We start from the raw sequence: 113,378 nt of genomic DNA, 5'->3' as shown, positions 1-113,378 counted from the left end.
GAAGGACGGGGAGACGGGCTTCCCCATCGTCGACGCCGGCATGCGCCAACTCCGCGAGGAGGCGTGGATGCACAACCGCGTCCGGATGATCGTCGCCTCGTTCCTCACGAAGGACCTCATGCTCGACTGGCGACACGGCTACGACCACTTCCGCGAACACCTCGTCGACCACGACACGGCCAACGACAACGGCGGGTGGCAGTGGGCCGCCTCGACGGGCACCGACGCCCAGCCGTACTTCCGCATCTTCAACCCGTGGAGCCAGCAGGAACGCTACGACGAGGACGCCGACTACATCGCGGAGTACGTCCCGGAACTGGCCGACATGGACGCCGACGCCATCCACGAGTGGCACGAACTGAGCGACGACGAACGGACGGACCTCGCCCCCGACTACCCCGCACCCATCTGCGACCACGGCGAGCGCCGCGAGCAAGCGCTCGCGATGTTCAAACGCGCCCGCGGCGAGGACCCCGAGGAGGACGGCTGAACGGGCGGTCGCGTAGCGTTCGGCGACGCCGGAGTTCGTATCGATAATCCAACTTAAACCGAGTACAGGCGATACGACGACCCCTCCTCAAGCTTTAACATCTTACCGAGACAGCATCCTATCGAGGTGTCAAGATATGTCTGAACACTCCAACCCCGAACTGCCGTCTCTCCCGTACGACTACGACGCGCTCGAACCGTCACTCTCCGAGCAGGTGCTGACGTGGCACCACGACACGCACCACCAGGGCTACGTCAACGGCCTGGAGAGCGCCGAGAAGACGCTCGCCGACAACCGCGAGTCCGGCGACTTCGGCTCCTCGGGGAGCGCGATCCGTAGCGTGACCCACAACGGGAGCGGGCACTATCTCCACACGATGTTCTGGGAGAACATGTCCCCGAACGGCGGTGGCGAACCCGAGGGTGACCTCCTCGACGCCATCGAGGAGGACTTCGGCTCCTACGAGGGCTGGAAGGGCGAGTTCGAGGCCGCAGCGTCCGCCGCCGGTGGCTGGGCGCTCCTCGTCTACGACCCGGTCGCGAAGCAGCTTCGCAACCTCGTCGTCGACAAGCACGACCAGGGCGCACTGTGGGGCAGTCACCCCATTCTCGCGCTGGACGTCTGGGAGCACTCGTACTACTACGACTACGGCCCGGCCCGTGGCGACTTCGTCAGCGCGTTCTTCGACGTCGTCGACTGGGACGACGTCGCCGAGAACTACGAGAAGACGCTCTCGAACCACTCGTAAGCTCCCGAACCTTCGTTTTCTTTCGCGCCCACACCACGAGCGACAGCGTCCGCTCCGCGTTCGGCGTCGAGCGACGGCCCCGCAGAGCGCCGAGCGACGGCCACGTTCCGCGGGACTTACCACCAGAGCCACGAACCTCCGGACATGGTCAGACCGAAGTCCGACTTCGACACGCTCCGCCCGCTCGTCTTCCGCGACCCCGACGAGGTGCTCGACGAGGACGCGATGTACACCATCTACGAGGTCGCACGCCTGCTCCAGGGCGTCGACCCCGAACGCGAACTCGACGTGGAGACCGAGAACGTCCTGCTCGACTGGGCGATTCCGTGGATGATGGTCAACGCCGACGCGTTCGTGTTCGCCGACCCCGACGACGACGACGAACCCGGCCACTACGGTCTCGCGTAGATGCGCCTGCTCGTCGCCGGCGGCGCGCGCGTCGACGCCGGGAAGACCACCTTCGCCGCCGGCCTCGCCGTGGCCACCGGCGCGCCGGCGTACAAACCCCGTGCGGGCAACGACTACTGGTTCGACCACGACGACGTCCGCCACGCTCTCGCCGAGGGTCGCCTCTACGGCAAGGACGTCCGGACGCTCGCCGCACTAGACGACGCCCGACCCGAGGGCCGCAATCCGGTCCATCGGCTCTGGACGCCCGCGCCCGACGGTGGGACGGGCCTGCTCGGCCGGACCGACCGCGCGTTCTGCTGTGACCGCCTCACCCTCGACGGCGACGACGAGTTCGTCGTCAACGGCACCGTCGACCTCCCCGCGCCCGTCACCGAGGCACTCTCGCTCGCCGACGCCACCGTCGTCGAGACGCTCGACGAGTTCAACGACGTGATGCGCGAGCGCCACCGTGCGGCGTTCGACGCGGTCGCAGCGCGCATCGCGAACGAGGACGACGTCGTCGTCGAGTCGTACGCCGACATCGCCCGCCCGCTCGACGGCTTCGAACCGGACGCGGTCGCCGTCGTCGAACCGGGCCGACTCCGCGTCTACGACGGCGACCGCTACGCCCGAGCCTGCGAGGTGGCCTCGGGCAGCGCCCACGAGGGCCGCCTGGAAGAACGCGTCGAGAACGTCGTGGAGTACCTCGACGTGCGCGAGCGGCGGCACCTCCACCCCTTGGACGCCGAGACGCGTTCCGACCCCGACGCCATCGCGGCGGCCTACGCCGACGCGTACGCGGCCGTCCTGGGCGTCGCCGGCGACTGACGGGACGGAACAGTCTTGTCGGGGGCCACACAGCCCCACGCATGGAACCTCTCTCGACGACCGCGTACTACGACCGGACGCAGGTCGGGTCCCCCGCGCTCTCCCCGAGTGGCGACCGCCTCGCGTTCGTCGCCACCGAGTTCGACCAGCGCGAGGACGAACGCCGCTCGTCGGTGTTCGTCGTCCCCACCGACGGCTCTCGCGACCCCCATCGCCTCACCCGCGTCTCCGACGCCTCCTCGCCGACGTTCTCGCCCGACGGCTCGACCCTCGCCGTCGTGATGACCCGCGAGCGCGACGTGGCGCTCCGAGTCGGTCTCGACGAGGACACCGACACGGACGACGAGGCGGCGGACGGCGACGACGCCGACGCGGAGGGCGAGGGCGACGACGAGGACGTCGCGACGGGCGAGGGCAAGCCCCAGGTGTGGACGTTCGACCTGGAGTGGGGTGGCGACGCTCGGCAGGTCACCGACCGCGAACACGGCGTCCGCGAGTTCGACTGGTCGCCCGACGGCGAGCGCATCGTCGTCGCCGGACGCGACCCGACCGACGACGAGCAGGAGTACCTCGACGACCGTGAGGACGGCGGCCCCGTCGAGACCGAACGCCTCCAGCACAAACGCGACGGTTCGGGCTGGCTCGACACCGTCCGGTCGTACCTGTTCGTCGTCGACGTGGCGAGTCGCGAGTCGCGTCGCCTGGACGACACCGGCCTGCCGCCGAGCGTCGCCGACAGCGCGGGTCGTCAACCCGCGTGGGGCGAGCGTGGCGTCGCCTTCCTCGGCTACGACGGGGACGCCCCCGACGACACCTACGCCTGCGACGTCTTCCTCGCCGACCCCGACGAGGGAGCGGTCGAGTGTCTGACCGACGGGTCGGCGACCTGCATCTCGCCGGTCTGGAGCCCAGACGACGACCGCCTCGCGTACCGTGCTCGTGACCCCGAGAACTGGTACCGGCCGGCCGACCTCCGCGTCCACGACGTCGCGAGCGGCGAGGTCCGGACCGTCTCGGAGGGCATCGACCGCACCCTGATGAGCGCCCCGCGCTGGCTCGACGACGAGTCGCTGGTCGGTCTCGTCGGCGACGAGGGGTGGACGCGGTTCGCCCGCTTCCACCTCGACGAACGCCCCGAACGGGTCTACGAGGCCCAGTCACGTGCGGAGACGGTCCGGTCGTTCGACGTCGCCGACGAGACCGTCGGGCTGGCGCTCAGCGCCCCGGACCGCGGGACGGACCTCTACGCGATGTCCACGACGGGGCTCGACGACGAGGGAACGGCCGACCGGACGCGCCTCACCGACGTCGGAGCCGAGTTCGTCGCGGAGTACGGCACACTGCGCGCCCGACGGGTCACCTTCGATTCGGAGGGGCAGACGGTCGAGGGGATCGCCTACTACCCCGAGGCGTTCGACCCCGACGACCCAGAACCGAGTCCGCTGGTTCTCGATATCCACGGCGGGCCGATGGCCTACGACGACCCCGGCTGGGACTTCGACGCCGCGTTCTGGACGACGCGAGGCTACGTCGTCTTCCGGGTGAACTACCGCGGCTCGACGTCCTACGGCCGGGCGTTCTCCGAGCAGCTAAAGGGCCGCTGGAACACCCTCGAAGTTCAGGACCTCCAGGCCGGCGTCGACTGGATGGTCGAGTCCGGGTGGGTCGACCCCGAGCGCCTGTTCTGTACGGGGTTCTCCCAGGGCGGCGTCAACACGGCGTACATGGTCACCCACACCGACCGGTTCGCCGCGGCCGCGGCCGAACACGGCGTCTACGACCTCTACTCCTCGTTCGGGACCGACGACAGTCAGAACTGGCTGGAGGCGGACTTCGGCCTCCCGTGGGAGAACCCCGACGGCTACCGCGACGCCTCCTCCATCGTCGACGTGGGGAACGTCGAGACGCCGCTGCTAGTCACCGCGGGCGAGAACGACTGGCGCTGTCCGCCCACCCAGGCCGAACAGCTCTACGTCAGCGTCCGCAAGCGAGGCGTCGACGCGAAGCTCGTCGTCTACCAGGACGAGCATCACGCCATCTCCGACCCCGACCGTGCCGTCCACCGACTGGAGACGCTGGAGGAGTGGTTCGGACGCTACGGCGGCCCGACGGCCGACGGGAGCGGAACTGACGGAGACGACGGCGACGCCGACGCCGACGGCGACGCGAAGAACGAAGCGTAACTCACCGGCTCAGTCGTCGCTGCCGGCGGCGACGAGGTCGACGTACGACCGCTGGAGGCTGTCGGGGTCGAGGTCCGACTCCGCGAGGTCCGCGGCGCGTTCGTCGACCAGTACGCGCCCGGACTCGACGACGGTCAGATGGTCGAGGACGGGGCCGAACTCGTCGAGACGGTGGGTCGAGACCAGCGCCGCGCGCTCGTCGGTGACGTAGTCGTCGAGCAGCGCCACGAGCTCTGCCCGCGAGACGTCGTCGACGTCCGACATCGGTTCGTCGAGGACGAGCAGTCGCGGCTCCTTCTGGAGGGCGAGCGCCACGTCGAGTTTCTTCGCGAACCCACCGGAGAGGTCGCCCGCGAGGCGGTCGTGCTCGCGGTCCAGACGAAGCCGCGAGAGCGCATCGTCGAACCAGTCGCCGGGGTCCGCGCCGGTGATGCGCGCGAACACGTCGAGGTTCTCGGCGACGGTGAGGTCCGGGTAGAACGTCGGGCGCTGGAAGCCACAGCCGAGCGCCTCGTCGGGGCGCTCGACCGTGCCTCCCGAGGGGCGCGTGAGTCCGAGGGCGACCCGAATCAGCGTGGACTTTCCCGACCCGTTCGGGCCGACGAGACAGTGGACGTTCCCCGCGTCGACGGTCAGCGAGACACCGTCGAGCGCGGCGGTGTCGCCGTAGCGTTTCTCGACGGCGTCGAACGTCAGAAGCGCGGTCATCGGACCCTCCGGTACCGCACGATGCTCAGTTCGAGCAGGACGAACGCACCCAGCGTGACGACCGCGAGCGCGGCGAACCAGTCGAGGAAGTCCCAGACGGTCATCCCCTTCAGCATCGACGAGCGCGCGACGATGGTGCTGTAGTGGAGCGGACTGAGCCGGGCGATCTCACGGCGAACGGGCGAGAAGAACCCGGCGGGGTAGATGGTGTTCGAGAACGCGAGCAGGCCGAACAGCACGACGATGTTGACGAACCGGCCGACGACGCCGAACCGGAACAGCAGCATGATGGCCGTACTCAGCGCGGCCAACCCGAAGAACGTCAACAGGTACGCGAGGACGGCCGCCGGCGCGATGCCGGTGTTCGCGTAGCCCAGCCACAGGCTCATCAGGTGGACGACGGCCATCGGGACGACCAGCAGCGACCCGAAGAACAGCAGTTTGCTGGCGACGACCGCCTCCAGTGACGCCTCCACCTCCAGTCGGTCGAGGACCCGCCGCTCGTTCGCGAGGTTGTACGGGACGTACGCGAAGGCGAACAGCAACACGACCAGCAGGAGACCGACGGGGACGAGGTACTCCGAGAGGCTGTGTTCGGGGCCGACCACCTCCCGCTCGACGCTCACGTCCGCCGGGAGCGTCCGCTGGAGCGGGTAGTCTAGCACGCTGACGATGGCCTCGCTCGCCTCGTGGTACGGGACGATGGAGCCGTCGACGTAGAACGTGAAGTTCGCCGTCGCGGTCTCGTCGGTCAGGTCGGGCGGCACTTCGAGGACGGCGTACACCTGCTCGCGTCTGAGTGCCTCGATGCCCGCTTCGGAGTCCTCGTACTGCCGTGGCTCGGAGAACAGCGTCACCGCGGCGGTCGCGATGTCGAGGTCGTCGTCCGACACCTGCTCGCTGGCGGGGACGACCGCGACCGGCGAGTCACGCGGGATGACCTGGTCGAACGCGGTCGTCGTGTAGACGAACCCACCGGGGAGGACGAGCAACAGGAGGACGAGCGTGGCGAGGTTGTGTCTGCTCCAGCGGACCTCTTTCCGGAGCAGCGAGCGGAGACGACGCATGGGAGACGGGGAGCTAACTGTTCGGTCGGCAGAACGGAAAGTTGAGTGTGTCGGTTGGGCGATTCAGTAGGTTGGACCGGTCGCACCGAGCGGCATCGCCATCATCCGGTAGTACAGGCGGACGAGTTCGGACATCTCGTCGGCGGTCTGCTCGAACGTGAGCGTGACGCGCGTGCCGTCGCGTTCGATGGTGACGTCGTCGAGCGTCTCCTTGGCGGTCTCGTTCTCGACGGTCCCCTTCAGCAGCGAGATGCCGCCGTCGGTGACCTCCTGGATGTCCTCGGCGTCGGACTCGGCGTCGGTCGCCATGCCGACCGCCATGCCGACCGTGTCGCCGTCGGTGTAGTACGCACCCGAGACGTAGCGGACGTCGGCGAAGACGTTCGTGTTGATGGGTGCCCCGCTGTTCTCGTAGGCGCTGTCGGGAATCTGCTGTTGGGGCACCTCCATCGCGAACTGGAAGTAGCCGTCCTGGGTCGAGTCGTACTGTTCGCGGAGTTCGCCGTCGAACGAGGACTCGTCGCCCGCGGCGACGGCGAGCGTGTCACGGACGACGTCGGGCGTCCCGATGACGTAGACGCCGTCCTCGACGACGCCGATCTGCTCGGAGGAGCCGAACTGCGACGTCTCGTTGGGTTCGTAGACGGTGTAGCCCTTGACGGTCGTCTCCTCGTAGGTGGTGAACTCGCTCTCGCTGGCGTTGACGACCTCCTCGGGGGTCCAGTCCGCGCGGACGAGGACGCCGACGTACTGTTCGCCGCCGAAGCCGGTGCTGGCCGTGTCACCGAACACGACGGCTTCGTGGAACCCGTCGAGACTCAGGTCGGAGTCCGCCGACTCTTCTTCGGCGTCCTCGATGAGTTCGGTGTAGCTCTCGGGGCCGTCGTAGTTCGGCGAGGATTCGGCCTGCGTCTCGAGGGCGGCGTTCACCATCTGTTTCGTCGTGTCGTCTTCGACGACGCCGCTGTCGAAGCGCATCACCATGGTCGCGTCGTCCGGGACGGTGTCGGCGAGGTCGGTCTCCTGACCGAGGACGCCGTCGACGTCGACTGCTCCGGTAGCGACCGCGCCGGCCCCGACGCCCGTGACGACGAGGAGACCGACGAGTGCGAGCTTTACCTTCGATGCGAGGAGTGTTTCTGCGAGTGCCATAGTTGAGGAGGTCCCACACGGGGAACCGAGTGTCGTCTGGAACCTTCAATCGCCCCAACTAATCAGTTTCGGTGAGCGTCACGTCGCGTATCAGTACATCTGGGCGGCCTGGCTCGCCAGTTCGACGTCGTGGTACGGGTTCGTGACGACGCTCGGGCCGTGTCCGGTGTGCATCTCGGCGAGGTCCTCGTCGACGGCGTCGAGGACGTACTCGATGCTCTCGACGAGCGTCGGCCGGTCGCCCTCCGCGAGGTCCGTCCGACCGAAACTCCCGTTGGCGAATATCAGGTCGCCCGCGAACAGCACGCCACGGTCGGCGGCGTACAGACAGAGGTGGTCGTCCTTGTGGCCCGGCGTGTGGAGAGCGAGGTAGTCCTCGTCGCCGAGTCGGAAGGTGTCGCCGTCCGCGATGGCGTGGTCGACGCCGGGGAACGACGGGTCGAACCCCCACACTTCGACGTCGAACGCCTCGACGACGGCGTCGAGGTTGCCGACGTGGTCGGGGTGGGTGTGCGTGAGGACGACGGCGTCCAGGTCGTCGGCGTGTTCACGGACGGCCGCGACGACGTCGAAGTCGTTGCCCGGGTCGACCAGCACCGTCCGCTCGCCGGTGACGAGAAAGGCGTTGCTGGTGAACGAGCGGACACCCTGCGCGAGGTTGTGGATCATCGCCGGGAGTTGGGAACGCCGCCGTTAGTGCGTGTCGCTCGACGGGGCCGGTGCGGTGCTCACCGGTCGGCGTCGGCGAGGTGGGTGGTCAACAGCGCCTCCTCGACGAGGTTACCGTGGCCGCGCCGGAGGCGGTCGGCGGCCGCCTGGGCGGTGACGTCGAACTCCGCACCGAGTTCCGCCGTCGTCACGCCGTGCGGGAAGTCGTAGTAGCCGTGTTCGTAGGCGCTGACGAGGGTGTCGTGTTGCGGTTTCGTCAGCCCGTACCGCTCTCGGGGGGTCTCGGCCAGTTCGTAGACGGCCTCGACCTCCATCGTCCAGCCCTCGTGGTCGGCGAACACCTGGGTTCGCCGGAGCGCCGTCTCGTCGGGAAACAGCAGCCTGAGTCGCCACCCGTCGCCGGTGCCCGTCGCCGAGAGGACGGTGCCGTCCTCCTCGCGGAGCACGCGGCCGACGAGGTCGACGCCGCCGACCCACGACATCCGGTAGAGGCGCTCCTCGTCGACCTCCGAGAGCTGTCGGAGGCCGCCGACCGACCCGTCGGCCTCGAACGAGCCGTGGAGCGTGTCGAGGTCGTCGGCGGTCACCCAGCAGAACGGAACGAGACCGTCGGGAGCGTCCGTCTCGACGCGGTGAACCGTGACGGTCGCCGAAGGGACGTCGGAGAGCGTCTGTTGGAGGGCGAACTCGGCCGCGGGGATGCGAACCTCGGTCATCGTGCCCATGTTGGGTCACCCCACACTGCTCGTGGCTTGCTCTTAGCCGTTCGGCCTGTCTGGTCAGACGTGCTCGCGGGGAGCGAGGTCCGCGCTGTCCCGTGCGGCCAGCCACTCACAGAGCGCGACGAGTTGCTCCGTGGCAGCCTCGAACAGTCGCTCGCCCGTCTCGGCGGTCGCGTCGGTCTGGTCGCCGAACACGCCGTTCGGCGAGTTCTCGACGCTGTCGTAGAACGTCCGAGAGCCGTGTTTCCGGACCTTCGCTACCTCCTCGTCGAAGTCCGGCCAGCCACCGTCGCGGGCGTCGGCCAGTTTCTCCTCGCGGACGAGGTCGGGGTGGAGATGCTGGATCATCGCCGTCTCCTTCGGCCCGCCGTGGGGGCCGTTGCGCTCGAACGCCTCGCTCACGAGGTCCGGGATGGACTCGTCCCACATCCACTCGATGGCGTACGCCTCGTCCGCGTCGTGGAGTCGTCGGCCGACCTCTCGGAGGTGCTGGACGTTCCCACCGTGGGCGTTGACGAAGACGATGCGGTCGACGCCGTGGTAGGTGAGATTGCGTGCCAACGAGGTCATGTAGTCGCGGAAGACGGGCGCGTCGACCCACATCGTCCCGTGGAACTGGCGGTGGTGGGGGCTGACGCCGACGTTCACGGTCGGCGTACAGAGGTAGCCCGTGCGCTCGGCGGCCTCGCGGGCGTACGCCTCGGCGATGAGGTGGTCGGTCGCCTCGGGGAGGTGCGGGCCGTGCTGTTCGGTGCTGCCGACGGGGACGAGCGCCAGCGACTCGCGCTCGAAGTAGTCGCCCAACTCCTCCCACGTGTGGTCCGCGAGGTACATACCGAGCGTTCGCCGGGGCACGCCAAGAAACTACGCGAGCAGGCCCGCCTCGCCGCCGACGGCCGTGTCAGCGAGAGACCCGTTCGAGCACCGCCCCACCGTCACCGACGACCACCGCCCGACCGTCGGGACCGACCGCCGCGTCGTGGAGGTCGGCGTCGGTCGCGACGAGGCGGCGTTCCCACCCGTCTCCGGCCCGTTCGACGAGAGTCCCGTCCGGACCGCACGCGACGCCGACCTCGTGTCCGGTGGCGGCCCCCATCGCGAGTCCGGAGAGCAGTCCGTCGACGACGCGACGGGGCGTCCACACCGACCCGTCGAACTCGAACAGTCGACCGTCGCTCGCGGCGACGGCGACGCGGTCACCGCCGAACGGGACGACCGCACGGAACGCACACCCGGCGTCTTCGACCCCGAGACGTGACCACGAGCGGCCGTCGTCCCGACTGACGAACACCGAGGCGTTCGTGTCACAGCAGTACGCGGCGTCCTCGGTCACGGCGAGTGCGGCGATGCTCGACCCGCTACCGGGCGTGACCGGGTCGGCCCACGCGACCCGTGCCCCGTCGTAGCGGCCACGGCGGACGGCCCCCGAACCGTTGGCGAGCAGGACGGTCTCGTCACCGGCGTCGCCCGTCACGGCCACGTCGGTCAGGTTGTTCGTGTCGTCCGCGGGCGCGGAGTGGTCGGTGACGCGCCCGGTCTCGGCGTCGTACCGTCCGAGCGCACCGCCGTCGCCGGCGACCCACACCCCGCGACCGTCGGCCGTCGAGGCGACGCCGTGGAGCGTCTGCCCCGCCGCGCCGGGGCCATCGTCTACGAGTCGTTCCCAGCCGTCCCCCCGGCGACCGAGCAAGACCCCACCGTCGCCGACGGCGTACGTCCCGGCCGTGGTCCCGACGACGCCACGGAGCGTCCGGTCGGTCGGGGCGGCGACGGACTGCCAGCGGGTCTCCGTCCCCGTCGGGGAGTCGTCGGTGTCGGAGTCCGAATCCGAATCGCCGTCGTTCGAGTCGGTATCGGAATCGGTGTCGCCGTCGTCCGAGTCGGAGTCGGAATCCGTATCGACACCGTCCGAGTCCGAGTCCGAGTCACCGTCGTCGGCGTCCGAATCGGTGTCACCGTCCGCGTCGTGGCCGTCGTCGGACCGGCCACCGGGCGAGTCCGATTCGACACGGTCGGCGTCGGGGGCCTGGGTCCGTCCGGGAGTAGACCGCTCGTCGACCGGCGACTCGTCCGTGTCGGCGGCCGACGGGAGCGTCGTCCCCGAGACGTACAGGTACACCGGCGGGAGCACGTAGACGGCGATGGCGGCGACGGCGAACCCCCAGTGGACGAACGTCAGGAGGCCGAGCGCCGTGAGTGCGACCGTCGTCGCCGTGTGCAGGGCGGTGTGAACGTACGCGCGGTAGAAGGTGAGGAACCCGCCGTCTGTGGACGAAGCCATCTGGTATCGTCAGAGGAGACGCCTCAGCGCCAAGAGCGTTCGGCCCGCGTGGGTCACACAGTGCTGGCGACGACGACCCTGACGTGGTCGTCGCCACGGTTGACGAGTTGGCGCGACTGGTCGGGCGGAAGCCGGGCGGCCTCGAACGTGTCGAGCGTGATGGTCTCGACGGTGCCCGAGCGACGCGTGCAGTCGATGTCCAACGTCCCCTCGACGGCGAGGTAGACCGTCTCGGTGTCACCGCCGGAGTGGCGGTACTCGACGCCGCGACCGCCGGGGGCGAGTTCGACCACCGTGAGGCTCAGTCTGTCACAGCCGAGCAGGCCACGGAGGGGCCACATCTCGCCGTCGTCGTCCTCGACGACCGACCGCACCTCGTCGACACCCGCCGTCTCGTACTCCATCGTCACGACGGTCTCCCGGTCGGAGTATCAACGTCGGCCCGGCCGCTGCCACGTCGAGATGAACATTGATTAGACGCCCCTCCCGACACCCCACAACGACCGATGCACGCCTACCTCGACCTCGTCCGTCGCGTCCTCGAAACCGGGGGGTACAAACCCAACCGGACGGGCGTGGACACCGTCTCCGCGTTCGGCCAGCACTACCACGTCGACCTCCAGGAGGGGTTCCCACTGTTGACCACGAAACAGCTCTCGGACTTCCGCTGGAACTCGCTGGTCCACGAACTGCTCTGGTACCTCTCGGGTGAGGAGCACATCCGCACGCTGCGCGAGGAGACCGGCATCTGGGACGCCTGGGCCGACGAGGAGGGCCGCCTCGACACCGCCTACGGACGGTTCTGGCGGCGCTACCCCGTCCCCGAGTCCGGGCTGGACGGCGAGTCCTGGCCCGACGACACCCAGCGCTGGACCCGCGACGACGAGGGCGGGCGGACGTTCGACCAACTCCAGTACGTGCTCGACACGCTCCGTGAGAACCCTCACTCGCGGCGGATGGTCGTCAACGCCTGGCACCCCGCGAACGCGGCCGTCTCGACGCTCCCCCCGTGTCACTACACGTTCGTCTTCAACGTCCAGGGTGACCGGCTGAACTGCCACCTCACCCAGCGTTCGGGCGACGTCGCGCTCGGCGTGCCGTTCAACGTCGCGTGTTACTCCATCCTCACCCACGCCGTCGCCCAGCGCACCGGCTTCGAGGTCGGCGAGTTCAGTCACAGCGTCGTCGACGCACACGTCTACTGCGGCGAGGGCGAGCGCGGCGCGTGGTACGACGACAACCTCCCCGAACTCCAGTCACGGCTCGCGAACGTCGCGGACCGCAGCGAGTACGAGGCCGTCCGCGGGTGGCTCGAAGACGCCGCACCCGCCGAGCAGGAGGGTCGCGAACGCTACGACCACGTCCCCGGTCTGCTCACACAGCTCTCGCGCGAGCCACGCGAGCGACCGCGCGTCGAGGTCGCGGACGTGCCCCTCGACGAGTTGACGTTCGAGGACGTCACGCTCCACGACTACGACCCGGCCGAGGGCATCCGGTTCGCCGTCGCCGAGTGACCGTGACCGACGACACCACCCGGACGACGGCTCGCATCACGCTGGTCGCCGCGGTCGCCGCCAACGGCGTCATCGGGCGCGACGGCGGGATGCCGTGGCACCTCCCCGAGGACCTCGCGCACTTCAAGGAGACGACGTCGGGCCACCCCGTCGTGATGGGGCGGCTGACCTACGAGTCCATCGCCGCGGACATCGGCGGCCCGCTCCCGAACCGCACCAGCGTCGTCCTCACCACGAGTGGTGTCGACGCGGAGGACGGCGGCGACGATGACACGCACGTCGTCGAGGTCGGGAGCGTCGAGATGGCGCTGGAGACGGCGACCGCCGACGCCCGAGCGCGCGACGTCGAGACGGTGTACGTCGTGGGCGGTGCGACGGTGTACGAGCAGTTCCTCGCGGACGCCGACCGACTCGTCCTGACGGAACTCACCGACGCCCACGAGGGCGACACGCGCTTCCCCGACTGGGACCGCGACGCCTTCGTCGAGGTCGAACGCGACGAGCGCGAGGGGTTCGCGTTCGTCACCTACGAACGCCGCTAGTCGCAGTAACCCCGCGACGACCGCCGGGTCACGCCTCGACGAACCGCTCGGCGGCGAACTCGCGGACGCGCTCGGTGAAGAACGCCGGGTTGTCGACGTTCGAGGCGTGGCCGCCGCCGGGGACGACGGCCGTCTCGACGGGCGCGTTCACCAGTCGGTCGAGCAGTCGGTCGGTCATCACCTGGATGGCCCCCGGGAGGTTTTCGCCGTGGAGTACGAGCGTCGGGACGGTGATGGCCGACGCGTCGAAGTCGCTGTCCGGAAAGTCGGCGACCGACTCGATAATCTTCCGGAACTCGTCGTGAGGAATCGTCGGTGCGTCCTCCATCACCCGCTGGATGGTGACGCCGTCGCCCTCGACGCCGGGGGCGAACGTCCGTCCGACCCACAACTGCGCCCGGTTCAGCGTCGTGTACCGGACGAATCGGTCCAGCCGACCCAGCACCCGGTACGTCGAGAAGACGAGCCGGCTGGAACGGGGCAACGGCGCGGCGGTGAACGTGTCGGCGAGCACCACACCGGCGACCCGCTCGGGGTGGCGGGCGGCGTACACCTGTGCGATGGCACCGCCCATCGATAACCCACAGAGGACGGGTCGCTCGATAGCCAACGCGTCGAGCAGGGCGTCGAGGTCCTCGGCGTAGAGGGCCATCGAGTACGATTCGTGGTCGGAGCCGCCAGTGTGGCCGTGACCCCGGACGTCATAGACGACGGTCGTGAACTCGTCTGCGAGCGCCGTCGCTTGGGCCGTCCACAGCGCCGTGCTCGTCGCCATCGCGTGGACGAACACGACGGGCGGCCCGTCGCCCCGTCGCTCGTAGTACGTCTCGATGCCGTTCGTGTGGACCGTGCCGGTCTCGACGCTCTCGTCGGCCACGCGACTCGCTAGGCTGGTGTCGTCACTCATGAGACAGGTTGGTCGTGCGAGGAGATAAGGGAGACAGCGGCAGGTCGGGGCCGGCCGAACTCAGACCCTCGCCGAGGAGGCCCGCGACAGCATGACCACCGCGACGGTCCCGAGGACGACGTCGAGGGCGACGAGCACCGCCAAATCGGGGGCGAGCGCGGCCCAGTCCCACCCCTCCAGCATCAGCGTGCGCGTGGCGTCCACACCGTAGGTGATGGGGTTGAGTCGCGCGACGACCTGCATCCACCCGGGGAGTGCCTCGATGGGCAGGAACGCCGAGGAGACGAACAGCAGCGGGAACGTCAGCAGGTTCGCGCCGATGATGGTCGACTCCTGGTCGCGCGTCACGAGCGCGAGGACGTTCGAGAACGCCGTGAACCAGAGGCTGAACAGGACGGCGACGCCGAGCATCGCCACCGCACCGAGCACCCCCGTCTCGACGGTCGCCCCGAGGAGGACGCCGAGGACGACGATGAGCGCCCCCTGGACGACGACGCGGATCATCTCCGAGAGCGTCTTGCCGAGGAACACCGCCGAGCGACGCATCGGCGTCACCAGCACCTTCTCGAACATGCCGTTCTCGATGTCGTTGACCAGCCCGATACCCGACGACGAGGCGGCGATGAGCGCCACCTGGACGACGATAGCCGGGACGAGGTACGTCAGGTAGTCGACGCCCGCGGCGTCCCCGATGGCCGCGCCGACGACGCCGCCGAACACCTCCGAGAACAGCAGGAGGAACACGACGGGCTGGACGACGCTTCCGACGACGATGAACGGGTTGCGCAGTGCCTTCAGGTTCCACCGCTTGAAGTTCACCCACACCTCCGCGAGGTAGGACGTCGACCGCGGCGGCTCGACGGTCCCGACGGTCGGCTCGGGGTACTGCGGGTCCTCGGCCGTCGCGGTCCGGGCCGGCGTGTCGCCGCTCATCGGCCCACCTTCTGGTCGGTCGGCCCCTCACTCGGCTCGGATTCGCCGTCCGCGCTCGTGGCGCGCTCGCTCGCCGGAGTGCCCGTGATGGCGAGGAACACGTCGTCGAGCGTCGGCGAGTGGACCTCGAACCCTTCGACGGCGACGCCGGCGTCGCGAAGGGCGACGAGCAGGTCGGTCCCGACCCGCCGGGCGTGCAGGGACGTGACGCTCACACCGGTCTCGGTCCGGGAGACGGACCCCTCGCCGTCGAGCAGGCCCGACTCGCGGACGACGCGTACGGCGCGGTCGCGGCTCGACTCGTCGTCGTCGATGAGGTCGACGTCGAGGACGTCGCCGCCGACGCGCGCTTTGAGTTCGGCGGGGGTGCCTTCGGCGACGATGTGTCCGTCGTCGATGACGGCGAGACGGTCGCACAGTTGGTCGGCCTCTTCGAGGTACTGCGTGGTGAGGAACACCGTCGTCCCCGCGTCGTTTATCTCCCGGAAGTACTCCCAGAGGCGGTTGCGCGCCTTCGGGTCCAGCCCCGTGGTCGGTTCGTCGAGGAAGACGAGCGGCGGGCGGTGGACCAACGCGGTGGCGACGTCGAGCCGTTTCTTCATCCCGCCGGAGTAGGTCTTGGCCTGGTCGTCGGCTACCGCCGCGAGGTCGACGAGGTCGAGCAGTTCGTCGATTCGGGCGGCGCGTTCGGCCCGCGGGACGCCGTACGCCTCACAGGCGAACCGGATGTTCTCCCGAGCGGTGAGTTCGAGGTCGACGCTCGTCTCCTGGGCCATGTAGCCGACGGAGGCCCGGAGCGCGCGGCGGTCCCGGCGTACGTCGAACCCGTTGACGGTGACGGTCCCGCCGGTCGGGTCGAGCAGCGTGACGAGCGCCTTGATGGTGGTCGTCTTTCCCGCACCGTTGGGCCCGAGAAAGCCGAAGAACTCGCCTTCGGGGACGGTGAGCGAGACGTCCTTCACCGCCTCGGTGCCCGAGGCGTACGTCACCGAGACGTGCTGTGCGCGGATGGCGTCGGGCCGGGGCGACCCGTCGGGGCGGTCGTCTGTCGTCGAGGATACGGGGTGCATGAGGTCTCCGGCCGAACCGGGCGTCGGGGCCGTTCGCGGCCGGTCCGAGCCGCGAGCGACGTGGTGCCGTGGCTGGAGACGAGTCGATTCGGTCGTGGACTCCAGTTGGTCGGCCGAGCGCATAAACTCGTCTGTGGGCTCGACGTTATCGACAGACAGACTATCGACTCGCACGCTGTGGCGGTATTTTACGACCGGCGACCGTCGTCACGAATGTGTCCCACGCGACATTCGAACTGTACGAAGACGCGGCAGGAAAGTACCGCTGGAGACTCGTCCACGACAACGGCAACATCATCGCCGACTCCGGCGAGGGCTACGTCAACGAGAGCGACGCCCGCAACGGTATCCACAGCGTCCGCACGAACGCACCGGAGGCCGCCACCGTCGAGACCGACGACTGAACCGCCCGCCGACTCCGGACACCACGACCGGCACCCGACCGACTCGTCTGTCATCCGCGCCGGTCCTTCTTTCGACGAAACGCCCGTGAGCGGCCTGCACGCCGCTGGGCTGTGGGTCCGTCTGCGCCGACGTGGTACCACCCCACAGGAGTTATGTCGTCGCTCCGTCACCCTCGGACATGGACGACCCCATCGACTACGGGACGCTCGACAGCGGGCGTGACTGCAACTACTGGGCGCTCGACCGCACCCTCCAGCGCGTCGTCGAGCGCGCCTACCCCGAGGCGGAGTTCGAGTGGGCCGCCGAGCGGTTGGACTGGCTGGGCGAGGAGACCGGCCACCGAATCGTCGACAACAGCGAGGCCGTCGAGCGTCACCCGCCGGAACTCGACACCTACGACGACTGGGGCGAGGTGCAGAACCACGTCGAGTACCACCCCGCGCTCGCCGACACCGAACTCGCGACGTACTGCGAGTTCGGGTTGGCCCACGACGTGTTCCACGCACCCGACGGCCGCGACGAACCGCTCGGCCTGACGCACGCCATCGCGGGCGAAGCCATCCTCTCGTACGTCGACCCGGGGTTCGTCTGCCCGGCGTCGATGACCGTCGGTGCGGCCATCGTCCTCGACCGGTTCGGCCGGGACGACCCACGCACGAAGCGCTACTTCGAGGCGCTGACCAGCGACGACCCGGACGAGTACGTCGAGGGCGCGATGTTCCTGACGGAGAAACAGGGCGGCAGCGACGTCGGCGCGAACGAGACGGTCGCCGTCGCCACGGACGAGGAGGGCGTCTACGAACTCACCGGCGAGAAGTGGTTCTGCTCGAACATCGACGCCGAGGGGACGCTCGCGCTCGCCCGCCGCGAGGACGCCCCCGAAGGGACGAAGGGTCTCTCGCTGTTCGTCGTCCCGCACACCGTCAGCGAGGACGGTGACCCACGCGGCGAGGGCGACGACACGCGGCTCAACGACCAGTTGTACCGTCGGTTGAAGGACAAACTCGGCACGCTGTCGGTCCCCACTGGCGAGGTCGAACTGCGCGGCGCGACGGGCTACCTCGTCGGCGAACCCGAGCAGGGGTTCCGCTACATGACCGAGATGCTCAACTTCGAACGGCTGTCGAACGCCGCCGCGAGCGTCGGCATCGTCGGACGCTGTCTGCTCGAATCGAAGGTGTACGCCGCCGACCGCGAGGCGTTCGGCCAGACCATCGACCAGTACCCGTTGATGCGTCGGGACCTCGTGGAGATGGCCGTCGACTACGAGGCCGCGAGCGCGTTCGTCTTCTCGGCGTCGCGACTGCTCGACGAGTACCGCGAGGCGGTCCGCGAGGAGGGCATCGACAGCGCGCACGACTCGGAGGCGTTCCGCCTCATGCGTCTGCTCGTCCCCATCGCCAAACTCCGGACGGCCCGCGAGTCCGTCGACACGGCCTCCTACGCCTGCGAGGTGCTGGGTGGCAACGGCTACGTCTCGGGCTTTACGACCGAACGGCTGCTCCGGGACGCACAGGTGCTCCCCATCTGGGAGGGCACCTCGAACATCCTCTCGCTGGACGTGCTGCGCGTGCTCGCCAAGCAGGCCAGCCACGAGGTGTTCGTGCCCGCAGTGGAGGAGCGCCTCGATGCGGCCAGCGAACACGACGCGCTCTCGGAGACCGCCGCGACGGTCCGCGAGGAACTCGCCGACCTCCAGAGCGGGATGGCGACGCTCGCCACCGAGGACCAGGAGTACGCCCAGTTACAGGCGAAAGAGCTGGCGAACTACGTCTACGACGTGTTCGCGGCCGCGGAACTGCTCGACATGGCCGCCGAGGACCTCGAATCGGGCGACGGTCGGCGCGCGCTCGTCGCCCACGAGTTCGTGTCGCGCCAGTTCGGTCGCGAGGAGGGTCGGGGCATCTCCTCGGGCGACCGGGTGGCGCTCGACCACTTCGACGCCATCGTCCGGTACGCGGGCGTCGACCCCGATGAACTGGCGACACCGGCGTCTGCCCCGGCCGACGACTGACGGAGCGCCCCAGTCGGCTCAGTCACCGCCGTCTCGCGACTCGTCGCGCTCGTCGGTCCCGTCGGCGGACCGTCGATACAGTGTGTAGCCGAGGTCGACGACCGCGTAGACCGCCTGGAAGAACGCGACGACGGCGAGGGCCAGCGTCTGGAGCATCGTGCGTTGCCCGACGACGAGTCCGAGGGTGAGTCTTCTGGTCGGTGGAGTGAGCGCGCAGTGGCGACAACCGGACCCACTCGGACCGACAGATTCCGCCGGCCGCACGCGGTTTTTTATCCCCGGACGGGGTGGACACCGTATGGCACTCGGGGAGCGCTCGGGGGACCCGGCAGACGACCCGCGAGCGACGTACGACTACGAGATGGGCGACACCGCCCGACCGGGCCTCGTCGAGGACCTCGAATCGCTCGTCGCCGGCGAGGTCCGCTTCGACGACTACTCGCGGTCGCTGTACGCGACCGACGCCTCCGCCTACGAGGTGACACCGGTCGGGGTCGTCTTCCCCGAAGACACCGACGACGTCTCGGCGGTGATGCGCTACTGTGCGAGACGCAAGATTCCGGTCCTCCCCCGCGGCGGCGGGACGAGTCTCGCCGGCCAGACCGTCAACCAGGCGGTCGTCCTCGACTTCACGAAGCACATGGACGCGGTGACGAACGTCAGCCCCGGCCGTCGCCGCGCGACCGCACAGGCGGGGACGATCCTCGGCGAGTTGAACCGCGAACTCGCCAGCGAGGACCTGAAGTTCGCACCCGACCCCGCGTGGGCCGACAAGTCCGCCATCGGCGGTGCGGTCGGCAACAACTCGACCGGGTCGCACTCGCTGGTGTACGGCAAGACCGACGCCTACGTCGAGTCCTGTGAGGTCGTCCTCGCCGACGGGCACGTCACCCGGTTCGGCGAGACTCCGGTCGCGGAACTGCGCGAGAGGGCCGACCCCGCGAGCGACGCGTGGGACGACGGCCCGCCGAGTCCGTTGCTCCCGCGCATCTACGCCGAGGTCGTCCGGATTCTGGACGAGGAGGCCGACGAGGTGGAGCGACGCTTCCCCGACCTCAAGCGGAACGTCTCGGGGTACAACTTCGACGTGCTGGTCGAAGAAGCCCGCGAGGACGGCGTCGTCAACCTCGCACGCCTCATGGCCGGGAGCGAGGGCACCCTCGCCATCGTCACCGAGGTGACCGTCTCGCTCGAACTCGTCCCCGAGACGAAGGCCGTCGCGCTGCTCACCTACGACTCGCTGTTGGACGCGCTGAGCGACGTCTCCCCCATCCTCGACCACGACCCCGCGGCCGTCGAGGTGATGGACGACGTGCTGTTGGACCTCGCACGCGACACCCCGGAGTTCGCGGACGTGGTCGGGATGCTCCCCGAGGGGACCGACTCCGTTCTGCTCGTCGAGTTCTACGCCGACAGCGACGACGAGGGGCGACAACTGGTCGCCGACCTCGTCGCCGACCGAGCGGCGGGCGTCGAGACCGAGTTCGCGCCCAGCGACGGCGCGAGCGAGACCACCGCGACGGAGCGGTACGCCAGCACCGCGATGGAGGCCCACGACGCCGACACTCGCGCGACGTTCTGGAAGATGCGCAAGTCGGGCCTCCCCATCTTGCTCTCGCGGACGACCGACGAGAAGCACATGTCGTTCATCGAGGACACCGCGATTCCCGCCGAGAACCTCCCGGCGTACGTCGAGGAGTTCGAGGAGGTCCTGGAGGACGAGGGGACGTTCGCCTCCTACTACGCCCACGCCGGCCCGGGCGTGCTCCACATCCGCCCGTTGATCAACACGAAGACCGAGCGGGGCGTCGAGTCGTTCCACGACATCGCCGACGCCGTCACCGACCTCGTCGTGAAGTACGGCGGGTCGGTGTCGGGCGAACACGGCGACGGCCGCGCGCGAACCCAGTGGAACCGTCGGCTGTACGGCGACCGCCTCTGGCAGGCGTTCGGCGAGTTGAAGACCGCCTTCGACCCCGAGTGGCTCCTGAACCCGGGCAACGTCTGCGGCGACCACGAGATGCGCCGACACCTGCGGTTCTCCCCGGACTACGCGTTCGACGCGGGGTTCGAACCGACGCTGAACTGGGAGAACGACAACGGGATGCAGGGGATGGTCGAACTCTGTCACGGCTGTGGGGGCTGTCGCGGCTCACAGGAGGTCACGGGCGGCGTGATGTGTCCCACGTACCGCGCGATGGACGAGGAGGCGCTGTCGACCCGTGGACGGGCCAACGCGCTCCGTGGGGCGATGAGCGGCAGCCTCCCCGCGGACCCCACGGACGACGAGTTCGTCGAGGAGGTGATGGACCTCTGTATCGGCTGTAAGGGCTGTTCGAAGGACTGCCCCAGCGGCGTCGACATGGCGAAGCTGAAAGCGGAAGTGGAGTACGAGCACCACGAGCGCCACGGGGTGAGCCTCCGAGACCGCCTGTTCACGAACGTCGACAGCGTCAACCGGCTCGCCTCGACGTTCGCGCCGCTGGCGAACACGCTGAAGCGACTGCCGGGGGCGGGGAAGCTCCAGGAGGCGCTGTTCGGCATCGCGAGCGAGCGGACCCTCCCCGGGTTCGCCACCACGTCGTTCGAGGAGTGGTGTGCCAACCGGACGCCGACCGTCTCCCTCGACGAGTCCTACCGCGGCGTGTTGCTGTTCCCCGACACCTACACGAACTACAACCGGCCGGAGGTGGGGAAGGCCGCCATCGAGGTGCTCGAGGCCGCCGACATCCACGTGCAAGTGGCCGACGCTGGACCGAGCGGTCGGGCCGCCCACTCGAAGGGCCGCCTCGACGTCGCCCGCGAACGCGCCCAGGCGGTCGTCGACGACCTCGCACCACGCGTCCGGGAGGGGTGGGACATCGTCGTGCTCGAACCTTCGGACGCGGTGATGCTCCAGCACGACTACCTCGACCTCCTGCGCGGGCACGACGTCGAGCACCTCGCGGAGAACACCTACGGGTTCGCGGAGTACCTCGACGTCCACCGCATCGACGAGCGCCTCCCGCTGGCGGGGACGGGGTCGCTCACCTACCACGGCCACTGCCATCAGAAGTCGACGATGCGCGACCACCACGCCGTCGGCGTCCTGCGACGGGCGGGCTACGAGGTCGACCCCGTCGACTCGGGGTGTTGTGGGATGGCCGGGAGCTTCGGCTACGAGGCCGAGCACTACTCGATGAGCCGCGCCATCGGTGACGTGCTCGTCGGGCAGGTCGCCGACTCGCCGGGTGACCGCGTCGTCACGCCGGGCGCGTCCTGTCGCTCCCAGCTCGAATCGTACGACGAGCGACCGGACCACCCCGCCGAACTGCTCCGCGAGGCGATGGCGATGTGGGAACGCGGCCAGGACGCGCCGACCCCCGAGGGCGTCGACGTGGTCCGGACGACGGACGACGAGGACGACGCGAACGCTCCCGCCGGCGCGACGACCGACCGACCGACCGGCGAGTGGCTCGACGTCGTCCGGACCGACGACGAGGAGTCCCCCGGTGGACGCTCGTCGCGGCCGACGACCGACCGCGACTCGACGGGCGACGACCACTGACGAACTGCGGGCGTTCCGACACGTCGTCGCCGAGTCGGTGTCCATCACGTTCGTTTCCGGTGTGACTCACGGTAGCACAACGAGCGCATGCCGTGTCGATTTTATACCTCGCGGGCTACCGATTCGCCGATGCAACGGCTGGTCGTGGTCGGGGTGCTCGCCCTCCTCGTGGCGATGACGCCGCTGACGGCCGTCACCGCGACGACGCCGGCGACGACCACACAACAGGAGTTCGACCGCGAGGCGTTCACCATCCACGTCGACGAGAACGGCTCCGCGCGCTGGACGTTCAGCTACCAGCGCGTGCTCGCCAACGAGTCGGAACGCACACAGTTCGAGGCGTACGCCGAGTCGTTCGAGTCCAACGAGACCCAGTCGTACCGGAACTTCGTCACCCGTGCCGGGGCGCTCACCGACGCCGGCACCGACGAGACGGGGCGGGAGATGAACGCGACGTCGTTCTCGAAAGACGCGTACGTCCGGACCGGCGTCAACGACGTCGGCGTCGTCGAGATGTCGTTCCGGTGGACGAACTTCGCCGCCCAGCAGGACGGCCGTCTCGTCGTGGGCGACGTGTTCGAAGGTGGGTTGACCGTCACCGAGAACCAGCGCCTCGTCGTGACGTGGGACGACGCACTCGTCCCGGTCGAGGCGGAGCCACAGCCACAACAGAGCGTCGAGGAGACCGGCGACGCGCTCGTCTGGCTCGGCGACGCCGGCGGCGCGCAGTTCCTCGACCAGCAGCCGCGGGTCGTGTTCGCCGACGCCGACCAACTCGGCTCGGCGACGCCGGTGGTGAACGATAGCGACGGTGGGGCCGGCGACGGCGGCGACGGAGGAGCGACGACCCCGACCCTCAGTGGCGGTCCCGCCGCCACCGGCACCACCGCGAACGGCACGTCGGCGGGCAACGACCTCCCGGTCTGGCCGTTCGCGTTCGGGGCCATCGTGCTCGTCTCGCTCGGCGGCCTGGCGTTCCGACACGGCTACCTGGACGAGGACGACGACCGGGGAGCGAGCGGGCCGGGCGGCGGGGGCGACACCGGGGACGACCCGTCGGCGGGAGCCACCGACGCGGCCGCCGGCGGCCGGACGGACCCGACACCCGCGCCGGAACCGTCCGTCACCGACGAGGAACTGATGAGCGACGAGGACCGCGTCCGGTCGCTGCTCGCGGCGAACGGGGGGCGGATGAAACAGGTGAACATCGTCGACGAGACCGGCTGGTCGAAGTCGAAGGTGAGCATGCTGCTTTCGGAGATGGAAGAGGACGAGGAGATTCACAAGCTCCGGGTGGGCCGCGAGAACATCATCTCGAGAGCGGGCGAAGAGCCCGACGCGACCCGGCCGACGTTCGATGACGAGTGACACAGAGACCGCGAAACGGAACCGTTATACGTCGTTCTCCGATACAGTAGATTGCAGACGAGGACTGCTCTGATGGTGTAGTCCGGCCAATCATATCACCCTCTCACGGTGATGACCGGGGTTCGAATCCCCGTCGGAGCATTCTACCGAAGTCGAGTCGTGAGCGACGGTGAACGGCTCGATTTATCGAATCAGAGACGGGATTCGAGCAACGAGCGACTTCGCCGCGAGTGAGTTCGAATCCCCGTCGGAGCACTTTCCTGTTACCGACCTTCGAGCGACGGCGAACGGTGTCGTTCTCGGGGCGCTGCCCTCCGACCGTTCCACCCGACTGACCGTCTTCGGGACCGCAAGTCGAGTTTATCGTGGTACCTCGCCAACAGGAACGAGAGCGTGAGACACGGCCATGGCGACGGGACGTCTCGGTAAGTGGGTCGAGGAACCACGAGCGGTGCTGCCGGTCGTCGAGTGGCTCCCCCGGTACCGTCGGTCGTGGCTCAGACTCGACGTCGTCGCGGGACTCACGGTGACGGCGTCGGTCATCCCCGAGAGCATGGCGTACGCGACGCTCGCCGGGATGCCACCGCAGACGGGGCTGTACGCGGCACTGTTGGCGGTGCTGGCGTACGCGCTGTTCGGCACCTCCCGGCAGGTCGTGGTGGGGCCGACCTCGGCGCTCGCCATCCTGCTGGCGGGGAGCGTCGGTGCCGTCGCGACCGGCGGTGCGAGCGGGTACGCCGCGCTGGTCGCGACGACGACGGTGCTGGTCGGCGTCGTCGCCCTCGTCGCCTGGCTGTTGCGTCTGGGCTTCCTCGTCAACTTCATCTCGGGGTCGGTGCTGACGGGGTTCTCGGCGGGCGCGGCGCTGTACATCATGTCGACACAGCTGGGACCGTTGCTCGGCATCGAGGGGGCGACCGGGGAGTTCTACGAACGGCTCTGGTTCGTCGCGACCCACCTCGACGCGCTGAGCGCGGCGACGGCGGCCGTTGGGCTGGCGGGCGTCGCGCTGTTCGTCGTCGGCGAGCGGTTCTTCCCGCGAGCACCGAACGCGCTGGTCGTCGTCGGCCTCGCCATCGTCGCGATGCAGGTGACGGACCTCCAGGCACGAGGCGTCGCCGTCGTCGGCGAGATTCCGAGCGGTCTGCCCTCACTCACCGTTCCGGCGCTGTCGGTGACGGCGGTCGGGACGCTGCTCCCGGCGGCCGTGGCGCTGTTCTTGCTGTCGTACGTCCAGGGCATCAGCGCCGTCGAGACGTTCGCCCGCGAGCACGACTATCGGGCCGACTCGAACCAGGAGCTGCTGGCGACGGGCGTGGCCAACCTCGCGGCGGGGGTCGGCGGCGGGTTCGCCGTCGGCGGGAGCATGTCCCGGTCGGCGCTCAACGACGCCGTCGGCGGGCGGACCCAGCTCGTCAACTTCGTCGTCGCCGGGTTGCTCGTGCTCGTCTTGCTGTTCCTGACGAGCGTGTTCACGACGCTCCCCGAGGCCATCCTCGCCGCCGTCGTCATCGTCGCGGTGAAGGGGCTCGTCGACGTGCCGGCGCTGCGACGTCTCTACGCCGTGAGCAGAGCCGAGTTCGCCGTCGCGGCCGTCGTCCTCGTCGGGGTGCTCGTCGTCGGCCTCCTGTGGGGGGTGTTCCTCGGCGTCGCGGCCTCGCTGCTCGTCACTGTCGCGCGCATCAGCGACCCCCAGACCGAGACGCTCGGCCGGGTGCCCGGCACGACGCACTACGTCGACCGCCACCGCCACCCCGAGACGACCGAGGAGTCGGGCGTGCTGGTCTACCGCGTCGACGCCGAGTTGTTCTACGCCAACGCCGAACCGGTCCGCAAGGAACTGGTCGGGCGGGTGCGTGCTCGCGACCCACCACCGTCGCTCGTCGTCGTCGACCTCTCGACGTCGCCGACGGTCGACGTCGGTGCCGCCGAGATGCTCGGAGACCTCCACGAGGACCTCGCAGACGCGGACGTGGCGCTCGGACTCGCCGGGGTCTCGCCGGCGGCCAGACGACTGCTCGTCAGGGCGGGCGTCGACGACCGGGTCGGCCCCATCGGCGACGACGAGACCATCGCCGACGTCGTCGAGACGTGGCGACGCTCGAACGACGGTGGGGACGGTAGCGACGGCGGCGGCAGCGACGGTGGAGGCAGGTGACACCGGAGACGGCGACGACCCGAGCGACGCCGAACGCTAAGTCGCGTCCCAGGGAGTGTGATGGCCCGGTTCAGCGCGCGGCCATCCCGCCGTCGACGACGTGGACCTCGCCGGTCGCGTAGGCGGCGGCGTCGCTGGCGAGGTAGACCGCCGCGTAGGCGATCTCCTCGGGGTCGGCGAAGCGGTCGGTGGGGATGTCGTCGAGCAGGTCCTCGCGGATGCTCTCGTTCTCGCGGACGCCCTTCGTGAACTCGGTCTTGACGTACCCCGGCGCGAGCGCGTTCACCCGGATGTCGGGCGCCCACTCGACGGCGAGGCTCTTGGTCAGTCCGACCATCGCGTGCTTCGAGGCGGTGTAGGGGGCCTGGTACGGGAGGCCGACGACGCCCCCGACGCTGGCGACGTTGACGACGACGCCCGTGTTCTCGTTGTCGGTGACGTGCCGAGCGAACGCCCGCGTACAGCGGAACGCGCCGGTGGTGTTCACGTCCGCGATGTGCTCGAACGTCTCGACGTCGAGCTTTCGGGAGTCGCCGAAGTACGGGTTCGTCCCGGCGTTGTTGACGAGGACGTCGACCGGTCCCAACTCCTCGGCGACGGAGTCGACGAGTCCGGCGACCGCGTCGTCGTCGGTCACGTCCACCTCGCGCGCGATGCCCGTCGCTCCGGTCGCTTCGATTCGCTCGACGGTGTCGTCCAGTGCGTCGGCACTCCGGGCGACGACGGCGACGTCTGCGCCGGCCTCGGCCATCGCGACCGCGGTCGCCTCGCCGATACCCCGACTGCCGCCCGTCACGACCGCGACCGACCCTTCCAGTGAGAACGCCTCCAACATACCCTCACCTCTGCGCGGACCCTCCTCAACGTTCTGGCGATGGTGGCGAAACCTGCGTGCGACGGTCGCCCCGCCTCGGTCGGTTCGTGTCGGACTCGCCGTGTCTCAGTCGAGTACGCGCAACGCGGTCTGGGGCGGGTGGAACCACTCCGCGCCGTCCTCGGTGACGAGCGCGAGGTCCTCCTGGCCCAGGTAGCCCCACTCGGTCTCGACGCCGAGTTCGAGGGTGTACACCTCCCCCGCGCGGACCGCGCCGTCGGGGGCATCGCCGTAACGGTCCCACCGCGGCCCCAGCAGAGTCCCGCCGTCGTGGGCGAACCGGCCGACGCCGTGCCCCGTCGCGTGGGCGTACTCGGGCCACCCGCGGTCGGTGAGTTCGGCGCGTGCCGCGGCGTCGACGGCGTGGCCGAGCGCCCCCGGTTCGAGCGCGTCGAACGCGGCGTCGATGGCGGCCCGGACGTCGGCGTGAGCGTCGACGAGGTCGGCCGGTGGCTCCGGGTAGGCGTCGCTCGGGCGGTAGTAGAGGCGTTGTATATCGGCGGCGTAGCCCTCGACCTTCACGCCGAAGTCGACGTGGAGCACCTCGCCGGGCGGGAGCGTCAGGTCGCCCGCGGTGGTGTGGCCGACCTCGCTCGCGCCGCCCATGTGGACCGTCGGGCAGTACTCCCACGCCCACGCGCTGTCCAGGCCCTCCTCGCGCATCCGGTCGTGGACGAACGCGGCGAACTCGCGTTCGGTCGTCTCGGGCGTCCAGTGGGCGATGGCGTCCGCCAGGAACGCCTCGCTCGTCTCGGCGGCGCGGGTCATCCACTCGCGCTCGGCCGGTGACTTCCGACCCCGGACGCGTCGCACGATGTCGCTGGCGCTGACGAGCGTGTCCTCGTAGCCCGTCCCGTCGAGGAGCGACTCCAGTTTGCGGAACAGGCCGTGAGTGAGACCGTCCGCGACCGGGTCAGCCTCGTCGTAGTTCACCGCGATAGTGTCGGGGTCGACGCGCTCCAGGAGGTCGTGGAACGCTCCCTCGATGGACTCGTCGTAGCCGACGACCTCGTGGACGCCCAGGTCGCGGGCGGTCGGGGCGTCGTGGCGACCGAGAACGACCGTCGACTCGCCCTCGCGGGGGACGGCGACCATCGTCGCCCACACGACGTCGAAGCCGAGGACGAGCGGGAGCGAGGGGTCGGGGCTGTCGCCGGTCTCCCGGCAGAACGTCAGCCACAGGTCGGTGTCGGTCGCCTCGCAGGCGCGCTGGGCCTGGGCGACCTTCTCGCGAATCAGGTCAGGGTCGGGCATGCTCGATGGGAACGCGGCGACGGCAAAGCCGTTGTGGAGGGGCCGTCGGCGGCGGCGACGGCGACCGGACAAGCCGGCGCTTAACTCCCTCGGGTGAGGACGGGGCGTATGGACCCCGACGAGAACCATCGTGGGTGGGCCGAGCGCTCGGGGGAGTTCTCGCCCACGTACTACGCCCACATCGGGACGAACGAGGTGAGCGAGACGCTCGTTGACGTGTTCGACTACTACCTCGACGAGGACGCGGCCGTCCTCGAAGTCGGCTGTAGCTCCGGCCGTCACCTCGAACACCTCCGGAAAGCGGGCTACGAGAACCTGACCGGCGTCGACATCAACGACGAGTCGTTCGACGTGATGGCCGAGCAGTTCCCACGACTCGCCGAGACCGGAACGTTCCACGTCGGAGCCATCGAGGACCTGCTGCCGGAGTTCGACGACGACACGTTCGACGTGGTGTACTCCGTCGAGACGCTCCAGCACATCCACCCCGACGACGAGTGGGTGTTCGAGGAGCTCATTCGGGTCACCGACGGTCTGCTCGTCACCGCCGAGAACGAGGGCAACAGCCCCGAACGGGGCCGGGGCGAACACGAGGTCAGCATCGTCAACGACGACTTCCCGCTGTACCACCGGAACTGGAACCAGGTGTTCACCGACCTCGGACTGGCGGAGGTCGTCTGTGAGCCGACCAACCGGGACACGATTCGCGCGTTCCGAGTGCTCTAGAGCTATCTCTTAGCGGCGTCCCTTACAGCCCCAGGAACTCCTCGGCGTTCTCCCAGAGGATCTTACGCTGGACCTCCTCGGAGAAGTCGGTGTACTCGGCCATCTGGTCCAGCCAGCGCTGCGGGCGAATCATCGGGTAGTCGGTACCGAACATCACCTTGTCCTTGAGGACGCTGCCGGCGTACTGGAGCACCTGTTCGTCGATGTACTTCGGCATCCACCCCGAGAGGTCCATGTAGACGTTGCCCTTCTGCTGGCAGATGGCGAGTTGCTGTTTCTCCCACGGGAACGCGGGGTGGGCGATGAGGATGTCCATTTCGGGGTGTTCGGCGGCCACGTCGTCGAGGAGCATCGGGTTACCGTACTTGATCTTCAGGCCGCGACCGCCGGGCGTCCCGGCCCCGAGCGTCGAGTTCCCGCCGTGGAACACACAGGGGACGCCGAGGTCCTCGATGGTGTTCCAGAGGTGGTCGTGGCGCTCGTCGCTCGGGTCGAACCCCTGGGCGATCTGCTGGAACTTGAACCCCGAGAGGCCGAGGTCCTCGACGCAGCGGACGGCCTCCTGTACGCAGTCGTCTTTCAGCGGGTCGACGCTGCCGAACCCGACGATGAAGTCGTCGTAGTCGTCCCGAACCTCCGCGACGTAGTCGTTGGGGACCGGCGGGTTGCCGGTGTTCGTCTCGGCGTCCCAGCCGAGCATGACGGTCTTGGCGATGCCCGCCTCGTGGTACTCCTCGCGCATCGCGTCGTAGTCCCAGGTCTCGATGGACGTGCCGAACTTGGTGGCGGCGTCCTGCATCATCTCGCCGCCGGCGTCCTCGAGGAACTCGGCGGTCGGTTGGTGAGCGTGGGTATCGATTGCGCGCGGTTCGTCACCGTCGAGGGCGGCGAGTTTTGCCATGGCGCGCGCTTCGACGGGTCGGTGTATAAACGCGGCGACGGCGGTCGGGGGCTGAGAGTCGAGGAGAGCGGGGGCTATCGTGTGGGGATGTCTGACGTAAACTTATAAGACATCGGGAACGAACTTCTGCCAAATGGGTCGTGCCGAGGCGCTCGAAGCGCAGGTGGGGGAACTCGAACGGGAGCTACGGACGCTCCTCGACGAGTACGTCGAGGTCCAACAGCGCATCCACACGCTGGAGGAACTCACCGGTTGTGAGGGGCACCGTGCGGCCGAGCGAGCGGTCGCGGACCTGCCCGACCGCCTCCAGCGGCTCGCGGACGCCTCCGCGTCGGCCACCGGAGGCGGTGACGCCGAACCGGCAGCCACCGCGGCCTCTTCGTCGGCGGAGTCCGCGGCCGGGGCCGACGCCCGGTCGGCCAGCGCCTCACAGGCGGAGGTGGCGGCCGCCGTCGAGCGCGTCGAGGAGGCCAGCGAGGCCGCCCAGACGGGCGACGACGCCGAAGACGAGGAAGGGGAGGAGTTCGACGACATCATCGTCGGCTGAGTCGCGGGCTACTCCGTCGTGGCCTGTTCTGTGGTCGCCGCGTCGGTCGTCGCCCGTCGGTCGCTCGCTGTGAGGTAGATACCCGCGAGCACCACCGCGCCGCCGCCGACCGTCGCCGCCGTCGGGAACTCCGCGAGCACGACGACCGCCAGCAGCGTGCTCCCGACGGGTTCGCCGAGCAGCGAGACGCTCACGACCGAGGACTCGACGTGGCCGAGCGCCCAGTTCAACACGGTGTGACCGAACAGGCCGGGGCCGAGCGCCATCGCGGCGAACAACAGCCACTCCTCGCGCGGGTAGCCACCGAGCGGGTGGCCCGCTCCGACGACGAGACCGAGCAACACGACCGCACAGACCGCGTAGACGACGGTGACGTACGGGAGCAGCGGGACGCGCTGGCGTAGTGAACGCCCGGCCAGGACGTACACCGCGGCGGTCACCGCGCCGACGAGCGCCAGCGCGTCGCCGTACAGCGGTCGCGCACCGGCGACGGCCGCCCCCGAGAGGAACTCGCCGGCGGACATGACGACCATCCCAGCGAGCGCGACGGCGATGCCGGCGGCCATCCGGCGCGAGAACCGCTCGTCGAGGACGAGGAAGGCTCCGAGCGCGACGAACACCGGTTGGGCCTGGACGAGGGTGACGCTCGCGGCGACGCTCGTCCACCGGAGGCTCTCGAACCACGTCCCGAAGTGGACGGCGAGTGCGGTGCCCGCCAACGTCGCACCCAGCAGGTCTCGCGTCGAGAGGCGACCGAACGCGCGGGGGTGGCGAGCGACGGCGAGCGGCGCGACCAGCGCCAGCGTGAACGCGACGCGGTAGAACGCCTTGACGAGACTCGGCGCACCGGAGAGGTCGACGAGGATGGCGCTCGTCGAAACGGCGAGGACCGCCACGCCGAGGGCGACCGTCGGCGAGACGACCGGTGCGTCGGAACGGAGGGACGTCGACACGCCACCCTCTCCGCAGAGACGAGGTATACTGGTTGCGCTCTGCCGGCCGCGGCGTTATCAGTCGCCCGCGGGTACGGTTGAGCGATGGCACCACTCGATGCCGCGGAGACGCTCGAACGCTGTCAGTTCGTCGCCGACCTGCTCGACGAGGCGATTCCCGTCCCCGGGACCGACCGACGCGTCGGTCTCGACAGCATCGTCGGCGTGTTACCCGTCGCGGGTGACGCCGTCACGGCCGTCGCCTCGTCGTACATCGTCCTCGAAGCCGCCCGCCTGGGCGCACCGAAGGCGACGGTCGCACGCATGACGGTCAACGTCGTCGTCGACTTCCTGTTCGGCGCGATTCCGCTGCTCGGCGACCTGTTCGACGCGGTGTTCAAGGCCAACCAGAAGAACGTCGCGCTACTCGAAGCCCACCTCGGCGAGGAGACGGTGATGGAAGCGGTGGCAGACGAAGACGAGGACGAGGCCACGACGGTCGAAATCGAGGACTCGGACTGATCGAGAGGCGGGTCAGCCGTCGATGCCGAGTACGGCACCGTCGACGGTGCCGTCCCCGTCCGAGTCAGGGTCCGTCGGGTCGGTCCCGAAGACCAGTTCGACGGCGTCCAGCAGGCCGTCCCCGTCGGTGTCGCGCTCCGTTGCGTCCGTACCGAGACGCCGTTCCTCCTGATCGGTCAGACCGTCGCCGTCGGTGTCTTCGAGGAGCGGGTCGCTCTCACCGTCGACCTCACTCCAGTCGTCGAGACCGTCACCGTCGGTGTCCGCTGCGAGCGGGTCGGTTCCCGCCTCCTGTTCCTCGCCGTCGGCGAACAGGTCGCCGTCCGAGTCGAGGTCCCGCGGGTCGGTTCCGAGGTCGTACTCCGTCTCGTCCAGCAGGCCATCGCCGTCTGTGTCGGCGACGAACGGGTCGGCGAACCCCGCTTTCTCCGTCTCGTCGCTGACGCCGTCCCCGTCGCCGTCGCCGTTCTCGGGTGGAGTGTGCCAGTCGCCGCTCGGGAGCGCCGGCATGTTCTCGTGACGGACGTACCGGTCGAGCCACCCGTCCATCGACTCGCCGGCGACGCGCTCGACGGCGTCGGCGAAGTCCGCGTAGTCGACTGTGCTGTCCTGACCGTTGAGGACCCACACGACGTCCTGGAGCGTCCGAGTGCCGTCGGTCCGCCCGCGAATCTCCGCGTCGAGCGCGGCGACGACGTGGAGGGGCTTCCCGCCCGCCATCCCCGGTTGGTCGACGGTGGGTTTCGGTCGGTAGCGGTCGACCTCTCGCTGGGTCGTCTGGACGCTCTCTCGGAACGTCTCGTCCGACTCCTCGCCGAGGTGGTGTCGCAGTCCGTGCTGGTAGTACGTCGAAACCGCCGGATGGAACCAGTCCATCCCGTCGGCGGTCCGGAACCGTTCGGACCCGGAGACGTACGCGTAGAGGAGGTCCGTGTCAGCGGTGTCCGAGGCGTCGTCGCCGACTTGGGCCGCCACGACGTCGACGATGTAGACCCCAGCCCCGTCGGCCGGGACGAAGACGAACTCCGTGGGTGCCTCACCGCCGGTCGCGAGCAGCGCCTCCGCGTCGGTGAGCAGCGAGCGGGCCTCCTGGGCTGCCGCCGTGTCCCCACCTGGAACGACCGCACGGTACTCACGGCCCTCCATCTCCCAGGAGACCCGGTCGTACGCACCGAGGACGGTGACGCCACCGACGACAGTGCCCGACCCGCTCAGGAAGCGCGACTCAGTCCGGACGGTCGTCGTGGCTCCCTCGACGTCGTAGAAGAACCGGGTGTTCGCGACGGCCCAGTCGTCGCTCTCGACGAACGTGCTGTGTTCGTAGCTGTCGTCTCGGAGCGCGACGTCGAGGACCAGACGAGCGTCGCCGGCGGTCGTCCGCCAGCGGTCGCGGTAGTCGTCGACGACCCGCTCGAACCCGGTCGCGGCGACGACGGTCGTCTCGTGCGGGAGGGAGACGGTGAACGCGTCGACGTCGGCTGGAAGGTCGTAGTCGAGCGTCAGTCGGACGTGTTCGGACCGTCCGGGCGTTCGGTCGTACGTTCGCGTCTCCGTGACGGCAGTCGTGGACCCTGCCCCGTCGTCGACGGTCCCATCCGGCGCGCCGACGGCGACACCCGAGACGACCAGCGACGCGACGACGAGTCCGACGAGGAGGACACTGCTTCTCATTGCCAAACGGTACTTTCAACATATCAAAACTGTTCCGGACGATCGACCTTTCCTCACCCCTCCAACAGCTCCCGCGTCTTCCGGTGGCGGTACCTGAACATCGGTTCGAACCCGACGTCGCCCAGCGGCCCCACCGTCCCGACGACGGGGAGTTCGTACTCGACGCTGTCCTCGACGACGGTCTCCTCGCCGTCGGCGTAGAAAGAGTGCGTGTGTCGCCAGAACGGGAACGGTCCCTCCTCCATCTCGTCGACGAAGTACGCCGACCCCTCGGTCTCCTCGCGGTCGACGATGACCGACACCCAGCGCTGGCGCGGGCCGACGCCGAACGGGCGGACTGACGCGTGGACACGACTCCCCGCCGCTAGCACGCCGGGGTCTCGCTCGCCGTCGGGGCCGACCACCTCGTCCACGCGGAGGTTCATGAACGCCGGCGTCAACGCCTCCAGGCCGCCGATGCCAGAGTGGAACTCCCAGACCTCCTCGAACGGCGCGCGGACGCGGGTCTGACGACGGTACGTAGGCATGCCACGACGTACGGCGGGCGCTCGTTTAACGACGACGACAGCGGCGAACGACAGCGACGGGCGACTGTCCGGAGAGGCGACTACTTCAACCGCTCCTGGAGGAACGAGGGGTGGGCGGCGGTGACACCGTCGATGGTGAGGATGCGTTCGGAGATGACGTCGCCGACGGCGTTGCCGTCGGTGCCTCGAACCTCGGCCATCAGCATGTGGTCGCCCGACGAGGAGTACAGCGACTCCACCTCGTCGAGGTCACGGAGGGCACGGGTCGCCTCGACGTAGCGCTCGCTGGCGACGTCGATGCCGACCATGGCGATGGACTTGCTGGTCAGCTTCTTCGGGTCGATGTCGGCGGAGTAGCCGACGATGACACCGTCGGACTCCAGTTTGTCGATGTACTTTCGCACCGTCGGTTTCGACACCCCCGCCCGGTTCGCGATCTCGGCGTAGGAGGCCTGCGCGTCCTCCTCAAGAACGGAGAGGATGCGATCCTCGGTGGTGTCCGCACTCATGAAAGGGGTTTTTGCGTCCGTGAAAAAATACCTTGCGAACCGTAAAACGCCACAGAGGTGACGGGAGGAGATGTTGCTGCGACGGAATCGACCGCTCGCCGACGTCACACACATCGCCAGACGCGCCGCTGACCGGTCGGGTCGCGTCGAAAAAGTGGTTCGTTCGGGCCGGGTTACTTGTGGGCGTCGAGCAGGTCGTACGACCGCTCCCACTCGTAGGAGTCGTCGAAGTACCGCTCTGCGAGCGGTTCCTCGGGCATCTCGCCGAGCGAACGCTTCTCCTGGCCGTAGGAGTGGCGGTTCTCCTCCTTGTAGAACCGACCCGTCAGGACCTCACCCTCGTAGAGGGCGGACTCGGCCTCGTACATCGCCTCGCCCGCCTCGCGGCGGTTGGAGATGTCGAAGTCGTGGTCCTCGGACTCCTGGATGTCCGTGTACGGGACGTACTGGCGGGCGTCCTTGTTCCACGTCGGACACTGCGTCAGGAAGTCGATGTGCGAGAAGCCGTCGTGGTCGATGGCCTCCTTGATGATCTCCTTGGCCTGGTTGGGGTTGACCGCGGCGGTGCGCGCGATGAACGACGCCCCAGAGGTCAGCGCCAGCGACAGTGGCCGGATGGGGTCCTTCGCGGACCCGGCCGGCTGGGTCTTCGACTCGTGACCCTTCGGGCTCGTCGGCGAGGTCTGGCCCTTCGTGAGGCCGAAGATCTCGTTGTTGAACACGATGTAGGTCATGTCGTGGTTCTCGCGGGCGGTGTGCATGAAGTGGTTCCCGCCGATACCGTACCCGTCGCCGTCGCCACCCGCGGCGACGACTTCGAGGTCGGGGTTCGCGAGTTTCGCCGCCCGAGCGACGGGCAGCGACCGACCGTGGATGGAGTGGTAGCCGTAGGACTCGAAGTAGCTCGAGAGCTTCCCCGAGCAGCCGATGCCCGTGACGAGCATGATCTCCTCGGGGTCCTTCCCGAGGTCGGCCATCGCGCCCTTCAGCGCCTTGAGGACGCCGAAGTCACCACAGCCCGGACACCACGTCGCCTGCGGTTCGATACCGGGGGTGTACTCGTTCTGGTCGACGTCTCGTTCCTCGCCGATTGCTGAGAATGCGCTCATGATTAGTCACCTGCCGCGGGGACGAACTTGGTCGTCTCGCTGTCGAGGTCCCCGCCGTTGATACTCGTCTCGAACCCCTCGACGATCTCGTGGGGTTCGAACGGGTTGCCGTTGTACTTCAGCAGGCTCGTCATCTTCTCGCCGTAGCGACCCAGTTCCTTCTGGGTGAGCCCGCGGAACTGTGCGGAGGCGTTCATCTCGACGACGAGCGCCTGGTCGACGCTCTCGAGGAACTCGATGACCTCGTCTTCTGGGTACGGCATCATGTCGGAGACGCCCAGCGACTTCACGCTGTGACCGTTCTCGTTGAGTCGGTCGACGGCCTCCTCGACGGTGCCCTGCTGACTCCCCCACGTGAGGATGCCGTACTCGGCGTCCTCCTCGCCGTGAGCGGTCTGGTTCGACTGCTCGCGGCCGTCGAGGTCCGCGCGAATCGCGTTCAGTTTGCGCTCGCGGCGCGCCATCTGTGCGACGCGGTTCGCGGGGTCCTCGCTGATGTGCCCCTCGGGGGTGTGTTCGTTCCCCGAGGCGAGGAAGCGGCCACCCTTCTGGCCCGGAATCGTCCGCGGGCTGACCCCGTTCTCGGGGTCGTGCAGGTAGCGCTGGAACTTCCCGGAGGCGTGGTGGGCGGCCTCCTCGATCTCGTCTTCGGTGAGCGTCGCACCCAACGACGGGTTCGGCTCGCGGTCGAAGAAGGACTCGTCGACGTTGACGAGTTCACCCGAGAGCTTCTGGTCGTAGATGACGATGCTCGGAATCTGGTAGTTGTACGCGATCTCGAACGCCTTGCGCGTCTGGTCGTACGCCTCGGTCGGCGTGCCCGGCGCGAAGACGACGCGGTTGGAGTCGCCCTGACTCGTGTACAGGACGTGTTCGAGGTCGGCCTGCTCGGGTTTCGTCGGCATCCCGGTCGACGGACCGGCACGCATCGACTCGACGAGCACGATAGGCGTCTCGTTCATCTCGGCGAGGCCGAGCGGTTCGCTCATCAGGGCGAACCCACCACCGGAGGACCCGGACATGGCCTTGACGCCGGCGTGGGACGCGCCCATCGCCAGCGCCGCGGCCGCGATCTCGTCTTCGACCTGCTCGGAGATGCCGCCCATGGCCGGCAGGTTCTGGGTCATGATGGTGTAGACGTCCGTCCACGGCGTCATCGGGTAGCCCGCGATGAAGCGACAGCCCTCGTCGAGCGCGCCGTAGGCGATTCCCGTCGACCCGGAGACGAGGACCTGGTCCTCGTCGTGGCTCCCCTCGGGAACCGTCAGGTCGTGGGTGAACTCCTTCTCGGCGGTCTGCTCGTACGCCATGTTCAGGATGTCGATGTTCTGTTCGAGGATGTCCCCGGACATGCGCTCGCTCATCAGCTCCTCGATGGGGTCGAGGTCCATGTCGATGAGCGCGCAGGTGACGCCGACGCCGGCGGTGTTGCGCATGACCTCGCGACCGTGTTCGCGAGCGAGGCCGCGCAGGTCGACGGGGTAGACGTGCCAGCCCTCCTCTTCGGCACGCTCGTCGAGGTCCTCGACGTCGTCGTCGTCGAGCAGGCCCTCGTCGTAGACGATGACGCCGCCCTCGCGCAGGTCGTCGAGGTTCTCGGTCAGCGGTTTGACCTCCTCGTTGCCGTAGTAGGCTTCGTCCTGCGGGTTACGAGCGAACGAGTCACCGAGCGCGAGGAGGCAGTTGTAGCCGTCCCCTCGTGATTTCACTTCCTCGGGGGCCGCTCGAATCTCTACGTAGGTGTGACCGCCGCGAATCCGCGACGGATAGTGGCGATGCGTAAAGACAGAGAGCCCCGAACGCATCAGCGCCTTGGCGAAGTTCTGGCTGGTCGAATCGATGCCGTCACCGGAGCCACCGGCGATTCGCCAGACCAGTTCGTTTGCAGTCATAGTGGGTGTGGCCCGAAGGCCCTACCCTGAAAACTCTCGCTCCCGACTAAAGCGTTTATCATGTGTTAGCACACATTGATTATGATGGTTTCGAACGCTAACCCCGAGTGACCACGAGGCCGGCGGATGGCAGGCGAATCCTACACGAACGTTTGTTGTCGTTCGGCGACCCACCGGTCGACGTGGGTCGCTCTGCCGCGACGATGCTGACGACCCGGCGTCACGTTCTCGCCGGCCCGTCACAGGTCGGGTAAAGGCATATATCCGGCCGTGGCGTGGTGCGGGTATACCGGAGATGTCGCTCACAGAACTGATTTCCGGCGTCGAAGCCCACGAGATGACGTTGACCGTGTTCAACGCCGACAGCGACGCCGCCGCAGACCTCCGCGAGCGCTTCGCGGACCGCAACCTCACCGTCGAAGCGGCCGACGCGACCGACGGACCACGCGAGTACGTCGTCCTCAGCAAGGACGACGAGTTCCTCACCGCCGTCGGCCTCGAGGAGGTGCTCAACCCACGCCGCGACACCGAACCACACTTCGAGGGCGCACGGACCACGATTCTCGACCACCTCGACGAGACGATGTTCACCTCCTACGACATCGAGCAGATGGTGTCGGCCTCACGGGAGATCGAGGACCGTGCCTGGCGAATCGGGGCCGGGGAGATCCACTCTGGGTTCCAGAACGTCTCCATCATCGACTCCCAGATGGACGTCTACGAACAGCTCGGGAGCAAGGAGAACCTGAGCGTCCACGCCTACGGCTACCCCGACACCGAACTCCCGAGCCACGACGGTTTCGTGATCCACGCAGAACGCGCCGAGGAGATCGCGAAGTCGTGGTTCGTCGTCTACGACGGCGCGGGCGTCGACTCCAACAAGTGCGCCCTGCTGGCCGAGGAGCGCGGCGACCGCGAGTTCTACGGCTTCTGGACGTACGACCCGAGCACGGTCGACTGGATCGTCGACCACCTCACGTCGACGTACGGGCTCATCCAGACCGACGGCGGCAGCGACCCCTGAGCGCGACCCGTTCTCGACGGGTCAGACCCGCCGGTTGCTGCTGACGACGAACCCCGACTCCGTCACCTGCGTGTCGTAGACGACCTGCCGCCGACGGCTGAGTGCGCCGCCGAACTCGCCGATACGCATCGTCTTCTGGGCGGTCGTCCCGCTGTCGTTGGTGTAGAAGTACAGACAGCCGTGGAGCGCGGTGTTGACGATCTCGTCGGCTCGGACGGTCTCGGGGCGGGCGTGGTGGAGCACCGACACCACCCCGTCCCAGGACTCGGCGGCGCTCTGGAGACCGGCGAGGAAGCCGGCGACGTCCGCCTGCGAGAGTCCGAACGCCGTCGCGCCGTTGAGCGCCGTCAGCGAGTCGAACACGACCATGTTCCCGTCGCCGACGCTCGCGACGTAGTCGGCGACCGCGTCCAGCAGTTCGTCGAACGACGCCGGTCGATGCTCGGCCGCGGTCGCCCCCGGCCGTCGGTCGCCGTTTCGGACGGCAGTTTCGTCGGGGCGACCCGCTCGGCGGAGCGCCGCCGGCATCGGCGTGAGGTCGAGGAACGCCTCCGAGAAGTCCTCGACGTGCAGGTGCTCGGTGAGCGTGTTGAACCGACGGGGACCCAACACGGCGTCCATCTCGTGGAGGAGGTGCCGGCGAGAACGGTCGAGCGTGACGTAGTGAACCTCGTCGGGGAGGACCGCGGGGTCGGAGACGCGACCGCCGTAGAGTCCGGGGTGGTACCGCGCGGTCATCAGCTGTGCGGCGTGCGTGTGGGCGTAGGCGTCGGTCCCGGCGTCGGGTGCGCCCACGAGCAACACGGCGCTCCCCGCGGGAATCCCGTCGAACCGGCCGTCGAGCGTCGCCGACCCGAACGGGATGCGCCCGATGCTCCGACTCGCGCGTTTCGCCCCGATTGGCGTCTCGTCGGTCATGCGTAGCGACTACGACTCGGGTGGCAAGACTGTACCGACTGTCGAGACCACCGGCCACGCGAGCGAGCCCTACAGCTCCTCGCGGACCCGCTCGAACCGGTCGAGGTCGTGGCCGAGCAGCACCGTCGCGTCGTGACGTCGTTCGAGGTCGCGTGCGTACGAGAGGCTGGAGCGCCAGTCACGGGTCGACCACAGCAGGCCCGCACCCATCGACTGCCCGTCCTCGTAGTTCGCGTCGACGTACGCCTCGTCGCCGACGAGGAGGACGTTACCGGCGTCGCGTCTGATGAGCGCCCCCATGAGTCCCGGCGTGTGCCCCGGGAGGTGGAGCAACTCGACGCCCGGGACGAGTTCCGAGCGGTCGCCGTGGACAACCTGCCAGTTCAGGTCGTGGTCGAAGTCCGGCGCGAAGTACGCGATGGAGCCCTCCGTCGTCTTCGCGGAGTAGTACGCGAACGGCAACTCCTCGCGGTGGACGTAGACGGGGACTTCGGTGCCCGCGAACTCCTTCAGGCCCCCGGCGTGGTCGAGGTGGAGGTGGCTCATCACGACGGCGTCGATGTCTCCGAGGTCGTAGCCCGCGTCGTCGAGGTCGCCGTCGAGCGGGTGGGCGGCGGCGTCGACGTGCGCGAACGCCTCGTACAGCGGCTCGGGCCAGTAGCCGTCGCCCGCTTCCGGATGGGAGCCGGTGTCCCAGAGGACGGTCATCTCGGGCGTGTCGATGACCATGTTCCAGACGACGAACTCGGCGTAGTCGTGCTCCGGGTCCTGGTCGGAGGCCGTCGCGACGGCGGCGCCGTCGACGACGAAGTTCGTGTCGGCGTGGACGCGACCGCGGTCGAGCAGCGTCAGGTCGATGTCGGGCATCGGTGGTGTCTACTCGCCGACACGGCATAACTGCCGATGCCGAGGTGATGCGGGAGTTGGGGCGACACCGAGTGCGGTTCACGACCCGACCGCGAATGACGGTGGGTTTAACCCCGCGAGTCGGTTACCCATTCAGTATGAAATTCAGTGGCTGGCCAGAGCCCGGTGAACTCGTCGTCGGGAAGGTAGAGGAGATCAAGGACTTCGGCGTGTTCGTCGACCTCGAGGAGTACGAGGACCGCCGTGGCCTCGTCCACGTCAGCGAGGTCGCCAGCGGGTGGATCAAGAACGTCCGCGACCACGTCACGGTCGACGAGACGGTCGTCTGTAAGGTGCTGGAGATCAACGAGTCCAGCCAGCAGATCGACCTCTCTATCAAGGACGTCAACGACCACCAGCGCTCGGAGAAGATCCAGGAGTGGAAGAACGAGCGGAAGGCCGACAAGTGGATGACCCTCGCGTTCGGCGAGGAGATGTCCGACGAGACGTACTCGACGGTGGCCAACGAACTGTACGGCGAGTTCGGCTCGCTGTACGACGGCTTCGAGGAGGCCGCCATCCACGGCGACGAGGCGCTCGAGTCGACGGACCTCTCCGACGAGGAGCGTGCGGCCATCGTCGAGACCGCCCGCGAGAACGTCTCCGTCCCGTACGTCAACGTCACGGGGTACCTCCAGCTTCGTTCGGCGAGTCCCGAGGGCGTCGACGACGTCCGAGAGGCGCTCGAAGCCGCCGAGGGCAACGGCGAGGTGCCCGATGAGATCGAGTTGAGCGTCACGTACATCGGCGCACCCGAGTACCGCGTGAAGGTGAAAGCGCCGAACTACAAGACGGCCGAGGACGCCCTCGAACAGAGCGCCGAGCGCGCCCGCGTCGCGATGAGCGACCTCGGCGGCACCGCCGGGTTCCACCGCGAGCGCCAGACCGAAGACGAGTAACGCGTGAAGTCGGACATCCACGTCTGTGGCGACTGGGAGGCGGCCCACGACCGGCCGGTGTACACGCTCGGTGACACCTGCCCCGAGTGTGGTGCGCGGGCGGTCAACAGCGCGCCCGCGCCGTTCGACCCCACGGACCGCTACGGGGAGTACCGACGCGCACTTAAGCGCCGCGAGCGCGAGTGAGGGCCATGGACGAATTCGAGGTCGAGCACGTCGCGGAGGCCGCTCTGGACGCGCCGGTGCTGGTGGAGGGGCTCCCGGGCGTCGGCCACGTCGGGAAGCTCGCCGCCGAACACCTCCTGGAAGAGTTCGACGCCACACTCGTCGCACGGCTCTACTCCGAGCACTTCCCGCCGCAGGTGACCGTCGAGGAGGGACGCTCGCAGTTGGCGTGTCTGGAGTTCCACGCCATCCCCGAGACGGACATGCTCGTGCTCACCGGCGACCACCAGGCACAGGACACCGTCGGTCACTACCGGGTGGCCGACACCGTCCTCGACGTCGCCGAGGACCACGGGGTCGAACGCGTGTTCGCGCTCGGCGGCGTCCCGACCGGCGAACTCATCGAGGAGTACGGCGTCATCGCCGCCGCCTCCGACGACGATCTCATCGAGGAGTTGGACCCGCACGTCGAGTTCCGCGAGGACGAACCGGCCGGCGGAATCGTCGGCGTCTCGGGCCTCCTGCTCGGTCTCGGCGAACGTCGGGACGTCCCCGCCGCCTGCCTGATGGGCGAGACCTCGGGCTACCTCGTCGACCCCAAGAGCGCCCGTGCGGTGCTCGAAGTTCTCCAGACCATCGAGGAGTTCGACGTCGGTTACGACTCCCTCGAAGAGCGCGCCGAGGAGATGGAGGAGGTCGTCCGGAAGATCCAAGAGATGGAACAGGGACCGTCGCCGAGCGACGACGACCTGCGGTACATCGGGTAGGCACCGCCCGGACCTGGTAACTCGCTCCCGAGAGATTCTTCAAGCCCGTCGCCCAAAGAGCGGTGTGAACACGGTGCTGGTCACGCTGCCGAACTGGCTGTTCCTCGGGGTGCTCATCGGCGTCGGGATGAGCCTCGTCGCAGCCTGCGCGTTCGTCGTCGGTGGCCGACTGTTCCCGGACCCCCCACAGCAGGGGCCGCGGGCGGACGGCGAGTCGCGACGCCGAGGCGAGATTCGGGAGTACCTCGGTCTCATCGACGAGCCGTTCGCCGAGAACCACTTCGTCGAGGGCCACACCGTCGACTTCTACCTCCCGAAGCGCGACGTCGCCATCACCTTCGACGCCCGGGCGTTCCTCGCCATCGACGACCTCGCGGACGGCCACTCCCACGCCGTCCTCGTCGAACACGAACTGCCGGGGATGGGACTGGGTCGCCGACTCCCCTTCGAGACGCCGGAGGTCTCGGTCACCCCCGACGAAGAGGACGGCCTGATGGACCCGTCGGCGTTCGCCCACCTCGGTCTCCCGACGACGGCCGACCGGGACGAGATTCGGGAGGCGTACCGCGAGCAGGTGAAGACCGCCCACCCCGACCACGGCGGCGACCCCGAGACGTTCCGCGAACTCCAGGAGGCGTACGCCTCGGCGAGCGAGCAGGCAGAGCCCGCGTGAGCCTCGCCACACCCGCCTTCGCCGACCGCGCGGTCTGTATCGACGGCACGCTCGTCCTCGCGGACCTCCACCTCGGGCGGGACGCGCAGAGCGCCGTCGAGTTCTCGCTGGGTGAGCGCGACGACCTCCGCGAGCGCCTCGCAGCGCTCCTCGACCGGTTCGTACCCGAGGAGGTGGTGTTCGCGGGCGACGTCCTCCACGCGTTCTCGACGGTCCCCGACGACGTGCCCGACAGTCTCGACGCGCTCCGCGGCGTCGTCGCGGACGCCGACGCTCGACTCGTCGTCACGCCGGGCAACCACGACACGATGCTGGACTCGGTGTGGGGCGGACCGACCGAGACGGAGTATCGTCTCGGCGACGGCACCGTCGTCTGTCACGGTCACGCCGCACCCGACCTCGACGCACCGCGCTACGTCGTCGGCCACGACCACCCGAAGATCACCGTCGAGGGCGACGATTGGCCGTGTTACCTCCACGGCGAGGGCGTCTACCGCGGCGCGGACGTGCTCGTCCTCCCGGCGTTCACCAGGTTCGCGGGCGGCGTCGCGGTCAACGGCCGGTACGGGCGGCGCACTGACGACCGGTCGCCGCTGGTCGACGACGTCGACCGATTCCGCCCGGTCGTGCGCGACGAAGCCGCCGACGAGACGCGGACGTTCCCGCCGCTCGGCGAGTTTCGACGCCTGCTGTGAGGACGGGGTCGCCTCGGGCCGAGCGGGAGCGGCCGAGGAGGAGAGACAGAGCGAGGAGAGAGACTACTCCCGGAGTCGGGGGTCGTCGCGGGTCTGGATGCCTGCGTCCTGGGGCTTCGCGCTCTCGTGGAGACAGACGAAGTGTTCGTCACAGAATCGGAGCGTCTCGTCGGTGACGCGGTAGTCGACCTTACAGACGGTCCGCCCCGCGACCTCCTCGCAGTACGGCTTCCACTCTGGGAGCGCGTAGAAGCCGTCGCGGTCACAGAACGCACAGTCACCCGATGCGGTCCAGTCCCCCCGGTCCAGGCTCCGGCCGAACTCGGCCTCCTCACACCGGAAGCAGAACCCGCCCATCTCGGTGTCGTGAATCGTGTCGACGACGGCCCGATTGTAGCCCGCACCGAGCCCACAGCCGACGCAGTTCACCGCCGTCCCTCGCTTCCGTCCCGGACCCTCTCTCTGGTGTGTGTGACCATCTCGCGAACAGGAGAAACGAGTACGGCGACATAACCGTTTCGAAACGGTCGTCGGAGTTACAGAAGTGACGGCCGAGAGTTCGCCGCCGTGGCTCAGTCGAAGCGGTCCAGGACGGCGTTCGCGGCGACCCGCCCGCTGTCGAGCGCGCCGTTGATCGAGGACCACTGGGTGTAGTCGCCGGCGAGGACGACCGGTCCGTCGGGTGCCTCGGGTGCCGGGAGGGAGCGACGGAACCCAGGCGGTTGTGCGAACTGGGCGAACGGGACGCGGTCGGTCCGCAACAGGTCGAGTTCGACGAACCGACGCGACGGGTACCACGATTCGAGGGCCTCGCGGACCTCGCTCGCGAGGACGTCGTCGTCCCGACTCGGCGTGCCGAGGAACGTCGCCGACAGCAGTTGCTCGCCGTCGGGGGCGTACTCGGATGCGACGTCGGTGAGCGGGACGACCTGGTTCGGCCGCGCGTCGGCGGTGTTGAGCAGCAGGCGCTTGCCGGTCGCGAGGTCGACGTGTTCCGGGAGCGAGAAGTACTGCGTGACACAGCCGTTGGTCTCGGTCGGCGTCGCGACGCCGGTCAACTCGCCGGCGGTCTTCGGGTCGGTGGCGACGACGACCGCGTCGACCGACTCCTCGCCGACGCTCGTCTCGACCGTCGCACCGTCGTCGGAGTGGTCAAGGCTCCTGACGGCGACGCCGGTCCGGACCGTCGCGCCCGCGGTCGTGGCGCGGTCGGCCAGTTGCTCGCTGATAGCTCCCATCCCCGCGGCCGGGACGGCGATGTCGCCCTCGGTGAGCATCTTGAACGTGTACTCGAAGACCGCACTCGACGTTCCGAGCGACCGGTCGAGCGTGATGCCGCCGTAGAACGGTGCGGCGAAGTTCTCGACGTACTCGCGGGAGAACCCTCGCTCTGCGAGGTACTCCTCGATGCTGCCGTCGTGGGCGTCGAGGATGTCGTCGGGGTCGCGGTGGCGGAGTTCGCGCTGGAGCTTGAACGTCCGCAGTTTGTCGGAAAAACGGACGTCCCGGTTGAACAGCGTCTCTGTCGCCGCTCCCGGGTTCCGGAGCGGGTCGGACAGCACCGAGCGGTGGCCGGGGCGAGCGAGCACCGCGCCGGGCGTGAACCGTCGGAGCGAGAGCGCCCGGAGGTCGAGTTCGCGCTGGACCGCGGGGTACGCCGTGAACAGCACCTGGAACCCCCGGTCGAACGTGAACCCGTCCTCGCGGGTCGTCCTGACCCGTCCGCCGACCGTTCGTTCGCGCTCCAACACCTCGACGTCGACGCCCGACTCGGTCAGGTGGCGGGCCGCGACCAACCCCGCGAGCCCACCGCCGACGACCGCAACCCGTGTCATACGCCGACCACTCCCGGCGACGTCAAAAAGCCACCCCGAGCCGAGACGGACACGGCTTAGTCGGTCCCCACGGAACGACGACCATGGAGACGACTTCGGCGTTCGACGGTCTCGTCTGCCCGGAGACCGACGAGCGGTTCGACGCGACGACGAGCCACCACCCCGAGGGGAAATCGCTCGACGCGACCTACGACTACGAGTCGATTCGGCTCTCGCGCGAGCAGCTCGAATCGCGTCCGGCCGGTCCGGGGAAGTACGACGACCTGTTGCCGTTCCCGACCGAGGCCCGGTCGTGGCTCGGTGAGGGGGCGACCCCATTGCTCGACGCACCGCGCCTCGCCGAGGAACTCGGCGTCGGGCGCGTGCTCGTCAAGGACGAGGGGCAGAACCCGACGGGAACCGTCAAGGACCGCGGGCTGGCGCTGTCAGTGGCGGCGGCCGCCCAACACGGCGCGGAGGAGGTCGCGCTCGCGACGACGGGCGACGCGGGCCAGTCGATGGCGGCGTTCGCCGCACGTGCTGGCCTCACCAGTCGGTCGTTCGTCCCCTCCCGGTCGACGTTCCTCAACAAGGCGATGATCAACGTCCACGGCGGGGACATGCGTGTCGTCGAAGGACGACTGCCCGACGCGCGCGGAGCGTTCGAAGGGGCTCGTGAAGCCGACGACGCGCCGTACTCGTTGAACGCCTTCGAGACGCCGTACCGCCACGAAGGGTCGAAGACGCTCGCGTACGAGGTTCTCGAAGCGCTCGACTGGCAGGTCCCCGACGGCGTGTTCTACCCGCTCGAAGGCACCGAGGGACTCGTCGGCTTCCACAAGGGAGCACGGGAGTTCCGTGACCTCGGACTGGTCGAGGACGTGCCGGCGCTGTACGCCTGCGAGTCCAGCGGCTGTGCGCCGGTCACGGAGGCGTTCGAGGCGGGTGAGGCGACCCACGAGCCGTGGGAGGTTCCGGACACCGTCTGTGGCGGCCTGGAGGACCCCGACCCACCGGGAGGGCGGCTGGTCCAGACGGCGCTGCGCGAGAGCGGTGGTGGGGCCATCGCGACCGACGACGACGACATCCTGTCGAGCGCGGCGACGGTCACGAGTCACGAGGGCATCGAGATGGGCGTCTCGGCTGCGGCTGCAGCGAGTGCCGCGTGGTCGGTGGCCGACGAGTTCGACGAGGACGCGACGCTGGTGCTCGTCAACACCTCCACGGGCAGCAAGGACGCCGACTTGCTTCGCAGTCACCTGATGGGCCAGGGAATCTGAACGGGAGGCAATGCTGATGCGGCATCGCGGGGCGAGCAGGCGACACCGAGTCGAGTCGGAGCCACGAACGCCGTGTCACACACCGCGACGATGCCGGTCGCGGGTCGAGGACGGTGCCTCGCGGGACGTTCGCGGGCGACGGTCAGGTCACGGCGTGGGTGGGGCCGTCTTCCGGTTTGAACCCTCGTGCCGGCACGCCGGCGCATCGTCCATCCGAACGGTTTTCTCCACGACCACGATACGACGGGGTAGATGTCGCTGGTCTCGACGCTCCTCGCAGGGGCGGTGTTCGGCCTCGCGCTCGCGGCCCCGCCCGGCCCGATGAACGCCGTCATCGCAGAGCAGAGCGTTCGCAACGGGTGGACGGCAGGGTTTCGGGCGGGGTTGGGAGCGATGACGGCCGACCTCCTGTTCATGGTCGGCGCGCTGGTCGGCGTCGTCGCGGTCGTCCAGCGGTACCCGGCGGTCCACGCCGCGATGGTCGCCGTCGGAGGGGTGTTGATGCTGTACTTCGCGTACGGAGCGGCGAAGGAGCTCGATTCGGGGTTCCGAGACGGACAGAGCGAAGCGACGGGGTTCCAGCGAGCGTTCGTCCTCGCCATCACGAACCCCTACCAGATGGTGTTCTGGTTGACCGTCGGCGTCGGCCTGCTCGAACCGGGGACGCTCGACGTGCTCGGGACCGTCGCCGCGTCACAGGCCGGTGTCCTCGTCGTCGAGACCGGGAGCTCGACGTTGCTCTTCGGGTTCTTCGGAGGTATCCTCTGCTGGACCGTCGTGTTTCCCGCGACGCTCGTCGCCGCCGAACGTCGGGTCCAACAGTTCGCCCCCGTGGTCGCCGGTGTGAGCGCGCTCGTGCTCGCGGGGTTCGGCGTCTACTTCCTCTACGACGCGGCGACGACGCTCGGCGTGGTGCTGGCCGAGACGGTCGAAACGCTGTCGAGCTGAGGGGAACGACGAAAGAACCGTGTCGGGCGGTCGTCTCCGGCCCGGGTCAGTGCAGGTCGTCGAGCGACTCCGAAGGCGTGTCCATCTCCGCGACCTCGCCCTCCAGCCACTCCTTGAACCACCGGACGCGCTTGAGTCGCTGGTGGGCGATGCTCTCGGCGGTGTCGGACTCGATGCGTTCGACGGCGTCCTCACCGCGTTCGAGGACGCGCGCGACCATCTCGCTGGCGTCCATGTGGGTGCGGGCCTCGTAGCCCATCCGCAGGAGCATCAGCGTCGTCCCGTTCGCGCCGACCTTGTCGAGCAGGTCGGCCTCGATGAGACACTGCGTCTCCAGTGAGAGGTCGGAGAGCGGTCCCTGGTAGGAGTGGTCGACGATGGACTCACACACCTCCTCGACGAACGACTCGGGGTAGTCGCCGTGACTGCGGAGGTACTCGCGGGCGACGCGTGCGCCCTCGTCGGCGTGGACCTCCTGGTCGGCTTCGAGTTTGGAGATGTCGTGGAACAGTGCGGCGACGCGGACGACGTCCGCGTTCGCCCCCTCGCGCTCGGCGATCTTCGTTGCGAGGTCGACCACGTTGAGGATGTGGTTGAACCGATACTCCGCGGAGTGCCAGGGGTACCAGCGCATCCGACCGCCGGTCTCCTCGCTCTGGACGCTCGCGGCGAGGTAGTCGTGGACGAACGTCTTCATACGCTCGAACTCGTCGTCGGAGACGGGAGATTCGCGGATTTCGACCCCCACGCTACCACCTCCGGAGGGTGAACTCGTTCATATTGGCCGTAATTACAACAGTTCCGCTCTTGAGGCTTACGACAGCTAAAATAGTTCCCAAACCGCACGATACTCCGTGACCGAACCACGGTATCTGACGGACTCGACGGCACGGCAGTTCGAGGCCACCGTCGAACGGGCGCTCGACGACCGGGTCGTCCTCGACGCGACGCTGTTCTACCCCGAGGGCGGCGGCCAACCAGCCGACCAGGGCACACTCACGACCGACGACGGCCGGTGGCGGGTCGTCGACGTCCAGAAGAACGACACCGTCTACCACGAACTTGACCCCGTCGGTGAGACCGAGGGCCTCCCGGCCGTCGGTACGACCGTCACCGGCGACCTCGACTGGGAGCGCCGACACGCCCACATGCGCTATCACACGGCCCAGCATCTCCTCTCGGCGCTCCTCCTGACGGAGTTCGACGCCCCGACCGTCGGCAACCAGTTGACGACCGAGTACGCGCGCCTCGACGCAGGGTACGACCGGTTCACCGACGAGGACCTCGCGCGCATCGAGTCGCGGATGAACGACCTCGTCGCCGAGGAGCGGCCCGTCGAGTGGTACACGATGGACCGCGCGGAGGCCGAAGCGTCGCTCGACCCCGAGCGGACGCGCATCGACCTCCTCCCGGCGAGCATCGACGAACTGCGCATCGTGGAGGTCGGCGGGCCGACCGGTGGGAGCGGGGACGACGACGTCTACGACCGGACGGCCTGCGCGGGCACCCACGTCGCCAACACGGCCGAGGTCGGTGACGTCACCGTGACCGGTCGAGCGACTCAGGGCAGCGGCAAAGAACGGGTAACGTTCGAACTGGAGTGAGCGACCGTTCGGGGCGACGTCGTCCCCGACGGTACCGACGGTTCTGGTCCGAGAGACCGACCGGACGGAGCCTCGCGTAGCTTTATTTCCCCGGCGGTCGACCCATCTGGCATGGAAATCCGTACCGCGGAATCGGCCGACGCTGATTCGATTCGGGAGGTGGCCCGACGGTCGATGGAGGCGTCGTACACGCTCAGTCCACAGACCATCGAGGGAGCCGTAGCGCAGTGGTACGACGACGAGGCGCTCTCGGAGAAACTCGACGACGAGGACCTCGTCATGCTGGTCGCCGAGGACGACGACGGCGCACTCTTGGGGTTCAGCGAGGCCGTCCTCATCGAAGACGGCGGCGACGGCGACCTGAACTGGCTTCACGTCGACCCGGACTACCGCGGCGACGGCATCGCGCGGACCCTCTTCGAATCCACCCGAGAGCGCCTCTCGGACATGGGTGCCTCCCGGATGCGGGGGCGCGTCCTCCGGGACAACACCGCCGGCAACGACTTCTACGAGTACTTCGGCTTCGCGAAGGTCGGCGACGACAAGGTCGACATCGACGGCTCCGACTACGTCGAGAACGTCTACGTCGAGGACGAACCCGAGGAACTCGAAGCCATCACGAACGACGAGGGTCGCGAACTGTTCGTCGACTACAACGACTCCGAGCGCGCGACGCTCGCCCCGTTCCTCGCCGTCTACACCGGCCCCACCCGCGACGACCGCTGGGGGTACTACTGTACGAACTGCGAGAGCCTCGACGTCGCCGTCGACACGATGGGCCGCGTCGAGTGCAACGAGTGTGGCAACGTCAGCAAGGCGACGCGCTGGGACGCCGCCTACATGTGAGCGAGAGTGTCGTCGCTAGGTGACACTCTCGATGTGCTGCAACACTGCTTATCGCGTCCGACAGCGGATACGCCCCGGGGACTCCGGGCCCCACTCGGTGACTGTGGCGACCGACGCCGACGGTGAACGAGCGGACGACGGCCGCTCGCCACCACCACTCGATTCCGGTAGAGAACGTTCCCGCAGAGCGACCGTGACCGCCTCCAGCAGACGCGCTCGGGTTTCTCTCGTTGTTAGATTTGAAAAGTAGTCCCGGGCGGATTCGAACCGCCGTCAACGGCTCCAAAGGCCGTTATGATTGGCCACTACACCACGGGACTGCACGGCTCGTCCCACATCGCTCACCGTCGGTGGTGACGCGTCGCGAGCCTCCGACTGGGGGTTGCGGTGTCGCGTACAATAGCGTTACCGTTCGGGACGAGCGAGGGCGTGCTCGTGTCAGTCCGCGGGTTCCGAGTCCGCGAGTGGGTACTCCGCTTCGAGCAGGGTACAGACGTCGGCTTCGGGGTCGAAGCAGTCCGGACACTCGGACTCGCGGTCGATGATGGTGTCGAGGCGGTCGGCGACGGTGTCGTCGATGACGCTCTCGAGTTGGCGCGCCTCGGTCCGGAACTCCTCGACGTCGAGCACCTCGACGAGGAACCGCTCGATGATGCAGTACGTTCGGAGCGCGTCGCGCGCCCGGACGATGCCCTCGTCGGTCAGCGAGACCCCCTTGTACTTCTCGTGGTCGGCGAGGCCGCGACCTTCGAGTTTGCCGATCATCTCGTTGGCGCTGGCGGGACTCACGTCGAGGGCGTCGGCGAGGCGACCGGTCGCCGCCGGTCCGTTCTCCTGTTCCTGGATGAGGTAGATGGCCTTGAGATACTGGTCTGCCGTGTTCATGTGGACCTCCGTACCGTCGGTCGTCGGCGCTCGGTCATTCGCGGTCCTCCATCAGTCGCGTCACTTCCTCGACGCCGTCGGCTTCCTCCTCGCGAATCGCGCGGAGCGTCGCGACGAGTCGCTCACGCTCGATACCGAACTGGGCGTCCGACGCCTCGATGGCGTCGATGAGGTCGTCGTAGAACTTGTAGGCGGTCTCCTCGTTGCACAACTGGTCGTAGAGGACGCCGTCGAAGTCCTCGGGTTTCGTCTGGCCGTACTGCGCCTCGACGAGCCCTTCTATCTGGTCGAACGGGATGCTCTCCGCGTCGAGTTCCGCGACCAGCGCCTCCAGTCGCCCGCGGTGGTCGGCGGACTCCTCGGCGGCGTGTTCGAGCAGCGCTCGCACGTCGGCGTCGAGTTCCTCGTCGTCGAGCTCCTGGGCGTGTTTGTACGCCCGCGCCTCGACGACCTCTTCGAGGACCATTCCGATCTGGAGGAGGCGGGCGAGTTGGTGGTCCGAGCGGACCTGCCGGGTGACGCTCATCGGCGCTCCGAGCAGGGACGGTCGGCGAACGGTTCACTCATGTGTCGAACTGGCGCGGGCGGACAGTTAAGTCGTTCCCTCGGGCGCTCCGGGCGACTCCGGGGCGTCTGGGGTCGATCCGTCACGGGACAGATTCGGGCCGGTCGCGGTGCTCGGCGGCGAGCGGAGAGAGAAGACGGGAGAGAACTGACCGCGGCTCAGTCGAAGCGACCCGCGAGACGGTCGCGGATGCGCCCCTGGAGGTCCTCGCGCAGTTCCTCGACCTCGATCTCTTCGAGGACGGGGACGTAGAACCCTTCGACGAGCATGTTCTTCGCGAGCTGTGGCGGCACGCCACGCGAGGTCATGTAGAACAGGTCCTCCTCGTCGACCTGTCCGACCGTCGCCGAGTGGCTCGCTTCGGTGTCGTGGTTGTTGATGATGAGCTTCGGCGAGGCGTCGGCCTCACTCTCGTCGCTCAGCATCAAGGTGTTCTCACGCTGGTACGACGACGTGCTCCAGGCGTCGCGACCGACGTCCTGAACGCCCTCGTACACCGAGCGCGCGCGGTCGTCGATGACGCCACGGGTGACGAGGTCCGCCGTCGTGTGCTCGGCGCGGTGCCAGACACGCGAGTCGACGTCGAAGTGCTGGTCGTCGTGGCCGTAGAACGCGCCGACGAGCTTCGTCTCCGAGCCGTCGCCGTTCAGGTCGGCCTCGACCGACGTCTTCGTCAGTCGCGACCCGATGTTGCAGTCGACGATGTCGACCTGTCCGTACGTGTCGGTGGCACCGTACTTCAGCTGGTAGTTGTACGTCTCCTCCGAGAGGTCCTGGAGCGAGCCGTACTGGACGTACGCGTTCTCGCCGACGGCGAGCTCGGTGATGCCCGAGTAGTAGCGCTTGCCCTCGACGTGGTCGCCGGTCTCCTGGCGTTCGAGGATGGTGACCGAGGAGGACTCCTCGGCGACGACGAGCGTGTAGTTGAACAGCGAGCGGCTGTTCATCGTCGTCCGGATGGTCACGTCCTCGGCGTCGACGCCCTCGGGGACGTAGACGACCGTCCCCGTCGAGAACAGCGCCGTCGACAGCGCAGTCAGGTAGTTCGTCTGGGGGTCGACGATAGAGCCGAAGTGCTCCTTGACGAGCTCTTCGTGCTCGTCGAGCGCCTCGGCGAACGAGAGCACCTCGACCTCGTCGGGACCGACCTGGTCTTTCTCCTCGGCGGCGGTGAGCGGGTCGACGAACTCCTCGAACGCGAGGTCCTGGAGGTTCGTCCACTTGCGTCCCGGCGTCTGGATGACGGCCGGGAAGTCGATGTCCTCCAGCGCCGCCAGTGCGTCGAGGCGAGTCTGGAGCAGCCACTCCGGTTCGTCGAGCGACTCCGAAATCTCGCGGACCTGTGCTTCCGTGAGGTTCGCGTGTACCTGCGTACTCATGTTACCCGAGGCTCCCCTCCATCTCCAGTTCGATGAGGCGGTTGAGTTCGACCGCGTACTCGATGGGCAGTTCCTCCGTGATGGGTTCGATGAACCCGGCGACGATCATCTGCTTGGCGTCGTCGTCGTCCAGTCCACGCGACTGGAGGTAGAAGATGTCCTCGTCGCCGATCTTCCCGACCGTCGCCTCGTGGGCGACGTCGACCTTCGACTCCTCGATCTCCATGTACGGCATCGTGTCGGAGGTCGACTCGTTGTCGAACATCAGCGCGTCACACTCGACGGCGGTGCTGGAGTGCTCCGCACCGTCGGCGATGTGGACGAGACCGCGGTAGTTCGTGCGACCGCCGTCCTTGCTGATGGACTTCGACTCGATGGTCGACTTCGTGTGCGGCGCGTTGTGGTACACCTTCGCGCCGGTGTCGATGTTCTGGCCCTCGCCGGCGAACGCGATGGTGATGTGGTTGTCCGTCGCGCCGGGACCCTTGAGGATCGAACACGGGTACAGCATCGTGGCCTTCGAACCCATCGAGCCCGAGACCCACTCCATCGTGCCGTCCTTCTCGACGATGGCGCGCTTCGTGTTGAGGTTGTAGGTGTTCTTCGACCAGTTCTGCACCGTCGAGTACTGGACGTGAGCGCCTTCCTTGACGAACACTTCGACGCCCCCACTGTGGAGGTTGAAGCGGCCGTACTTCGGCGCGGAACAGCCCTCGATGTAGTGCATCTCGGAGTTCTCCTCGGCGATGATGAGCGTGTGCTCGAACTGGCCCATCCCCTCGGAGTTCATCCGGAAGTACGCCTGCACCGGCATCTCGACGGTGACGTCCTCGGGCACGTAGACGAACGAGCCGCCGGACCACACCGCACCGTGGAGCGCGGCGAACTTGTTGTCGCTGGGCGGGACGCACTTCGTCATGAAGTACTCCTTGACGAGTTCTTCGTGCTCCTGGACCGCCTTGTCCATGTCACAGAAGATGACGCCCTTCTCCTGCCAGCGCTCCTGCATGTTCTGGTAGACGATCTCGGACTCGTACTGTGCGCCGACGCCCGAGAGCGCGTTGCGCTCTGCTTCGGGGATGCCGAGCTTCTCGAACGTGTCGCGGATCTCCTCGGGGAGGTCCTCCCAGGACTCCTCGCCACCGCGCGTGTCGATGTCGGGGCGGATGTACGGGACGATCTCGTCGACGTCGACCTCGCTCAGGTCGGGCTGGCCCGGCCAGTCGGTCGGCATCGGCATCTCCTGGAACTGCCGGAGCGCGCGGAGGCGTCGCTCCAGCATCCACTCGGGCTCGTCTTTGTCTTCCGAGATGAGCCGGATGGTCTCCTCCGTGAGGCCCTTCTCGGATTTGAACGCCGACTTCTGTTCTTTCTTGAACTCGAAGCGGGCTTCGGTGTCTGTCTCTTTGAGGTGGTCGTCTGAACTCATGTTGTGTTGGGGTTAGGTCTCAAGACGGTTCAAGCTGTCTCGTACGCTTCGTCGCGAACCCAGTCGTACCCCTTGTCCTCGAGCTGCTCGGCGAGTTCCGAGCCGCCGCTCTTGACGACTTTGCCGTCGAGCATGATGTGGACGTGGTCCGGCTCGACGTAGTCGAGGATACGCTGGTAGTGGGTGATCTGGAGGATGCCGGTGCCGACCTCGTCGCGCAGCGCGTTGATACCCGTCGCGACGTCCTGCAGGCGGTCGATGTCCAGCCCGGAGTCGATCTCGTCGAGCACCGCGATGGACGGTTCGAGGATGGCGGCCTGGAGCACCTCGTTCTGCTTCTTCTCGCCGCCGGAGAACCCGGCGTTGAGATAGCGCTGGGCGAAGCGCTCGTCCATGTCGAGTTGCTCCATCTTCTCGGCCAGTAGCTGCTGGAACTCGGCGACGCCGACCTCGCCGTCGTCGACGTTCCCCTCCATCGGGGAGGTGTCGTAGCCGACGTCCTCCTCCTCTTCTTCCTCGCCGTCGTCGTCCTCGAACAGCTCCTCGCGCTCTTCGAGCTTCGCGTTCAGGGCGGTGCGAAGGAAGTTCACCATCGTGACGCCCTCGATCTCCGCGGGGTACTGGAACGCGAGGAACACGCCGAGTGCGGCGCGCTCGTTCGGTTCGAGGTCCAGCAGGTTCCACGTGCGCTTGTCCTCCGGGATGTCGAAGTCCTCGCCGAAGTCGTCCGCTTCGAGGTGGATGAGTACCTCACCCTGCGTCACCTCGTAGGCGGGATGGCCAGCGATTACCTTCGCCGTCGTGGACTTGCCCGACCCGTTCGGTCCCATGAGCGCGTGAATCTCGCCCGTGTTGACTTCGAGGTTCACGCCCTTCAGAATCTGCTCTCCGCCTTCTTCAGCGACCTCTGCGTGGAGGTCCTTGATCTCTAATCGAGCCATAATGAGAACACTGTATCTCGTCGTCGGGGTGTCGGCGCGTGCGGGGCATAATGGTTTCGTATTCGCCCGATTCGAGTTCAGAGAACGGAAACGAATCTTTTCGTATGAGAAAGCCTGTCGAGGGACGTCGGCCTACCCGAAGCTCCCGAGCCCCGTCTGGGTCTGTCCCGACTTCACCTCGTCCCACGAGACGCCGATGGCTTCGAGGATGCGCTCGATTGGCCCCTGTAACGTCTTGTCGAGCATCACGTCCCAGTCCACCTCGAACTCCGCGGGGAGTTGGTCGGCGAACTCGATGCAGATGACGTCCTCTTCCTTGCGGAACTCTCGGTACAGTTCGTCGGACTGCGTCGAGAGGCCACGTTCGGCCTCGATACGCGCGTAGAAGTCGTTGTGGACACGCCCGAGGTAGAGACGCTTGGGCTTCGACCCACGAGCGAAGTTCGTCCCGAGCAGGAGGTTGGCGTACTTCGCCCCGCGGACGTGGGCCGTGTCGGTGTCGTAGTCGTCGAGACGCTTGCCGATTCCACCGGGGATACCGACCTCTTCGACGCTGATGTCGCCCGACTCGAAGCGCTCGATGGTGTCGTGGACGTAGTCTTTGACCCCCTCGATGTCGCCCTCCTTGACGATCATCTCCAGGACGCGCTGTTGGACCTCCTTCGTGATGGGCGCGATGTCCGAACGCTTGTACTCGAAACCAGTGATGTCGATGTCGTCGACGTCTTTCCCCTCCTTCCAGACGATGTGCCCGGCGTAGCGTTTCTTCTTCCCCGCCTGGAAGAATCGCCGATACAGTTTCTCGAACTCGATCTGGAAGCGGTGGTCCTCGGCGTTCATCTCGGCGGCGAGGTCGTCGTAGGCGGCGTTGATGCGCTCTTCGAGGTCGAACGACTGCTCGATGGCCTCCTCCTTCGAGACACCCTCGCCGAGTTCTATCATCACCGAGTCGGTGTCGCCGTACGCCACCTCGTAGCCCATCTCGTCGACGGTCTGCTCGGTGAACTCGATGACCTCGCGGCCCGTCGCGGTCACCGCCGCGCCCATGTCCTTGTCGTAGAGGCGGAACCGGTCCCACCCCAGCACGCCGTACAGCGAGTTCATGATGACCTTCACCGCACCCTGCTGGCGGTCGAACGTCTCGTAGGCGTCGCTACCGGGGGCGTTCTCGTCGCGCAGGCGTTTCTTCTCGTCACGCTCGGCGAGGAGTTCGGTGACCATCTCCCGGATGATGCCGTCCGGTTCCTTCCGGAAGTGCATCCCGTTGGGCGCGACGAACGTCTCCCCCTGGTAGGTCTCGGGGTCGACCTTCGTCTCCGGGGAGGCGTTGATGGTCACCATACACATCGGGTACAGCGACTTCAGGTCTAACACCGACACCATCTCCTTGACGCCCGTGATGGGGTCGAACACCGCGCCGCCCTCGTAGTCCTCCGATTCGACCGCGCCCTTCGAGGGCAGAGCGAACTCGCCGTGGACCTTGTGGAGGATGTACATGTCGACTGCGTCGCCGGGCGTCGTCGCGTCCTCCAACTTCGCGCCGACGAACGTCGCGACCTCCTCCCAGAACGGGACGATGTTCTGCTTGCGGTCGAGTTCGACACACAGTTCGACGTCGCGCAGGTTGTACTCCAGCAGGCGCTCGGGGTTCTCCTCCCACAGGTCGCCGATGTCGCCCGCGTAACGCTCCTTCCCGACGCCCAACTCCGCCTCGCCGACCGCGTCCAGACGGTAGCTGTCGAGTTCTGATATCTTGATGCGCTTGTAGGCGTACAGCAGGTCGAACGCGACGCGGCCCTTGATGTTCGGTCCCTGCCAGTCCGAACGCCACACCTCGTTCACCCGCGAGAGGCGGTCGGAGTCCAACTGGTCGTCGCCCTCACCCGCCTCAGAGAGCACGTCGATGCGGTCGATGAGGTACGGCGCGTCGAAGTCGGTGAAGTTCCACCCCGTCAGGACGTCGGGGTCCGTCTCGTCGACGTAGTCGAGGAACGCCGTCAGCATCGCGGCCTCGGTGTCGAACCGACGGACGTCGACCTCGGGCCCCTCCCGGAGCGGGTCGTAGTCGGGTAGGGCGTCGGGGCCGGACTCGCCGTCGGGAGCCTCGTACAGCCAGACGACGTACTCGTCGCGGTAGTTGTCGTGGCTCGTCAGACAGACGATGCGTTCCTCGCCGTCCTCGGGGAAGCCGTTGCGGTCGTCGACCTCGATGTCGAACGTGTTCACCCGGAGGTCGGCCTCGACGTCCACTGCCTGTACCTCCTGGTGGGGCACGTCGACGACGCCGTCGTCGTTCCGACGGGCCGGGACGCGAACGCCGCTCGTGACGTCCTTGTCGATGAGCAGGCGGTTCGGGAACAGGATGTCGGCCTCGTAGTGGTCGAACCGGTCGCGCAGTTGCCCCACGTCGCGCGGGGTCTGACCGGTCACCTTCACGAGCGTCTCCCCGCGGATGGACTCGTAGGTGACGACCTCCTGGGCGTCGTCGCCCGACAGTTCCGGGTCGAGGTCGCCCATCGTCTCGACGCCCGTGATGCGCTCTTCCATCAGGCGGTCGTCGGTGAACTGCTTCGCGAGCAGCGGTTCGTCGCTCTCCGCCCCCGGTGCGCTCTCGACACGTTCGAGGTCCGCCAGCGGCGTGTAGAAGTACGGCGGGAACTCACGAACCCGGACGTGTTCGGTCTCGTTGTCGGCGGTTCGGCCGAACACGTGGAGCACGGGGTGTTCCTCGCGGCCCGCCCCCTCGATGGTGTAGTCGACCTGCGTCACGGCGAGTTCGACGCTCCCGTCGGGGTCGGGATACCGGTAGTCGGAGGTGTCGACGACCTCCGGCGCGAGACCCCCGCCGTCGCCCGCGACGGCTTCGGCCTCGGCATCGGGGCGGTCCTGGCCACCCCCTGCCGAGAACTCCGCCAGCCCACTCTGTTTCATGTTGCCCGAGATTCGAGTCCTCCGGTAAAAACCCCCGCGGTCGGCCCCGAGACCGCGACTGGCTGGTGTCACCGGAGTGGACTCCCCCACCCTATCGGTAGTGGCGACCGTTGCTCGGGACACAACGCATTTACCGTGACACGACATAACAAGGTAGCGACCATGGTCGACAGAGACGTGACGTCGGACCCGAGTGAACAGTCGGCCCGGTCCACGGGGGCCGCCGAAGACGCCATCGCGACGACCGAATCCTACGAGACGGACGACGGCACCGTCCTGTTCGACGGGAGGAACCCGCTGGCGTGGATCCAGTCGGCCACCACGGTCCGACTCGACGACGCCGCATAGAGACGCTTTTTTCACCACCCCACGTAGCGCCGGTCGTGATCGACCCGTTCGAAGAGGACCGCGACGACGACCCGTGGCCGGACGAACCCGAGGAGTTCGACCCCGACAGTCTCGCCCCCAGCGTCGACATCCCGGAGGCGAACGACCTCTCGGAGTCGGACGTCAGCGACGGCCTGTTCAAGGCGTTCTGGGGGAGCGTCGTCTTCCTGAACGTCGCGCTCCTCGGTCTCAGTCTCGGCGCGATGTTGCTCTACTTCCGCGGGGACGTCTGGTTCGGCGGCGGGTCGCTCCTCGTCGGGGCCGTCGGAGCCGTCTTCGCGTACCGCTACTACGCGATGTACGACCCCGAGGAGGAACAGGAAGAAGAGGAGTCGATGCTGGACGACGACCAGCGAACGTCCGACCAGTAAGGCTACCACGTCGACCCGACTACATCGTTCCATGCAGACGGTCCGTGACGACGACGGCCGCCGCTACCTCCTGCTCAAACGGTCGAGCGAGTCGTCGCTCGTCCGCGACCCGGAGACGGGCACCGAACGCTACCTGCCCAACGACCGCCTCACACCGACGGGTGACGACGACAGCGCGCTCACGCTCGCCGCCCGGGCAGTCCCCGCCCCGGTGCGACGCGTCCTCACCGCCTGCCGCGACGACCGTGCGCTCGGCCTCCTGCTCGAACTCGACCGGCGCGGCCCGCTCCCGGCGCGAGCGCTGGTCGACTACGACCTCTGTGAGAGCGACGTGGTCGGCCTCGTGAGCGAGTTCCGCGCCGCGGGGCTGGTCGTCAAGGCCGACGCCACCGGCGAACGTGGGTACGACCTGACCGACGACGCCCGAGAGGCACTCGCCGTCCTGCGCGGTGCCGAGGACGACGAGCGAGCCTCGGAGTAGCCGCCGACGGCGACCGACTCAGTCCGCGGTGAGCGCCGTCAGGTCGCGACTGCGGTCGACCGTCGAGCGGTTCGAGGTGGGGTCTTTCTCGACGTGGACGAGGTCGTCGGCCGCGCCGACGAGTTCCTGGTCGTGGCTGACAACGACGATCTGTTCGACGCCGACGTCGCGCATCGACTCGATTAGTTCGACCAGTCGCCCGACGTGCCCCGAGTCGAGGAACACCGTCGGCTCGTCGAGGATGAGCGGCGGCATCGGGGCCGCCCCGTCGATGCCCTCCGCGAGCAGGCGGTAGATGGCACAGCGCAGCGAGAGGTTGAACAGCGCGCGCTCGCCTCCCGAGAGCTGTTCGGGGTCGAGCGGTTCGCCGTCCTTCTGGAACACCGTCAGCTCGTACTCGCCGTCGAGTTCGATGCGGGCGTAGGAGTCGTTCTGGTAGACGAGGTCGAACGTCTCGTTCAACAGCGACTCGAGTTTCACGACGTTGCGCTGGCGGAGTTCCGCCCTGAGGTCCGCGTACATCGCCTGGAGCTGTTCGGTCTCCTCGTACAGCGAGTCGAGCCGGTCGACGGTCGCGGCCAGCTCTTCGCGCCGGTCGCGGAGGTCGTCGAGCGCGTCGAGTTCGTTGTCGATGGCCCCCACGTCGCTCTGGAGTTCGTCGCGCTCCTCGCGGAGGGCGTCGAGTTTCGGTTCGACGTACTCGACGAACTCCCGCGCGCCGCGGAGGTTCTCGCGGTCCTTCTCGACCTGCTGTTCGTCGAACGACTCTCGGAGGGTGTCGCGCCGGTCACGACGCTCGCGAAGGCGCTCGCGACGTTCGTCGTTCACGCCCGCCAGCTCCTCGCGGCGGTCGCGGAGGCGCTCGCGCTCGTCCTCGGCGTCGGCGACGTCGGCGACGAGGTCCGCGAGGCGGTCGAGACGCTCGCGGCGCTCCCGGACCGCCGCGAGGTCGCCGTTCAGTTCCCCGATGGCCTGCCGAGCCTCGGCTGCGCGCTCGTCGGCGTCCGTCGCTGCTTCGCGTTTCTCGGCGGCCTGGTCGTCGAGTCGCTCGGCCTCCTCGCGGAGGTCCGCGACGCGCTCGCGGTCGCGCTCGACGGTCGCCTCCCGCTCCTCGATGAGCTGTTCGAGGTTGTCGCGGTCGGAGACGGCCTGTTCGACCGTCGATTCGAGCGCGACGAGTTCCTCGGCGCGTTCGTGGCGCGCCTCGGCGTCGGCCAGCGACTCCGTCACGTCGGCCAGTTCCGACTCCAGGTCCGTGACGGTCTCGCGGCGCTCCTCGATGGCCGCGACGTGTGGACTGCCGTCGACGGGTTGCCCACACTCCGGGCACTTCCCCTCCGCCTGGAGTTCCTCCGCCTCGTCGAGGGCGGCCCTCGCGTTCTTCAAGTCGCTCTCCAGTGCGGCCGTTCGCTCGCGGAGCGACGAGACCTCCTCGGCCACCGCCTCGCGGAACGCCTCGGCCTCGCCGAACGCACAGGGGGCGTCCGCGAACGTCTCGCGTTTCTCCTCGGCCTCGCGTTCGAGGGCGGCGACCTGCTCGCGGCGCTCGTCGAGCGTCTCGCTCGTCGAGGTCAGCTCCGAGGCCGTCTCGGTGGCCTCCTCGCGCGCGCTTTCGGCGCGCGATTCGAGGTCGTCGGCCGTCTCCCGGAGGGTCTCGGCCGTGCTGGCGGCGTCCTGGGCGGTGAGTCGGTGCTCTTCGAGCGACGAGCGGAGCTCGTCTTCGCGCTCGACGAGCTCCTCGCGACGCTCCTCGATGGCCTCGGGGGCGGGCGCGTCGAGGTCGGTCTCGGCGAGCGTCGCGTCGCGTTCGGCTTCGAGATCGGTGACGGTCTCGCGGAGCTCCGAGAGACGGTCTTTGGCGTCCTCGCGTTCGCGTTCGGTCTCGGCGATGGCCGCCTGGAGGTCCGCGACGGTGTCCTCGACGGACTGGAGCTCCTCGCGACGTTCGTCGACGGCGTCGAGGCGCTCTTCGAGGGCGTCGCGCGTGGTGATTGCCTGTTCCCGTTTGGCCTCCAACCGCTCGATTTCGGCGTCGGCCGCCGACCGTTCTTCGACCAGTTGCTTCCGGCGGCCGTGGAGGTCCTTCGCGTCCTTCTGCTCGACCTGTCGCTCGACGTCCTCCAGCGCGCCGTGTTTGTTCTCCCGGACCCGGCCGACGCCGACGCGGGCGTCGCTGGCGCGTTCGCGGTACTCCTCCAGCGAGCCCAACTGGAGCAGGTCGTCGATCATGTCCTGGCGCTGGCCCGGCGAGGCGTTGATGAGCTTGTTCACCTCCCCCTGCCGGACGTACGCGCAGTTGACGAACGCGTCGGCGTCCATCCGGAGGAGGTCCTCGACGTAGCTCCGAACGTCGCGCGCGCCCTCGATGGGACCCTCGGGCGTCTCCAGCAGGCAGGTCGCCGTCTGGGCGCGGTCGCCCGTGTACCGAACGCGGCGTTCGAGGTGGTAGCGCTCGCCGCCGTGGACGAACCACAACTCGACGGTGGTCTCCTCCGCGCCGATGGTGACGACCTCGTCCAGCGTCGTGTCGAGCGCCTTCGCACCGTACAGCGCGAAGAAGCAGGCTTCGAGCAGCGAGGACTTGCCGCTACCGTTGAGGCCGTAGATGACGGTCACGCCGTCGTCGAGTCGCAGGTCGGCGTCGGCGTAGCACTTGAAGTTCTCCAGGGAGACGCGCTCGAAGCGCATCAGTAGTCACCCCACGTCGACTGGCCGTCGCCGTCGGCGCTCGCGGTGGCCTCCTCGGGGACCTCCGGTCCCGTCTCACCTTCTGAGGAGTCGGCCGTCGCGGGGTCGGTCCCGGACGGGTCGTCGCTCGGCGTGTCGGGGGCTTCCTCGACCGTCCCCTCGCCGCTCTCGGCCTCGGTGTCGCTGGCGGTGTCGGAGTCCGTCTCGGTGTCGTCGCGGTCGGGGACGGCGCGGGCGAACGCCTCGGCGTCGTCGACGATGTCGCGGACGCGCTCCTCGACGGTCTCGGAGACGTTCGAGTCGGCGACCTTGCTCGCCCGGATGGTCTCGTCGAGGTCACGGGCCGCCCGACTCAAACCGAGTTCGCGGACCCGCTCGCGGACCGCCTCGTCGGGGTCGGCGAACGAGACGTCGTACTCCTCGGCGGTCTCGAACTCCCGCTGGTCGTTGACCCGGGCGACGAGCGCTCCCCGTTCGTCGAGGTCCGTCTCTACGTCCGCAGGAGCGATACGCTCGCCCTCGCCCTCGACGGTGACGATGACGACGGCGTCCTCGACGTCGTGCTGGCCGGCCTGTTCGCGGACGCGTTCGACGCCCTCGCCCGGCCCCAACTCGACGTCGACGAAGACGAACTCGCGGGTCTCGACACCGCGTCGCGAGATGCTCACCTCGTCGTCGAAGGTGACGATGTTGTAGCCACGCTCCTCGCGCTCGCTGGCGCTCGCACGCTCGGTCGACCCACAGTAGGTGACCCACGTGTCGGCGACCTGGGCGCGGTCGGCCTTGTGGTTGTCACCGAGCAGGAGGGCGTCGAAGGCGACGGGCGACCCCTCGACGATGTCCCGCGCGTCCCAGTCGCCGTAGTCGAACGGCTGGAACAGGCCGTGGGTGACGAGCGTCGCGTGGGCGGCGTCGTGCGGTTCGAAGTCGTACTCCAGGGCGTCGCGCTGGGAGCGCGGGACGAAGTCGAGACCGTAGAACGCCGTGTCACCGACGACGTGCGGCGTGGGGCCGAGACGGGTGGCGAGACCGAGCGAGGCGAACAGGTCGAGCCACTGGGCGTCGCGTTTGGCCTCGTGGTTCCCGACGACGGCGAGGAAGGGGACGTCGGCGGCCGCGAGCGTCCGGAGGGCGTCGAGCGTCCCGAGGATGTCCTGGAGGTCGGGACGGCGGTCGTGGAACAGGTCGCCGGCGTGGACGACGGCGTCGACGTCGTCGGCGACGGCGTCGTCGAGCACCCGGCGGAAGGCGTCGAGGAAGTCCTGCCGGCGCTCGGGTCGGTGGTACTGCTGGTACCCGATGTGTGTGTCACCGGTGTGGATGACCCGCGTCATATCAGTCTGGCGTGTCTTTCGGTCCCGTCGGTATATCGATTGCGTGAGCGGGGTGGAACTGACAGGCCGCCCGGTAGCGTTCGAAGGCGTCGAGTGACTCCCGGCCGGTGCCGGTCCGCTCGACCGCCCGTCGCAGGCGCTCGACGCCACCGGTGGCGACGAAGGCGGCGGCCGTGTCGAGGTCGGTGCGAGCGCGACGGGCGGTCGCGAGGACGGTCCGGTCGTCCGGTGGACCGGCCGCGAGTCTGGCCAGCGAGCGCTTGACGGCGGTCGGGTCGGGCACGACGGGGCTGGTGCGGCTTCGCCCTAAAAGGTCAGTGGTCGGCCCGGCGGTCGTCCTCGCCGGTCAGCGAGTAGACTCGTTTGCGAGCGTCGGTGAACGAGACCCGCGCGTCCACGACGTCCGCCTCTTCGAGCCGGCCGATAGCGTACCGGACCGTGCGAGTCGGCAACAGCGTCTCCTCGGCGAGCTGTCGCTGGGTGTGTGGCCCGTCGTACTCCAGCACTTTCGCGACGAGCTTCGCGCTCGGCGGGAGGTCCCGAAGTGCGTCCTCCCGACACTCGACGGCCGACTGTTTGCAGGCGCTCATACCCACCGAACACGATGCTCCGAAATAATACTTTTCGTTCTCCAATAACCAGTGTGCATCGTTCGTGAAGGACCGGTAGCCGCCTCGCTCGTGCGGTGGGCGGGGTGAAACTTCGACTCGAACCGAAACCTCTTATGAGCGCACGTGATAGATAGGGCCAATGACCGACACTGTTGACGACGTCGACATGCCGTACGACGACGACGCGTCACAGCAGGACAAAATCGACACCCTCCAGGACAGGCTCGAAGTCCTCGAACGGCAGAACGAGGAGATGCGCGACAAGCTCCTCGACGCGAACGCGGAGAACAACAAGTTCCAGCAGAAGCTCGAACGACTGACCCACGAGAACAAGAAGCTCAAGCAGTCGCCGCTGTTCGTCGCCACCGTCCAGGAGATTACCGACAACGGCGTCATCATCAAACAGCACGGGAACAACCAGGAGGCGCTCACCGACGTCACCCCCGAGATGCGCGACGATCTCGAACCCGACGCGCGAGTCGCGGTGAACAACTCGCTCTCTATCGTCAAACGTCTCGACAACGAGACCGACGTCCGCGCCCGCGTGATGCAAGTCGAGCGCAAGCCCGAGGTCAGCTACGCCGACATCGGCGGCATCGACGAGCAGATCGACGAGGTCCGAGAGACCGTCGAGATGCCCCTGACCAGCCCCGAGATGTTCGACGAGGTCGGTATCGAACCGCCGAGCGGTGTCTTGCTGTACGGGCCACCGGGCACGGGGAAGACGATGCTCGCGAAGGCCGTCGCGAACCAGACCGACGCGACGTTCATCAAGATGGCCGGCTCCGAACTCGTACACAAGTTCATCGGTGAGGGTGCGAAGCTGGTTCGGGACCTGTTCGAACTCGCCCGGCAGCACGAACCCGCCGTCATCTTCATCGACGAGATCGACGCCATCGCCTCGAAGCGTACGGACTCGAAGACCTCCGGCGACGCCGAGGTCCAGCGCACCATGATGCAGTTGCTCGCCGAGATGGACGGGTTCGACGAGCGGGGGCAGATCTCCATCATCGCCGCCACCAACCGCTTCGACATGCTCGACCGCGCCATCCTCCGGCCCGGTCGTTTCGACCGTCTCATCGAGGTGCCCGTTCCGAACCCCGAAGGTCGCGAGCGCATCTTCCAGATCCACACGCGCTCGATGCAGATCTCCGACGACGTCGACTTCGCCGAGCTCGCGGAGGAGACCGACAACGCCAGCGGGGCCGACATCAAGGCCATCTGTACGGAGGCCGGGATGTTCGCCATCCGCGACGACCGCACGACCGTCGAGATGCGGGACTTCGAGAACGCCTGGGAGAAAATCCAGCAGGGCGACGACGACGACACCGAGGAAGTGTCCCGAACCTTCGCGTAGGTCCCTGCGTCCGACGACGTCCAGTGCGGCTTCGGTTCTCGCTGTCGTTCGACACCGTAGCCACCGCACCGCGGTCTGCCGACGGAGACACCACGGTTCCGATGTACCTTTGAGTCGCCGGCCCCTCGCTCCGGTATGGACGAACAACCAGGGGTGAGCGACGAATATCGGCTGTCGAGTCCGTGGCCGTTGTTCGTCGCCCTCGGTCTCACGCTCTCGGAGGTCGGCATCGTCCTGAACCTCCTACCCATCTCGGTCGGCGGCCTGTTGCTGTTCGTCGGCAGCGTCTCGGGCATCGTGCAGGACGCAGGCTACATCGACCGTCCGTGGGGCGTGCTCGGTGGGCTCGGTGCGGTCCTCGTCGTGCTCGGTGCGATACTCGTCGTCACGCAGGTGTCCCCGTCGGTCGACGCTCTCCTCGACACGCTCGGGTCTGCGATGGCCGCCGACGGCAACGCGAACGTCCAGCGCGGCCTCTCGGTCGCGATGGCCGGCCTCATCGCCCTGCTCGGGAGCGTCGCCGGCCGCGCGACCGGCCGCCGGAGCATCGAGGCCGCGTAGGGAATCAACAACCTATTTACTGCGCTCGGCGAAGCAGGGTACATGGCACCGGACGTGTTCGACCGGGAGACGCTGTTGGACCTCTCGGTCAACGTAATCCCGCTGTTCATCATCCTGTTCTTCGTGGGCGTGTTCGCCGTGCTTCCGCAGTTCGGCTACAGTCTCGTCCCGACGCTCATCCAGATGGCACTGCTCATCGTGCCGTTCGTCGGCTTGGCCATCCTCACCTACTACTCGGGGAAGGCCATCGCGACGTCCGAAGCCGAACTCGAGGCGCGCGAGCGAGCGGTCGCCGGCGCGAGTGCGGTCGAAGGCTCGGAGGAGACCGGTGAGCTGTCCGAGGACGAGGACGCACAGCCCATCGAAGGCACGGAGACGGACGGCGACGAGGAGTCGACAGCGTCGAACGAGTAACCAGGGTTTCATTCGGCCGCCTGCGTGCGGTCGGAACGCGAACACAACCTTTCTAATCCCCCAGTTCGGAACTGTGGTATGGAAATTTCAGGAGCGTTGCTCCCTGCGATACCAGCGCAGGGAGCGGGTGTCGGCACGTCGGGCCAGTTGGCCCTGACGGTCCTGATGGGGGTGTTCCTCGTCGCCGTCTTCCTCGCGCTGACTCGCGCCGAAGACTGGCGGACCTACACGCCACTCGCCGGAGGCGGCTACGGCGAGTCGGGACACCACGTCCGACACAAACCCGAAGGAATCACGCGCTGGCTCACGACGGTCGACCACAAGGACATCGGGATGCTGTACGGACTGTACGCCATCGTGGCGTTCGTCTGGGGCGGCCTCGCGGTCCTCCTCATGCGGACCGAACTGTTCACGCCGAGCATGGACGTGCTCGGTGCGGTCGCCGGCGGGACCAACGCCGGGAACGCACTCTACAACGGCCTGCTCACGAGCCACGGCATCACGATGCTGTTCCTGTTCGGGACGCCCATCATCGCGGCGTTCTCGAACTACTTCGTCCCGCTGCTCATCGGCGCGGACGACATGGCGTTCCCGCGCATCAACGCCATCGCGTTCTGGCTCCTCCCGCCCGGCGCACTACTCATCTGGGCCGGCTTCTTCGTGCCGGGGCTCGCCCCTGCACAGACGTCCTGGACGATGTACACGCCGCTGTCGGCCGAACAGGCCGGCTTCGGTGCCGACCTCATGATTCTCGGACTCCACCTGACGGGGGTCTCGGCGACGATGGGGGCGATCAACTTCATCGCGACCATCTTCACCGAGCGCGGGAAGAACGTCAACTGGGCCAACCTCGACATCTTCAGCTGGACCATCCTCACGCAGTCGGGGCTCATCCTGTTCGCGTTCCCGCTGCTCGGCAGCGCACTCATCATGCTCCTGCTCGACCGGAACTTCGGGACGGCGTTCTTCGCCGTCGACGGAGGCTCGCCCATCCTCTGGCAACACCTGTTCTGGTTCTTCGGCCACCCCGAGGTGTACATCCTCGTGTTACCGCCGATGGGTATCGTCAGCTACGTCCTGCCCCGGTTCTCCGGGCGGAAACTGTTCGGGTTCAAGTTCGTCGTCTACTCGACGCTCGCCATCGGCGTCCTCTCGTTCGGCGTGTGGGCGCACCACATGTTCTCGACGGGTATCGACCCGCGAATCCGGGCGTCGTTCATGGCCGTCTCGCTGGCTATCGCGATACCCTCCGCGGTGAAGACGTTCAACTGGATCACGACGATGTGGAACGGCAAACTGCGCCTCACCGCACCGATGCTGTTCTGCATCGGGTTCATCAGTAACTTCATCATCGGTGGGGTGACCGGCGTCTTCCTCGCCGCCATCCCCATCGACCTCGTGCTCCACGACACGTACTACGTCGTGGGTCACTTCCACTACATCGTCATGGGGGCCATCGCGTTCGCCGTGTTCGCGGGCCTCTACTACTGGTACCCCATCTTCACCGGTCGGATGTACCAGCGCAGCCTCGCGAAGTGGCACTTCTGGTCGACGATGATCGGGACGAACCTGACGTTCTTCGCGATGCTGCTGCTGGGCTACAACGAGATGCCCCGCCGCTACTCGACGTACGCGTTCAACGCCGACTGGGCACCGCTCCAGACGGTCGAGTTGCTCCACCAGGCGGCGACGCTCGGCGCGTTCATCCTCGCGTTCGGCCAGATCATCTGGCTCGTCAACTTCGTCCAGTCGTGGTACGAGGGGCCCGAGGTCGACGGGGACCCGTGGGGACTCCGCGACACCTCGCTGTACGGCCGGGAGTTCGAGTGGCACGAACGCCGTCTCCAGACCGCCGTCACGGACGGCGGTGAGGAAGACGAGGTCGCGACCGACGGTGGCGTCGACGAGACGGCCGCCGAGGAAGCGGTCGCTGACGAACAGAGCGACGAGTAACCGACCGCGATTTCTCCGAACTTTCGCCGCGTCGCGAGTGGACGGTTCGTTCGGGTCGATACGTCGACGAGCGGCGCGCTCGCTCAGCCGATGGTGTTGAGGACGAGGACGATGCCCGTCACGAACATCAGCGAGGCGACCGCGACGAGAACGAGCAACAGCAGTTCCTTCTCCTCCATGCATCAGGTTGGGGACCGCGAGTCAAAAGCGTAATCGTGTGGGCCGCCCTATCTCGACCGTGAGCACTTCCCCACGACAGCTACGCGGCCGCTGGTTCGTCCTCACCCTGTACGTGGTCGTCGTCGCCATCGCCGGGCTGATGGGCGCGCTCATCGCGTCGTTCCGACAGGGTCCCGGCCAACTCGACCCGGAGCTGTTCGGTTTCATCCAGCTCCCGCCCACCGCCCTCGGGATGGCGCTGTACGGGTCGGTCACCCTCGCCGTGCTGTTCGGGGTGTTGCTGGCGGCCATCGTCTTCGTCGCGAACCGCTACGACGACGACGCGGTCGGTCGGTAGCTCGAAGCACACCAGCGACGGCCGTGACGGCGGCGAGTATCGGAGCCTCAGTCGAACGCCCGAGCGCAGGCGTCGGCGACCTGTTCTGCGGTGAACCGTCCGGTGAGCGTCTCGGCTGGCTGCCCGTCGACGAACACGACGAGCGCGGGCGCGACGGTCACGTCGGCGGTTCGACGGAACGCCGGGGTCTCGACGCCGTCGACGCCGCCGACGGCCACGTCGCTCGGAACCGCTTCGAGGATAGCGTCGAGGTCGCGCTTGACCGCCGCACACGGGTCGCAGTGGCGTTTCCACACCGTCACGACCGCCCGGTCGTGTGTCGCGAGGAACGTCTCGTACCCGTCGTCGTCGAGTCGTTCGACCACCTCGGGTACCGGCGACTCCGGCGAGAGGTCCTCGACCATCGCGGCCATCCGGGCGCGTTCCTCGCGGGAGTACGAGCCGTCGAGCTCCGACTGGACGGCGAGGTACGCGACGAGCATCTCCCGGGTGACGCCCTCCTCGGCGATGCGCGCTTCGGCCTCGTCCGCCGAGAGGTCGAACACGTCGGCGACGGCCCGTTCGAACGCCTCGTCGGTGGCGTCGCCGTAGCTGTCGTGGTAGATGTCGTGGGTCGCGTCGTACGACTCGCTGAGGGCGAGCGTCCCGTCCGCTCGCTCCAGGACGACACCCTCCTCGACGAGCGCGTCCAGCAGTCGCTCGGCCGTCTCGGGGGGACTCGTAGCGGGCGTGCCCGCCGTGTCGTCGCCCGTCATACGCCCAGATACCGGTCCCGGGTCTCTTCGTCCGCCCGGAGTTCGTCGGCCGTCCCTTCGAACACGACCTGCCCCTGGTCGACGACGTAGCACCGGTCGGCGATGTTCATCGCCGCGACGGCGTTCTGTTCGACCAGCAGGACCGTGGTCCCGTCCTCGCGGATGCGTTCGACGGCAGCCTCGACCGCCTGGATGATCTGCGGGGCGAGACCCTCGTACGGTTCGTCGAGCATCAGGAGGTCGGGGTTCTGTTTCAGCGCCCGAGCGATGGCGAGCATCTGCTGTTCGCCACCGGAGAGCGTCCCACCTTTCTGCGAGAGTCGTTCCCTGAGCCGCGGGAACACGTCGTAGATGTCCTCGTCGGCCATCTGGCCGCGGTCGAACTCGATGTCCCGACCGACGACGTTCGACCGATTTCGGACGACCTCCGCGATGTGCATGTTCTCCGCGACGGTGAGGTCGGGGAATATCCGGCGTTCTTCGGGCACCAGCGAGATGCCTCGCACCGCCACGTCCTCGGTCGGCAGGTGCGTGACGTCGTCGCCGTGGAAGCGGACGTGACCGCTGCGGACCTCCGGTTCGTCGGTCCCGGCGATGGCGCGGAGCGTCGTGGTCTTGCCCGCACCGTTACGGCCGAGCACGGCGCATATCTCGCCGCTGTCGACGTGCAACGAGAGGTCACGCAGGATGTGGCTCTCGCCGTAGTAGGCGTCGACCGCCTCGACGTCGAGCAGGGGCCCGCCCGCGGTCGTCTCCTCCGTGGCGTCGGTCGGCGCGGTCGCTCGGGCGGTCCCGTCGTCGGGAGCGCCGTCGGGACTGCTCACTCCTCGACACCTCCGAGGTACGCGTCCTGCACGTCCGGATTCTCGCGTATCTCCTCGGGGGCCCTTCGGCGATGACCGCCCCCCGGTTGAGCACGACGATGCGGTCGGAGACGCGGAAGACGATCTCCATGTCGTGTTCGACGAGCAGGAACGTCAGCCCGCGTTCTTCTTTCACGCGTTCGATGAGGTCGACCGTCGCGTGGGTCTCCTCGGGGGACATCCCGGCGGTCGGTTCGTCCATCAGGAGCATGTCCGGTTCCGCGGCGAGCGCGATGCCGATTTCGAGGCGGCGCTTGTCGCCGTACGGGAGGTCCTCGGCGGCGCTCTCGCGCTGGTCCCACAGTCCGACCGCGTCGAGCGTCTCGCGGGCGACCTCCTCGACCGCCGGGTAGCGTCGACGGTGTCTGAGGAAGTTGAACCGGAACGAGCCGTGTTCGGCGGCCAGTGCCGCGATGCGGGCGTTCTGGCGCACCGTCAGCGTCGGGAAGATGGACGCGGTCTGGAACGACTTGCTCATCCCGCGCTGGACGACCTCGTGTGGCGAGAGACCGAGGATGGACTGTCCCTTGAAATGGATGTCGCCCTCGGTCGGCTCCAGTCGCCGTGTGATGAGGTTGATGATGGTCGACTTCCCGGCCCCGTTCGGCCCGATGAGGCTGACACGCTCGCCCCGTTCGACGCTGATGTCCACGTCGTCGGTGGCCGTCAGTCCGCCGAACTGCTTGACGAGACCGTCGGTTTCGAGCAACGGCTCCGCCGCACGGTCGACGCCCGTCTCGGTCTCGTCGGCCTGCCGGGACTGGTCGGTCTCGGTCGTCGTGGCGTCGCTGCTCGCCATCAGCGACCACCTCCGAGTCGGTTCCCGATGCGGTGGCCGATGGATTTGAGCCCACCCCACAGCCCGCCACGCGGGATGAACACGACCACGGCGACGAACAGCAACCCGAGGAGTAGGTGCCAGTAGTCGGCGGGACTCGCCCACTCGGGAAGGACGACCGCCTGTGCGCCGGGGAAGAGCTTGTCGACCTGGACGAACAACACGACTTCGCGCATCCCCTGGACGACGTTAGCGACGTAGAGGTACACCGCGGCACCGATGGGGCCGCCGAACAGCGACCCGACGCCGCCGATGACGCTCATGATGACGACCTCGCCGCTGGTCGTCCAGAACAGCGACTCGACGGGGACGCGGGCCTGCTGGATGGCGAACAGCGACCCGGCCAGCCCCGAGATGCCCCCGGAGAGGACGAACGCCATCAGCTTGTACCGCTGGACGTTCAGACCGACGAACTCGGCGCGCTGTTCGTTCTCGCGGATGGCTCGGAACACCATCCCGTACGGCGAGTTGAGCACCCGGTAGGCGAACGCGACGGTGAGCACCATCGCGACGCCGATGAGGGTGTACATCCACGTGGCGACGAACGTCGTGATGACGGGGATGCCCGCGCCGAGCGGGATGAACCCCAACAGCGGTTCGATGGCGGTGCCCCCGATGCCGAGACCGTTGTCGCCGCCGGTGAGGTCTGCCAGCGGTTGCAACGCCATGTAGTACAGCATCTGCCCGAACGCCAGCGTGAGGATGGCGAAGTAGATGCCGCCGCGACGGAGCGTGAGGAAGCCCAGAACCCACGCCAGCAACACCGAGAACGTGATGCCGACGGCGATCATCACCAGCGGCGACCCCGAGACGTGGATGGCGAACACGCCCGCCGCGTACGCGCCACCGCCCCAGAAGGCGGCGTGGCCGAACGACAGCAGGCCGGTGTAGCCGTGGAGCAGGTCGAAGCCGATGACGAAGATGCCCCAGATGACGATGAGTTCGGCGAGCGACTGGTAGCCCTGGAGAGCCGTGCTGATGACCGGCGCACGGACGAACAGGTACGGAAACAGGAGGACGGCGATGGCCGTCGCGGCGACGACGAACGACTCGCGCTGGCGGACCGCCCGCCAGCGGACGAGCAGGGGGACGGCCGAGAGCTGCCCAGACTCCTCACCGACACGCTGTCCGGTCTCGTCACTCATACAGCCACCTCCTCACCGAGCAGCCCCTGTGGTCTGACGAGCAGGACGATGGCCGCGAACGCGTAGATGCCGACCTGTGACCACTCCGAGAAGCCGAACTGGATGAGCCCGGACTGTATCAACCCGAACGCGAGGCCGCCGACGACCGCCCCGCGTATCGACCCGACGCCGCCGACGACCACCGTCAGGAACGCCGGGACGAGTATCTCACCCCCGTATCCGGGGTAGAACTGCACGAGCGGCCCGCCGACGAGGCCGGCGACGCCCGCAAGCGCCGCGCCGATGCCGAACACGACGAGGTACGGCCGCGACAGGCGGATGCCGAGCATCTCGACCATCTCCGGGTCGACGGTGCCGGCTCTGACCGTCAGCCCGAAGTCGGTGTACTCGATGAGCAGGAACACGATGCCGACGAGGACGGCCGTGAGCAGGATGACCACGAGCCGCCACGTCGAAATGGCGTTCACGCCGAGAAAGGCGAGCACGTCGCCGACGACGGGGACGCCGGTGGCCGAGCCACTGGCCCACGGTGGCTGGGCGATGCCCCGACTCTGCCCGCCGAACAGCACGCGAAACGTCTCCGCGACGACCAGCGCTATTCCGTAGGTGAGCAGGATCTGGTCGGTGTCCGGTCGGTCGTAGAACGGCTGAGCGACGAACCGCTCCATCGCCAGCCCGACGACGAAGACGACGAGCGGAACGATGACGAGCGCCGCGAGGTAGCCCCACCCGAGTCCGGGGCTGGCGAAGCCCCACTCGGCGAGCTTCCCGCTGAAGGTGGGCATGCCCGCGATGATGAGGCCGAGGTACGCGCCGACGATGTACAGCGCACCGTGAGCGAAGTTGACGAACTTCAGCGTACCGAGGATGATGGAGAGACCGACGGCGAGCAGGATGTAGATCGCGCCGGCCTGGAGCCCGTTGATGAGCAGTCGGGCGATTTCGGAGCTGGTCTGGAGCGCGAGGAGGGAGGCACTCACGCCGACCCCCTCCGTCGCGTGTCTTGCGAGTGTGAGTTTTCGTGATGCATGAATGTCGAGTTGGTGTGGTCCGGGTCGGTCACTCGTCGCCGTACGGGCCGAGTTCGCACTCCGCGGCCGGCCCGTCGTCGCAGCCGTACCAGAGGTTGTCCCGACTGGTCACGTTGACAATCTCGAAGTAGTTGCCCGAGGACTGTTCGTCGCCGGGGAGGCCGCGGACGACCGGCACGTCCCGGATGGCCTGGTGGTCGCACTCGCGCATCGTCTCCGGCCCCATTCCGATGTTGTCGTACTCGTACCCCTCCAGCTGCTTGATGACCTCCGGCGGGTAGAACGTCCCCGCGCGTTCGACCGCTGCGGCGTACTGGAGCGTCTGTGCGTACGCCAGTTGGGCCGGGCCGGACGGTACCCGGTCGTACTCCTCTTTGAACGCCTGGGTGAACTGGCTCGACGGTTCGTTGTCGAGCTGCGAGTCCCACGCGACGGTGCCGAACACACCGGAGATGGCGTCGCCCGCGGACTCCGCCATCGGACGGTTGTACAGCGGAACGAGCAGCGTCATGCTGTCTTTCAGACCCGCGTCGACCGCCTGCGTGAGCGACTTCGCGCCGTCGAGACCGTAGTGGTTGAGCACCAGCACGTCGGCCCCGGAGTTCGCCGCCTCCGAGAGGAACGGCGAGTAGTCGTCCGTCCCGAGCGACGTCGGGACGCTGTCGACCTGCTCCCAGCCGGCGGTCTCGGTGAGGAACTGGTTCATCGACTCCTGCTGGGTCTGGCCCCAGGAGTAGTCGGCGTACAGCTGATAGAACTTCTGTCCCTCGCCGTACTCCTCTTTCACGACCGGCGCGAGCGCCTGACCGGTCGTGTAGGCGTTGAACATCTCCCGGAAGCCGTAGCGTCGACACTCGACACCGGTCGTCTCGTTGGAGTGGGTGAGACAGCACATGTACAGCACCTTGTTGTCCTGTGCGACCTGCTGTTGGGCGATAGCCGTCGCACTCGACGACCCGCCGGAGAACATGATGACGTCGTCCCGGTCGACCATCCGGTTGGCCGCCTGCGTCGCCGTCGCGGCGTCCGTCGCCGTATCACCCTCGACCGACTCGATCTGATAGCCGAGCACGCCGTCGCCCGAGAGGTCGTCGAACTGACTGTCGACCCAGCCCCCGCCCTCGTTCAGGTGTTTCATCGCGAGGTTGTACGCCCGAAGTTCGTCCTCACCCTCGGAGGCGTACGGACCGGTCTTCGGGACGTTGAACCCGAACGTCGCGGTGTCGCCCTCGACGGGGAAGTTGCCGAGCGACGGGTAGTCCTCCCCGCCGCCACCGCCGGACCCGGTCCCGCTTCCGTTGCCACCACCGTCACCACCACCACCGCCGCCACCGCCTCCACCGCCACCGCCGCCACCGGTGTCTTCTGTCGTACATCCTGCCAATCCTACGAGACCCGCCGTTCCTGTCGCCCCTGCACCTTTCAGCACGTCACGGCGCGTCAGTCGGTTGTTACCGCTTGCCATGCCAACTGATAGCTGGAGCGAGCAACATTAACGTTTGCGCCGTTTTAGCTGTTCAACGACTGAAAAGTTTCCGTTCGTGCCTACCAACGTTAACGTAAACTGGTGAGCTGATTGTCGGTGGTGTCATCTTCACACCGAGCGAGAGGAGACTGGGACGGCCGGGAAGCGGCCCGGCCTCCGACGGTTCTCCCGGTGGGACGCGAGACGTCGACCGAAGAACCGAAGAAACTGTCCGGAGGTTTCAGTCCGCCTTCATCTGGTCGCGGATGCGCTCGGGGACGTCGGGGTCCCGAAGCGTCGTCGTGTCGCCCAGCTCCTTATCGTTGGAGATGTTCTCCAGGAGGCGACGCATGATCTTCCCCGAACGGGTCTTCGGCAGGTCGTCGACGAACACGACGTTCGCGGGGCGCGCGAACTTCCCGATCTCGTCTTCGACCGCGCCGACGATGCGCTGGCGCACGTCGTCGCTCTCCTCGACGCCCTCCCGCAGGATGACGTAGACGTCGGGCACCTCGCCCTTCTCGGTGTGTTCTCGGGAGACGACCGCCGCCTCGGCGACGTCCTCGACCTCCGCGACCGCCGACTCGAGTTCCATCGTCCCGAGGCGGTGGCCGGCGACGTTCATCACGTCGTCGAGACGACCGAGGATACGGAAGTAGCCGTCGCGTTCGTGAACCGCACCGTCACCCGCCTTGTAGTTCCAGTCGGTCCAGTCGTCGCTGTCGGTGTCCGAGAAGTCTGCCCAGTACGTTTCGATGAACCGCTCGTCGTTGCCGTAGACGGTCTGGAGCATTCCGGGCCAGGGCTTCTTGATGATGAGGTTGCCCGCCTGTCCGGAGGCTGGCTCGATCTCCTCGCCGTCGTCGTCGAGCAACGCCGGTTCGATTCCCGGTGCGGGCAGGCCCGCGCTGCCCGGTTTCATGTCCTCCAGTGCGGGCAGGTTCGTGATGAGGTGGCCGCCGGTCTCGGTCTGCCACCACGTGTCGACGATGACGGCGTCCTCGTCGCCAATGTGCTTGTAGTACCAGAGCCACGCCTCGGGCTGGATAGGTTCGCCGACCGTCGTCATGTGGCGGAAGTCGAAGTCGTACCCCTCGATGTACTCGGGACCCCACTTCATGAACTGCCGCACGGCGGTCGGCGAGGTGTGGAACACGTCGACGTCGTACTTCTCGGCGATCTCCCAGATGCGGGACTTGTGGGGGAAGTCCGGCGCGCCCTCGTACATCACGCTCGTCGTCCCGAGTGCGAGCGGCCCGTAGACGATGTAGCTGTGGCCGGTGATCCACCCGATGTCCGCGGCACACCAGTAGGTGTCCTCGGGTTCGATGTCCAGCACGTACTTCGAGGTGCCCGCGGCGTACGCGAGATAGCCGCCGGTGCGGTGCTGACAGCCCTTCGGTTTGCCCGTCGTCCCGGAGGTGTACATCAAGAACAGCGGGTCCTCGGCGTCACGCGCGACCGGGTCGACGCGCTCGCGGCGGTGTTCCTCCAGCAGGTCGGCGACCATCGTGTAGTCGTCGCTCACCGAGACGGAGTCGTGGGGTTCGTCGTGGCGCGTCCAGACGAGCACCTCGGGGTCGCGCTCGGTCTCGTCCATCGCGGCGTCGGCCTTCTGGACGTGGTCGAGGAACTCGCCGCGACGGTAGTAGCCGTCGATGGTGACGACGTAGTCCGACTCGGCGTTGTTCACCCGTTCTGCGAGCGCGCTCGCGGAGAACCCCGCGAACACGACCGAGTGGGGCGCGCCGATGCGGGCACACGCCAGCATCGTGACGGGCAGGGCGGGCACCATCGGGAGGTGGAGCGTCACCACGTCGTCCTCCTCGACGCCCATCGACCGCAGGGCGGCGGCCATCTCGTTGACCTCGCGGTAGAGGTCCTGATAGGAGATGTTGCGCTGGTCGCCGTCCTCGCCCTCCCAGAGCAGTGCGGTCTGGTTCTTTCGGTCGTCGAGGTGCCGGTCGACACAGTTGTACGAAGCGTTCAACGTCCCGCCCGTGAACCAGCCGTAGAACGGCGGGTTCGAGGCGTCGAGCACCTTGTCCCAGCGGTCGTCCCAGTCGAGCAGGTCCGCGTACTCCTCGAACCCGTCGGGGAACTCCCCGAACCGGTCGTAGACGGCCGGGTCCGACACGTTCGCCTGGCCGACGAACTTCGACGGCGGGCGGAAGTACTCCTGTTCGCGCAGTCGTGCTTCGAGTCGCACCTCGTCCTCGGAATCACTCATAAACTGCAGTCACCACGTCACATGTTTTCGCCCGACGTAATAGCGTTAACCCGAGGTGGGTCGAGGAAGAACGATGGTCGAAAGCTGCACCCACGGACGGCGAACCGTTCGGGCCGCTGGCGAGCGCGTCCGACTCAGGCCAACCCGACGGTCTCGGTGTAGCTCCCGTGTTCGGCCTCGAACACTTCCATTATCTCGCCCATCGTCGCGTAGGCTTTCACGGCGTCGACGACGAACGGCATCGTGTTCTCGCCCTCGTCGACGGCGTCGGCGAGCGCGTCGAGCGTCGCCTCGACCTCATCGTCGTCGCGTTCCTCCTTGACACGTTCGAGCCGTTCGAGTTGGCGGTCGCGAACCTCGTCGGAGACGTGGAGCAGTTCGGTGTCGTCGTCCGCACCGTCGTTCGTGTACTTGTTGACACCGACGACGACCTCCTCGCCCTCGTCGACGCGGCGCTGGTACTCAAAGGCGGAGTCCTGAATCTCGCGGTGGAAGTACCCCTCCTGGATGCCGGTGAAGATACCCTCCAGGATGGACCCCTCGCCCATCTCCTCGATCTCGGTGATGTACGCCATCGCCTCGGCCTCCATCTCGTCGGTGAGCGACTCGACGGCGTAGCTCCCGCCGAGCGGGTCGACGGTGTCCGCGAGACCGGACTCCTCGGCGAGAATCTGCTGGGTCCGCAGCGCGATGCGGACGGCCTCCTCGCTCGGGAGCGCGAGTGCCTCGTCGTAGCTGTTGGTGTGGAGGCTCTGGGTGCCGCCCATCACCCCCGCGGCGGCCTGGAGCGTGACGCGGATGATGTTGTTGAGCGGCTGCTGGGCGGTGAGCGACTGGCCGGCGGTCTGTGTGTGGAACTTCAGGCGCTTGGACTCCGGTTTCTCGGCGTCGAAGCGCTCGTCCATCACGCGGGCGTAGATGCGCCGCGCGGCGCGGAACTTCGCGACCTCTTCCAGCACGGAGTTGTGCGAGTTGAAGAAGAAGGAGAACAGCGGCGCGACGTCGTCGATGTCCAGTCCGCGCTCGATGGCGGCCTCGGCGTAGCCGAAGCCGTCGGCCAGCGTGAACGCGAGTTCCTGGGCCGCAGTGGACCCGGCCTCCCTGATGTGGTACCCCGAGATGGACACCGGGTAGAACTTCGGCGTCTGCTCGACGGCGAACTCGATGGTGTCGGTCACCACGTCGACGGCGGGCTCGGGCGGGATGACCCACTCCTTCTGCGCGATGAACTCCTTGAGCATGTCGTTCTGGAGAGTCCCCCGAATCTCCTCGCGGGGGAGGCCCTGCTGGTCGGCCATCGCGACGTACATCGCGTAGATGACGATGGCACTGGGGTTGATGGTGAACGAGGTGGAGACGTCGCCGATGTCGATGCCGTCGAACAGCACCTCCATGTCCGCGAGCGTGTCCACAGCGACGCCCTCCTTCCCGACCTCGCCCAGACTCATCGGGTCGTCGGAGTCCAGCCCCATCAGCGAGGGCATGTCGAACGCCGTCGAGAGACCGGTCTGGCCCTCGTCGATGAGGTAGTGGAACCGCTCGTTGGTCTCCTCTGCGGTGCCGAACCCGGCGAACTGGCGCATCGTCCACGTCCGACCGCGGTACATCGTCGGGTACGGTCCGCGCGTGTAGGGCTCCTCGCCGGGGAAGCCGAGGTCCTCGTCGTAGTCGACGTCGGCCACGTCGTTCGGCGTGTAGAGGCGGTCGACCTCGTGGTTCGAGACGGTGGCGAACCGGTCTTTTCGCTCGCCGAAGCGGTCGAGTACGGGGTCGAGCGTCTCCTCGGTCCACTCCTCGCGGCCCTCGCGAATCGCGCGAAGGTCGTCCTCGTCGAACATACGCCGCGTTCGGTGGGCCGGAGCAAGAAGGTTCGCACTGCGCCGCCGTCTCAGTCCCGCTGGAACCGTTTGGTCGTCTCCACCAGCGGGTGATGGGCGTAGTCGACCTCCTGGATGTCGTCGATGGTCTGGAGGTTCGCCTTTCGGGCGGTCTCGGCCATCCCGAGTTCGACCGTGCGGTTCAGGACGATGACGTAGGCGTCCATCTCCTCGATGCCGTCGCGGTAGGCGGCCTTCACGCGGTGGTGCCCGTCGGCCAGCAGGAGGTCCTTCCCGCCGTTGTCGATGACGACGAGCGGTTCGGCCAGCCCGTTCTCCAACTCGTACTTCCGCCCCTCCAACTCGTCGGTGTACACCTTCGACTGCGTCGGCCGGAGGTTCGCGAGGCTGACCCGGCGACGCTCCTGGTGCATCCCGACGGAGTGGATGTTCCGCAGGGTCTGCATGAGTTTGTCCACCTTCCCCGGCGTCGCGCGCTCGATGTGCGAGCGCACCACGTCGGCGTTCGAGATGATGCCGACGAGGTTGCCCGCGTCGTCGACGACCGGGAGCTTCTGGATGCCCGACCGGAGGATGACCCGCCCGGCGTCGGTGATGGCCATCTCCGGGTGCGCGACGATGAGGTCGTCGTTCATCACCTTGAACATCGGTTCGCCGTCGTCGGCGAGGAGCAGGTCTCGGGCGGCGATGAACCCGTGGACGCGCCGCCCGTCACACACCGGGAAGCCGCTGTGTTCGTCGCTCTCGGCGATGCGGCGCTTGACGTCCGCGACGGTCTCGTCGACGTCGACGGTGACCACGTCGCGGGTCATGTAGTCCTTGACGCGCAGCTTGTCCTCGCCCATTGCCGGAGGGAGGGCGAGTCGAGGCAAAAGCCTCCCGGTCACGACAGTCCGACGCTCGCGCCTCGTTACTCCTCGCGAGTCACTCCGTTCCTCGCTCGTCTCTCGGAGATTCTCGCGCTCTGCGAGCGCTCCGAATCTCCCTACTCCTCCACGGCTCACTGCGTTCGCCGTTCCGCTCGCGGTTCTCGGTCGCTCCGCTCCCTCCGGAAGACTCGCGATGCTCGTCTTCCGTGCTCCCGCTCGTTGCTCTCGCGGGAACTCCGAACCGCGCTACTCCTCGTCGGCCCCGACGGGCAGTTCCTCGCCGCCGCCGCCGTAGATGTCCACGAGGTCCCAGTTCGGTCGCGAGCGCAGCGTCTCGAAGAACCGGTCGGTGACCACGTCGGCGATGACCGACGAGAGGTCCTCGTCGGCGTCCTCCTCGACCGTGCCGAGCAAGCCGAGCGGCAACTGTGCGCCCGCCATGTCGGCGTGCCCGCCCGCCTCGCCGATCTGAGCGAACGCCTCCCGGAGCGTCTCACCGACGTCGAGGTCGGTGCCGCGAGTGCGCGCCGACATGTAGATGGTGCCGTCTTTGAACCCGTAGACGAGCGTCGTCGTCACCTCCCGCAGGTCGAGCAGGCGGTCTGCGGACTGCGCCAGCGCGTCCCGGGAGTGGAGCCGCCCGACACAGGAGGTGAGCACCTCGCCGTGGACCTCGCGGTTGCGAATCGCCCGGCCGACGGTCTCCAGCGTGTCGACGCTGACGGAGGGCGACTCGACGCGTTCGAGGGTCGCGGTGTCGGCGTACGGCAGGAGGTACGACGCCGCCTCGTAGTCGTCGACGCTCACCTCCCGGCGGAAGTCCTTCGTGTCGATACGGATGCCGAACAGAAGCCCCGTCGCGACGGGCGTCGTCGGTTCGACGTCGAGCCGTCGGAGGTAGTCGGTGAGCAGCGTGCTCGTCGCACCGATGTCGCTGCGGAGGTCGACGAACCGCGCCTCGATGGGTTCTCGGGGCGGGTGGTGGTCGACGACGATGTCGACGGGCGTGTCGGGTGGCAGTTGGTCGTTGACGCCCGGTCGGGAGTGGTCGACGAGGGCGAACCCCGCGAACCGCGAGAGGTCGTCCCCCGCCTGGAGGTTGGTGAGGTCGTACTCCATGAGGTTGACCAGCGCGAGGTTCTCCTGGTGGGAGATCTCGCCGTAGTAACACGGCTCGGCCTCGCCGCCGGCGTTCTCGGCGATCTGGACGAGCGCACACGCGCTGGCGATGGCGTCGGGGTCGGGGTTGTCGTGCATCACGACCGCGAGCGGTCCGTCGAGCTCGCGGACGATGCGGTGGAGCTGTCGGAGGCGGAGGCCGCCGCGACCGGCCGCTTGGAGGATGCGCTGGGGGACGATGTCGGCGGGGTCGACGAGTCGGTCGGCGGCGGCTTCGAGCGCTTCGCGCTGGGCGTCGGTGCCGTCGCGGCCGACGTAGCTGACGACGGGGACGTCGGGATAGTGCTCGCGAGCGACCTCGATGGCCGCGAGGTTCCGGTCCGGGTCGTCACCGGCGACGACGACGCTGGCGACCGTCGGGAGGTCCTCGGCTTTCACCTCCTCGACGACGGCGGGGTCGTCGTAAGCACCGAGTTCGGCGGGGACGTTCTCGCCACGCAGCGAGTCGACGCGCCCCTCGTCGCCCGAGACGACGTGCAGGTCGCCGGGCGTCTGGCGCAACTCCTCGATGAGGGCGTGCCCGAACGACCCACAGCCCAGAACGAGCCGGGTACTCATGTCGTGGCAATCGCCCCCCGTGGGGAAAGCTTCACCGCCTGCGGAATCCCGCCGCTCGACGGCAGTTTTCGGCGAAAAGAGGCGTCGAAACGGTCGAACGCGTTACTGAATCATCGACGCCGCGGCGTCGACGGCGACGTTCGTGAACAGCCCCAGCGCGGGGAGTAACAGGAACGTCGCGACCGCAGCGACGATGATGGCGGCGTACAGCCCAGTGGGGTAGCCACCGACCTCGAAGTCGCCGACGGGGTCCTCGATCCACATCGCCTTCACGACCCGCGAGTAGTAGAACAGCGACAGCGCGCTGTTGATCACGAGTGCGAACGCGAGGACGTACGTTCCGATGGTCGCCGCCTCGACGGCGGCCGCGATGAGGAAGAACTTCGAGAGGAACCCGCCACCGATGGGCAGGCCCGCGAGACTGAACAGGAAGACGGTCATCGCGACACACGCCACGGGGGCCTGCTTCGCGAGGCCGTTGTAGTCCTCGAAGGTGCGGCCGACGCCCCAGTACTCCGCGAGAGCGATGAACAGGAACGCACCGGTGTTCATGAAGCCGTAGACGACGAGGTGGATCATCCCCGCCCCGAGGACGAACGCCTGGTTGGCGCTCCCTGTGAGCGCACCGAGGGCGATGAGCACGTAGCCGGCGTGCCCGATGGAGGAGTACGCCATCATCCGCTTGACGTTCTCCTGGGTCGCGGCGGCGAAGTTCCCGAGCGTCATCGTCACGAGCGCGAGCACCTGGAACGCGAGCACCCAGTCGACCCCGACGGTCGACTGCGGGAACGCGACGGTGAACACGCGGAAGGCGATGACGAACCCGGCGGCCTTCGAGGCCGACGAGAGGAACGCGCTGACGGGGGCGGGCGCACCCTCGTACGCCTCCGGTGCCCACCAGTGGAACGGCACGCTCGCGGTCTTGAACGCGAACCCACCGATGATCATCAGGATACCGACACCGAGGACACCGACGAGGCCCTCGCCGGTGTTGCCCAGTTCCGAGGCGATGGCATCGAACTGGAGCGACCCGGTGACGCCGTACACCAGCGAGATGCCGTAGACGAACACCGCCGACGACAGCGCACCGATGAGGAAGTACTTCAGGCCGGCCTCGACGCTCCCGCGGTTGTTCTTGAGGAACGCGACGAGCGCGTACGACGGCAGCGAGGCGAGTTCGAGGCTGACGAACGCCGTCGCCATCGAGTTCGAACTCGCCATCAGCGTCATCCCCGTCGCCGCGAGCATGACGAGCGTGTAGAACTCCGCCTTGTAGCGGAACTCCTTCAGGTAGTCGTAGCTCGCGAGCGTGACGAGCGTGGTGACGCTCGTGAAGATGAACGTGAAGAACAAGCTCATCCCGTCGACGACGAGTTGCCCCTGGAACAGCGACTGCGGCTCACCACCCGTCGCGACGAGGATAGCCCCCGCGGCGGCCAGCGCCACGAGCGACCCCAGCGTCGCGACGCCCGAGAGGAGCGCCGACGAGGATTCTTCGGGGTCGATACTGTCGATGAGCAACAACAGGAGCGCCGTCACGCCGAGGACGAGTGTCGGCGCGAGCGCGGCGGTGCCTGATATCTGGAGCGTCTGTAGCATTTAGCGAACACCTCCGAGGACGGTGGCGAGCGACTCGACGGCCGCTTCACCGCCGCTCTGGACGTTGTCGAGGATGGGCTGGGAGGCGTTCCAGATCATCTCGAAGAAGATGCCCGGCGCGGTCCCCAGCGCGATGATGAGCAAGACGAGGACGAACAGCGGGGCCACGTCGTGGACCGCCGCCTCGCGCACGTCGTACTCCGTCGCCGAGAAGAACTCGCCGAACAGCGTGCGCTGCATCGCGAACAGCAGGTAGCCGGCGACGATGACGATGCCGAACATCGCGACGCCCGTGATGAGCGCCATCCCGTTGTTGGGGAGGACCGTCGAGGCGAACGAGCCACGGAAGATGAAGAACTCACCGGCGAACCCGGCCATCAGCGGGAGGCCCATGTAGGCGAACGCGCCCGCGATGAGCGCGCCGACGGTGTAGGGCATCCGCGAGGCGAGGCCGGACATGTCGCCGACCATGCGCGTGTGGGTCGTGTTGTAGACGACGCCGACGCACATGAACATCAGCCCCGAGATGAGGCCGTGGGCGACCATCTGGAACGTCGCGCCACCGAGTCCGTACTGGGTGTAGGCGACGAGGCCGAGGATGACGTACCCCATCGAGGAGACCGAGGAGTACGCGACGATGCGCTTGAGGTCCTGCTGGGCGAGCGCGAGCAGCGCGCCGTAGATGACGCTGGCCGCCCCGAGCAGGGCGATGAACACCGCGAGGTCCTGTGCGACCCCGGGGAGCATCGTGAAGTTGAACCGCAGCAGGGCGTACGTCCCCATCTTCAGGAGGACGCCCGCCAGTAGCACCGACACCGGTGTCGGGGCTTCGACGTGAGCGTCGGGCAGCCACGTGTGCAACGGGACGATTGGCACCTTGACGGCGAACCCGAAGAACATCAGCACGAACGACACCAGCGCGATGGTGCTGCCGGCGACGCCGGCGACGTTCCCAAGGTTGCCGGCGGCGATGGCCTGCGTCACGGCGGGCAGACCGAACGAACTCACGCTGTCGCCCAGCGCGAACACGAGGGTCATGAACCCGATGAACATGACCAGCGAGGCGACGTTCGTGTAGACGAAGAACTTGATGGCGGCGTACTTCCGGCGCGGGCCGCCCCAGACGCCGATGAGGAAGTACATCGGGATGAGGACGGCCTCCCAGAAGACGAACCAGACGAAGAAGTCCAGCGCGGAGAACACGCCGATGAGGCTCGCCTCCATCAGGAGGACGAGGCCGTAGAACTGACTCTGGCGGCTCTGGATAGGCGTCCACGCGCTCAGGATGGCGAGCGGGATGAGCACCGTCGAGAGCACGACCAGCGGCAGCGAGAGACCGTCGAGACCGGTGTGGTACGACAGCTGGTAGCCCGCGAGGTCGAGCCAGGCGACGTTCTCGCCGAACATCGTCGCGCCGCCGAACAGCGCGTTGCCCGAACCGTCGAACGTGGCGTACATGTAGAGCGCGCCGACGAGCGGCAGCAGGCTGATGCCCAGTGCCAGCTTCCCGGCGACGCGGTCGGGGGCGACGAACGTGACCACCGCACCGACCAGACAAGCGGCGAGCAGGAGTTCGACCAGCATCTAGAACCACCCCCCCATCAGCCCGATGCCGACCAGCAGGGCGACCAGCCCCAGCGTCAGCAGCGTCGCGTAGTTCGAAACGATACCCGTCTGGATGCGGCGGACGCGACTGCCTCCGAACAGCGAGACCGAGGAGACGCCGTTGACGACACCGTCAACGACGCCCTGGTCGAACTTGTCGGCGGCGCGGGCGACGTTCATCGTCAGCCCCTGGGCCAGCCACACCTGATACTCGTCCTGATAGTAGTTGTTGAACAGCACGGTCTTTGCAGAGCCGAGCCGGTCGGTGTGTTCGACCGGCGAGTCACCGCGGTAGAGTGCAATCGCGAGGGCGGACCCGGCGAGTGCAACCGTCAGCGAGATTCCTGCCGAAGCGAACAGCGTCCCGGTCTCACCGAGACCGGGCAGTTCCCCAGCGGACATACCACCGAACTCACCCGCGGTGATGAGTTCGTGGTAGTGGTGCCCGTTCAGCATCTCCGGCCCGTAGTAGAGCCAGTCGTGGAGGAACTCCGGGACGGAGCCGACCAGTGCGTGAACCGGCACGAGGTTGATGGCACCGACCGTCGCGGCGAGAACGCCGAGGACGGCCAGCGGCCCCTTGACGTTCCAGTGAACGCCGTGGGGGTTCCGTGCGGTGTCGGACCGGGGCTTGCCGTGGAAGGTCAGCAGGACCATCCGGAAGGTGTAGAACCCGGTGAAGAACACCGCGATGAGGCCCATCGCGTACGCGAGCAGGAGGACGACACCGAGACCACCGTCGGTCCCGATACCGTGGACGAGCGTCTCGTAGAGCACCTCGTCTTTCGACCAGAAGCCGGAGAACGGGACGATGCCCGCGAGCGCGAGCGAACCCGAGAGGAACGCGTAGTAGGTGACGGGCATCTTGTCCTTCAATCCGCCCATATCCCACATGTTCTCGTTGTGGTGCATGGCGATGATGACCGACCCGGCACCGAGGAACAGGAGCGCCTTGAACACGGCGTGGGTCGTGAGGTGGAACACGCCGGCGACGTAGCCACCGCCACCCAGCGCGAGCATGATGTAGCCGTACTGGGAGATGGTGGAGTACGCGAGCACCTGTTTGATTTCGCGTTTGACGACGCCCATCGTGGCGGCGAACAGCGCGGTGAACCCACCGACGAGCGCGATGACCGCGAGCGCCGTCGGGAGCAGCGCGTAGAAGCCGTAGATACGGGCGACGAGATACACACCCGCGGCGACCATCGTCGCGGCGTGGATGAGCGCGGAGACCGGCGTGGGACCCTCCATCGCGTCGGGCAGCCACGTGTGGAACGGGAACTGTGCGGACTTGCCCATCACACCGCCGAGGATGAGCAGGCCGACGACGGTGAACCACGCTTCGGCCCCGAGGCCGAACATCGTGGTCACCTGGCCCTCACCGCTGAGCGCGAGTTCCGCGAGGTGCGGGAAGCTCTCCTCGCCCGCGAACTGAGCGGTGCCGAACGTGGCGAACACCGCGACGACACCGATGAGGAAGAAGTAGTCACCGAAGCGGGTGACGAGGAACGCCTTCTTCGCGGCGCTCGGGGGGCCGTCACGACGGAACCAGAAGCCGATGAGCAGGTACGAGCAGAGTCCGACCAGCTCGAAGAACATGAACGCCATCAGCAGGTTTGAGGACATGACGAACGCGAGCATGCTCGCGGTGAACAGGCCGAGTTCGCCGTAGTAGCGGGGCAGTCCCGTCTCGCCCTCGTCGTTCATGTAGCCCAGCGAGAAGACGTGGACCAACACGGCGATGAGCGAGACGATGACCAGCATCAGCGCCGACAGCTGGTCGAGCAGCAGGCCGAACTGGATGGGGTTCTCGCCCATCGCGACGAACGTGTAGACGGGTTCGTTGTACGTTTCACCGCCGGCGACGGTCAGAGCGACCCACGCCGAGAGCAACAGCGACCCGACGGTCGCGATGATGCCGGCGAGCGCGCCGCGTTTGGGCATGTACTGGCCCAGGAACAGCGCGACGAGGAACGAGCCGAACGGGAGTAGTGCGATAGCCGGTGCGAAGTCGAATGCGCCTGCCATAGAGTTACCACCTCATCGTCGTCGCCTTGGTGACGTCGACGTCGTCGAAGTTTCGGTAGAGCACGAGGATGATGCCGATACCGACGGCCACCTCCGCGGCGGCCAGTGCCATCGTGAACAGACTGAACACCTGCCCCGTGAGGTTCCCGTTCTGGAACGAGAACGCGACGAGGTTGATGTTCGCCGCGTTGAGCATGAGCTCGACGCTCATCAGGAACATCAGTGCGTTACGTCGGGTGAGGATGCCGAAGACGCCGATGCAGAACACCGCCGCCGACAGCACCATGTAGTACTCGATGGGGACCATCAGTCGTCGTCCTCCTTCCCGCCGTCAGTTCGAATGGCGTTCCGGGCAGCGCCGTAGAGGCTGCCGCCGCTCTCGCGTTTCGCGAGCAGCACGGCCGCGACGAGCGCGCTGACGAGCACGACGTCGATGATCTCGAACGAGACGAGGAACGGTTCGGACTGGATGGCCGCCTGGTCGGTCATGTCGAACATCGCGTAGCCGATACTCGCGGTGACCGAGCCCTCCGGGAAGCCGGCGGGTGCGCTCCACCCCGAGGAGGTGACGAACGTGAGCGCCAGAACCGCGAACAGCGCCACGGCCGCCAGCCCCTGGACGAAGTTGATGTCGTCGTTGAGACGCGGACGGGACGTCACGCTGTGACCTCCTCTGTCGTCTCGCGGGTCAACATGACGGCGAACGTGATGAGGATGAGGACCCCGCCCACGTAGACGAGGACCTGCATCGCCGCCAGAAACTCCGCCTGCAACATGACGTAGTGGACGGCGACCGACAGCAGCGCGACCCCCATCAGGAGCGCTGCGTGCCAGACGTCGCGCACTAGCACCATGCCGAGGCTGCTGCCCACTGTCACGAGAGCGAACAGCGCAAATGCTAGTGTTTCTGCGAGTGGTGCCATTGGTGGCAGTCGTTTTGCGGCGGGTTTCAACGTTTCGAGAACCGTCCGCGAGCGCACGCGTGAGAATCGGCGCTCAGCGCCCCGTTCCGTCGAGAAGCAGAGGACAGAAATCGCCACTCACCCCCCGGTCTGCGCCAGCACGCGGAGCCAGTTCTCCGAACAGAACTGCTCGAAATCGCGGCGTTCGAACCCTCGCTCGTGTAGTTCGTCGAGAATCGCGCGAAGACCGGTCACGTCACCGACCGTCTCCGGCACCGTACAGCCGTCGAAGTCCGACCCCAGCGCGACGTGTTCGACGCCGATTCGCTCGGCGACGTACTCGACGTGGTCCGCGACGACCGAGACGGGGGTGTCGAGCACCCGGTCGCCGTCCGCGCGCAGGTTCTCGACGGCCAGCGAGATGCCGACGACCCCGTCGGACTCCCCGATAGCGTCCAACTGCTCGTCCGTGAGGTTCCGCGTCGACGGGCAGATGTCGTGGACGGCGGCGTGGCTGACCACCAGCGGCGCGCGCGTCGTCGCCGCGACGTCCCAGAAGCCCGCCGCGGTGAGGTGCGCGCAGTCGACGAGGATGCCCCGCTCCTCGCACGCGCGGACCAACTCGACACCCGCGTCCGTGAGTCCCGGACCCACGTCCGGGTCCCGTGGGTACGCGAATTGCGCTCCGGTGGCGAACGCGTTCGGCCGCGCCCACGTCAGCCCGATGGAGCGCACCCCCGCTGCGTACAGCAAGTCCAGGTTCGACAGGTCCGGTTCGACCGCGGCCGCCCCTTCGAGGTGTGCGACCGCCGCGAGCGCCTCGTCGGCCCACGCCTCGCGGACGTCCACGGCGCTCCGACAGACCCGCAGGTCGCCCGCCGATCGACGTTCGAGTCGGTACAGGCGCGCCAGTACGTCGAAAGTGAACCGTTTCGCGCGTTCGGTGTCGACCTGGTCGGCGAGGGGCATCTCGTAGCCCTCGTCGGTCTCGACGAACTCGGGACGCTCCTCGTACGGGACGAAGATGGCGAACAGTCCACCTCCGAACCCTGCTTCGCGTGCGCGCGGAAGGTCGACGTGTCCCTCAGCGCTGCGCTCGAAGAACGAGCGACCCCCGCCACGCTCGTCGAGGTGGAGGTCGAGGAGCGTGTCGTTGTGGCCGTCGAACAGACGATGATAGTCCATGCTCGTCGTTCCGTGCCGTACGAGTTAGTGATTCGGACGCTCGGCCTGCGGACAGAACGTCGGAGAAGCAAACGTCCGCGCGAGCGAACGGCGTGAGCGAGCGCGGTTCACCGAGTACGAGCGAAGTGAGTACCCGGCATTTATCATCGAGGGTTTTCGAGGAGTGGTGCGCAGAGCGCACCCGACGAAGAAAACGGTCGCTAGTTGTAGTCGACTTCGCCTTCGCCCTCGCCGATCCACGCACCGCGGTCGGGTTCACGGGAGGCGAGCGGGTCGATGTCCTTGTACCACGGGACGTTCTTCAACTGCTCTTTGTTGTACGCGAACTCGTCTTTCGTGTCCGCGGTGAACTCGAAGTTCTGCGTGAGCAGGATGGCGTCGACGGGACAGACCTCCTCGCACAGTCGGCAGTAGATACACTGGCCGATGTGGAGGTTGTACTGTTCGCCGTTACGCTGGTCGTCGGTGACGATCTGGATGGTGTCGTTCGGGCAGACGTTCTCACACTGGCGACACCAGATACAGCGCTCCTGGCTGAACTTGTGGACGCCACGGAACCGCGGCGACACTTCGGGTGCCTGGTCCGGATACTCGACGGTGAACGTCGAGCCGTCCAGCGCGTGTTTCATGGTGGTCGCCATGCCCTTGAGGATTCCAATCATTGGTAGTCTGAGTGGGGTGTGTGGTCGAAACCGGGTTCGCACCCGGCCACCGCGTTCAGGCGATCACCCCGACGATGATGGCGGTGAGCAGCAGGTTGGCGAAGCTCAGCACGAGCATCCCCTTCCAGCCGATCTCGATGAGTTGGTCGATGCGGACGCGCGGCACTGCAGAGCGCGCCCACTGGGTGAACAGGTACACCGCGAGAATCTTGATGACGAACCAGAGGAAACCCGGAAGCACCGGACCCGCTGGGCCGCCGAGGAAGATGGTCGCGATGATGGCCCCACCGAGGAAGATGTGGATGAACTCCGAGAGGTAACAGAGCACGAAGTACACACTGGAGTACTCGGTCTGCCACCCCGCGACGATCTCCGTGGGTGCCTCGGGGACGTCGAACGGGTTCCGTCCGACCTCCGCGAGGTTCGCGGCCATGAACAGCACGAACGCGAACGGGTTGACGAACGCGTACCACGACGGGATGTCGAGTCCGCCGAGGGTGACGAGCGTCTGGGCCTGCTGTTCGACGATGGTGCTCATCTGCAGCGACCCCGCGAAGATGACGACCGACGCGGCCGTTACGACGAGTGGGATCTCGTAGGCGATGTTCTGTGCGACCGCGCGCAGCCCACCGAGGAACGAGAACTTGTTGTTCGAGGCGTACCCCGCCGTCACCAGCCCGAGGCTGGCGATGGAGGAGACCGCGAACACGTACGCGAGCCCCGTCTCGGGGTCGGCGATCTGGATGCCGTTCCCCATGGGGATGACGGCGAAGCCGAGCAGCGCCGACGAGACCATGATGACCGGCGCGATGTCGAACGCCGGGCGGTCGACGCCGTCGGGGATGACCAGCTCTTTCGAGAGCAGTCGGACGGCGTCGGCCACGATGATGAGCAGGCCGAACGGGCCGATACGGTTGACCGCGATGCGGTCGGTGAACGCCGCGGTGATCTTCCGCTTGCCCCAGATGCCGGAGACGGCGACGAGGGTCAGCAGGAACGTGGCGACGGCACCGGAGGCGATGACCGCCATCGCGAACGTCTCCAGTGGCCCCATCTGACCGAGACCGAGGAGGCTCCCGAGCGTGTCCGGAAGCGTCTGGACCTCGCCACCGCCGGCGGCGGAGGCGTTGGCACTGCCGTTCGCCGCACCGGCGCTGGCGTTCGAGGAGTTGTTCCCCTCCTGAAGCAGCCCCCAGTTCATCGGTCGACCTCACCGAGCACGATGTCGAGGCTGCCGAGCGACGCGATCATGTCCGGGATGTACTCGCCGTTGGACATCTCCGGGAGCGCCTGGAGGTTGGAGTAACACGGCGAGCGAATCTTGAAGCGAGCCGGCTTGTCCGTCCCGTCGGCGCGGATGTAGATGCCGAGTTCTCCCTTCGCACCCTCGACCGCACGGTACACTTCCGTGTCGTTGTCGGGCTTGAGCGTCCGGGGAACGTTGGCCTGGATCTCGCGTTCCTCCTCGGGCCAGTCTTCGAGCAGGTCGACACACTGCTCGATGATCTTCGCGGACTCCTCGACCTCCTTCATCCGAACGAGGACGCGCGAGTAGTTGTCACAGCCGTCCTCGGTGATGACGTCCCAGTCGAGTTCGGGGTAGTAGCCGTACGGGTCGTCCCGCCGCAGGTCGTAGTCGATGCCCGACCCGCGGGCGACGGGACCGGTCGTCCCGTAGCTCTTGGCCATCTCGGGGTCGAGGACGCCGGTGTTGACACACCGGAGCTGGAAGATCTCGTTGCCCGTGATGAGGTCGTGGTACTCCTCCAGTTTCGCGGGGAGGTCGTCGAGGAAGTCACGCACCTTCTCGAAGTACTCCTCGCGGGGTTCCGGGAGGTCCCACGCGACGCCGCCCAGACGGAGGTAGTTGAACATCAGCCGCTGGCCGGTGAGGTCTTCGAGCAGGTTCTGGACGATTTCACGGTCACGCGTCGAGTACATGAAGATGGCCGTGAAGTCGCCGTAGACGTCGAGCGCGAACGTCCCGACCGCGAGCATGTGGCTCGCGATACGGCACATCTCGGCGCTCATCGTCCGGATGATCTGTGCGTACTCGGGGACCTCGATGTCCGCGAGGTCCTCCGCCGTGCGCGCGTACGCCCACTCGTTGAGGATGCCCGCCGAGATGTAGTCCCAGCGGTCGGGGTACGGCATGATCTGGTGGCGGTAGGTGCCCTGCTGGCACATCTGCTCCTCACAGCGGTGGAGGTAGCCGATGTCCGGTTCGACGTCCGCGACGGTCTCGCCGTCCAGCACGGTCTTCAGGTGGAGCACACCGTGGGTCGCCGGGTGGTGGGGACCGATGTTGACGAACATCGTGTCGCCCTCGCCACCGCCCGCGCGGTGGTCCTCCTGCAGCGGGTTGGCGTGTTCACGGAAGGTGACGACCTGGGGCTGTTCCTTGTCGTAGTCCTTCCGCATGGGGTGGCCCTGCCACGTCTCCGGCAGGAGGATACGCCGGAGGTCCGGGTGGTCGTCGTACGTGATGCCCATGAGGTCGTACGCCTCGCGTTCGTGCCAGTCGGCCGTACGGAACACGGCGTTGCCCGACTGACTGTGCGGGTCGTCGTGGCTCGTGGGGACGACGACGCTGACCTCCTGGGTGGGGTCGGCGTACTTCTTCAGGTGGTAGATGCTCTCGAAGCGGTCGTCGTACTCCTGAGCGGTGACACACGAGAGGTGGTCGAAGCCGGCCTGTTGCTTCAGGCGGTCGAGTGCCTCCGCGACGCGCTCGGGACGGACGACGAACCCCTCCGCGTTGAGGTGGGACTCGCGGCCGATGACGAGGTCGCCGAGCAGGTCGTCGATGGCCTCGTAGTCGAGACCACGTTCGGTGACGCCGACCTGGTCGTGCGTGCTGGGTTCCGGTCGTTCCAGACTCATGGCGACTCAGCCCAGTTGTAGCGCATGACGAGGTCCTCCTCGTCGATCTGGTCGGCGAGGTGGCGGACGAGTTCGTCGCCCTCCAGGTCGCCGAACTGTTCGAGTTCGTACGGCTTGACCGTCACCGGCGAGGACTCGCCGTTAGCGATTCGCTCCTGCAGTTTGGCGACGCCGTAGACGAGCGCCTCGGGGCGGGGCGGGCAGCCGGGGACGTGAATGTCCACCGGGATAACCTCCTCTGCGCCCTTGATGACGTTGTAGCCCTCGTGGAACGGACCGCCGGAGATGGTACACGAACCCATCCCGACGACGAACTTCGGCTCCGGCATCTGGTCGTAGACGCGCTTCATCCGCGGGGCGAACTTCGAGACGATCGTCCCCGGGACGATGATGACGTCGGCCTGTCGAGGCGACGCCCGCGGCACGCCCGCACCGAAGCGGTCGAGGTCGTGTTTGACCGCGTAGGTGTGCATCATCTCGATGCTGCAGCACGCGATACCGAACTGCAGCATGAACATCGAGGAGCCGCGCACCCAGTTCATGAACTTATCGAACTTGGTGAGGATGAACGGCGAAGAGCCGAACGCCTCCCGGAGTTTCGAGTTGAACCGGCTGTCGACACCCTCGCCCATACGGGCCTCTTGGGTCGATTGAATCTGTTTGTCGCTACTCATGTCTCAGTCTGCCTCCGATCGCTCGTGGTCGGCTGCACCCAGCGAACCGCGCCGTTACGCCACGCCCACACGAGGCCGACGACGAGGACGCCGATGAAGACCAACATCGGAACCAGCGCCTTCGTCAGGCCCACCTGCGAGACGGCGTCGCGGTAGATGACCGTCCACGGGAAGATGAGGACCGTCTCGATGTCGAAGATGACGAACAACAGCGCAACCATGTAGTACTGGATGTTGAACCGAATGCGCGTGTTCCCCGTCGGGACTTCACCGGACTCGTAGACGGCGGTTTTCCCTTGTTCCGGCACGGTAGGGCGGATGAGCGCGGACGCGGCCATCATCCCCAGCGGAACGAGAACCGAGACCAACCCCAGCGCGCCGACTGCTATCCACGGGTTACTCATTAGTCGTATCGTATTGCCGGTTGGATGGGCCGGCATATAAGGCTTGATTCTTCCGCGTGAGGCGTTTTTCCGTCTGGTTTCGGTGGAGCGAGAGCGGTCAGGATTCGCGCCAGTCACGGGCGCTGTCGACGCCACAGCGCCGAACGGTTCCGGCAGGCGTTGCCACCGCCGAACTCGCCGGCGGACGTTCAAGAGGGGAGACGCAGCCAGACCGCCCGTGCGCTGACCGTCACCCCCGGCCGGCCAGCGGGTGTGCGACACACCGGTCGGGGGACTCCCGTGTCGCCTGTTCGCCACTCATTTCGAGCGACGTACCTCGCGCCGAGCGACGCCAGCGTCCGGACGACCGCCTCAGCGTCGCTCGCGGAACGCGTCGGTCCCCGACTCGTGGAGGTCACGCGACACCCGTCCGACGCCCGCTCGCAGGTCGTCGTGGTACGCCTCCAGGCGGTCCTCCAGTTCGGGGTACGCGCGGGCGAGCATCTGAACGACCGACAGCGCCGCGTTGAACGACTTGCCGGCGTCGACGGCGACCAGCGGCGCACCCGTCGGCATCCCGATGACCGAGTCGACGGACTTCTCCTGGACGGGGACGCCCACGACCGGCAGTGGGTACGCGAGCGACGCGACCATGTTCGGCAGGTCGGCGGCTTTCCCGCCAGCCCCGGCGACGATGGCGTCGAGGCCTCTGTCGCGTGCGGTCGTCGCGTACGCGTCCATCAGGTCCGGCGTCCGGTGCGCGCTGACGACGTACGTCTCGAAGGTGAAGCGCGCTTCCGGCAGGTCGTCGCCGTCGGTCAGTTCCTCGAAGCCGAGTTCGGTCAACGCCTCGTACGCGCCGTACATCACGTCGAGGTCCGAATCGGACCCCATCACGATACCCACCTCGGGTGTCTCCTCGGTCGGTCGGTCGCGGTCGGCCTCGGCGTGCAGGTCGTCGATGAGCGACTGGACGGGGTCGGTCATACCGGGAGAAGCGGTCGCGGGTCGCTTCGTGGTTACGGTCGGTGGCGGCGAGCTATCGAGGCTCGGTCAGCGGAACGTCACGGCGTCGCGCACCTCGCGTGCACGGTCGAGCGTCGTCTCGCGCTCCTCGCCGACGACGGTCACGTGGCCCATCTTCCGGAGTGGCCGGACCTCGCGCTTGCCGTACCAGTGGAGGTGGGCGTCCGGGGCGGACAGCACCGACTCGACACCGCTCAACTCGGCGGGTTCGGGGTCGTCGACGTCACCCAAGAGGTTCGTCGTCACGCTCACATCGCGGCGCTCGGTCGCCCCGAGGGGCCACCCGAGCACCGAGCGGGCGTGCTGTTCGAACTGCGAGCAGTGTGCGCCTTCGATGGTCCAGTGCCCCGAGTTGTGCGGGCGCGGCGCGATCTCGTTGACGAGGACGTCCTCGCCGACCTGGAACAGTTCGATGCCGAACACGCCGCGACCGTCCATGGCGTCGAGCACGTCGGTCGCCACCTCGCGGGCGCGCTCGGCGACGGCGTCGCTCGTTCGCGCAGGTTGGACGCTCTCGCGCAGGATCTCTTCCTCGTGGACCGTCTCGGTGACGGGGTAGGTCGCGGTCTCGCCGTCGGCTCCGCGAACGCCGATGACCGACAGTTCGCGCTCGAACGGCACCATCGCTTCGGCGAGCGCACCGTGTTCGTCCGTACCGCCGAGTTCGTCCAGCGCGACCTCGCACTCCTCGGGCGACTCGACCGGGAGGTTGCCGCGACCGTCGTAGCCACCCTGTCTGGCTTTCAGCATGACGGGCCAGCCGAGGGCCTCGCCCGCCGCGCGGAGGTCGGTCTCGTCGTCGACGGCGACGAAGTCGGGGACCGGAATGTCCGCCCCGGCGAGCCACTCCTTCTCGAGCAGTTTGTCCTGCGTCCGCCGGAGCGTCTCGGGCGAGGGGTGGACGGGCGTGTCGGTCTCCTCGCGGACCCGTTCGAGCGCGTCGGCGTCGGCGAGTTCGATCTCGTAGGTCAGTACGTCGACGCCCTCGGCGAGCGCGGTGATGGCCGCCTCGTCGTCGAACGCGGCGGCGACCGTGTCGGCGACGACCGGCGCGGCCGGCGGGTCGGGCGTCGGGTCGAGCGCGACGACCTGCACGCCGAGCGGGCCGGCCGCCTCCCCGAGCATCCGAGCGAGTTGGCCACCGCCGACGACGCCGACGGTCGGACCGGGGCTCCTGAGGTTCACACCCGGTGGTGCCGTCGCGGGGAGGTTAACCGTAGTGGATGGCGCTCGGGGTCGGGGGGCGCACCGCGGCGGCCGCGGTGACCGTCGCGCCGGTCGCCGTGCCGTTCGAGGCGGCACCGCCCGACGCGTCGGCCTGCGTCATCGACCCGTCGACGGCCCCCTCGGTGGCGTCGTCGACCAGCACCTCGGATTCGACGTCCGCCATCGGGTTCTCACCCTCGGGGAGCCGCGAGGTGTCGACGAGGAACACCCACCGCGACCCGTACGAACGCATCGTCCGGACGGTGACGGTGTAGTCGGAGAACTGTGCTTCCAGCGTCGAGCGCTGGTCGGCCGTCGAGACGACGACCGGCGGGCGCTCCTCGGCGAGCCGCCGCAGGTCGCCGAGGTCCTCGGCACAGGCCGTCTCCGCGTCGGCGCGTTCGAGGTACCACGGGAGCGGCAGCGAGTTGAACCACCCGCTACTCCCGGTACACGACGGCCGCTGATAGATGGACTTCCCGTCCACGAGGGAACTGCCGTAGATGACGACGTCGGTCCCCTCGTTCCGTTCGGCGAGCAGTTCCAGAGCCGCCATCTCGGGGTGGATGTCCGCGGCTGGCTGGGCGTACTGGACGAGGTCGTTCGAGTCGGCTTGTGGGTCGACGAAGCTGGTCTGGTAGGCCGTGTACGTCGGGACGCTGACGAGGAGGACGACGACGAGTGCGGCGAGACCGTAGCTCGCCAAGTCGTCGCTGGCCCGCGCTCGGCGGCCCCAGCGGACAAACGCGCCGAGGGCGACGGCAGCCGGGATGGTCAACGGCAGGACGACGTTCACCGCCGCCCAGGGCGCTTTGATGTCGGTGATGATGGGGTAGCCCAGCAGCGAGGCGACTCCCCAGAGGAACGCGACGACGACGACCGGTCTGGGGCCACCCTCCCGCACGGAGTCGAGGAGGAACCCGACGACGGCGAGCAGGCCGACGACGAGCGCGCCCGCGCCCATCGTCTCGACGAGGTGAACGAGGTACGGCAGGTACGCGTGGTCGGTCTTCTCGCTGTTGATCCAGATGCTCATGAACGACTCGAACGATCCGACGGTCGCCTCCTCGACGAGCGCCGGGAACTGGAGCGGGTCGGCGAGCGTCGTCCCGACCGTGACGCCCGAGGCACCTCGCGGCGCGTAGAACAGCACGATGACCGCGAAGAACAGGACGAGACAGATCACGGCGACGCCGAGTCCGTACAGGAGTCGGCCACCGAGGTCGCGGGCGTTCAGCGACGCCCGGACGCCACCGTCGGCCTGCGGGGACGGCCAGTCGGGGCCGACGAGGCGGTCGCGACGCCGAGCGAGCCACGCCCGAATCGGGGTCTCGCCGTGGGTTCGGGCCGCGAACAGGCGGAGGTAGCCGTAGACGGCGACTCCGCCGAGCCAACAGAGGACGTACACGGGCGCGTTCTCCTTGACGGTGAACCCGAGCGCGACGAACACGACGCCGGCGAACAGATAGCGGAGGCTGCGCGTCCCGACGAACCGGACGAACAACAGGAACGCGACGAACATGAACGCCCCCACCAGCGGGTCTCCGCGCATGAACCGCCCATAGTACAACAGGAGGGGGTTGAGCGCGAGGAAGAACGCGAGCGCCAGCAGCTCCTCGGTGTCGAAGCGGTCCCGGAGGAGCAACACCGACAGCGGGACCAGCCCCGTCAACAGCGCGGGGACGTACCGCAGCGTCGCGTCGGTCGCGCCGAACACGTCGAAGACGAGCGGCGTGACGATCTCGTAGAACGGCCCGTGGATGATGGGCCGGTAGCTGAACTCGCCGCTCTCGGCGTAGTCGAGGATCCACCACGCGACGCGGCCTTCGTCCCAGTGGGCCACCCGACCGCCGAGGTCGAGGAAGCGAGCGACGAGGGCGACGACCGAGAGGACGAGGACGCCGCCGACGGCGAGTCGTCGGTCGTCCGTCCCGTCGGTCGAGGGTCCGACAGCCATTACCCGGTACTGCCTGCCCCACCTAAGGAACCTTGTGGTTCGTCAGTTCCTCGTTTGATACGTCGACGCTGCCGACAGCGGTACTTCTATGGCCCGGCCATGCCACCGCACGCCTATGACACGGCTCGGACTAGTGGTCGCGCGGTTCAACCGCTCGGTCACCGAACAGATGGAAGAACGCGCGCACGAAGCCGCCAGTGCGCGCGACGTCGAGGTCGTCGAGACGCTCCACGTCCCCGGCGCGTACGACGCACCGCTCGCCGCCGACCGCCTCGCCCGTCGCGACGACGTGGACGCCGTCGCCGCCATCGGCGCTATCGTCACCGGCGACACCGACCACGACCAGGTCATCGCGAACGCCGCCGCCCAGAAACTCACCGACGTGAGCTTAGAGCGCGACAAACCCGTCACGCTCGGCATCGTCGGGCCGGGGATGAGCGGCGCGGAGGCGCGCGAACGCGTCGGGAACGCCGCGAAGGCCGTCGAGGGCGCGGCCGACCTCGTGGAGGCGCTCTGATGACGATGGAGTTCGCCGACCGCGTCACTCGCGTCGAACCGAGCGCGACCGTCGCCGTCAGCAACCTCGCCTCGCAACTCGAAGCCGACGGCGTCGACGTCGTCGACCTCTCGGTGGGCGAACCCGACTTCGACACCCCACAGGCGGTCGTCGACGCCGGCAAGGCCGCCATCGACGACGGCCACACCGGCTACGCGCCTTCGAAGGGAGTTCCCGAACTCCGCGAGGCCATCGCCGACTCGCTCGGCGAGCGCGGGTTGCCCTACACCGACGACCAGATCATCGTCACGCCTGGCGGCAAGCAGGGCCTCTTCGAGACGTTCCAGGCGCTCGTTGACGAGGGCGACGAGGTCGTCCTGCTGGACCCCGCGTGGGTCTCCTATCAGGCGATGGTGAAACTCGCGGGCGGCACGCTCAAGCGCGTCGACCTGACGCCACACGAGTTCCAACTCGAACCCGCACTCGACGAGTTGGGCGAGGCCATCACCGACGACACCGCGCTCGTCGTCGTCAACTCCCCGAACAACCCGACCGGCGCGGTGTACTCCGAGACCGCACTGGAGGCAGTCCGCGACCTCGCGGTCGACCACGACGCCACCGTTCTCTCCGACGAGATCTACGACCGCATCACCTACGACGCCGACGCCATCAGCCTCGGCTCGCTCGACGGGATGGGCGACCGGACCGTCACCCTCAACGGGTTCTCGAAGGCGTACTCGATGACCGGGTGGCGACTCGGCTACATCGCCGGTCCCGACGAGTTCGTGGACGAGGCGTCGAAGATACAGAGCCACTCGGTGACGTGTGCGACGAACTTCGTCCAGCACGCGGGTGTCGCGGCGCTCGAAGAGTGCGACGACTTCGTCGCCGAGATGCGCGACGCGTTCGCCGACCGGCGCGAGTTGGTCGTCGACCTGTTCGCCGAGGAGGGCGTCGACGTCCCCATCGGCGACGGTGCGTTCTACGCGATGGTTCCAGTCGCCGACGACGACCAGGAGTGGTGTGAGACCGCAATCGAACAGGCCCACGTCGCGATGGTCCCCGGCGGGGCGTTCGGTGCCGGCGGCTACGCCCGGATGAGCTACGCCGCGAGCGAGGAGCGCCTGCGAGAGGGTGTCGAGCGGTTGGCCGACGCCGACCTGTTGTAACGCGCGAGACGCCCGCCTCAGTCGTCGGCTTCTGGCGTCGCCGCTGCCGGCATTCGCTCGGCGAGGTACTCCTCCATGATGCGGTAGGCGCGGATCTTCTGGTCGATGTCGGCCGAGCCGTGGCCCTCCTCGCCCAACTCCTCGTAGCGGAACTCGTCACCGTCGGTCCAGCCACGCTCCTCCAGCGCGTCGCGGAAGATGCGCGCCTGACTCACCGGACAGCGCGGGTCGTTGACGCCGTGGACCATCAGGATGGACGCGATCATGTCCTCGACGTGGGTGACCGGCGAGCGCTCGCGGTAGAACTCCGCGTTCTCCTCGGGGTCACCGAGTTGCTGTTCGAGCGTCGTCTTGAAGTGCGGCATCGACTCCTCGTACAGCGCCTGGAGGTCGGTGATGCCGACCCACGCGATGCCTGTCGTCCACACGTCGGGGTACATCGTCAGCTGGCAGTACGCGCTGTAGCCGCCGTAGGAACCGCCGTAGACGGCGAGTCGGTCGTCGTCGACGTACTCCTGCTGGCGGAGCCACGTCGCGGCCTCGCGAACGTCGACCTGCTCCATCCCGCCCCAGTCGTGGTGGACGCGGTTCTTGAACTCGCGGCCGCGGCCGGTCGACCCGCGGTAGTTCGGCAGGAAGACGGTGTAGCCACGCGAGACGAGGAACTGCGCGTAGGCGTTGAAACTGCGGAGCGACTGGGCGTGTGGGCCACCGTGGACCATCACGACGGCGGGGACGTCGGTCGCGTCGTCGTCGACGGCGGGACCGTCGCGGGCGTCGTAGTGGAGCGCGCCGATGCCGAGTCCGTCTTCGGAGTCGTAGGTGACGAACTCGCAGTCGGCGAACGCGTCGGGGTCGATGTCGCCGTAGTCGGCCTCGACGAGCGTCTCGTAGCTGTCGTCCGTGAGGTCGTAGCGGAGGAGATTCCCTCGCGCGTCGGGCGTCGTCTGGGTGAGCAGGACCGTCCCGTCGCCGACCAGACACTCGTCGCCGCCGAACGCCGCGACGCCGAGTGGCGCGTCGAGTTCGCGGGCCTCGCCATCGGCGTAGACCACCGGCACGACGGCGGCCTCGCGGTAGCGTAGCGCGAGGAAGTCGCCGGCGTCGTCGTCCCCGAGCGAGGCGACCGGTTGCTCCTCGAACTCGCTCGCGAACCACTCGACGGAGTCGGTGTCGAGGTCGTAGATACCGCTCCGGCCGAGGTCCTCGGAGTTGTCGCCGACCAGCAGTTCGGTGGGCGAGAGCCAGTCGACGGGAGCGGCTTCGGCACCCTCCTCGCCGACGTGGAGGTTCCGGGCGTTCGAGCCGTCGGCGTCTTCCGTGGCGCGTGGCCCCACGCTCGCCACGTAGACGTCCTTGTTGTCCAAATCGTCGGACTCGTTGACCATGTAGGCGATACGCTCGCCGTCGGGCGACAGTTCGAGCGTGTACACCGGCTGGTCGTAGTCGGTGAGGCGCTCGTCGGTGTCGGTCTCGCGGTCGTAGCGGTGGACGTTCATCTGGCCCTCGGCCGTCGAGACGTAGAACAGCCAGCGGCCGTCGTCGCTGACGGCCTGGAAGTGGCTCTGTCCGTCGTTGGTGACCAGCGGGTCGCGCTCGCGGCTGTCGAGGTCGAAGCGGTAGACGTCGTTCTGCTCGTCGCCGTCGTCGTCGAGGTGGAACAGGACGCCCTCGCCGTCAGCGTCCCACGCGATACCGTGGCGCGGTTGACGGGGCACCTCGCCGTCGCTCACCTGCTCGCGCTCGCCGGTCGCGAGGTCCTGGACGTACAGTTCGTTCCGACCGGTCGCGTCGTAGTAGAACGCGATGCGCGACCCGTCCGGGGAGACGGTCGGGTGGTAGAACGACGGAAGGCTGGCCAACTCTTCGAGCGGGTACTCCGCGGGCATTGCTCACGCGTCGGAGAGACGCCCCTTAGTGGTTTCCAGAACTGCCGTTCTGTAATATCTATGTCAATAGTGGTGTCGTTCAGCAGCGCTCCTCGCAGACGCGCTCGATGATGTCGCCCGTCGAGTACAGCGCGTCGTCGGCTTCGAGTGCGGAGGCCCGGCGGACAACACAGTCGATACCCCGGTCTTCGAGCGCGGCCGCGATGGCGTCGTCGTCGTGGTGCTGGTCGTGGCCGAGGACGATGACCGAGGGCTGGATCTGCTCGATGGGGACGAAGATGTCCTCGCGGTGCCCGAGGTGGGCCTCGGCGACGGGGTCGAGCGCTTCGACCATCCGCCGTCGTTGCTCGTCGGGGACGATGGGTTTCGGTTTGTGGGTGACGTTCTCGCGGCGGGCGATGATGACGTGGAGTTCGCCGAACGCGGCGGCCTCCCGCAGGTAGTGGACGTGGCCCGGGTGGAGGATGTCGAAGGTGCCCTGTGCGACGACCCGCGACTCCCCGCGTGCGTGGTCGTCGCCTCGGTCGGTCATCGCTCGTCCTCCGGGTCGTCGTAGAGGTCGTAACCCAACTCGGCGTCGATGTCCTCCTGTGTGAAGTCGAAGAACCGCTCCTCGCGGTCGGGGATGTCGACGTCGATGACCCGGAGGTCGCGAACCCGCCCCTCCTGGTCGAACGCCTCCCAGTCGTCGGGACCGTACGGCGCGCCGATGATGATGTGGACGGTCCCCTTCCCGAACGTCGCGAGGTCGGCGTCGCTCGGCCGGAGTACGCCGTTGGGGTGGGAGTGGACCGACCCCTGCGCGCGCATGTCGTTGGGGATCATGCTGGTCTTGACGGTGGCGCTCACCGGGTTCGACTCGGTGCCGGGGATGACCAGCACGTCGGTGATGACCGTCCCATCCTCGTCGAGACCGAGCGAGCGGGCGTCCTCGCCGCGGAGCAGTCCCATGTACTCGTTGGGGTGGGTCTGTGCGGACGCCTCCAGCGCGAAGTCCAGCGTCGACTCCGCGATACCGACGACGCCGCTCGACCGGAACAGCCGCATAGCCGAACCGACGTGGGGTTTTCATATACGGGTTCCGGAACGGGTGACCCCTGGTCGACCGTCGTTCGCTGCCGGCGGCGACCGGTTCACCGTCCAGCGCGTCGCTCCGGGCGACGACCGCCCCCGAGTCGCCAGCGCGCCCGCTCGCGAGCGTGCTTGCCAACGCTTAAAACCGACCGGGTCCGAACCCTCCTCAATGCCACCCACGTACGCGGATTCGTCCGATGCGGACGGCAGTTCTACCTCCTCCACGGTCGTCTACGACCTCGCACCAGACTGCACCGTCGACGCCGTCGAAGTCGACGCGAACTACCACGCCACGGTCAACGGCGTCGTCCCCTACGGCGTCTTCGTCGACCTCTCGGACCACGTCTCCGGCCTCGTCCACGAGTCGGTCCTCGACGGCGACTACGACGTCGGCGACTCGTTCATCGTCCACCTCGACGAGGTCCGTGAGAACGGCGACCTCAGCTTCAGCGAGGCCAGCCCGGCCGACTACACCACCGAGGCCGTCGGCCCGGAGAACGACGCGACCGTCGACGAACTCGACGACAAGGTCGGCAACGCGGTCCGCCTGACCGGCACCGTCGTCCAGATTCGCCAGACCGCCGGTCCCACCGTCTTCCACCTCCGCGACGCGGGCGGCATCGTTCCGTGTGCGGCGTTCGAGGAGGCCGGCGTTCGCGCGTACCCCGACGTCGAGATCGACGACCTCGTGACCGTCGTCGGCGAGGTCGAGTCGCGCAACGGTTCGCTCCAGGTCGAGGTCGAGTCCCTCGACACCGACACCGACGAGGCAGCGGCCACCGACCTCGACGCGGCGCTCGAGGAGGCCGCCCAGCCCGCGACGCCCGACCCGCTCGTCGAGTGGGAGGCGTTCGAACCGGTCCGCGAGGACCTCGAATCGGTCGCGGCGACGCTCAAGCGCGCCGTCCTCGACGGCCGACCCATCCGGATGCGCCATCACGCCGACGGCGACGGGATGTGTGCGGCGGTGCCGCTCCAGTACGCGCTCGCTCGCTACGTCCAGTCGGTCCACGTCGACCCCGGCGAGACCCGCCACCACCTCCGGCGACTGCCGTCGAAGGCTCCGTTCTACGAGATGGAGGACGTCACGCGTGACCTGAACTACGCGCTGGAAGACCAGGAGCGCCACGGCCAGAAGCTCCCCCTCCTCCTCATGCTCGACAACGGGTCGACCGAGGAGGACACGCCCGCCTACCGGACGCTGTCGGAGTACGACATGCCCATCGTCGTCCTCGACCACCACCACCCCGACCCCGAGGCCGTCGAACCGTACCTCGACGAGCACGTCAACCCGTACCTCCACGACGAGGACTACCGCATCACGACCGGCATGATGTGCGTCGAACTCGCGCGGATGATCGACCCCGACGTGACCGAGGAGGTCCGTCACGTCCCCGCCGTCGCCGGTCTCTGTGACCGCTCGCGCGCGGAAGTGATGGACGAGTACATCGCACTCGCCGACGAGGCGGGCTACGACGAGGACGACCTGGAAGACATCGGCGAGGCGCTCGACTACGCCGCGTTCTGGCTGCGGTACAACGACGGCAGCGGCCTCGTCGACGACGTGCTCAACGTCGACTGCGACGACGACCAGCGCCACCGCGACATCGTCGAGTTCCTCGCGAGTCACGCCGAGCGCGACCGGGACCGCCAACTCGACGTGACCCTGCCCCACACCGAGAGCGAGGAGCTCGCCAACGGCGCGAACCTCTATCGCGTCGACGTGGAGAACCACGCCCACCGCTTCACCTACCCCGCTCCGGGCAAGACCACGGGCGCGGTCCACGACCACAAGGTCCGCGAGCACGACGGCGACCCCGTCATCACCATCGGCTTCGGGCCGGACTTCGCCGTCCTCCGCAGTGACGGCGTCCGACTCGACATCCCCGAGATGGTCACGCAGTTGACCGACGAACACCCCGGCGCGGGCGTCTCGGGTGGCGGCCACCTCGTCGTCGGCTCCATCAAGTTCGTCTCGGGCAAGCGCGAGCAGGTGCTCGACGCGCTCGTCGAGAAGATGGCCGAAGCCGACATCGACGAAGACCTCCGCTCGACGCTGCTGCGCGACTGAACCGGGCGCACGATACGACGGCTCCGCCTCCACTTCTCACCGCTCGAACTCGAACCGGCGAGCGACCGCCAGCACCACGAGCACGCCAGCGACGAGCGCCACCAGCGCGCCGACCGGGACGCGCTCGCTACCGACGGCACCGTCGCCGCGCCAGTCGCTCGCGAACACCGCGCCGTAGTAGTCGCCGACCTCGTCGCCCGAGAGGACGAGTGCGACTTCTCGGTTCTCGCGGGCGGCGTGGGGATTCCAGTTCAGACTCCCGACGACGACGTGCTCGCCGTCGACGACCGCACCCTTCGCGTGAATCTTCTCGAACGCTCCGTTCGCGTCGGCGAGTCGGACCGTCAGCGGTAGGTCCCCCCGCTCCGCGCGAGCGTTCAGGCGGTCGGCGAGCGCCCGGTCCTCCTCGCGGACGTACCACGTCCCGGAGAGGAGGACGCGCACCTCGACGCCTCGCTCGGCGGCCGCGACGAGTTCCCGGGTGAACGGGCCGTCCGGTCCGCCGAGGCCCATCTGGACGACGTCGACCGAGTCGCTGGCGTTCCGGAGGAGCGAACGGACGCCGGACTCGGCGTTGTCCGGGGCGACGAGCAGTCGGACCCGATCCGCGCTGAGCGTCGCGGGGTCGAACTGCCGCGGGAACGACCCGTCGGTGGGTGTACTCGCCTCGAACGACCGGTCCTCACGGAACGAACTCCAGGTCCGGGCCGCTCGCCACCGGAAGTCCCCGACGAACGTCGCGGCGAGGCGGTCGGCGACGCTCGCGTCGCGGACGACGGCCCCCCACCCGCGCGAGGAGTTTCCGCCGGTTCCGGCTGGTTTCCAGTTCTCGGTCAGGACGAGCGCCCGGTCGTCGGCGACGGCGTACTTCGAGTGGTGGTAGTCGTAGCGCGCGTATGGACCGTCGACGACGCGGACGGGAACGCCCTCGCCGACGAGTCGGTCGAGGACACGGGCTTCGGCGCGGGGGATGCCTCCGACCGGACCGCCCTCGACCAGCACGCGGACGGCGACACCGCGACGGTGGGCGGCGAGGAGTGCCTCGGTGACCCGCGAGGAGGTGAGCGTGTAGCCCGCCAGCAGGAGGCGCTCGTCGGCCCGCGCGAGCGTCTCGGTCACCACGTCGGGCGCGTCCGGGAGGGCGAACGCCGTCACGTTCGCGTCTCGTGTCGACGCGACGTCGTAGTCGCTCGCGCCGAGTGGGACCCACCGCCAGCGCGTACTCGTGGCCGTGCGCTCGGTGGTCTTGGACCGCCGGTATGTCTCGGCTTCGGGGGCGTCCTCGTAGCGGATGGTCCCGACGACGTGCTCGCCCGCTCGCAGTTCGAGTCGTTCGCCGCCGTTGGCCAGCGAGAGGTCGCCCGTCGCGGCGACGACCGGCGAGTCGACCACCCCCCGAACGCGGTCGGGAGCGGCCGCCACAACGACCCGGCCGCTCGCGTCCCGTTCGGGCGCAAGACAGCCTTCGTCGTCGCAGACGCGGTAGTCCCGGAGGTCGACCCCCTCGGGAACGTGGACGACGAGGAACTCCCCGACGTCGCCCTCGGCGACCGGGTTCGGGTGGACGCCGACGAGCGCGGGGGAACGGTCGGCCGGTGAGGGCGACTGACCTTCGGGCGAGGGGAGGGGCGTCACGTCGGCCGTCACGGGCGGGAGCGCTGCCGCTGTGAGGCAGACGACGAGCAGTAGCGCGACTGTTCGGCGGTTCACGCAGCGCGTTGGCCCGGTACTAGAGTAAAAAGGTCCGGAACGGGTGTCCGAGTGTCAGGCCGCGGGTTCGGCGCGTTCGCCGTCGTCGTCGAGCGCGTCGCGTGCCTTCTCGGCCTCCGTCTGGACGATGTACGAGCGGTCGTCGCTGTGCTCGCTGGCGGCTTTCAGCGCTTCTTCGGTCCCGATCTGGTTGAGCGCCCACGCCGCGCTCGTGCGGACCGAGTCGTCGTCGTCCTCGTCGAGCAGGTCCGACAGCGGGTCGATGGCGCGCGTGTCGCCGATCTGACCGAGTGCGCGAGCGGCGTTCGAGCGAATCTCTGGGTCCTCGGCGACGAGTCGGTCGGCGACGGTCTGGGTCGCCTCCTCGTCGCCGATGGAGCCGACCGCACGGAGCACGACGCGCTGGAGCGGCGGGTTGGCGTCGCCCTCGATGAACTCCAGCAGCGTGTCGAGCGCGCGCGCGTCGCCGATCTTCCCGAGCACCTCGATGGGGAGGACCTTGCGGCGCTGGGCGCGCTCGTTCATCTCCTCGTACGCCTCGGGGGGTGCGAGGCGCTTGAGCGCCATCATGCAGTTCTCCTGCATGAACTCGGAGTCGAACGTGTCGAGTGCGAGCAGGATGGGTTCGGGGTCGCGTTCGCGCTCGGCGATGCGAACCACGGAGAGTTCGGGCGGGAAGTCCTTGCGGTTCTTCCCCGTGAGCACGTCGTAGAACCCCTGGTAGTCCAGTTGCTCGACGACGGTGAGGTCGTCCCACTCCTCGGCGTCGTCGAGGTCCGACTGGAGGCCCTCGGCGGTCTCCAGCAGGGTGGCGATGGTCTCCGCGTCGTCGTCCGCGTCGAGGTCGGCACCACGGACCGTCTCGGCGGCGGACTCGACCGCGTCCGCGTGTGCGTCGAGGTCGTCGCCGGAGGCGGTGGCGACGCTCGCGTCGAGCGTCTCGTCGAGGTCGTTCAGACGCACGTCGACGGCCTCGCGGACCGCTCCCTCGCCGGTGTCGGTCCAGCGAGTGTCCCGGATGGTGCCCGCGGCGGTCTCCAGTTCCTCGGCGACGTCCTCGCCGTAGGGACCGCGCTGGTCCTCGATACCGTCGCGGACTGCCGAGATGCGGTCCTCGAGGTCGCCCTTCGGGTCCTCCTCGGCGTCGTCGTCGGCCTCGGGTAGCGTCTCGACCTTCGCTTCGACGTCGTCGAGGTCGTTCTCGACTGCGTCGAGGTCGGATTCGGTTTCGGCTGCGTCGAGGTCCTCCTCGACCGCGTCGAGCTGTTCGTCGAGTTCCTCTGGAGAGGCGACCGGCTCCGACGCGTCCTCGTCGGCGGAGTCGGGGGTCTCCTCGGTGTCGTCATCCCCGTCGCTCATGGCGTGAACTCCGACAGTCGCGCTCAAAGGCGTTTCCTTTCCGGTGCCCGATTCGCCGCGCGGTGTATCGGCCGGTCGACCCCGGTGAACACTACACAGCGCCGTCAGCGACGGGGTGGCCGGCCGCCGTCGGTCTCCGTCGGCGTCCCGCCCGCGTTCGCCGACGACTCCTCGGTCGCGTCGAGGTCACGCCAGTAGAAGTCGGGGGCGAGGAACATGTACGCGAGCGCGGCGACGAGCAGCGCCCGCGGAAACACGCGGGAAAAGGCCGTCGGCGCGAGCACGGCGAGCGCCTGGACCGCACCCATCGCCAGCGCGTCGCGGGCGTACAGGTCGGGGTAGCGAACCGAGACGACCATCAGGTACGCGAACGCGGCGGTGATGCCGAGCAACCCGGTCGGGTTCGTGTACCCGGCGAGGTAGACGGCCGCGAGCACCGTCGCGGCGAGCGTCGTCGGCACGCCGACGGTGACGGGGCCACCGGGGTCGTGGACGGTGTAGAGACCGAGGCGGACGACGCCCATCGCGACGAACAGCGCGGCGACGCCGCCGGCGACGAGCGTGCCGGTCGTCTCGCCCCACGCCTCGAAGGCGACGGCGAAGACGAACAGCGCGGGGGCGACCGAAAAGGAGGCGACGTCTGCGAGCGAGTCGAGGTGCTCGCCGAACTCGGTCCCGCCGTAGCGGCGGGCGAGGACGCCGTCGGCTCCGTCGGCGACGGCGGCGAGGAGGACGAGTCGGGCGGCGAGTCCCGGGTCGACGAGGACCGCGGCCGCGGCGGTGAACCCCAAGGCGGCGTTCACGACGGTCATCGCGTCCGCGATGCCGAAACGGCCGACGAACCGGGGGCGCATACTCCACGACTCGGGCGAGCGTGGGTTAGGGCGTTTCGGTTCGGTGTGTCACGCCTTCGACACCGCGTCGACCGCATACCGCTAGACGCGAGAACCACGGAGGCTATACGTCGCGCTCGGCTAGTCGGGCGTATGAAGCGGCGCACGTTCCTCGCGACGGCCGCCGGAGCCGCCTCCGTGTCGCTCGCCGGCTGTTCTTCCATCCTCGCCGACAGCGAGTACGACGTGGACATGACCCACTACGCGTACGAACCCGACGCCATCGAGGTGCAGGTCGGCGAGACGGTGCTGTGGGGCAACAGTGGCTCGCGGGGCCACACCGTCACCGCCTACGACGACGCCATCCCCGACGGTGCGACGTACTTCGCCTCCGGCGGGTTCGAGGACGAGCAGGCCGCGCGCGACGCGTTCGTCGACCGCGGTGCGGGCAACGTCGCCCCCGGCGAGACGTACGAACACACGTTCGAGGTGGCCGGCACGTACGGCTACGTCTGTCTCCCCCACGAAGGGCGCGGGATGGTCGGGACCGTCACCGTCGTTGAGGAGTAGCGCTCACCGCCCCGGAGCCGTCGCTCGGCGACCGATGCGCAGAAAATTCGAGTCGGGTTGAACTGCGGCGGTTAGACTTCGACGTCGGCGTCGTCGACGTCGACGCTCGTCTCTTCCTCTTCGGCGACCTCTTCGGGTCGCGCTTCGAGACGAAGCTTCTGGATCTCGACGCGGCGCAGCGGGTAGATGGTCTTGGCCTCGCCGTAGATGGCCGAGGAGAGTCGCCCCTCCGTGACGCTGTCGACGAGGTCCTCGAAGGTCCGCTCGGTGGCGGCCTCTTCGACGAGCTCGATCATCAGCTTGCGGATGGCGTGCTCCTGGCTGCGGTCGGCCTTCTTCGTCGTGAAGGCGACGGGCTGGACCTGCACGCGGTAGTCGTCGGTCGTGAGGACCGTGACGTACGCGGCGATCTTCGAGGAGCCGCGGCGGACGAGACTACGGAGGTAGTCCCGCGTGAGCTCCTGCTGGACGAACTCGGTGTACGCGGCGTCCGAGCCCACGTCGTTGATGCGGAACGTGAGCTTCGTGCTGTTCTCGCCCGCGTCACCCTGCAGTTCGCCGAGGGTGGTTTCGATGGTTCGGCCGTAGACCTTCTCGGTCTCGTCGGCGACGGTCTCACCGAGTTCGGCCCGGTCGAACTGCTCCGGGGCGAGCACGGTGTACCAGCGTTTCTCCTGTCGTCGTCGTGATACTGAACGTTCGCTCATGGTTGTGTCGTGTCGGTCAACTGCTGTGCTACCTGTAGGTTGCTGACGTAGTCGTCCGCTGTCGTCCGGAGGCCACCGGTCGTCTCGCGGGTGATGGTCGTCTCGACCGTCGACCCTTCGACACGCGTCTCCATCTCGGGCGTGTTGTCGGGGGCGAGTGCCGCGGCGACTTGTTCGGACGTCTCGGCGTCGTCGAACGCGACCCGCACCGTCGCGGTGCGTGGCGTCTCGGTCGCCGAGCGGTCGGCGTCGCCCGTGTGGGCGTCCGTCGGGTCGCTCACGGGAGCGCCCTCCGGAGCGCCGCTACCACGGCGTCCATCTCCGTCTCGTCCACGCGGACCTGTGCGCACGCAGGGGTGCCCACGCCGTCCGCGGCGCGGATGCGTGCCTCGCCGCCGACCGCGCTCGCGGCCTCCGCGACGAGGGTCGTCACGTCGGTCTCGGCCGACGCGACCGCGGCCGTCCCGCCCGACTGGGCGAGAACGACCGGTTCCGGCGAACGGAAGTCCCGAACGAGTCGCGCGACCGACCCGAGCGTCGCCGCCGACGCCTCGTCGGTCACGTCGGTGACGACGAGGCCGTCGTGGCGGGCGAACGTCGCCTCGCGGACGGTCCCGTGGACCGTGCGAGCGTGTTCGCGCCACCCGTCGAGAGCGGTCTCGCGGACGTCGTAGCCGAGTGCGAGTGCGACGCCCGTCCCGGGGCGGACCCGGGCAGTCGCGTCGAGCACGTCGGCGTACCCCGCGAGCGTCGCCATCGCGAACCGGTCGGCGAGCGCGTACGGGTGCAGCGCTCGTTCGACGGCCTCGCCCGCGTAGCGCGCCCCGGTTTCGAGCACCGAGAGCGCGAACAGCGAGGCGAGGGTGCGGCCCTCGCGGTCGACGCCCGCGAGTGTGCGGGCGGTCTCCTCGGGGTCACCCGAGAACGGCGCGTGTGCCAGCGTGGTGTGTGCCATCGCGTCTGCGACGTCGTCGGCCGGTCCGGCAATGCCGGGGTCGCGGTCGAGACCCGCCTCGTCGAGGAGCGCGGCGTGCTCGCCGGGGTCGTCCCCGGCGGCCACGGCCCCCGCGAGCGCGAGCGTCGCGTCGGGGTCGGCGTCGAGTTCGGTCGCGACGTCGGCGGCGGCGGGCGCGAGCGTCGTGTCCGTGAGGGACACGTCGCCGCCCGTCGCCCCGACGGAGACGGTGAGGTCGGCCTCCGAGTCGGTCGCCGGCCACCATGTCACGCTCGTCTGGAACGCGACGTCACGCGCAGCGAGCGCGCTGGCGAGGATGCCTGTCGCCGCGAGCGCGTCACCGTCGGGCGTGGCGACGAGTCTGACGAACTCGGCGTCACGGCACCGCGCGGCGACGTCACTGGCGGTCGAGGCGTCCTCGGGGTGGTCGGCGGCGGACATGTCGGCTTACTCCTCGAGGAGTCGCTTGGCGACGTCGTACGTGTACTTGAAGTCCTCCGCGAGGACGTCACCGCGGTAGTAGTCCACCAGACGGCGGACCTTCGACTCCGTGTTCTGGAGTGCGCGCTTGTTCTGCGCGTCGCCGGGGTTCGCGTCCATGTGCTCGCGCAGGCGGATGGCCCGCTCGAACAGGTTCCGCAGGTCCTCGGGCAGGTCGTCCGAAGCGTCGTTCTCGTCGAGAATCTCGGTGACCTTCTTGCCCGTCGCCAACTTCACGTTGGGGACCGGCGTTCCCTGAACGCCCTCGTCGCGCAGCTTCATGCCGATCTGGGAGGGGTCGTGGCCCTGCTCTTTCAGGTCCACGACGCGCTCTTCGATGGCGTCGGCGTCTACGTCGCTCCACTCCGGTGGTTCGTCTGCCGTGGGGCGGTCCGAACCGGACGACCCTCGACGGCGGGTGTGCATTCGTGCCATAGGCTGAATTGGAACTGCACGAACCGCTACGGGCCAACCTGGCCCAGTGCACGTCCACACTCCCAAGCCACGGAAGAGTGCCCGAGACGGGCGACCGTGGCGATGTCGGATATGCGGCTGTGCTGTTCCCACCGGCGACTCGGTGTGTCACCCGCAAAAGGGTTGCTACTCTCAACGCCGTGAGCGTCGGTGTCACGCACGGGCTACACGGTTCGATGGGATTAAGTACGGTCCTCGGAAAGATTGGGTTGCAGTGCGGGCTTGTAGATCAGTGGCAGATCACTCCCTTGGCATGGGAGAGGCCCCGGGTTCAAATCCCGGCAAGTCCATATTCCTCCGACGAGCAAACTCGCGAGCCGAAGGTGTGTACGATGCAGGCGGGATTTGAAGCCCTGGCCTGGAAGTCGCAGCACCGAGCGAAACGAGAGGACCATCTTCCTCCGGGTTCAACTCTCGGCACGTCCATAGCTCTCTGTTCGTCTCTTGACGTCCTCCCACCGCTCTGAAGCACGAGGCTTCCTCGTTGATTCTCCCTAAATAGAAGAGAGACGACCCCGTCAGTCGTAGGTGGTCGACGACATTCATGGCTGATAACTCGGATTCACCACGGGCGCGATGGGGCGGCTTTCTCCTGTTGAATGAAGGATCTGACGCTGAGTGCGACCAGTGCATTGACACAGAGCGCCTCGAAGAAGCGAGCCGGCGCAAGCTTCGAACCATGCTCCTTGAGCCCGGCAGTGACGCCAATCGCCCACAATCGGGGCCGTTCGACGGCGCAATGTACTACGCCACGGACAGTAACAGCATCTTCCGGTGGGAAGAGGCCGCGGGCGAGTGGCACTCACTTGATTTCGATTCGTCCGACCAGTCGATGGCCGGAACCTCACAGTATGGATCGCCTGGGATGGAGAAACCACCAGATGACGCGGTTGGTGGTTCTGAACTCACTAATCGAGATGGGGCCACAGATGGCACATGTCCTGAAGACCGGGAACTCCGAAAAAGAGAAATAACTGACTCTCTCGATGGTGATATCGACGTGTTCGTTATCGCCGGGCAAAGCAACGCGCTCGGTGATCCAGACGATCGTAATGCAACGTGGCCATCTGTTGAGCCGGGGGTTGGACAGTATTACTACCCACCAGACTCATCGTCGTTGGTCGAAATGTCATCGGGAACCAGCAAGAAGGTCATGGAAGCAGCATGGCCGTCGTTCGTAACCACGCTCCATGCAGCGACGAGACGTGAGATCTGCATTATCCAGACCGCGAAAGGCGCAACAGGTCTTACAGAGACGGGAGACACCGGAAACGGCAATTGGAGTCCAAGTGGGACGCTGTTTGAGCGCTCGATTCGGTGGACGACGGAGGCACTGGGTGAGCTCAAAAAAGCGGGGTACTCCCCGAATCTCCGAATGGTCCATTGGTGTCAAGGTGGCAACGATGCGAAACGCGGAGTCGAACCGAACAGGTATCTCTCGTCACTGCAGGGTCTATTCGGCCGATATCGAGAGTCACTTCGATATCCGAACCTCCCGTTTGTCGTCTATGGCTCACAGATCTCGACTGCAGAACGGTGTGGAATCTCGAACGCACAGGCAGTTGCCTGTGCCCTCGACGAAAATGCATACTACGTCGACAATCCACGCTACTACCCGCTGAGAGATATGATGTACGACGACGCTCACTGGAATCAAACAGCACACAACGAGATGGGAGTGGCAGGTGCTCGGTCATCCTCAAACATCCTCGATAGACGGAGCACCTGACTGTCTCAAGCGAACATCGTGTGCCGACCTCTGGTATCTAGGGTGAAAACGTGTCTCTGAAACACCCGATGAACGCTGTGAAGAACTCACCTTAGAGTGACGAGACGGGAGCAGACGATTACGTTCATAACAGTACACAGAGACGAAGTTCCACACATGGCTGGAACCCCGGTAGAATAGATGTACAACGAGTCTGTGCAGTTCAGCCCATCCAGAGCGGGTGTACCAACGGCCGATTGACATTACCCACACACAGACCGATAAACGGACAAAGCACCGATAGAGAGCCTCAATCCCCTCCCAAGGGAGTTTCCGAGTCGGAACTGGTTGGCCGGACGCAGGACTGTTCGAATGAATATTAGTCAACGTAGCGAGAGAATTTTCCACACATTCGCTCCGTATAGCGATTTTGTGGTGTGAAATCCGGGCTGTTTCTGTCATCCGGTGCTGTGGGTGTAGAGTGCTATCTGCCGTGTAG

At 67.6% G+C, this 113,378-nt stretch carries 108 protein-coding genes, 3 tRNA genes and 1 pseudogene (1 of these 112 running past the window's edge); 40 read left to right on the top strand and 72 right to left on the bottom strand.

Annotated features, from left to right (window positions below; translation table 11 throughout):
- From M1L36_RS03525 to M1L36_RS03505, 5 genes are all read left to right on the top strand, one after another.
- Positions 1–490: the final stretch of a cryptochrome/photolyase family protein gene (locus tag M1L36_RS03525; RefSeq protein ID WP_250872327.1), read on the top strand. It extends 932 nt beyond the left edge of the window; 490 of the gene's 1,422 nt are visible here — the last part of the coding sequence; the start codon falls outside the window, past its left edge; the stop codon is at positions 488–490.
- Between the two features lie 136 nt (positions 491–626).
- The gene (gene sod, locus M1L36_RS03520; RefSeq protein WP_250872326.1) at positions 627–1,238 is read left to right on the top strand and encodes a superoxide dismutase [Mn]; all 612 of its coding nucleotides are present in this window, start codon (positions 627–629) and stop codon (positions 1,236–1,238) included.
- Positions 1,239–1,382: 144 nt separating this feature from the next.
- On the top strand, positions 1,383–1,646 hold the full coding sequence (locus tag M1L36_RS03515) for a DUF5827 family protein (RefSeq protein WP_250872325.1): 264 nt from the start codon (positions 1,383–1,385) through the stop codon (positions 1,644–1,646).
- Entirely contained in the window at positions 1,647–2,456 is an 810-nt protein-coding gene (locus tag M1L36_RS03510) for an ATPase (protein WP_250872324.1), read from the top strand.
- 41 nt (positions 2,457–2,497) lie between these two features.
- Entirely contained in the window at positions 2,498–4,639 is a 2,142-nt protein-coding gene (locus tag M1L36_RS03505; RefSeq protein WP_250872323.1) for a S9 family peptidase, read from the top strand.
- A gap of 9 nt (positions 4,640–4,648) precedes the next feature.
- Here M1L36_RS03505 and M1L36_RS03500 read toward each other — a convergent pair whose 3' ends face one another.
- From M1L36_RS03500 to M1L36_RS03465, 8 genes are all read right to left on the bottom strand, one after another.
- Positions 4,649–5,347: an ABC transporter ATP-binding protein gene (locus M1L36_RS03500; protein WP_250872322.1), complete on the bottom strand. Its 699-nt coding sequence runs from the start codon at positions 5,345–5,347 to the stop codon at positions 4,649–4,651.
- Complete coding sequence (locus M1L36_RS03495) at positions 5,344–6,414, bottom strand: ABC transporter permease (RefSeq protein ID WP_250872321.1); 1,071 nt, start codon at positions 6,412–6,414, stop codon at positions 5,344–5,346. The genes M1L36_RS03500 and M1L36_RS03495 overlap by 4 nt, the downstream gene beginning before the upstream one ends.
- A 63-nt stretch (positions 6,415–6,477) precedes the next feature.
- A complete protein-coding gene (locus M1L36_RS03490) occupies positions 6,478–7,566 on the bottom strand; it encodes a hypothetical protein (protein WP_250872320.1) in 1,089 nt (362 codons plus the stop codon).
- Between the two features lie 90 nt (positions 7,567–7,656).
- The gene (locus M1L36_RS03485; RefSeq protein ID WP_250872319.1) at positions 7,657–8,235 is read right to left on the bottom strand and encodes an MBL fold metallo-hydrolase; all 579 of its coding nucleotides are present in this window, start codon (positions 8,233–8,235) and stop codon (positions 7,657–7,659) included.
- Positions 8,236–8,294: 59 nt separating this feature from the next.
- Positions 8,295–8,960 carry a bacterio-opsin activator domain-containing protein gene (locus tag M1L36_RS03480; protein WP_250872318.1) on the bottom strand — a complete coding sequence of 222 codons (666 nt, stop codon included), beginning with the start codon at positions 8,958–8,960 and terminating at the stop codon, positions 8,295–8,297.
- Positions 8,961–9,014: 54 nt separating this feature from the next.
- Positions 9,015–9,791 carry a creatininase family protein gene (locus M1L36_RS03475; protein ID WP_250872317.1) on the bottom strand — a complete coding sequence of 259 codons (777 nt, stop codon included), beginning with the start codon at positions 9,789–9,791 and terminating at the stop codon, positions 9,015–9,017.
- Positions 9,792–9,858: 67 nt separating this feature from the next.
- Complete coding sequence (locus M1L36_RS03470; protein WP_250872316.1) at positions 9,859–11,238, bottom strand: WD40/YVTN/BNR-like repeat-containing protein; 1,380 nt, start codon at positions 11,236–11,238, stop codon at positions 9,859–9,861.
- 53 nt (positions 11,239–11,291) lie between these two features.
- A complete protein-coding gene (locus M1L36_RS03465) occupies positions 11,292–11,642 on the bottom strand; it encodes a cupin domain-containing protein (RefSeq protein ID WP_250872315.1) in 351 nt (116 codons plus the stop codon).
- A 102-nt stretch (positions 11,643–11,744) separates the two neighbouring features.
- On the opposite strand from M1L36_RS03465, the gene thyA reads away from it, so the two are divergent.
- Positions 11,745–12,752: a thymidylate synthase gene (gene thyA / locus M1L36_RS03460; RefSeq protein WP_250872314.1), complete on the top strand. Its 1,008-nt coding sequence runs from the start codon at positions 11,745–11,747 to the stop codon at positions 12,750–12,752.
- Positions 12,753–12,754: 2 nt separating this feature from the next.
- Positions 12,755–13,294 carry a dihydrofolate reductase gene (locus M1L36_RS03455; protein WP_369694202.1) on the top strand — a complete coding sequence of 180 codons (540 nt, stop codon included), beginning with the start codon at positions 12,755–12,757 and terminating at the stop codon, positions 13,292–13,294.
- Positions 13,295–13,322: 28 nt separating this feature from the next.
- Here the strand turns inward: M1L36_RS03455 and M1L36_RS03450 are convergent, their stop codons facing one another.
- The 3 genes from M1L36_RS03450 to M1L36_RS03440 are packed head-to-tail and all read right to left on the bottom strand — an operon-like array spanning position 13,323 to position 16,204.
- Complete coding sequence (locus M1L36_RS03450; protein ID WP_250872313.1) at positions 13,323–14,201, bottom strand: alpha/beta fold hydrolase; 879 nt, start codon at positions 14,199–14,201, stop codon at positions 13,323–13,325.
- Positions 14,202–14,261: 60 nt separating this feature from the next.
- Positions 14,262–15,134 (bottom strand): ABC transporter permease, encoded by an 873-nt coding sequence (locus M1L36_RS03445; protein WP_250872312.1) that lies wholly within the window; start codon positions 15,132–15,134, stop codon positions 14,262–14,264.
- The gene (locus tag M1L36_RS03440; RefSeq protein WP_250872311.1) at positions 15,131–16,204 is read right to left on the bottom strand and encodes an ABC transporter ATP-binding protein; all 1,074 of its coding nucleotides are present in this window, start codon (positions 16,202–16,204) and stop codon (positions 15,131–15,133) included. The genes M1L36_RS03445 and M1L36_RS03440 overlap by 4 nt, the downstream gene beginning before the upstream one ends.
- Positions 16,205–16,419: 215 nt before the next feature.
- Between M1L36_RS03440 and M1L36_RS03435 the strand changes: the two genes are divergently transcribed.
- The gene (locus M1L36_RS03435; RefSeq protein ID WP_250872310.1) at positions 16,420–16,608 is read left to right on the top strand and encodes an HVO_2922 family protein; all 189 of its coding nucleotides are present in this window, start codon (positions 16,420–16,422) and stop codon (positions 16,606–16,608) included.
- A gap of 179 nt (positions 16,609–16,787) precedes the next feature.
- Positions 16,788–18,623 carry an acyl-CoA dehydrogenase family protein gene (locus M1L36_RS03430; RefSeq protein ID WP_250872309.1) on the top strand — a complete coding sequence of 612 codons (1,836 nt, stop codon included), beginning with the start codon at positions 16,788–16,790 and terminating at the stop codon, positions 18,621–18,623.
- Between the two features lie 18 nt (positions 18,624–18,641).
- Here M1L36_RS03430 and M1L36_RS03425 read toward each other — a convergent pair whose 3' ends face one another.
- Positions 18,642–18,779: a hypothetical protein gene (locus M1L36_RS03425; RefSeq protein WP_250872308.1), complete on the bottom strand. Its 138-nt coding sequence runs from the start codon at positions 18,777–18,779 to the stop codon at positions 18,642–18,644.
- Between the two features lie 142 nt (positions 18,780–18,921).
- On the opposite strand from M1L36_RS03425, the gene M1L36_RS03420 reads away from it, so the two are divergent.
- The 4 genes from M1L36_RS03420 to M1L36_RS03405 all read left to right on the top strand — a co-directional run bounded on the left by M1L36_RS03420 (position 18,922) and on the right by M1L36_RS03405 (position 25,696).
- Complete coding sequence (locus M1L36_RS03420; protein ID WP_250872307.1) at positions 18,922–22,170, top strand: FAD-binding and (Fe-S)-binding domain-containing protein; 3,249 nt, start codon at positions 18,922–18,924, stop codon at positions 22,168–22,170.
- A gap of 129 nt (positions 22,171–22,299) precedes the next feature.
- A complete protein-coding gene (locus tag M1L36_RS03415) occupies positions 22,300–23,538 on the top strand; it encodes a helix-turn-helix transcriptional regulator (RefSeq protein ID WP_250872306.1) in 1,239 nt (412 codons plus the stop codon).
- Between the two features lie 66 nt (positions 23,539–23,604).
- A tRNA-Glu gene (locus tag M1L36_RS03410) sits at positions 23,605–23,679 on the top strand.
- A 265-nt stretch (positions 23,680–23,944) separates the two neighbouring features.
- A complete protein-coding gene (locus M1L36_RS03405; protein WP_250872305.1) occupies positions 23,945–25,696 on the top strand; it encodes a SulP family inorganic anion transporter in 1,752 nt (583 codons plus the stop codon).
- Positions 25,697–25,766: 70 nt separating this feature from the next.
- On the opposite strand, the gene M1L36_RS03400 is transcribed toward M1L36_RS03405, so the two are convergent.
- Entirely contained in the window at positions 25,767–26,531 is a 765-nt protein-coding gene (locus M1L36_RS03400) for an SDR family NAD(P)-dependent oxidoreductase (protein ID WP_250872304.1), read from the bottom strand.
- Between the two features lie 105 nt (positions 26,532–26,636).
- Entirely contained in the window at positions 26,637–27,824 is a 1,188-nt protein-coding gene (locus tag M1L36_RS03395) for a M24 family metallopeptidase (protein WP_250872303.1), read from the bottom strand.
- 108 nt (positions 27,825–27,932) lie between these two features.
- On the opposite strand from M1L36_RS03395, the gene M1L36_RS03390 reads away from it, so the two are divergent.
- The gene (locus M1L36_RS03390; RefSeq protein ID WP_250872302.1) at positions 27,933–28,550 is read left to right on the top strand and encodes a class I SAM-dependent methyltransferase; all 618 of its coding nucleotides are present in this window, start codon (positions 27,933–27,935) and stop codon (positions 28,548–28,550) included.
- 22 nt (positions 28,551–28,572) lie between these two features.
- Here the strand turns inward: M1L36_RS03390 and M1L36_RS03385 are convergent, their stop codons facing one another.
- On the bottom strand, positions 28,573–29,451 hold the full coding sequence (locus M1L36_RS03385) for an amidohydrolase family protein (protein WP_250872301.1): 879 nt from the start codon (positions 29,449–29,451) through the stop codon (positions 28,573–28,575).
- Positions 29,452–29,584: 133 nt separating this feature from the next.
- On the opposite strand from M1L36_RS03385, the gene M1L36_RS03380 reads away from it, so the two are divergent.
- Entirely contained in the window at positions 29,585–29,998 is a 414-nt protein-coding gene (locus M1L36_RS03380; protein ID WP_250872300.1) for a DUF7518 family protein, read from the top strand.
- A gap of 8 nt (positions 29,999–30,006) precedes the next feature.
- Here M1L36_RS03380 and M1L36_RS03375 read toward each other — a convergent pair whose 3' ends face one another.
- A complete protein-coding gene (locus M1L36_RS03375) occupies positions 30,007–30,951 on the bottom strand; it encodes a DMT family transporter (protein ID WP_250872299.1) in 945 nt (314 codons plus the stop codon).
- 84 nt (positions 30,952–31,035) lie between these two features.
- Here M1L36_RS03375 and M1L36_RS03370 point away from each other — a divergent pair, with 84 nt between their 5' ends.
- Positions 31,036–31,452 (top strand): DUF4112 domain-containing protein, encoded by a 417-nt coding sequence (locus tag M1L36_RS03370; RefSeq protein WP_250872298.1) that lies wholly within the window; start codon positions 31,036–31,038, stop codon positions 31,450–31,452.
- Positions 31,453–31,464: 12 nt separating this feature from the next.
- Here M1L36_RS03370 and M1L36_RS03365 read toward each other — a convergent pair whose 3' ends face one another.
- The 5 genes from M1L36_RS03365 to M1L36_RS03345 all read right to left on the bottom strand — a co-directional run bounded on the left by M1L36_RS03365 (position 31,465) and on the right by M1L36_RS03345 (position 37,160).
- On the bottom strand, positions 31,465–33,123 hold the full coding sequence (locus M1L36_RS03365) for a hypothetical protein (protein ID WP_250872297.1): 1,659 nt from the start codon (positions 33,121–33,123) through the stop codon (positions 31,465–31,467).
- 53 nt (positions 33,124–33,176) lie between these two features.
- Positions 33,177–33,650 (bottom strand): SRPBCC family protein, encoded by a 474-nt coding sequence (locus M1L36_RS03360; RefSeq protein ID WP_250872296.1) that lies wholly within the window; start codon positions 33,648–33,650, stop codon positions 33,177–33,179.
- 80 nt (positions 33,651–33,730) lie between these two features.
- Positions 33,731–34,159 (bottom strand): HTH-type transcriptional regulator LrpA1, encoded by a 429-nt coding sequence (gene lrpA1 / locus M1L36_RS03355; protein ID WP_250872295.1) that lies wholly within the window; start codon positions 34,157–34,159, stop codon positions 33,731–33,733.
- A gap of 173 nt (positions 34,160–34,332) precedes the next feature.
- Positions 34,333–35,268 (bottom strand): thiamine pyrophosphate-dependent enzyme, encoded by a 936-nt coding sequence (locus tag M1L36_RS03350; RefSeq protein ID WP_250872294.1) that lies wholly within the window; start codon positions 35,266–35,268, stop codon positions 34,333–34,335.
- 2 nt (positions 35,269–35,270) lie between these two features.
- Positions 35,271–37,160, bottom strand: coding sequence for a 2-oxoacid:acceptor oxidoreductase subunit alpha (locus M1L36_RS03345; RefSeq protein ID WP_250872293.1), 1,890 nt, complete (start codon positions 37,158–37,160; stop codon positions 35,271–35,273).
- Positions 37,161–37,455: 295 nt separating this feature from the next.
- Here M1L36_RS03345 and M1L36_RS03340 point away from each other — a divergent pair, with 295 nt between their 5' ends.
- A complete protein-coding gene (locus M1L36_RS03340; protein ID WP_250872292.1) occupies positions 37,456–38,184 on the top strand; it encodes a DICT sensory domain-containing protein in 729 nt (242 codons plus the stop codon).
- A gap of 21 nt (positions 38,185–38,205) precedes the next feature.
- Here M1L36_RS03340 and M1L36_RS03335 read toward each other — a convergent pair whose 3' ends face one another.
- Positions 38,206–39,102 carry an RAD55 family ATPase gene (locus M1L36_RS03335; RefSeq protein ID WP_250872291.1) on the bottom strand — a complete coding sequence of 299 codons (897 nt, stop codon included), beginning with the start codon at positions 39,100–39,102 and terminating at the stop codon, positions 38,206–38,208.
- Between the two features lie 69 nt (positions 39,103–39,171).
- Positions 39,172–39,969 carry an N-acyl homoserine lactonase family protein gene (locus M1L36_RS03330; protein ID WP_250872290.1) on the bottom strand — a complete coding sequence of 266 codons (798 nt, stop codon included), beginning with the start codon at positions 39,967–39,969 and terminating at the stop codon, positions 39,172–39,174.
- A 137-nt stretch (positions 39,970–40,106) separates the two neighbouring features.
- Here M1L36_RS03330 and M1L36_RS03325 point away from each other — a divergent pair, with 137 nt between their 5' ends.
- From M1L36_RS03325 to M1L36_RS03305, 5 genes are all read left to right on the top strand, one after another.
- A complete protein-coding gene (locus M1L36_RS03325) occupies positions 40,107–40,907 on the top strand; it encodes a translation initiation factor IF-2 subunit alpha (RefSeq protein ID WP_250872289.1) in 801 nt (266 codons plus the stop codon).
- Between the two features lie 3 nt (positions 40,908–40,910).
- Positions 40,911–41,093, top strand: a complete 183-nt coding sequence (locus M1L36_RS03320) for an RNA-protein complex protein Nop10 (protein WP_250872288.1) — start codon at positions 40,911–40,913, stop codon at positions 41,091–41,093.
- Positions 41,094–41,098: 5 nt separating this feature from the next.
- A complete protein-coding gene (locus tag M1L36_RS03315) occupies positions 41,099–41,839 on the top strand; it encodes a proteasome assembly chaperone family protein (RefSeq protein WP_250872287.1) in 741 nt (246 codons plus the stop codon).
- 64 nt (positions 41,840–41,903) lie between these two features.
- On the top strand, positions 41,904–42,512 hold the full coding sequence (locus tag M1L36_RS03310; protein WP_379819517.1) for a J domain-containing protein: 609 nt from the start codon (positions 41,904–41,906) through the stop codon (positions 42,510–42,512).
- Positions 42,509–43,207 (top strand): metallophosphoesterase, encoded by a 699-nt coding sequence (locus M1L36_RS03305; protein ID WP_250872286.1) that lies wholly within the window; start codon positions 42,509–42,511, stop codon positions 43,205–43,207. The genes M1L36_RS03310 and M1L36_RS03305 overlap by 4 nt, the downstream gene beginning before the upstream one ends.
- Before the next feature lie 63 nt (positions 43,208–43,270).
- Here M1L36_RS03305 and M1L36_RS03300 read toward each other — a convergent pair whose 3' ends face one another.
- On the bottom strand, positions 43,271–43,636 hold the full coding sequence (locus M1L36_RS03300; RefSeq protein WP_250872285.1) for a hypothetical protein: 366 nt from the start codon (positions 43,634–43,636) through the stop codon (positions 43,271–43,273).
- 143 nt (positions 43,637–43,779) lie between these two features.
- Positions 43,780–45,042, bottom strand: coding sequence for an NAD(P)/FAD-dependent oxidoreductase (locus M1L36_RS03295; protein WP_250872284.1), 1,263 nt, complete (start codon positions 45,040–45,042; stop codon positions 43,780–43,782).
- Positions 45,043–45,125: 83 nt separating this feature from the next.
- Here M1L36_RS03295 and M1L36_RS03290 point away from each other — a divergent pair, with 83 nt between their 5' ends.
- Complete coding sequence (locus tag M1L36_RS03290) at positions 45,126–46,301, top strand: pyridoxal-phosphate dependent enzyme (RefSeq protein ID WP_250872283.1); 1,176 nt, start codon at positions 45,126–45,128, stop codon at positions 46,299–46,301.
- Between the two features lie 252 nt (positions 46,302–46,553).
- Positions 46,554–47,249 (top strand): LysE family translocator, encoded by a 696-nt coding sequence (locus tag M1L36_RS03285; protein WP_250872282.1) that lies wholly within the window; start codon positions 46,554–46,556, stop codon positions 47,247–47,249.
- Positions 47,250–47,295: 46 nt separating this feature from the next.
- On the opposite strand, the gene M1L36_RS03280 is transcribed toward M1L36_RS03285, so the two are convergent.
- Complete coding sequence (locus M1L36_RS03280) at positions 47,296–47,997, bottom strand: HD domain-containing protein (protein WP_250872281.1); 702 nt, start codon at positions 47,995–47,997, stop codon at positions 47,296–47,298.
- A gap of 106 nt (positions 47,998–48,103) precedes the next feature.
- Between M1L36_RS03280 and M1L36_RS03275 the strand changes: the two genes are divergently transcribed.
- On the top strand, positions 48,104–48,853 hold the full coding sequence (locus M1L36_RS03275; protein ID WP_250872280.1) for an alanyl-tRNA editing protein: 750 nt from the start codon (positions 48,104–48,106) through the stop codon (positions 48,851–48,853).
- Between the two features lie 111 nt (positions 48,854–48,964).
- Positions 48,965–49,699 carry a GNAT family N-acetyltransferase gene (locus tag M1L36_RS03270; protein ID WP_250872279.1) on the top strand — a complete coding sequence of 245 codons (735 nt, stop codon included), beginning with the start codon at positions 48,965–48,967 and terminating at the stop codon, positions 49,697–49,699.
- A gap of 247 nt (positions 49,700–49,946) precedes the next feature.
- Here M1L36_RS03270 and M1L36_RS03265 read toward each other — a convergent pair.
- From M1L36_RS03265 to M1L36_RS03235, 7 genes are all read right to left on the bottom strand, one after another.
- A tRNA-Gln gene (locus M1L36_RS03265) sits at positions 49,947–50,019 on the bottom strand.
- Between the two features lie 118 nt (positions 50,020–50,137).
- On the bottom strand, positions 50,138–50,584 hold the full coding sequence (locus tag M1L36_RS03260; protein WP_250872278.1) for a metal-dependent transcriptional regulator: 447 nt from the start codon (positions 50,582–50,584) through the stop codon (positions 50,138–50,140).
- A gap of 34 nt (positions 50,585–50,618) precedes the next feature.
- Positions 50,619–51,110, bottom strand: a complete 492-nt coding sequence (locus M1L36_RS03255; RefSeq protein ID WP_250872277.1) for a ferritin-like domain-containing protein — start codon at positions 51,108–51,110, stop codon at positions 50,619–50,621.
- Positions 51,111–51,307: 197 nt separating this feature from the next.
- Positions 51,308–52,528, bottom strand: a complete 1,221-nt coding sequence (gene sufD / locus M1L36_RS03250) for a Fe-S cluster assembly protein SufD (RefSeq protein ID WP_250872276.1) — start codon at positions 52,526–52,528, stop codon at positions 51,308–51,310.
- Between the two features lies 1 nt (position 52,529).
- Positions 52,530–53,957 carry a Fe-S cluster assembly protein SufB gene (sufB, locus tag M1L36_RS03245; RefSeq protein ID WP_250872275.1) on the bottom strand — a complete coding sequence of 476 codons (1,428 nt, stop codon included), beginning with the start codon at positions 53,955–53,957 and terminating at the stop codon, positions 52,530–52,532.
- A 29-nt stretch (positions 53,958–53,986) separates the two neighbouring features.
- Positions 53,987–54,898 carry an ABC transporter ATP-binding protein gene (locus M1L36_RS03240; protein ID WP_250872274.1) on the bottom strand — a complete coding sequence of 304 codons (912 nt, stop codon included), beginning with the start codon at positions 54,896–54,898 and terminating at the stop codon, positions 53,987–53,989.
- A gap of 132 nt (positions 54,899–55,030) precedes the next feature.
- Positions 55,031–57,829 (bottom strand): DNA-directed DNA polymerase, encoded by a 2,799-nt coding sequence (locus tag M1L36_RS03235; RefSeq protein WP_250872273.1) that lies wholly within the window; start codon positions 57,827–57,829, stop codon positions 55,031–55,033.
- Positions 57,830–57,991: 162 nt separating this feature from the next.
- Between M1L36_RS03235 and M1L36_RS03230 the strand changes: the two genes are divergently transcribed.
- From M1L36_RS03230 to M1L36_RS03220, 3 genes are read left to right on the top strand one after another with little or no spacing between them, the layout of a single operon-like run.
- Entirely contained in the window at positions 57,992–58,177 is a 186-nt protein-coding gene (locus M1L36_RS03230; protein ID WP_250872272.1) for a DUF7331 family protein, read from the top strand.
- A 35-nt stretch (positions 58,178–58,212) separates the two neighbouring features.
- On the top strand, positions 58,213–58,587 hold the full coding sequence (locus tag M1L36_RS03225) for a DUF7322 domain-containing protein (protein WP_250872271.1): 375 nt from the start codon (positions 58,213–58,215) through the stop codon (positions 58,585–58,587).
- 31 nt (positions 58,588–58,618) lie between these two features.
- On the top strand, positions 58,619–59,068 hold the full coding sequence (locus M1L36_RS03220) for a DUF7346 family protein (RefSeq protein ID WP_250872270.1): 450 nt from the start codon (positions 58,619–58,621) through the stop codon (positions 59,066–59,068).
- Positions 59,069–59,086: 18 nt separating this feature from the next.
- Here M1L36_RS03220 and rad50 read toward each other — a convergent pair whose 3' ends face one another.
- Genes rad50 through M1L36_RS03200 form a run of 4 tightly spaced genes read right to left on the bottom strand, consistent with a single transcriptional unit; the run spans position 59,087 to position 63,680 of the window.
- Positions 59,087–61,756 (bottom strand): DNA double-strand break repair ATPase Rad50, encoded by a 2,670-nt coding sequence (rad50, locus tag M1L36_RS03215; protein WP_250872269.1) that lies wholly within the window; start codon positions 61,754–61,756, stop codon positions 59,087–59,089.
- Positions 61,756–63,090: a DNA double-strand break repair protein Mre11 gene (gene mre11 / locus M1L36_RS03210; protein ID WP_250872268.1), complete on the bottom strand. Its 1,335-nt coding sequence runs from the start codon at positions 63,088–63,090 to the stop codon at positions 61,756–61,758. The genes rad50 and mre11 overlap by 1 nt, the downstream gene beginning before the upstream one ends.
- A 1-nt stretch (position 63,091) precedes the next feature.
- A complete protein-coding gene (locus M1L36_RS03205) occupies positions 63,092–63,373 on the bottom strand; it encodes a DUF7966 family protein (protein ID WP_250872267.1) in 282 nt (93 codons plus the stop codon).
- 31 nt (positions 63,374–63,404) lie between these two features.
- Positions 63,405–63,680, bottom strand: coding sequence for a winged helix-turn-helix domain-containing protein (locus tag M1L36_RS03200; protein ID WP_250872266.1), 276 nt, complete (start codon positions 63,678–63,680; stop codon positions 63,405–63,407).
- Positions 63,681–63,840: 160 nt separating this feature from the next.
- On the opposite strand from M1L36_RS03200, the gene pan1 reads away from it, so the two are divergent.
- From pan1 to M1L36_RS03175, 5 genes are all read left to right on the top strand, one after another.
- On the top strand, positions 63,841–65,058 hold the full coding sequence (gene pan1 / locus M1L36_RS03195) for a proteasome-activating nucleotidase Pan1 (RefSeq protein ID WP_250872265.1): 1,218 nt from the start codon (positions 63,841–63,843) through the stop codon (positions 65,056–65,058).
- 135 nt (positions 65,059–65,193) lie between these two features.
- Positions 65,194–65,619 (top strand): DUF7541 family protein, encoded by a 426-nt coding sequence (locus M1L36_RS03190; protein WP_250872264.1) that lies wholly within the window; start codon positions 65,194–65,196, stop codon positions 65,617–65,619.
- 42 nt (positions 65,620–65,661) lie between these two features.
- Positions 65,662–66,033 (top strand): DUF6684 family protein, encoded by a 372-nt coding sequence (locus tag M1L36_RS03185; RefSeq protein WP_250872263.1) that lies wholly within the window; start codon positions 65,662–65,664, stop codon positions 66,031–66,033.
- Between the two features lie 165 nt (positions 66,034–66,198).
- Complete coding sequence (gene ctaD / locus M1L36_RS03180; protein ID WP_250872658.1) at positions 66,199–67,986, top strand: cytochrome c oxidase subunit I; 1,788 nt, start codon at positions 66,199–66,201, stop codon at positions 67,984–67,986.
- A 238-nt stretch (positions 67,987–68,224) separates the two neighbouring features.
- Entirely contained in the window at positions 68,225–68,503 is a 279-nt protein-coding gene (locus M1L36_RS03175; protein ID WP_250872262.1) for a DUF7520 family protein, read from the top strand.
- Positions 68,504–68,550: 47 nt separating this feature from the next.
- Here the strand turns inward: M1L36_RS03175 and M1L36_RS03170 are convergent, their stop codons facing one another.
- The 25 genes and pseudogenes from M1L36_RS03170 to M1L36_RS03050 all read right to left on the bottom strand — a co-directional run bounded on the left by M1L36_RS03170 (position 68,551) and on the right by M1L36_RS03050 (position 97,384).
- Positions 68,551–69,258 carry a thioredoxin family protein gene (locus M1L36_RS03170; protein WP_250872261.1) on the bottom strand — a complete coding sequence of 236 codons (708 nt, stop codon included), beginning with the start codon at positions 69,256–69,258 and terminating at the stop codon, positions 68,551–68,553.
- Positions 69,255–69,992: an ABC transporter ATP-binding protein gene (locus M1L36_RS03165; protein WP_250872657.1), complete on the bottom strand. Its 738-nt coding sequence runs from the start codon at positions 69,990–69,992 to the stop codon at positions 69,255–69,257. Before M1L36_RS03165 ends, M1L36_RS03170 begins: the two co-directional genes overlap by 4 nt.
- 86 nt (positions 69,993–70,078) lie before the next feature.
- Positions 70,079–70,830 (bottom strand): annotated as a pseudogene (locus tag M1L36_RS03160) (ABC transporter ATP-binding protein).
- A gap of 89 nt (positions 70,831–70,919) precedes the next feature.
- Entirely contained in the window at positions 70,920–72,104 is a 1,185-nt protein-coding gene (locus M1L36_RS03155; RefSeq protein WP_250872260.1) for a branched-chain amino acid ABC transporter permease, read from the bottom strand.
- Complete coding sequence (locus M1L36_RS03150) at positions 72,101–73,084, bottom strand: branched-chain amino acid ABC transporter permease (RefSeq protein ID WP_250872259.1); 984 nt, start codon at positions 73,082–73,084, stop codon at positions 72,101–72,103. The genes M1L36_RS03155 and M1L36_RS03150 overlap by 4 nt, the downstream gene beginning before the upstream one ends.
- Positions 73,085–73,163: 79 nt before the next feature.
- Positions 73,164–74,600, bottom strand: a complete 1,437-nt coding sequence (locus M1L36_RS03145; protein WP_250872258.1) for an ABC transporter substrate-binding protein — start codon at positions 74,598–74,600, stop codon at positions 73,164–73,166.
- A gap of 241 nt (positions 74,601–74,841) precedes the next feature.
- Positions 74,842–76,830 (bottom strand): acetate--CoA ligase, encoded by a 1,989-nt coding sequence (gene acs / locus M1L36_RS03140; RefSeq protein WP_250872257.1) that lies wholly within the window; start codon positions 76,828–76,830, stop codon positions 74,842–74,844.
- Between the two features lie 134 nt (positions 76,831–76,964).
- Positions 76,965–78,668 carry an acyl-CoA mutase large subunit family protein gene (locus M1L36_RS03135; protein WP_250872256.1) on the bottom strand — a complete coding sequence of 568 codons (1,704 nt, stop codon included), beginning with the start codon at positions 78,666–78,668 and terminating at the stop codon, positions 76,965–76,967.
- A 50-nt stretch (positions 78,669–78,718) separates the two neighbouring features.
- The gene (locus tag M1L36_RS03130; protein WP_250872255.1) at positions 78,719–79,513 is read right to left on the bottom strand and encodes a CBS domain-containing ParB/RepB/Spo0J family partition protein; all 795 of its coding nucleotides are present in this window, start codon (positions 79,511–79,513) and stop codon (positions 78,719–78,721) included.
- A 270-nt stretch (positions 79,514–79,783) separates the two neighbouring features.
- Positions 79,784–81,274 carry a DHH family phosphoesterase gene (locus tag M1L36_RS03125; protein ID WP_250872254.1) on the bottom strand — a complete coding sequence of 497 codons (1,491 nt, stop codon included), beginning with the start codon at positions 81,272–81,274 and terminating at the stop codon, positions 79,784–79,786.
- A gap of 102 nt (positions 81,275–81,376) precedes the next feature.
- Positions 81,377–82,873, bottom strand: a complete 1,497-nt coding sequence (locus M1L36_RS03120; protein ID WP_250872253.1) for an NADH-quinone oxidoreductase subunit N — start codon at positions 82,871–82,873, stop codon at positions 81,377–81,379.
- Positions 82,874–84,457, bottom strand: a complete 1,584-nt coding sequence (locus M1L36_RS03115; RefSeq protein ID WP_250872252.1) for a complex I subunit 4 family protein — start codon at positions 84,455–84,457, stop codon at positions 82,874–82,876. It lies immediately after the preceding gene.
- Complete coding sequence (gene nuoL, locus M1L36_RS03110; protein ID WP_250872251.1) at positions 84,458–86,506, bottom strand: NADH-quinone oxidoreductase subunit L; 2,049 nt, start codon at positions 86,504–86,506, stop codon at positions 84,458–84,460.
- Between the two features lie 4 nt (positions 86,507–86,510).
- Positions 86,511–86,813, bottom strand: a complete 303-nt coding sequence (nuoK, locus tag M1L36_RS03105; RefSeq protein ID WP_250872250.1) for an NADH-quinone oxidoreductase subunit NuoK — start codon at positions 86,811–86,813, stop codon at positions 86,511–86,513.
- On the bottom strand, positions 86,813–87,166 hold the full coding sequence (locus M1L36_RS03100) for a hypothetical protein (protein ID WP_250872249.1): 354 nt from the start codon (positions 87,164–87,166) through the stop codon (positions 86,813–86,815). The genes nuoK and M1L36_RS03100 overlap by 1 nt, the downstream gene beginning before the upstream one ends.
- Positions 87,163–87,429: an NADH-quinone oxidoreductase subunit J gene (locus M1L36_RS03095; RefSeq protein ID WP_250872248.1), complete on the bottom strand. Its 267-nt coding sequence runs from the start codon at positions 87,427–87,429 to the stop codon at positions 87,163–87,165. The genes M1L36_RS03100 and M1L36_RS03095 overlap by 4 nt, the downstream gene beginning before the upstream one ends.
- Before the next feature lie 117 nt (positions 87,430–87,546).
- Positions 87,547–88,593, bottom strand: coding sequence for a dipeptidase (locus M1L36_RS03090; RefSeq protein WP_250872247.1), 1,047 nt, complete (start codon positions 88,591–88,593; stop codon positions 87,547–87,549).
- 200 nt (positions 88,594–88,793) lie between these two features.
- On the bottom strand, positions 88,794–89,255 hold the full coding sequence (locus M1L36_RS03085) for a NuoI/complex I 23 kDa subunit family protein (protein WP_250872246.1): 462 nt from the start codon (positions 89,253–89,255) through the stop codon (positions 88,794–88,796).
- A gap of 55 nt (positions 89,256–89,310) precedes the next feature.
- A complete protein-coding gene (locus tag M1L36_RS03080; RefSeq protein WP_379819504.1) occupies positions 89,311–90,456 on the bottom strand; it encodes a complex I subunit 1/NuoH family protein in 1,146 nt (381 codons plus the stop codon).
- Positions 90,453–92,138: an NADH-quinone oxidoreductase subunit D gene (locus M1L36_RS03075; RefSeq protein WP_250872245.1), complete on the bottom strand. Its 1,686-nt coding sequence runs from the start codon at positions 92,136–92,138 to the stop codon at positions 90,453–90,455. The genes M1L36_RS03080 and M1L36_RS03075 overlap by 4 nt, the downstream gene beginning before the upstream one ends.
- Positions 92,135–92,812 carry an NADH-quinone oxidoreductase subunit B gene (locus M1L36_RS03070; protein ID WP_250872244.1) on the bottom strand — a complete coding sequence of 226 codons (678 nt, stop codon included), beginning with the start codon at positions 92,810–92,812 and terminating at the stop codon, positions 92,135–92,137. The genes M1L36_RS03075 and M1L36_RS03070 overlap by 4 nt, the downstream gene beginning before the upstream one ends.
- Positions 92,809–93,216, bottom strand: coding sequence for an NADH-quinone oxidoreductase subunit A (locus M1L36_RS03065; protein WP_250872243.1), 408 nt, complete (start codon positions 93,214–93,216; stop codon positions 92,809–92,811). The genes M1L36_RS03070 and M1L36_RS03065 overlap by 4 nt, the downstream gene beginning before the upstream one ends.
- A 351-nt stretch (positions 93,217–93,567) precedes the next feature.
- Positions 93,568–94,182 carry a 5-(carboxyamino)imidazole ribonucleotide mutase gene (gene purE / locus M1L36_RS03060; RefSeq protein WP_250872242.1) on the bottom strand — a complete coding sequence of 205 codons (615 nt, stop codon included), beginning with the start codon at positions 94,180–94,182 and terminating at the stop codon, positions 93,568–93,570.
- Positions 94,183–94,248: 66 nt separating this feature from the next.
- A complete protein-coding gene (locus M1L36_RS03055; protein ID WP_250872241.1) occupies positions 94,249–95,406 on the bottom strand; it encodes a 5-(carboxyamino)imidazole ribonucleotide synthase in 1,158 nt (385 codons plus the stop codon).
- A 25-nt stretch (positions 95,407–95,431) separates the two neighbouring features.
- Positions 95,432–97,384, bottom strand: a complete 1,953-nt coding sequence (locus M1L36_RS03050; protein WP_250872240.1) for a flippase activity-associated protein Agl23 — start codon at positions 97,382–97,384, stop codon at positions 95,432–95,434.
- 115 nt (positions 97,385–97,499) lie between these two features.
- Here M1L36_RS03050 and ribH point away from each other — a divergent pair, with 115 nt between their 5' ends.
- Positions 97,500–97,901, top strand: coding sequence for a 6,7-dimethyl-8-ribityllumazine synthase (gene ribH / locus M1L36_RS03045; RefSeq protein ID WP_250872239.1), 402 nt, complete (start codon positions 97,500–97,502; stop codon positions 97,899–97,901).
- The gene (locus tag M1L36_RS03040; RefSeq protein WP_369694201.1) at positions 97,901–99,049 is read left to right on the top strand and encodes a pyridoxal phosphate-dependent aminotransferase; all 1,149 of its coding nucleotides are present in this window, start codon (positions 97,901–97,903) and stop codon (positions 99,047–99,049) included. Before ribH ends, M1L36_RS03040 begins: the two co-directional genes overlap by 1 nt.
- Before the next feature lie 17 nt (positions 99,050–99,066).
- Here the strand turns inward: M1L36_RS03040 and M1L36_RS03035 are convergent, their stop codons facing one another.
- The 3 genes from M1L36_RS03035 to M1L36_RS03025 form a co-directional block, all read right to left on the bottom strand.
- Positions 99,067–100,938, bottom strand: coding sequence for a S9 family peptidase (locus M1L36_RS03035; RefSeq protein WP_250872238.1), 1,872 nt, complete (start codon positions 100,936–100,938; stop codon positions 99,067–99,069).
- Positions 100,939–101,017: 79 nt separating this feature from the next.
- Complete coding sequence (locus tag M1L36_RS03030; RefSeq protein ID WP_250872237.1) at positions 101,018–101,470, bottom strand: FAD synthase family protein; 453 nt, start codon at positions 101,468–101,470, stop codon at positions 101,018–101,020.
- On the bottom strand, positions 101,467–101,985 hold the full coding sequence (locus M1L36_RS03025; protein ID WP_250872236.1) for a Mov34/MPN/PAD-1 family protein: 519 nt from the start codon (positions 101,983–101,985) through the stop codon (positions 101,467–101,469). The genes M1L36_RS03030 and M1L36_RS03025 overlap by 4 nt, the downstream gene beginning before the upstream one ends.
- 196 nt (positions 101,986–102,181) lie before the next feature.
- Here M1L36_RS03025 and han point away from each other — a divergent pair, with 196 nt between their 5' ends.
- The gene (han, locus tag M1L36_RS03020; protein ID WP_250872235.1) at positions 102,182–104,083 is read left to right on the top strand and encodes a Hef-associated nuclease; all 1,902 of its coding nucleotides are present in this window, start codon (positions 102,182–102,184) and stop codon (positions 104,081–104,083) included.
- A 36-nt stretch (positions 104,084–104,119) separates the two neighbouring features.
- Here han and M1L36_RS03015 read toward each other — a convergent pair whose 3' ends face one another.
- The 3 genes from M1L36_RS03015 to M1L36_RS03005 all read right to left on the bottom strand — a co-directional run bounded on the left by M1L36_RS03015 (position 104,120) and on the right by M1L36_RS03005 (position 108,006).
- The gene (locus M1L36_RS03015; RefSeq protein ID WP_250872234.1) at positions 104,120–105,793 is read right to left on the bottom strand and encodes a phospholipase D-like domain-containing protein; all 1,674 of its coding nucleotides are present in this window, start codon (positions 105,791–105,793) and stop codon (positions 104,120–104,122) included.
- A gap of 54 nt (positions 105,794–105,847) precedes the next feature.
- Positions 105,848–107,152, bottom strand: coding sequence for a HEAT repeat domain-containing protein (locus M1L36_RS03010; RefSeq protein WP_250872233.1), 1,305 nt, complete (start codon positions 107,150–107,152; stop codon positions 105,848–105,850).
- 104 nt (positions 107,153–107,256) lie between these two features.
- Positions 107,257–108,006, bottom strand: a complete 750-nt coding sequence (locus M1L36_RS03005) for a protein sorting system archaetidylserine synthase (protein ID WP_250872232.1) — start codon at positions 108,004–108,006, stop codon at positions 107,257–107,259.
- 132 nt (positions 108,007–108,138) lie between these two features.
- Here M1L36_RS03005 and M1L36_RS03000 point away from each other — a divergent pair, with 132 nt between their 5' ends.
- Positions 108,139–108,555 carry a cupredoxin domain-containing protein gene (locus tag M1L36_RS03000; RefSeq protein ID WP_250872231.1) on the top strand — a complete coding sequence of 139 codons (417 nt, stop codon included), beginning with the start codon at positions 108,139–108,141 and terminating at the stop codon, positions 108,553–108,555.
- Positions 108,556–108,626: 71 nt separating this feature from the next.
- On the opposite strand, the gene M1L36_RS02995 is transcribed toward M1L36_RS03000, so the two are convergent.
- Genes M1L36_RS02995 through M1L36_RS02980 form a run of 4 tightly spaced genes read right to left on the bottom strand, consistent with a single transcriptional unit; the run spans position 108,627 to position 111,132 of the window.
- The gene (locus tag M1L36_RS02995) at positions 108,627–109,262 is read right to left on the bottom strand and encodes a 30S ribosomal protein S3ae (RefSeq protein WP_250872230.1); all 636 of its coding nucleotides are present in this window, start codon (positions 109,260–109,262) and stop codon (positions 108,627–108,629) included.
- Positions 109,259–109,543, bottom strand: coding sequence for a KEOPS complex subunit Pcc1 (locus M1L36_RS02990; protein ID WP_369694200.1), 285 nt, complete (start codon positions 109,541–109,543; stop codon positions 109,259–109,261). The genes M1L36_RS02995 and M1L36_RS02990 overlap by 4 nt, the downstream gene beginning before the upstream one ends.
- Positions 109,540–110,658: an exonuclease RecJ gene (locus M1L36_RS02985; RefSeq protein WP_250872229.1), complete on the bottom strand. Its 1,119-nt coding sequence runs from the start codon at positions 110,656–110,658 to the stop codon at positions 109,540–109,542. The genes M1L36_RS02990 and M1L36_RS02985 overlap by 4 nt, the downstream gene beginning before the upstream one ends.
- Positions 110,659–110,664: 6 nt before the next feature.
- A complete protein-coding gene (locus M1L36_RS02980) occupies positions 110,665–111,132 on the bottom strand; it encodes a 30S ribosomal protein S15 (protein ID WP_250872228.1) in 468 nt (155 codons plus the stop codon).
- 257 nt (positions 111,133–111,389) lie between these two features.
- Between M1L36_RS02980 and M1L36_RS02975 the strand changes: the two genes are divergently transcribed.
- A tRNA-Ala gene (locus M1L36_RS02975) sits at positions 111,390–111,461 on the top strand.
- A 449-nt stretch (positions 111,462–111,910) separates the two neighbouring features.
- A complete protein-coding gene (locus M1L36_RS02970) occupies positions 111,911–112,900 on the top strand; it encodes a sialate O-acetylesterase (protein ID WP_250872227.1) in 990 nt (329 codons plus the stop codon).
- Positions 112,901–113,378: the final 478 nt, after the last annotated feature.

It is taken from the genome of Halomarina rubra, from assembly GCF_023699475.1.
GTDB classification, from domain to species: Archaea; Halobacteriota; Halobacteria; order Halobacteriales; family Haloarculaceae; genus Halomarina; species Halomarina rubra.
This window is presented reverse-complemented; position numbering and strand designations above follow the sequence as displayed.

Bases quoted from the DNA above. Each gene is read 5' to 3' on its own strand.
- M1L36_RS03095 (WP_250872248.1), bottom strand. From the start codon at position 87,429: ATGGCACCACTCGCAGAAACACTAGCATTTGCGCTGTTCGCTCTCGTG.
- M1L36_RS03120 (WP_250872253.1), bottom strand. From the start codon at position 82,873: ATGCTACAGACGCTCCAGATATCAGGCACCGCCGCGCTCGCGCCGACA.
- M1L36_RS03405 (WP_250872305.1), top strand. From the start codon at position 23,945: ATGGCGACGGGACGTCTCGGTAAGTGGGTCGAGGAACCACGAGCGGTG.
- M1L36_RS03030 (WP_250872237.1), bottom strand. From the start codon at position 101,470: ATGACCGACCGAGGCGACGACCACGCACGCGGGGAGTCGCGGGTCGTC.
- thyA (WP_250872314.1), top strand. From the start codon at position 11,745: ATGCACGCCTACCTCGACCTCGTCCGTCGCGTCCTCGAAACCGGGGGG.
- ctaD (WP_250872658.1), top strand. From the start codon at position 66,199: ATGGGGGTGTTCCTCGTCGCCGTCTTCCTCGCGCTGACTCGCGCCGAA.
- sufD (WP_250872276.1), bottom strand. From the start codon at position 52,528: ATGAGTACGCAGGTACACGCGAACCTCACGGAAGCACAGGTCCGCGAG.
- M1L36_RS02985 (WP_250872229.1), bottom strand. From the start codon at position 110,658: ATGTCCGCCGCCGACCACCCCGAGGACGCCTCGACCGCCAGTGACGTC.
- M1L36_RS03135 (WP_250872256.1), bottom strand. From the start codon at position 78,668: ATGTTCGACGAGGACGACCTTCGCGCGATTCGCGAGGGCCGCGAGGAG.
- M1L36_RS03035 (WP_250872238.1), bottom strand. From the start codon at position 100,938: ATGCCCGCGGAGTACCCGCTCGAAGAGTTGGCCAGCCTTCCGTCGTTC.
- M1L36_RS03420 (WP_250872307.1), top strand. From the start codon at position 18,922: ATGGCACTCGGGGAGCGCTCGGGGGACCCGGCAGACGACCCGCGAGCG.
- M1L36_RS03170 (WP_250872261.1), bottom strand. From the start codon at position 69,258: ATGACGGGCGACGACACGGCGGGCACGCCCGCTACGAGTCCCCCCGAG.
- M1L36_RS03390 (WP_250872302.1), top strand. From the start codon at position 27,933: ATGGACCCCGACGAGAACCATCGTGGGTGGGCCGAGCGCTCGGGGGAG.
- M1L36_RS03000 (WP_250872231.1), top strand. From the start codon at position 108,139: ATGAAGCGGCGCACGTTCCTCGCGACGGCCGCCGGAGCCGCCTCCGTG.
- M1L36_RS03085 (WP_250872246.1), bottom strand. From the start codon at position 89,255: ATGATTGGAATCCTCAAGGGCATGGCGACCACCATGAAACACGCGCTG.
- M1L36_RS03490 (WP_250872320.1), bottom strand. From the start codon at position 7,566: ATGGCACTCGCAGAAACACTCCTCGCATCGAAGGTAAAGCTCGCACTC.
- M1L36_RS03005 (WP_250872232.1), bottom strand. From the start codon at position 108,006: ATGCGCCCCCGGTTCGTCGGCCGTTTCGGCATCGCGGACGCGATGACC.
- nuoK (WP_250872250.1), bottom strand. From the start codon at position 86,813: ATGGTCCCCATCGAGTACTACATGGTGCTGTCGGCGGCGGTGTTCTGC.
- M1L36_RS03295 (WP_250872284.1), bottom strand. From the start codon at position 45,042: ATGACACGGGTTGCGGTCGTCGGCGGTGGGCTCGCGGGGTTGGTCGCG.
- M1L36_RS03505 (WP_250872323.1), top strand. From the start codon at position 2,498: ATGGAACCTCTCTCGACGACCGCGTACTACGACCGGACGCAGGTCGGG.
- M1L36_RS03050 (WP_250872240.1), bottom strand. From the start codon at position 97,384: ATGGCTGTCGGACCCTCGACCGACGGGACGGACGACCGACGACTCGCC.
- M1L36_RS03335 (WP_250872291.1), bottom strand. From the start codon at position 39,102: ATGACCGACGAGACGCCAATCGGGGCGAAACGCGCGAGTCGGAGCATC.
- M1L36_RS03495 (WP_250872321.1), bottom strand. From the start codon at position 6,414: ATGCGTCGTCTCCGCTCGCTGCTCCGGAAAGAGGTCCGCTGGAGCAGA.
- M1L36_RS03500 (WP_250872322.1), bottom strand. From the start codon at position 5,347: ATGACCGCGCTTCTGACGTTCGACGCCGTCGAGAAACGCTACGGCGAC.
- M1L36_RS03315 (WP_250872287.1), top strand. From the start codon at position 41,099: ATGGACGAATTCGAGGTCGAGCACGTCGCGGAGGCCGCTCTGGACGCG.
- M1L36_RS03440 (WP_250872311.1), bottom strand. From the start codon at position 16,204: ATGCACCCCGTATCCTCGACGACAGACGACCGCCCCGACGGGTCGCCC.
- M1L36_RS03155 (WP_250872260.1), bottom strand. From the start codon at position 72,104: ATGAGTGACGAGACCGGACAGCGTGTCGGTGAGGAGTCTGGGCAGCTC.
- M1L36_RS03230 (WP_250872272.1), top strand. From the start codon at position 57,992: ATGGTCGACAGAGACGTGACGTCGGACCCGAGTGAACAGTCGGCCCGG.
- M1L36_RS03385 (WP_250872301.1), bottom strand. From the start codon at position 29,451: ATGGCAAAACTCGCCGCCCTCGACGGTGACGAACCGCGCGCAATCGAT.
- M1L36_RS03190 (WP_250872264.1), top strand. From the start codon at position 65,194: ATGGACGAACAACCAGGGGTGAGCGACGAATATCGGCTGTCGAGTCCG.
- M1L36_RS03470 (WP_250872316.1), bottom strand. From the start codon at position 11,238: ATGGCTTCGTCCACAGACGGCGGGTTCCTCACCTTCTACCGCGCGTAC.
- mre11 (WP_250872268.1), bottom strand. From the start codon at position 63,090: ATGACGCGGGTCATCCACACCGGTGACACACACATCGGGTACCAGCAG.
- nuoL (WP_250872251.1), bottom strand. From the start codon at position 86,506: ATGGCAGGCGCATTCGACTTCGCACCGGCTATCGCACTACTCCCGTTC.
- M1L36_RS03400 (WP_250872304.1), bottom strand. From the start codon at position 26,531: ATGTTGGAGGCGTTCTCACTGGAAGGGTCGGTCGCGGTCGTGACGGGC.
- M1L36_RS03395 (WP_250872303.1), bottom strand. From the start codon at position 27,824: ATGCCCGACCCTGACCTGATTCGCGAGAAGGTCGCCCAGGCCCAGCGC.
- M1L36_RS03065 (WP_250872243.1), bottom strand. From the start codon at position 93,216: ATGAGTAACCCGTGGATAGCAGTCGGCGCGCTGGGGTTGGTCTCGGTT.
- M1L36_RS03260 (WP_250872278.1), bottom strand. From the start codon at position 50,584: ATGAACACGGCAGACCAGTATCTCAAGGCCATCTACCTCATCCAGGAA.
- M1L36_RS03075 (WP_250872245.1), bottom strand. From the start codon at position 92,138: ATGAGTCTGGAACGACCGGAACCCAGCACGCACGACCAGGTCGGCGTC.
- M1L36_RS03290 (WP_250872283.1), top strand. From the start codon at position 45,126: ATGGAGACGACTTCGGCGTTCGACGGTCTCGTCTGCCCGGAGACCGAC.
- M1L36_RS03370 (WP_250872298.1), top strand. From the start codon at position 31,036: ATGGCACCACTCGATGCCGCGGAGACGCTCGAACGCTGTCAGTTCGTC.
- M1L36_RS03425 (WP_250872308.1), bottom strand. From the start codon at position 18,779: ATGCTCCAGACGCTGGCCCTCGCCGTCGTCGCGTTCTTCCAGGCGGTC.
- pan1 (WP_250872265.1), top strand. From the start codon at position 63,841: ATGACCGACACTGTTGACGACGTCGACATGCCGTACGACGACGACGCG.
- M1L36_RS03360 (WP_250872296.1), bottom strand. From the start codon at position 33,650: ATGCCTACGTACCGTCGTCAGACCCGCGTCCGCGCGCCGTTCGAGGAG.
- M1L36_RS03040 (WP_369694201.1), top strand. From the start codon at position 97,901: ATGACGATGGAGTTCGCCGACCGCGTCACTCGCGTCGAACCGAGCGCG.
- M1L36_RS03130 (WP_250872255.1), bottom strand. From the start codon at position 79,513: ATGGGCGAGGACAAGCTGCGCGTCAAGGACTACATGACCCGCGACGTG.
- M1L36_RS03330 (WP_250872290.1), bottom strand. From the start codon at position 39,969: ATGCCCGACATCGACCTGACGCTGCTCGACCGCGGTCGCGTCCACGCC.
- M1L36_RS03365 (WP_250872297.1), bottom strand. From the start codon at position 33,123: ATGAGAAGCAGTGTCCTCCTCGTCGGACTCGTCGTCGCGTCGCTGGTC.
- M1L36_RS03480 (WP_250872318.1), bottom strand. From the start codon at position 8,960: ATGGGCACGATGACCGAGGTTCGCATCCCCGCGGCCGAGTTCGCCCTC.
- M1L36_RS03380 (WP_250872300.1), top strand. From the start codon at position 29,585: ATGGGTCGTGCCGAGGCGCTCGAAGCGCAGGTGGGGGAACTCGAACGG.
- M1L36_RS03475 (WP_250872317.1), bottom strand. From the start codon at position 9,791: ATGTACCTCGCGGACCACACGTGGGAGGAGTTGGGCGACTACTTCGAG.
- rad50 (WP_250872269.1), bottom strand. From the start codon at position 61,756: ATGCGCTTCGAGCGCGTCTCCCTGGAGAACTTCAAGTGCTACGCCGAC.
- M1L36_RS03090 (WP_250872247.1), bottom strand. From the start codon at position 88,593: ATGGACTATCATCGTCTGTTCGACGGCCACAACGACACGCTCCTCGAC.
- M1L36_RS03115 (WP_250872252.1), bottom strand. From the start codon at position 84,457: ATGCTGGTCGAACTCCTGCTCGCCGCTTGTCTGGTCGGTGCGGTGGTC.
- M1L36_RS03510 (WP_250872324.1), top strand. From the start codon at position 1,647: ATGCGCCTGCTCGTCGCCGGCGGCGCGCGCGTCGACGCCGGGAAGACC.
- M1L36_RS02970 (WP_250872227.1), top strand. From the start codon at position 111,911: ATGTACTACGCCACGGACAGTAACAGCATCTTCCGGTGGGAAGAGGCC.
- M1L36_RS03125 (WP_250872254.1), bottom strand. From the start codon at position 81,274: ATGAGTACCCGGCTCGTTCTGGGCTGTGGGTCGTTCGGGCACGCCCTC.
- M1L36_RS03200 (WP_250872266.1), bottom strand. From the start codon at position 63,680: ATGAGCGCCTGCAAACAGTCGGCCGTCGAGTGTCGGGAGGACGCACTT.
- M1L36_RS03450 (WP_250872313.1), bottom strand. From the start codon at position 14,201: ATGAGTGACGACACCAGCCTAGCGAGTCGCGTGGCCGACGAGAGCGTC.
- lrpA1 (WP_250872295.1), bottom strand. From the start codon at position 34,159: ATGAGTGCGGACACCACCGAGGATCGCATCCTCTCCGTTCTTGAGGAG.
- M1L36_RS03270 (WP_250872279.1), top strand. From the start codon at position 48,965: ATGGAAATCCGTACCGCGGAATCGGCCGACGCTGATTCGATTCGGGAG.
- M1L36_RS03240 (WP_250872274.1), bottom strand. From the start codon at position 54,898: ATGGCTCGATTAGAGATCAAGGACCTCCACGCAGAGGTCGCTGAAGAA.
- sod (WP_250872326.1), top strand. From the start codon at position 627: ATGTCTGAACACTCCAACCCCGAACTGCCGTCTCTCCCGTACGACTAC.
- M1L36_RS03445 (WP_250872312.1), bottom strand. From the start codon at position 15,134: ATGAGCGGCGACACGCCGGCCCGGACCGCGACGGCCGAGGACCCGCAG.
- M1L36_RS03220 (WP_250872270.1), top strand. From the start codon at position 58,619: ATGCAGACGGTCCGTGACGACGACGGCCGCCGCTACCTCCTGCTCAAA.
- sufB (WP_250872275.1), bottom strand. From the start codon at position 53,957: ATGAGTTCAGACGACCACCTCAAAGAGACAGACACCGAAGCCCGCTTC.
- M1L36_RS03010 (WP_250872233.1), bottom strand. From the start codon at position 107,152: ATGAGCGACGGGGATGACGACACCGAGGAGACCCCCGACTCCGCCGAC.
- M1L36_RS02980 (WP_250872228.1), bottom strand. From the start codon at position 111,132: ATGGCACGAATGCACACCCGCCGTCGAGGGTCGTCCGGTTCGGACCGC.
- M1L36_RS03255 (WP_250872277.1), bottom strand. From the start codon at position 51,110: ATGAGCGTCACCCGGCAGGTCCGCTCGGACCACCAACTCGCCCGCCTC.
- M1L36_RS03345 (WP_250872293.1), bottom strand. From the start codon at position 37,160: ATGACTGCAAACGAACTGGTCTGGCGAATCGCCGGTGGCTCCGGTGAC.
- M1L36_RS03465 (WP_250872315.1), bottom strand. From the start codon at position 11,642: ATGGAGTACGAGACGGCGGGTGTCGACGAGGTGCGGTCGGTCGTCGAG.
- han (WP_250872235.1), top strand. From the start codon at position 102,182: ATGCCACCCACGTACGCGGATTCGTCCGATGCGGACGGCAGTTCTACC.
- M1L36_RS03350 (WP_250872294.1), bottom strand. From the start codon at position 35,268: ATGAGCGCATTCTCAGCAATCGGCGAGGAACGAGACGTCGACCAGAAC.
- M1L36_RS03025 (WP_250872236.1), bottom strand. From the start codon at position 101,985: ATGCGGCTGTTCCGGTCGAGCGGCGTCGTCGGTATCGCGGAGTCGACG.
- ribH (WP_250872239.1), top strand. From the start codon at position 97,500: ATGACACGGCTCGGACTAGTGGTCGCGCGGTTCAACCGCTCGGTCACC.
- M1L36_RS03430 (WP_250872309.1), top strand. From the start codon at position 16,788: ATGGACGACCCCATCGACTACGGGACGCTCGACAGCGGGCGTGACTGC.
- M1L36_RS03185 (WP_250872263.1), top strand. From the start codon at position 65,662: ATGGCACCGGACGTGTTCGACCGGGAGACGCTGTTGGACCTCTCGGTC.
- M1L36_RS03340 (WP_250872292.1), top strand. From the start codon at position 37,456: ATGTCGCTCACAGAACTGATTTCCGGCGTCGAAGCCCACGAGATGACG.
- M1L36_RS03485 (WP_250872319.1), bottom strand. From the start codon at position 8,235: ATGATCCACAACCTCGCGCAGGGTGTCCGCTCGTTCACCAGCAACGCC.
- M1L36_RS03325 (WP_250872289.1), top strand. From the start codon at position 40,107: ATGAAATTCAGTGGCTGGCCAGAGCCCGGTGAACTCGTCGTCGGGAAG.
- M1L36_RS03515 (WP_250872325.1), top strand. From the start codon at position 1,383: ATGGTCAGACCGAAGTCCGACTTCGACACGCTCCGCCCGCTCGTCTTC.
- M1L36_RS03145 (WP_250872258.1), bottom strand. From the start codon at position 74,600: ATGGCAAGCGGTAACAACCGACTGACGCGCCGTGACGTGCTGAAAGGT.
- acs (WP_250872257.1), bottom strand. From the start codon at position 76,830: ATGAGTGATTCCGAGGACGAGGTGCGACTCGAAGCACGACTGCGCGAA.
- purE (WP_250872242.1), bottom strand. From the start codon at position 94,182: ATGACCGACCCCGTCCAGTCGCTCATCGACGACCTGCACGCCGAGGCC.
- M1L36_RS03285 (WP_250872282.1), top strand. From the start codon at position 46,554: ATGTCGCTGGTCTCGACGCTCCTCGCAGGGGCGGTGTTCGGCCTCGCG.
- M1L36_RS03080 (WP_379819504.1), bottom strand. From the start codon at position 90,456: ATGAACTGGGGGCTGCTTCAGGAGGGGAACAACTCCTCGAACGCCAGC.
- M1L36_RS03235 (WP_250872273.1), bottom strand. From the start codon at position 57,829: ATGAAACAGAGTGGGCTGGCGGAGTTCTCGGCAGGGGGTGGCCAGGAC.
- M1L36_RS02995 (WP_250872230.1), bottom strand. From the start codon at position 109,262: ATGAGCGAACGTTCAGTATCACGACGACGACAGGAGAAACGCTGGTAC.
- M1L36_RS03415 (WP_250872306.1), top strand. From the start codon at position 22,300: ATGCAACGGCTGGTCGTGGTCGGGGTGCTCGCCCTCCTCGTGGCGATG.
- M1L36_RS03070 (WP_250872244.1), bottom strand. From the start codon at position 92,812: ATGAGTAGCGACAAACAGATTCAATCGACCCAAGAGGCCCGTATGGGC.